We start from the raw sequence: 113,930 nt of genomic DNA, 5'->3' as shown, positions 1-113,930 counted from the left end.
GGTCACTCGCCGCAGCACCCCTACACCAAGGGACTGCGCGATGCGTTTCCGCCGCTCCGCGCGGCAAGAGAGCGCCTGCTCGGCATCCCCGGTTCCCCGCCCGACCTGCGCGACCCGCCCAAGGGCTGCGCCTTTCACCCGCGCTGTGCCGTGCGACTGGCCGTCTGCGACGAGGTGGAGCCTGTACTGAAGGACCGCGACGGCCGCCTGACCGCCTGCCATCTGAACGGAGCCGACCTGTGACGCTCGAAGCCATCGCGGTGACCAAGGAGTTCCCCGGCGGCGTCCGCGCGGTGGAGAACGTGACGGTACGGCTGCGCCCCGGCCAGATCGTCGGCCTGGTGGGGGAGAGCGGAAGCGGCAAGACCACCCTGGCCCGGATGCTCGCTCTCTTCCACGCGCCTACCCGGGGGGAGATCCGCCTGAACGGCGAGCCCGTACGGAAGGCCCGCGAGTATCACCGGCACGTCCAGCTGATCTTCCAGGACCCGTTCAGCTCGCTGAACAGCCTGCGCACGGTCGGATACACCGTCGGCAGGGCACTGCGCATCCACCGCGGCCTGCGCGGGCGCAAGGAGGTCGAGGCCGCCGCGATCGAGCTCCTGCAGCAGGTCAACCTCTCGGCGGACTTCCTGACCAAGCTCCCCCACGAGCTCTCCGGCGGGCAGCGACAGCGCGTCGTCATCGCCCGCGCGCTCGCCGTCGGGTCCAGCGTGCTCCTGGCCGACGAGCCGATCTCCATGCTGGACGTCTCCATCCGCCTGGACATCCTCAACCTCCTGGCCGACCTGCGCGACCGGCAGGGCCTGGCCATCCTCTACATCACCCACGACATCGCCAGCGCCCGCTACCTGTGCGACGAGATCTCCGTCATGTACGGCGGGCAGATCATCGAATCGGGACCCGCCGACGAAGTCATCAGGAACCCCCGCCACCCCTACACCCAGCTTCTCATCGACTGCGCCCCCGACCCATCCAGGACGATTCAGGACCTCGAGGTCGAGTACGGCGAGCCGCCCAGCCTCACCAACGCCCCCCCTGGCTGCCGCTTCCAACCCCGCTGCCCGCACGCCACGTCGATCTGCGCGCAGCAGGCACCACCCCGCGCCCACCTCGGCAACGGCCAGTGGGCCGACTGCTGGCTCTACGCCTGACTCCCCCGTCGAAAGGTCCTGCCATGCTCCGCCGTATCGCCACGCTGACCGTGGCCGCAGCCCTCGTCCTGTCCGCGTGCAGCGGCGGCAAGGCCGGTGAATCCTCCGTCGCCGCTGACGAGGGGCTGCTCAAGCTCATCGGCTGGCCGCTCACCCCGACCTTCGTGGAGAACTACAACCCTGGCGCGCCCACCACAGGCCCGCTGCTCAACATGATGTACGAGCCGCTGGTCCGGGTCGACGACAACCACATGGAGATCAAGCCGTACCTCGCCGAGTCCTGGAAATGGTCGGCGGACGCCAAGACCCTCACCATGAAGCTGCGCGAGAACGCCACCTGGTCCGACGGCAAGGACTTCACTTCGGCCGACGTGAAGTTCAGCTTCGAGACGCTGCCGAAGAAGTATCCCGACCTGCCCATCCTGAAGCCGGCCTTCGCCTCGCTGGAGACCCCCGACCCCGACACCGTGGTCTTCCGCTTCGACGCCCCCTCACGCGTCATGCTCAGCGACTGGGGCTGGACCTACGGCCTGGTCGTGCCCGAGCACGTCTTCGCCACCCAGGACCTCACCACCTGGACCAACCCCAAGCCGGTCACCACCGGCCCCTTCACGCTGGAGCGCTTCACCCCGCAACAGGTCACGCTGAAGGTCCGTCACGACTGGTGGGGCGGCAAGTCCAAGGGCGTGAAGAGCGTCAAGATCCTTGCATCCGGCTCTCCCGAGGCCGCGCAGAGCGCGCTGCTCAAGGACGAGGCGGACTGGGCCAACATCAGGTGGGCCGACCCGGACAAGCAGTGGAAGACCAAGCCTGAGCACCAGTTCTGGATGGCGACCAGCGCCTACTTCATGGTCACCTTCAACCTGGACACGGAGCCCTACGACAACGTGCACGTACGGCGGGCGCTCTACGCCGCCTTTGACAGCGGCAAACTCGTCCAGGTGCTGCACAACGGCATCCAGGTCGGCAACGTCACCGGCATGGACCACAAGACCTTCGGCGAGGCGCTGGCTCCCGAGTTCCGCGACAAGCTCCAGTCGCAGGACCTGGCGACGGCCAGGAGCGAGCTGGCGGCAAGCGGCTACACGGTCTCCGGCGGGGCGCTGGTCAAGGCGGGCAAGACCCACAAGCTCACGCTGAACGGCCGGGAGGACGACGCGACCGCGATGCGAGTGGTCGCAGCCCAGTGGAAGGAGGCGCTCGGCCTCGACGTCGCCGTCCGCACACTCGGCACCAGCTACGTGGATCAGATCAAGAAGGGCGACTTCGACCTGTTCATGTGGCAGGGCGGCGGGTGCAGCGTCTACTGCAACTTCAACGCGCTCAACGGCGCGCTGACCGCGCCGGTCGGCAAGCCGGCCGCGGACAACTATGGCCGGGTCCGCGACGCCGAGCTGGACGGGCTGCTGACCAAGCTCGCGGCTGCCACCTCGGACGCCGACATCCAGAGCCTGGGCTGGGAGGTGCAGCGGCGCTTCGTCGACCAGCGCTTCAACATGCCGCTGGGTGCGTCGGGCGCCTCGGTGACAGTCAACACCGAGCGCTGGCAGTTCCCCCAGCAGAGTGAAGGCGACTACCTGCCCGCGCTCGGCCTGGCCGCCCAGCCAGCCGTGGCGATCATGAACCTGACGCCCACCGGAAAATAGGCCCTCCTACGGCGTGATGCCCCGCCGTTCGCGGCGAACCCCTCTGCACCTCTGTCCCTTGGAGATCTGACTTGCTGCTGCCTCGACCCGTTCTTCTCACTCCTGAGCCGGGTGCCCCGTTCATCCTTTCCTCGGGCACCGTGATCGCCGCCCCCTCCCCCCTCGACCGCGCCGCCGAGTGGCTACGGTCGGCTCTGGTCCCGGTGACCGGGCTGCCCTTGCCGCCCGGACCGGCCGCGCCGGGGGCGATCTCGTTCGCGGAAGCCGACGGGCTCGGTGCGGAGGCGTATCGCCTTGACGTACGGGAAGGCGGGGTCCGGATCGAGGCGGGCGGCGCGGCGGGAGCGTTCTACGGCGCGCAGACCCTGCGCCAGCTGTTGCCGCCCGCAGCCTTCCGCCAGGCCGCGGTCGGCGAGACGAGCTGGCGGATCGCGCCGGTCACCGTCCAGGACCATCCCCGGTACGGCTGGCGCGGCACGCTGATCGACGTCGCCCGGCACTTCCTGCCCAAGCCGGATCTGTTGCGCTATATCGACCTGCTGGCCGCGCACAAGCTCAACGTGCTGCACCTGCATCTCACCGACGACCAGGGCTGGCGCATGGAGGTGCGGGGCTACCCGAAGCTGACCGAGGTGGGTGCCTGGCGACGGGAGAGCCCCCTGGGCGCGCGGCAACACGGCGTGTTCGACGGAAGGCCGCACGGCGGCTACTACACACAGGACGATCTGCGGGAGATCGTGTCCTACGCGGCCGACCGCTTCGTCACCGTGGTGCCCGAGGTCGAGCTGCCCGGCCACTCCCAGGCCGCCATCGCCGCCTACCCCCAGCTCGGCAACCTCGACACCTCGCTCGAGGTCGCCACCATGTGGGGCGTGCAACCCCACGTACTCAACGTCGAGGACACCACGCTCGACTTCTACCGGACCGTGCTCGACCAGGTCATGGAGATCTTCCCCGGCGAGTACGTGTGTGTCGGGGGCGACGAGTGTCCCAAGACCCAGTGGCGGGAGAACGCGTCGGCGCAGCGGCGCATCCGCGAGCTGGGCCTGCGCGATGAGGACGAGCTCCAGTCGTGGTTCATCCACCAGATCTCGGCGCACGTGACCGCGCGAGGACGGCGGTTGCTGGGCTGGGACGAGATTCTCGAGGGCGGCCTGCCCCCCGGCGCGACCGTGGTCTCCTGGCGCGGCACCTACCCGACCGTCGTCGCCACCAGGGCCGGGCACGACGTCGTGACCTGCCCTTTCACCGAGACCTACCTCGACTTCCGGCAGTCTGAGCATCCCAACGAACCCGTGCCGATCGGCAACGTCATCTCCCTGCGCGACATCTACGGCTTCGAACCGACTCCCCCGGAGCTCACCGAGGCCGAGGCCCGTCACGTGCTCGGCGCGCAGGCCAACCTCTGGACCGAGCACATCGACTCGCCCCGCGCGCTGGACTACATGGCATTCCCCCGGCTGTCGGCCTTCGCCGAGGCGGTGTGGAGCCCGCCCGGCGGCGACTTCGACGACTTCCGCGCCCGGCTTCACCACCACGAGCAGCGGCTGACCGCGATGGGCGTGGAGTACCGCAAGGAAAACGGACCCGAGCCGTGGCAGACCCGTCCCGACGTACGGGGCTGGCCCAAGTCACGGGCGGACGCCGAGGCCGAGGTGGCGGCCTGGACCAGCAACATCCGACCGTAGGAGCCGTCCATGCTGAAAGCCGTGTCTGTCTTACTCACCCTGCTCGCCTCGCTCGTCCCCGGGGCGGCCGCGGATCCACCCCAGCTCTCCGCCTACTTCAGCAACCCCAGCATCACCGGCGCGACCGACGCCTCCTTGCAGACCAAGCTGGAGGAGCTGATCGACCTGGCCGCGCCAGGCTCGACGCTGCGGGCCGCGACCTACCAGGTGGAACTCCCCTCCTTCACCGACAAGCTGGTGGCCGCGTCCCAGCGCGGTGCCGACGTCCGCGTGGTGGTAGAAGGCGACGGGCGCAGTGCCGAGGTCGACCGGCTGGCGAACGCGCTGCCCGGCCGGGTCACGCTCTGCGACAAGGGGTGCAACAACGGCGACGACCCCGCGAACCAGGACGTCATGCACCACAAGTTCTTCGTGTTCAGCCGACTCACCGACGGCAGGACCGAGGTCGTGGCGCAGAGCTCGAAGAACGTCAGCCCCGACCATGGTCTGCACCAGAACATGATCATCAGCTCTGACGACGTCCAACTGGCCAACGGCTACCGCGCCGCTTTCGAGACACTGAAGGGCCGCGCACCGTACTCGTGGAGTGCGCCCTTCACCTCCGCTGACGGCAAGGTGACCGTCTGGATGCAGCCCAGGAACACCGCCTACGACGCGGAGGTGTACAAGAACAGCGACCTCGTCGCCGCGATGATCGACGACGTGATCTGCGCCGGCGGCGGCCGGATCCGGATCGCCCACTCCCAGTTCGCCAAGGACCGTCAGCCGGTGATCGACGCGCTCACGGCCAAGAAGAAGGACGGCTGCGCGATAGAGATCATCGTCCAGGAGGGCAACGCGACGGTCGACGTGGGCAAGTTGCTCGCCCCGGCGGGGATCGTCATCCACACCATGCGCCCAGGTGGCTGTCACTACCCGGCGCCCGCGGACGACCCTGCCATCAAACCCTGCGGCCTCGACGGCATCCATTCCAAGATCATGCTAGTGGAGGGCGGCTCGGCAGCCGCGGGCGGAGCATTCCGGCGCTACGTCTACACCGGCTCACACAATCTGAACTACGGCTCGCTGTCCCGCGCAAACGACTCGTTCGTACGCATCGAGAACCCGGACGTCTACGCCGCCTACGACGCCGACTTCACCCACATGATGGATGAAGTGATCAAGCTCGTGCCGTCGTCCTATCCGCAGGCCGCAGTGTCCATGGTCGCCGACGGCCCCACCCATCAGCGCGGGGTCCGGGCGGCGACCGCCCGCAACGGCTACAGCGCCGCGGTCTGGGAGGAAGGTGGCTCCTCCAGCTCGGCCACCGGCACCGAGGTCTGGGCGCGCATCTACGACCACGGCCGGCCACAGGCCGCGGTAAGAGTGTCCCGGGCGGGCGCCGCCTGCTCGACCGGCTGGAACCACGTCCAGCCGTCGGTCGGCGTGGACGACGACGGCGACGCCTACATCGCCTGGGCCGAGGACGGCGACTGCAGGGGCGAGCACAACATCGCCGTCCGCCGTCTCGCCCGCGACGGCACGCTGAGCGCGACGGTCTGGGCCAACTCCGGGACATGGAGCGGCGACCAGGTCAGGCCGAGGATCGCGGTTGGCGGCACCGGTGCGTTCACCGTGGTCTGGGAGGACGGCGGCACCGTCCGCGCCGCGGGCTACTCCTCACAGCTCGCCCGGGTCTTCGGTCCCAGCGCCGTGAGCGCCGGGGACCGACCGGACGTGGCGATGGACGGCGCGGGAAACGCGACCGTGGTGTGGCAGCAGGCCCCCGACGTGTACGGCAAGCGCTTGTCGTCCAGCGGGGCGACGGTGGCGGGCCCCACGAAGATCAACACGAACGCGGCCACCCAGCACCTGGCCCCTGCGGTCGCCTCCACCTCCGATGGGCGGAGCGTCGTGACCTGGAGCGACAACCTTGACGAGATATGGCGGATCCGGATCCGCGGCTTCACCCCCACCCTGGGTCAGCGATTCTCCGAGCGAGCCGCCGCCTACGGCCTCTACGGCAAGGGAGCGACGGGCGGCGACAAGGACGATTATGAGTACCCGCCACTGTGCTACGAGAGCAGTTGCGCCGTGCAGGGCTCGCCGTCCATCGCGACCGGCGACGACGGACGGTTCGTCGTAGGCTGGAACGAGACCGACCGGTGGAACGCGGCCCGCAACCACGAGGTGTACGCCCGCGGTTTCGACGCGCTCGGCAACACGACCGGCGCCTTTCCCCCCATACGAATGAACCCCAACACGTTCGGCATGCAGTACGGCTCCGCGCTGACCGCCGACTCCTCCGGGTTCACCTACTTCTACGTCGAGGAGTTCGACAACAACGGCTACAGCGACATCGTGGCCAGAACCGGATTCACCAATACCAGCCTCTGACCCACGGGCCACGCTCGCGCCCTCTTACGGGGGTGCGAGCTTGTCCGGTCGGGTGCGAAGCCCCGGCGCGGTCGCCTGCCTGAGCGAGCACCTCCACGCTCGGCGTCCGCGTCGACTCATGGCTCCGGCCGAGGGAGGCGCGAGGTGGATCGCCTGCTCGGCGGCTCTCGCCTCCCTGTTGCTCGGACTGGGAGCGGGCGCCGTGCTCGCGTCCGGCTGCTCCGTCTCCTGACGGTGCCCCGAACTCAGGCCGCGACCGCGTCGAGGGAGCTGCCGATGCCGCGCTTGAGCCTGATCAGGTCCTTGGGTGAGTCGACCGCCACCGCGCCCACCAGCACGCCCTCTCTGGCCAGGCCGACGGCGAAGCCACCTTCCTCGAACGCGCCCGCCACCAGCCTGGCCTCGTCGGCCAGCTGAGGGAGTCCGGCGCTCTGGATGCGAGCGCCGTGCACGTGAGTGGCGAACGAGGGGAGGTCCGCGAACGGCTTGGCGTTCTCAGGGCCCGCCAGCAGGTTTGCGGCGGCCACCGCTCCCTGGTCGTTCGCGTTGGACCAGTGCTCGACCCTGACCAGGGCATCGCCGTACAGGCTGTGCGGCCAGCGCACCACATCGCCCGCCGCCACGATGTCGGCGGCGCCCCGGGCGTACAGCGTCGCGTCGCAGACCACCCCGTCCTCGACGGTGAGGCCGCTGGCTTCGAGCCATTCGGTGTTGGGGGTCACCCCCATGCCCGCGACCACCAGATCGGCGGGGATGGACCGGCCGTCGCTCAGCCGTACCTCTGTCACCCGAGAGCCGCCCCCGAAGCCGACGACACGAGTACCGGAGATCAGCTCCACGCCGTGGCTCCGGTGGTGGCGGGCCAGCCATCGGGCGGTATCCGTGCCGAACGCGGCGAGCATGGGGTGCGGTGCGCTGTCGACCAGCGTCACCTGGTGACCGAGAGCCCGCGCGGTCGAGGCCACCTCTCCCCCGATGAAACCGCCGCCGATCACCACCACCCGCTGGTGACCGGTGTTCAACTCGGCGCGCAGGGCGAGTGAGTCCTCGATCGTGCGCAGTGTGTGCACGCTCGCCGGATGCTCGGCCAGCCGCCTGGGCCGCGCGCCGGTCGCGATGACGAGCCCGTCGTAGTGCACTGTGGAGCCGTCATCCAGGGCGACCACCTTGCCGACGGGGTCAAGGCTCACCGCCACGCGTCCGCGCAGCCAGTCCTCCCCCAGGTCCTCGGCTCCCGGCAACGAGACGTCGTCATCTCCTTGCAGAACGCTCTTGGACAGCGGCGGACGGTTGTAGGGGATGTGGGCTTCCGCGCCGATGAGTGTGAGCTCTCCGTCGAACCCCTCCCGGCGCAGCGCCTGTACGGCACGCAAGCCGGCGAGGGATGCGCCGACGACGGCGACTCTGTTCAGGTTTCTCATGGCGTGAATATACCCCTGGGAGGTATGTTGGCAGCAGTGACATACGTCTCATATACCCGTACCGGGTTAGGGTTGCGACAAGGTCTCCTCATGGCGTAACTTCCAGGACGGCAATACCCAGCGGGGGTATGCGAGAGGAGTCGGACATGAGCACCAGCACGTACAAGGTCACTGGCATGACGTGCAACGGCTGCGCGGGAAAGGTGAAGACTCAGATCGGCAACGTCGCCGGAGTCGGCGACATCGATGTGGATCTCGCCACGGGTCACGTCACGGTGACCAGCGAAGGGCAGATCGACGACGTACGCGTCGTGGAGGCGGTCGAAGAGATCGGCTACGAGGCCGTCCTGGTCTAGCAGGCGACATGCCTCCTCCGGGTCGGCCTGGAGCCGGCCCGGAGCCGCCACGCCGATGCGGCAGCGACCGTGATCCGCGCGTTGGCATGCTCGCAGCCGCTGCGCGGGCCGGGGATCCCCCTGACACGGCTCTTCTGCAACGGTGACGGCCTGGGCGCACGTCACAGCGAGGCCCAAGCCGATCCGCCACGTGCCGCGACGGAAGGCCTTTCGTTCGCGCTCGTCATCGCCGCCGCCCTCCTCGCCCTCGGCGCCGTCCTCGTAGGCGCCCTGCTCCGGACCCGCCGCTCGGCGCCCGCGTCCGACCCCGGCGCCGTTCGAGGCCGGTCGTGACAGGCCCCAGCCTGGTCACCGCCGGGAACCTGGCCGGGCGGAGGGCACGTCGCGCATGAGGAGCTGCAGCCGGTTGGCGGGTGCGTGAGCCCCGCGCCTTCGCATGCGAGCCCGTCCGCATCCAAGTGCGACTACGAAAACCTGGGCAAGTTCATCGCCGGGCGGATCCTCCTAGGCATGTCCCGGCGACGCGGTGACGATCCAGACGGAACCCGGGATGCGGACGCCGTCGGCGGTCTCGAACTCCGTGAGCGCGTCGCGCACGTCGGCACGGATGCCGGCGACGGTCGCCGGATCGACATCGCGCAGGTTGTAGCGCGTCGGGCCCATGGCGAAGAGGAAGTCGACGGCGTCGTCCGCGTCGGCGCCGAAGGTCATGGGAGCCTCGACGGGGACCACGTCGACGTCGACGAACCCGGCGGCGGCGAGCACCTGGCGGATGCGCGCGGGGTCGAGGAGCGACCCCATACCCCTGGCGGTGGGGGACGTCTCGCGCAGGAACGGCGAGAGCGCGGCGGTCGCACGGGTGTAGGGACGGTCGGGACCTCCCGGTTGCGGGCCGAGGAACGCGAGTCGGCCGGTCGGCGCGAGCGCCTGCCTGAGGTGGGCGAAGGCCGCGACGTGATCGGCGAAGAACATGACACCGCCACGGCTGAGGACGACGTCGAACCCGCGGTCGGGGAACGGATGCACCTGGGCGTCGCCCTGTTCGAAGGTGACGTTGTGGAGGCCTTCCGCGGCGGCGTCCCGGCGGGCGCGGTCCAACATGGGGGCCGACAGGTCGATGCCGACGGCGCTTCCGTCGCGGGCCTGCTGCGCGGCGAGGCGGGTCGTCTGGCCGGTGCCGCAGCCGACGTCGAGAACCCGGTCGTGGGCCGCGATGCCCGCGGCGGCGAACAGGGGCGCGTTGAACGCGTCGAGCATGGCGTTGTAGCGCTCGGGATGTTCGGCCCAGTGGATGCCCTCCCAGTCGTTCCACGCCTCTGCCTGCTGGTGGTTGGCGATGCTGTTCACGGCTCGGCCTCAATTCACTAGAGTCAATCTCTAAAGTGCGACTCTAGATATAGGCTCTATCGGTGTGTGCGGTCAAGCCACGGGCATCCATGACGTTCCTCCCGGCCCCAGGACGAGACGCGCCAGAACGCAGCCGGCCCCGAGCACGACAGGCTCGGGGCCGGCTGCGTCTCTACTCGAAGCGGCGCTACTTGAAGCGGCGCAGCCGCAGGCTGTTGCTGACCACGAAGACGCTCGAGAACGCCATCGCGGCACCCGCGATCATCGGGTTGAGCAGGCCCATCGCCGCCAGGGGCAGGGCGGCCACGTTGTAGGCGAAGGCCCAGAACAGGTTGCTCTTGATCGTGCCGAGCGTCCTGCGCGAGAGCCTGATGGCATCGGCGGCCACCCGCAGGTCGCCGCGGATCAGGGTGAGGTCGGAGGCCTCGATCGCCGCGTCGGTACCCGTGCCCATCGCGAGGCCGAGGTCGGCCTGGGCGAGCGCGGCGGCGTCGTTGACGCCGTCGCCGACCATGGCCACGACCTTGCCCTCGGACTGCAGCTCCTTGACCACGTCCACCTTGTCGGCGGGCAGGACCTCGGCGATGACCTCGTCGATGCCGACCTCGGACGCGACGGTTCTGGCCACCGCCTCGTTGTCGCCGGTGAGCAGGACCGGAGTGAGACCCAGGGCGCGAAGCTGCTGGATGGCCTCCTTGCTGGTGGCCTTCACCGTGTCGGCGACCACGAGCACGGCGCGGGCCTTGCCGTCCCAGCCGACCGCGACAGCCGTACGGCCTGCCGCCTGAGCGGCGTGCAGGGATCGCTCCAGGTCGGCCGTGAGGTGCTGCGACCACTCGGCGAGCAACTTGGGGCGGCCGACCAGCACCGCGTGTCCGTCGACGATGCCCTGGACGCCGAGCCCTTCGACGTTGGCGAAGTCCTCCGGCGTGGGCAGCTCGCCGACCCGCTCGCTCGCTCCCCTGGCGATGGCCTGGGCGATCGGGTGCTCGGAGGCGTGCTCCAGGGCGCCCGCCAGGCGCAGGACCTCGTTCTCGTCCTCGCCGTCGGCCAGGTGCACGTCGGTGAGGGTCATCCTGCCCTCGGTGACCGTACCGGTCTTGTCCAGGACGACGGTGTCGATGCGACGGGTGGACTCCAGCACTTCGGGGCCCTTGATCAGGATGCCGAGCTGCGCTCCTCTGCCCGTGCCGACCAGCAGTGCCGTCGGCGTGGCCAGTCCGAGCGCGCAGGGGCAGGCGATGATCAGTACCGCGACCGCGGCGGTGAAGGCCGCGCCCACACCGTCACCGGTGCCCAGCCAGAAGCCGAGCGTGCCGAGGGCCAGCGCGATCACAATGGGCACGAAGATGCCGGAGACCCGGTCGGCAAGACGCTGAACCTGCGCCTTGCCCGTCTGCGCGTCCTCGACGAGCTTGGCCATCTGGGCGAGCTGGGTGTCGGAGCCGATCCTCGTGGCTCGGACGACCAGACGACCGCCCGCGTTCACAGTTGCTCCGGTCACGGCGTCGCCTGGCCGCACCTCCACAGGTACCGACTCGCCCGTCAGCATGGAGGCGTCGACAGCCGAAGTGCCCTCCTCGACCACGCCGTCGGTGGCGATCTTCTCGCCAGGGCGCACCACGAAGCGGTCGCCGACGGCGAGCTGGTCGGTGGGAATGCGGACCTCGGTGCCATCGCGCAGCACCGCTACTTCCTTGGCGCCCAACTCCAGCAACGCTCTGAGAGCGGCGCCCGCGCGGCGCTTGGACCTGGCCTCGAAGTAGCGGCCCGCCAGGATGAACGCGGTGACGCCCGCGGCGGCCTCGAGGTAGATGTTGCCCGAGCCGTCGGTCCTGGCGATCGTGAACTCGAACGGGTGCGTCATGCCAGGCGTGCCGGCCGTGCCGAAGAACAGCGCCCACAGCGACCAGGCGAAGGCGGCCAGGGTGCCGATCGAGACCAGCGTGTCCATGGTCGCCGCGCCGTGGCGCAGGTTCGTCCAGGCGGCCTTGTGGAACGGCCAGCCCGCGTAGACCACGACGGGCGCGGCCAGCGTCAGCGACAGCCACTGCCAGTTGGTGAACTGCAGCGGCGGGATCATCGCCATGGCGATCACCGGTACTGCCAGCACCACGGAGGTGATCAGGCGGCTACGGAGTGGGCGGAGCTCGTCCTCCGGCTCCTGCTCGCCGGCGGCCGTCTCGCTCTTGGGCGGGGCGGGCAGCGCAGCGGTGTAGCCCGCCGACTCCACGGTCGCGATCAGCTCCTGCGGGTCGACTCCCTCAGGAAAGGTGACCTTCGCCTTCTCCGTCGCGTAGTTGACCGTTGCGGTCACGCCCTCGAGCTTGTTCAGCTTGCGCTCGATCCTGTTGGCGCAGGACGCGCAGGTCATGCCGCCGATGGACAGTTCGACGGCGCCGTGGGGCTTGTCGTCGGTGAGGGGAGACATCACCTCTCCTTTCTTACGTCGCGTTCCTGCGTCAGTGGCCGTGCGGGGTGGAGTCGTGGTCGGAGGCGGGACTCGCCGACGGGCTGGCCGTGGGGCTGGCCGCCGCCGTCGCGGCGCCTGCGCGGGCGGTGAAGTCCGCGGTCCGTACGGTGCCGTCGTGCTGGAAGTCGAGGAACAGGCGGTAGTCGCCGGTGCTGGGCACCTCGGCGTAGAAGACGATCTCGGGGCCGGCCTTGGTCTTGCCGTCGCCGGGCGTGCCGTCGGGGTGGACGTGGAGGTAGGCCAGGTCGCCCGCGCGCAGCGCCACCAGGTGGCCGTAGGCGCCGAGGTAGGGCTGCAGGTCGGTGACCGGCTTGCCGTCCTTGCTCACCTTGAGCGTCAGCTTGCTCGACTTGCCTGGGGTCAGGTCTCCGTCGAGGGTCACAGTGTAGCCGTCGACCTCGGCGGTGCGGCTGGCCTGCGGCAACGCCTTGGGGGCGTAGTCGCCGGCGGCGAACAGGTCGGTGCCGAGGGTCAGCGCGCTCGCGCCGGTGGGGAGGATGTCGGCGTAGGCGCGGTAGACGCCGGCCTCGGGGAGGGTCAGCTTGACCGTCCAGACGCCGTTGGCGCCTTCTTCGGGGTGCAGGTGCTGGAAGGTGGTGAGGTCGCGGGAGACGACGATGAAGTGGACCTTCTTGTCGTGCTGGACCTGGTAGTCGGTGACGGGTCTGCCGTCGGGGGCTGTCACGGTGAAGGCGAAGTCGGTGGGCTCGCCGGGCTTGATCGTCGCGGTGAGCGGGGTGAGGGTGTAGCCGTTCTGGGACACTTGGAGCCCCCCGGGGGTATCCTGTGCAGCTGCTTGTGCGGGTTTCGTGGTGACGCTGTTCTGGTCGCCGTTCTGGTCGCCGTTCTGGTCGCCGTGGCCCGTGCTCTCGCCGTGGCCCGTGCTCTCGCGGCCCGCGCCACCGTCCGTGCTCTGGCCGGCGCTCTCGCGGGACGCGGAAGCCTGGGGAGGGGCGCCGACCTCGCCGACCTCGCCGACCGCGCTGCCCACGCCGAGGGCCGCGCCGAAGACGACGGCGAGGCCCGCGACGTAGGTGACGAGCTTGGCGGGGGTGTTCACGACCGGTCCGCCACTTCGTATCCGGCGGCCTCGACCGCGGCGACGATCCGGTCGGTCTCGACGGGGCTGTCGCTCTCGACGGTCAGCAGGCCGCTGGCCAGGTCGACCTCGACGCCGGTGACGCCGGAGACCTCGCCGACCTCCTCCTTGACCGAGCTGACGCAGTGGCCGCAGGTCATGCCCTTGACGGTGTAGGTGGCGGTGCTCATATCGATCTCTCCTTCAGCTGGTCAGGAACGGACAAGTCTGGTGAACCATACTATACCCCCCCTATGGTATTCAATGGATGGGGGCGTGCCCGTGAGCACGCCCCCATCCCTCAGGCTGGGATCGTCTCCTTCTCGGGGCCCTCCTGAACGGCCTGCCTGGGCCTGCGCATGAGCACCAGGGTGAGCACCGCTCCCCCGGCAGCAACCACGCCCGCCCCGATGAACGCCGCCTGGAAACCGTCGGTGAGCTTGAGCAGGTCGCCCAGTTCGGTCGCGCCCTGCGAGGTCGCGATGGCGGTCATGACGGCCAGGCCGAGCGCCGATCCCACCTGGTAGGTGGTGTTGACGATGCCCGACGCCAGACCGCTCTCCTCGGGCCGCGCCCCGGACATCGCGGACATCATGGCGGGGATGTAGGCCAGGGACATGCCGATCGCGGCGATCAGGCTCGCGGGGAGCACGTCGGCGACGAAGGCGCCGTCAGCACGGACGAGGCTCAGCCCCAGCACGCCTGCCGCCAGCACGGCCAGCCCCAGGACGATGAGCGGCTTGGCACCGAACCTGCCGAGCAGCCGGGCGGTGATGCCGATCATGAAGATCATGATGGCCACGGTCATCGGCAGCAGCGCCGCGCCGCTGGCGAAGGCCCCGAAGCCGAGCACCTGCTGCAGGTAGAGGTTGAGGAAGTACCACATCGGGATCCAGGCCGCGCCCAGCAGCGCCATCGCCAGGTTGGCGGAGGCCAGGCCTGGGGTCTTCCAGATCTTCAGCGGCATGAGCGGCTCGCGCACGCTGCGCTGGATCACGAGGAACAGTCCCAGCAGTACGGCGGCGCCCACGCCCTCGATCAGCGTGACGGTCAGGCTCTGCTCAGGAGCGCTGACGATGGTGTAGACGGCCAGCGCGATGCCCGCCGTGACCGCGATCGCACCCAGGACGTCGACCGAGCCCCGCTTGCCCTGCGTCGCAGGGAGCAGCGCGGGGATCGCGGCCAGCGTCGCCAGGCCGATCGGGATGTAGATGATGAAGACCCAGGGCCAGCTCAGGTACTGGGTGATGACGCCGCCGAGGAAGACGCCCGCCGTACCGCCCGCGGGGGGCGGCCGCGCCGTACAGGGCCATGGCCTTGCCGAGCTCGCGCGGGTTGTGCCCGAACAGCATCATGAGCAGCGTCATGGCGGCGGGCGCGATCAGCGCCCCGCCGACGCCCTGGACGGCCCTGCCGAGGATCTCGACCCAGGCGTTGCCCGCGGCGGCGGCCACCACCGAGCCGGCGGTCAGAATGACCCAGCCGGTGGTGAAGATCTTGCGGGCGCCGAACAGGTCCGACAGGCGCCCGCCGAGCAGCAGCAGGCCGCCGAAGGCGATCACGTAGGCGTTGAACACCCACTGCAGGCTGCCTTGGGTGAAGCCGAGGTCACGCTGCATGTCGGGGAGCGCGACTCCGATGATGGACGTGTCCATGATGACCATGAACTGCGCGGCGGCGAGCACGACGAGCGCCCACCACCTGCGTGGGTTGACGGCATTCATGCCGCTCTCCTGATTCCTCGCGTTCTGCGATGTGAGGGTTGATACCCCCTTGGGGTATCGCTGCGCCAGGAAACGTAACATACCCCCAGGGGGTTAGCAACAGCGCTTGCGCACCACTTATCAGTTCACCAAGAACGCCGCCGGTGGCGTGCAGACCGTCACCGCCCACGACACCGGCCGACGCCACCCAGATCCGGCTGATCCGCGAGCACCTGACCGAGGAACCGGCCAGGTTCGGCCGCGGCGGCTTCGGCGATCCCGCCACCATCCACGGCGGCAGGATGCCGGGGCTGGCGGAGTCTTCGAAGGGCTACCAGCTCATCACGCTCGCCCACACCGACACGCCGGACGGCGCCCGCCTCACCTACACCACCCAGGACGAGGCGCTGACAGCCGCCCTTCACGCCTGGTTCGACGCACAGGTGAGCGATCACGGCGAGCACGCCACCCGTCAGGGCAGGTTGTAGCGGCGCTCTCCGGCTGCTTAGCTGGATAGTGGGCAGCCTGCAGCCGCGCTCTCTGCGAGCGATACCTGTCGCCATCGGCCGCGGCCTGCCGAGACCGCTGCCTCGCAGCACGACCGATCCGGATCGGCCTCCGTCCGGGGCTGCGAGGCGGACGGTCCTACCTGACCCTGTGGCTTGCGTCCCGCCGCCCCCCTCGTCACCCTGGCCCGGCAACCAGAGTCATGACGTTGGAGTTTCGTGATCGGTACGCTGATCGTCATGGGAGACGGTGAGGCATCTCTGCGGCTCGAGGACGTAACGTCGGCGTTGGAGACGACTCTCACCGCCCTGAGGGCTGTGGGGGCCGACCTGACGTACCGCGTGGGTGGCACGAGTGCCGCGCTGCTGCAAGGTGTTCGTCTTCCCGCCGGAGACGTCGACCTCCTGGCAGCTCGACGGGAGGACGTGGACACCGTCGCCGCCGCTCTCTCGTCCTTCCCCTGCCTGTACGCGGCATCGTGGCTCCCCGAGACTTCGCAGTATTTCGCCAGGTACGAGGTGAACGGGGTCGTTGTAGAGATCAGCACGGTCGAGCAGGAGGTCGACTCCGATGGGATGGAGTGTGTAGGCCGCGGCCCGTGGCAGCACTACGTCCTGATCACGTGTGGCTCGTATCGTGTTCCTGTGGTTCGCCTGGAACTACGGTTGGCCACAGAGCTCCTGCGTGATCGGCCCGATCGCTACGAACCTCTCCTCGACCACATGGCGGCGCAGGGGTTCGACGCCGATCTTCTGGACAGGGCCATGACCGCTCGCGGTCTTCCGGTGGAACGACAGCGCCTGGTTCACGAACGCCTCGCCCCTTCCTCTCCCCGCTCCCGATAGCTGCCAAGGATCGGCGACTCGCGCCCGTGGTTTCGTCAAGGATGGCGCGCACGCCATCGCGTAGCGATGCCGTAGGCGCCCTTGACGGTTCGGGTGCCGCCGATTCATTCCGCGTATATTCCGCGACCACTGGCATACGGCTACTCCCGGCGGCCTTCCACTGCATGGGCGGCGCACGCTGAATGGCAGAAACCCCAGCTCAGTGGCGGGATTCCTGGTCAATCTGAGTAGGGCGGGTGGGACTTGAACCCACGACCCACGGATTATGAGTCCGATGCTCTGACCGGCTGAGCTACCGCCCCCTGCGAGAGTGCAGTCTCCCATAAATTCGCGCGCTTGCCAGCATAGATCGCCCTCGTCCCCAACCGCCTTCACTCACCGCGAAACGCCGACCGCGGCCCGTTCCCGTCGCTCAGGAACCACTCTAAGGTCGTCCAAGTGGCGATCAAGCTGATCTACGAGACCCATTCGTTCACCGTCGACAACGAGACCGGCATCGCGACCGGCTGGCTGCCGGGCGAGCTGTCCGAGGCCGGCAGGGTGGAGGCGGCCAAGCTGGGCGAGCGCAGGCGTTCGGGCGTCGACGTGGTCTACAGCTCCGATCTGCGCAGAGCCGTGCAGACCGCGCGGATCGCCTTTCCCGACCGTGAGATCAGGCTGGACGCGCGGTTACGGGAGTGCGACTACGGGCTCCGCAACGGCAGGCCCGTCGCGGAGCTGGCGCCGCTGAGGAGGGCGCACATCCGCGAGCCGTGGCCAGAGGGGCAGAGCTACGAGCAGGTCGTGGCGGCGACGGAGGAGTTCCTTGGCGAGTTGCGGGCGGAGTGGGAGGGGCGGACCGTGCTGGTCGTCTCGCACTCGGCCAACCGGTGGGCGTTGCAGCATCTGCTGGAGGGCGCGCCGCTGGAGGAGCTGGTGGACGCGCCCTTCGCCTGGCAGCCCGGGTGGGAGTACACGCTCTCGTGAGGCGCTGGTCATGGGTCCCGGCCCTCGCGCTGTCGTCGCTCCCCTACACGGTCCCGGTCACGCCGCCCTCTCCATAGAGCAGTCCCCCGATGGGAGTTCCACCGCGAACTGCCGAGCGTTCCCGGTTCCCGCCCCGCTGACGATCCTCGCCGTGTTCGCGCTGTGGGCGGTACTGGCCCGGCGAGGGCTGCCGAAGTGACCTACGCGAGCGTGCCCGACCACCGGTTGGTCACCGAGGGGCGCGCCCGGTGCCAGGTGATCATGCGGGACAGGCCGGAGGAACTCTCCCGGGTCGGTGGGTCCCGGCCGGGCCGAGGGGACGATCCGGTTGAGACGAGCGGGAATGGATGCCGCCCGGAGGTGGTTACATCCTTCGTGGCCGGTGTGCCCAGTGTCCCCGGGCCTCACCTATTGCCTTCACGGAATACCGTTCGGCTGGAGCCGTGTTGCGCCCTTCGCCGAGAGGCGACACGCACACCGGTTCGCACACGTGGAAGACGCCCGTCCGATCTCCTGATCGGGCGGGCGTCTTCTCGTTGGCGGTCAGCCCGTGTCGCTGGCGTTCCAGGTCATCGACTGCCACCGCACGGGATCCAGGAAGCGCCGGGATTTCGTCCACACCTCGAAGGGGGTCTCCTTCGCGAGATCCTCCCGAGCTCTCCTGTAGGCCTCACATCTGGCTTCGAGCTCCCGCTCCTCCTCTGTCATGCCCGGCATCCTGACCGAGGAGCGGGGCCGTCATCCCCGACTTGGCAGAACCTCGACCGTTCCTCGCTCGCCGTCGACCCTGACGCGATCGCCGTCCTTGATCCGCATCGTGGCGTTGCCGGTGCCGACCACGGCGGGGATGCCGAGCTCGCGGGCGACGATGGAGGCGTGGGAGAGCGGCGCGCCCATGTCGGTGACCACGGCGGCGGCGCGGGGGAACATCGGGGTCCAGCCGATGTTGGTCAGCGTCGTCACCAGCGGGCCACCCGTGCCCGCATCGGGACGACTTCGCGGGGGTGGCGCCTGGCGAACCTCGCCCACGCCGCGTCGCGCGCGGGGCCTGCCTGCGCAGCAGCTGCCCGGTGTCGGCGTGGGCGCCGGACAGCCCCGCCAGCTGCGCGTCGATCCAGGAGGGATCCTCGCCGGGGCGGGGAGCGGAGACCTCGAACTCGTGCGCGGCCTCCGCGGCAACCGGCCAGTCATGCGTTCGAGCAGGTCGCGGTGGGTGGCGGGGGCGCTCTTCCTGACGTCTTCGAGCACCACCTCGTCACCCATTGTTTGATTAAATATACTTATCTGGTCATTCAACTGCTACTGCCTCGTGGCGCGGTGCGGCGGCGTACCGTGGACGGGTGGCAAAGGCGTTCTGGATCGACCAGGAACTCGACAGGGACAGGGACGGCCGTTACGGCGCCCACGTCCGCAAGCATGTCGAGGAGTTCGCCGACTCCTTCGGCGACATCGCCCCCGTGACGTTCGCCTGCATCGCCTGGCGGATGGCGGTGCCGCCGTCGATCTCACCGGGTCACGTCCGATGGGACCGGCGCGTCCTTGAGGCGGGCTGCGTGCGCAACACCTGGGACGGCACGCTCACCGCGGAGGTCCGCATGGCCTCCCCGCTGCCCGAGCAGCTGACCAGTTCGCGTGAGTGGTGGAGGGACAGGGGCTGGCGCGGCTGGCAGGAGATCTTCGGCCAGTACGTCGAGCCCACCCAGGAGGACCTCACCCGCGGCCCGTTCATGCGCGCCTCCCTCCTGGTGCAGGCGCCCATCCCGCTGGAGGAGCTGCCGCCCGCCCCTCAGGGCCCGCACGACGGGGTGGAGGAGGCGGCGCACCGGGCGCTCGCGGTGCTCGTCAAGGAGCTCAACGCGCTGCTCGCGCCCGTTCTCGACCGCTTCTAGCCGCCCTTCACCCCGTCGACCAGCTCCCTCACGATGTCGAGGTGGCCGTTGTGCCTGGAGGTCTCCTCGGTGAGGTGGCCGATCACCCAGCGCAGCGTGAAGTGGCCCCCGTGGCGGCCCTTGCCTGCCGACAGCGCGTCGAGGTCGTGGCCGGCGATCTTCTGGTCGATCTCGGCGCAGGCGCGCGTGTAGTCGGCGACCACCTCGGCGAGGCTCAAGGAGGGGTCGGGCTCGAAGTCCTTGTCAGGGCTCTCCTCCGTCCACGGCGCGCGCTCCGCCTCACCGAGGAAGACGACCTCGAACCACCAGTGCTCCACCCATCGCAGGTGACCGATCAGCCCCGCGACGGACATCAGCGGAGATGCCGGCAGTGGCGCCCTGCGCGCGGCCTCGTCGCTTATTCCCTCGCACTTGGCCACCGCCGTCGCCCTGGCGTAGGCGAGGAACGTGTGCAGAGTGGCCCGCTCGTCCCAGGTGGGGGGAACATCTGTTCTCTTCATTCCCATAGCTTCCCACCTGTCATTTTGGGTAGCTCCCGGCTATGAGAGCAGTCCTCCTTCTCTTCGCGCTGACCTTTGTCGCAGGATGTGCCGTCGACACGGGACCCCCGGCCCGTACGGCCGAGCGGTTCGCCACAGCGGTGACCGCGGGACAGGGTGACGCGGCCTGTGCGCTGCTGGCCGCCAGGACGGCGGCGCAGCTGCCCGACAGGGGACAGACCTGCGGGCAGGCGCTGAACGAGCTGAGACTGACGGGCGGACCTGTGCTGTCGGTGTCACTGTGGGGAGACGAGGCGCAGGTCAGGCTTAACGGCGACACGCTCTTCCTGCACCGCTACGACGGCGGATGGCGGGTCAGGGCCGCGGGATGCACGCCCAAGGGTGAGAACCTCCCCTACGACTGCGAGGTGGACGACTGATGCGCACCGTCTTCGTCACCACCTTGGTCATCATCGTCGTGGGTCTGAGCTGGTTCTTCGCCATGGGGCTGATGCACCGATGAAGAGATTCCTCAAGGAGAACTCCCTCTCCCTGTTCTTCCTGCTGATCTTCGCGCTCGCGCTGGTGGGGCAGGCGCTCGCCGGGCAGGCCAAGTTCAACGACCAGCAGCTCGTGGACGGGGGTCAGCCCATCTCGCTGGTCGAGTACGTCGCCACCTCCGACTTCGCGGTGGACGTGGCCGAGAACTGGCAGTCGGAGTACCTGCAGTTCCTGCTGTTCATCCTCGCGACGGTCTGGCTGGTGCAGCGGGGCTCCCCCGAGTCCAAGGAGCTCGGCAAGGAGGGCGGCGAGTCCGACGAGGACCAGCTCGTCGGCGAGCACGCCCGCCGCGACTCGCCCGCGTGGGCCACCGCGGGCGGGCTGCGCAAGGCGCTGATCAGCAACTCGCTGGGCTGGGTCATGGGCCTGGTGTTCGCGCTGTCGTGGCTGGCGCAGTCGGTGGCGGGCCTGGCGGCGGGCAACGCCGAACGGCTCGCCGAGCTGCGCGACCCCGAGGGCTGGGGCGGCTACGTGACGGGACCCGAGTTCTGGAGCAGGACGCTGCAGAACTGGCAGTCGGAGTTCCTGGCGGTGGCCTCGATGGTGGCGCTGTCGATCTACCTGCGTCAGCGGGGCTCGGCCGAGTCGAAGCCGGTCGGCGCGCCCCACGACGCGACGGGTATCGAGGGCTGACCCGTCACCACGGCGACGACGCGGGAGCCGGGCGCGAAGGCGCCGCGCCCGGCCAGGTCGAGGATCCCATAGATCATCTTGGCCACGTAGACCTGCTCGTAGGCCTGGTCGAGCGCGGGAGAGCGCTTGGCGTAGCCGCCGAAGTGGTAGTCGAGGTTGAGCTCCCAGTTGGCCATGACGCGGCCGTAGGCCTCCCGCTGCAGCCGCGCCACCTCCTCGCGCAGGAAGCCCGCGCCCTTGAGCACGGCGAAACCCAGCGCCCGCCTGCCGGGGGCCAGCCCCGCGGAGATCCCCGCGAGCGTGCCGCCGGTGCCCACGGGACAGCAGATCACGTCGTAGTCGAGGCCGATCTCTCCTGGCAGCTCCGCGCAGCCGCGCACGGCTGCCGCGTTGCTGCCGCCCTCGGGCAGGATCGTCACGTCGCCGAACCTGGCGCGCAGCCGCTCCAGCACCTCAGGGGTGTGCTTGCGGCGGTAGGCGGCCCGATCGAGGTAGACCAGGCGCATCCCGCACGCCCTGGCGTAGGCCAGCGAGGGGTTGAGCGGCAGGTGCTCCTCGCCGCGCACCACGCCGATCGTCTCGAAGCCCCGCTCCATGCCCGCCCTGGCCAGCGCGCGCAGGTGGCCGGAGTAGGCGCCGCCGAAGCTCAGCACGCGGGCGGGGCCGAGGTTGTACTTGAGCTTGCGGGCCTTGTTGTCGTCATGCTTGAGGAAGAGCCTCACCGTGCCGAGGCGGGGATCCGACATCTCCTCCATGGCGCTAGTCTACGGACGAACCGTTGTTGAGGAGTGTTCAATTATGAGCGTTGTTGAAGCTTTCCGTCAGGCTTACTCCGCCGAGCCGACGACCGTGTGGCGCGCGCCGGGCCGCGTCAACCTCATCGGCGAGCACACCGACTACAACGACGGCTTCGTCCTGCCGTTCGCGGTGCCGTGGGGCATCACCGCCGCGCTCAGCCCGCGGCAGGACCGCACGATCCGCCTGCTCTCGCTCCAGTCCTCCGGCGAGCCCGTGGTCATCTCCGACTGGGACGCCGCCCAGGGCTGGACCCGCTACGTCGTCGGCGTCCCCGCCATGCTCGGCGAGCGCGTCCAGGGCGCCGACATCGCCATCGACGGCGACCTGCCCGCCGGCGCGGGCCTGAGCTCGAGCGCGGCGCTCGAGGTCGTCGTCGGCTCGGCGCTCAACGAGGTGTACGGCCTGGGCATGACCCCCATGGAGATCGCCCTCCTCGGCCAGAAGGCGGAGAACGACTTCGTCGGCATGCCTTGCGGCATCATGGACCAGGCCGCCTCGGCGCTGTGCGAGGACGGCAGGGCGCTCTTCCTCGACTGCCGCTCGCTCGGCTCGAGGAACATCCCGCTCGACCTCGCCTCGCACGGGCTGCGCATCCTCATCATCGACACGGGCGTCCACCACGAGCTCGCCGACGGCCAGTACGCCAAGCGGCGCGCCGACTGCGAGTCCGCGGCCCGCAGGCTCGGCGTCGACGCCCTGCGCGACGTCACCGACCTGGCGGGCGCTCTCTCGGTGCTCCAGGGCGACGAGCGCAAGCGCGTCCAGCACGTGGTGACCGAGAACCACCGCGTCGAGGCGGTCATCGGCCTGCTGCGCGCGGGCGCGATCGCGGAGATCGGAGCGCTGCTGAACGCCTCGCACCTGTCGCTGCGCGACCAGTACGAGGTGTCCTCACCCGAGCTGGACGTCGCGGTGGAGGCGGCGGTGCGCGGCGGCGCGCGGGGCGCCCGCATGACCGGCGGCGGGTTCGGCGGCTCGGCGATCGCGCTGGTGGCCGAGGAGCGGGTGCCCGCCGTCCAGGAGGCCGTGCTCGCGGCGTACGAGGAGCGTGGCTGGAAGGAGCCGCGCTTCCTTCCCGCCACCCCGGCGGCGGGAGCCCACAAGATCTAGGCTCAGAGGGAGGGGAAGTCGGGGGCGCGGCGCTCGAGGAAGCTGGCCACGCCCTCCGCGAAGTCGGCGCGCCCGAACGAGGCCATCATCTCGCGTACGGCGTTGGCGGCCGACTCCTCCAGCGTGTGGTCCCAGTCGCCCCACACCTGGCGCTTGATGACGTCCATGGAGGCGGGCGAGCTGTAGAGGGCCAGCTCGCGGGCGTAGCCCTGAGCCTCCTGAAGCAGCGACCGCGCCGCGACGGCCCTGTTCACCAGGCCCATCTCGAACGCCTCACGCCCGGTGAACACCCGCCCCGACAGCAGGACGTCCATGGCGCGCTGCTGGCCCATGAGGCGGGGAAGCACCCAGGACAGGCCGTACTCGGCGACCAGGCCCCTGCGGGGGAAGGCGGTCGTCCACTTGGCCTCCTCGGCGGTGAACACCAGGTCGCACACCAGCGCGTGAACCATGCCGAGGCCCGCGCACGCCCCGTTGACCGCCGCGATGATCGGCTTGCGGATCGTGGTGGGGAAGGTGTTGGGCCTGGGATCGGGCTTCTCGGAGTAGCTGCCGGTCTGGATCGCCGACAGCGTCTGGAAGTCGGCGCCCGAGCAGAAGCCCCTGCCCGCGCCCGTCACCACGATCGCCCGCACCGAGGGATCCTTCTCCGCCTGTTCGAGCAGGTCGAAGTAGCGGCGTCCCATCGCGTCCGTCCACGCGTTCAGCCGATCGGGACGGTTGAACGTCAGCGTCAGCACGCCTTCGTCGACCGACGACAGCACCAGCTCCGACATCGCGCCCTCCCGGTGAGACCCGTTACAGAATAACGTTCTACACCACGTGCTCCCCCGTTGGCCACACGAGGGAGGCGTCACGCTCCGGAGTGCCCCGATCACGGATTTTCCTGGTTTGGGGGACAAAGCGGGTTGACGGAGGTAAAGATGTGATCTGCTGCGGACTCGACAAGGGCGGCGTGGTGAGGACGCCGCCGAAGGACCGCGTCACCGACCCGGAATCGGTCGCGCGATCCGTGAACCGGAATGCGCTGGTTGCTGCGTGCTTACGTGGATGAGATCTTTGCGTCCGTTCGATGTGCACACCGTCATGGAGAAGACCGTCGACTTCCGCGAGGCGGAGAGGTTCATCCGCCTCTTCCACGCGGAGAACCCCGGCGCCGGGGACGTGCAGGCGCGACTGCGGGAGGTGGCGAGGGACGCCGCGAGGTTCGGCACCTACACCCACACCGCACAGGAGCTGGAGTTCGGCGCCAGGGTGGCCTGGCGCAACAGCAACCGCTGCATCGGCCGCCTGTACTGGCGCTCGCTGAGGATCAGGGACAGGAGGGACGTCTCCAGCGCCGAGGGCGTCGCCCTCGAGTGCGTGGAGCACCTGCGCGAGGCGACGGGCCACGGCCGGATCAGGCCGACGATCACCGTGTTCGCGCCCGACCACCCCGCCTGTCCGGGGCCGAGGATCCTGAACGAGCAGCTCATCCGCTACGCCGGGTACCGGCGCGCGGACGGCACTGTCGTCGGGGACCGGCGCTACGCCGCCTTCACCGAGCAGGTGCTGCGCATGGGGTGGAGAGGCGGCGCGGGGACCAGGTTCGACGTGCTGCCGCTGGTCATCCAGCCCGCCAAGGGCCACCCCCTGCTGTGCAACGTGCCCGGTGACGCGATCATGGAGGTGCCGATCGTCCATCCGGCCTACCGGTGGTTCGAAGACCTGGGGCTGCGCTGGCACGCCGTCCCCGCGATCTCCAACATGTGCCTGGAGATCGGCGGCGTCTGCTATCCGTGCGCGCCGTTCAACGGCTGGTACATGGGCACCGAGATCGGCGCGCGCAACCTGGCCGACCACGACCGCTACGACCAGTTGCCCGAGGTCGCCAGGCGGCTCGGGCTCGACACCTCCAGCGAGCGCACCCTCTGGCGCGACCACGCGCTGGTGGAGCTGAACGTGGCCGTGCTGCACTCCTTCGAGGCGGCGGGGGTGACGATGACCGACCATCACACCGAGGCGCGGCGGTTCCTGACGCATCTGGAGCGGGAGGAGCGCGCGGGGCGGGTCTGCCCCGCCGACTGGTCGTGGATCGTGCCACCGCTGTCAGGCGCGGCCACCCCCGTCTTCCACCGCTACTACGACAACCGCCGGCTCACCCCCGCCTACTCCCCGCCCCATACCTGACCGCTCCGCGCCGCCTCTCCGTGGTCTCTCCACGCTCTGTGGTCTCTTCACGGCCGCGCACAGGCTGGCGGGACGGCCTTTCCCGCCGCCCGTCATGTCGTCGCGCGGCCGACCAGCCCCAGCTCCATGGCGAGCAACACCGCCGACGTCCGGTCCGACACCCCGAGCTTGCCGAACACCCTCAGCAGATGGGTCTTCACCGTCGCCTCGCCGATGAACAGCCGCCGCCCGATCTCGGCGTTCGTCAGCCCCGCGGCCACCAGCGACAGCACCTCCCGCTCCCGCGCCGACAACCTGACGCCTCCGTCCCCGTCGGGCGGGGGGGCGCCGATGCGGAGCGCGGGAGGCGCGAGAATCCCGCGGCCCTCGGCGACGGCGCGCACGGCGTCGGCCAGATCCCTGCGCGACACGTCCTTCAGCAGGCAGCCGACGGCGCCCGCCGCCACGGCCCTGCGCAGGTCAGCGTCGTTCTCGTACGTGGTCAGCACGATCACCCTGTAGGACCCGCCGAGCCGCAGGATGGCGCTCAGCCCGTCGCCCCCCGGCATCCGCAGGTCCATGAGGATGACGTCGGGCGCGATCCGCGCCGCCACCGCCACCGCCTCGTCGCCCGAGCCCGCCTCGCCGACCACCGTGATGTCCCGCTCTGCCGCGAGCATCCCGCGCAGGCCCTCCCGCACGATCGGGTGGTCGTCGACGATCATCACTCCGACCACGGCACCTCCACGGTGAGCCTCGCGCCCTCGCCGCGAGAGCCCTCGACGCGGACCGTGCCGCCCAGCGGCTCGACCCGCCCTCTCATGAGGCCGAGGCCGTAGCCTTCGGAGTCGCCTGTCAGGCCCTCGCCGTCGTCGGCCACCGCCAGCCGTACCGCGTCGGTGTCGTAGGTCAGCTCCAGCCGGACCGAGCGGGCGGCGGCGTGCTTGCGGACGTTGGCCAGGCCCTCCTGGGCCGCCCGCAGCAGCGCCACCTCCGCCGCGGGGGGCAGCGGGGACGGGAGGCCGCGCACGACCACCTCCACGGGCAGCTCGAAGCCGTGAGCCAGGCGGCGCAGCGCCCGGTCGAGCGAGCGGCCGTCGAGCGCGGGCGGGGCCAGCGCCGCGATGAGCGCTCTGGTCTCGGCCAGGTTCTCCTGCGCCGTTCTCACGGCCAGCTCCAGGTGCCTGCCGCCCCCGCTCTCCGCCTCGGCGGCCCTCAGCAGGGTGATGATGCCGGTGAAGCCCTGCGCGAGCGTGTCGTGGATGTCGCCGGCCAGGCGCTCCCTCTCCGCCAGCACGCCCGCCTGCCTGCTGATCTCGGCGAGGTCGGCCCTGGTGCGATCGAGCTCGGCGATCAGGCGAGCTCGGTCGATGTTCTGCATGGCCAGGCGGTGGATGAAGGTTCCGAGCAGCGCGCTGCTCGACAGCGCGACCACCGCGACGACGGCGGCCACCAGCGGCTCCATGCCCGCGATCTGGAACAGGTTGACAGCGGGGATCGCGAACAGCACCGCGAGCAGCGCGATGGCCTGATGGGTTCTGAAGGACATGAACAGCTGCGCGACGACCGCCGACAGCGCGAACGCCGAGGCGGGCGCGATCAGGTCGGCGGCGGTGAACAGCACGACCGCGACCGCCGCGTACTGCCACGCCTGCCTGGTGGGCACCTCCTCCGAGCGGACGGCGGCCCTGCCCACGAGCACGTAGGCGAGTGCCAGCAGCAGCAACAGCGCGATCGCGGTCGCACCGGCGGCCGCCGTGCCGGTGTCGAGCGCGACCACGACGACCGTGGCGATCAGGACGACGGCGAAGTAGGCGTCCCAGAAGGGGTACGAACGCAGCCACGCGTTCTCGGCCCGGGCCGCGGCGAGGTTGTCGGAAGGCATGTCTGTCCACCGATCGGGGGATACCACCGGTCTCGATCATCGGTGACCGTGTTGCTCATGAACAAGAGTCTTCTGCGGAACGGGTTGCTCGCGATCAGCTTCCTCTACGGCATCTCCATCGCCATCATGGCGATCCTCGGCATCGACGGCATCGGCGTCTTCGCGGCGATCGGCGGCATCGTCGTCGGGGCGCTGTGGGCCGTCTACGGCTACCTCGGCAGCGACAGGCGCACCATGGACGCCTGAGCACCAGCCACTTCACGGCCGGAAAAGCCACGAGCCCGGGCCGTATGGCTCGGGCTCGTCAGTGTGGCTCCCGCGATAGGACTCGAACCTATAACCTGCCGGTTAACAGCCGGCTGCTCTGCCGATTGAGCTACACGGGATCGGACTTCCGCACCTCCGGGCCGGGCTGTTGGCCCCTTCCGTTCGGCGCAGGAATAGATTAGCGCACATCTGGAGTGCGTGTCGCATCGTCATCGGGGTAGGCCCGGAGACAGCGGAGGTGGAATATGCGATATCGGGTGATGTTCGCTGTCGGTGTGGCTGTCGGCTACGTGCTGGGCAGCAGGGCGGGCCGCGAACGCTACGAACAGATCAAGCGCACGGCGCACCGGGTCGCCGACAGCCCAAGGGTCCAGGAGGCCGCGGGGCTGGTGGGGGCGCAGGTGTCCAAGGTGGCCGGGGTCGCGAGGCTGAAGGTCGGCGACACGCTCGTCGACAAGATCCCGTTCCTCGGCAAGAACGGGCGTGTCGAGGACCACCTCGACACGGGCACGGGCTGGCCCGAGTCCAAGAAGGACAAGGACACCGCCAAGGTCGACGACACGGGCGTGCCGTACTAGGCGGGGTCGTGCGGGAAAGGGGGTCCGGAGGAGTCCGGGCCCCCTTTCACACGCCCATGCTCCTTCTGAGGCCCTCGAGCGCCTGCTCGGCCTGGGCGCGCAGGCCCGGGTCCTCGGGGTCGAGTCCCTCGTCGAAGTGGAAGCTCCAGGTGAAGGTGTCGGCGCCGGGCGCTCTGCGGGCCACGAGGCGCACGCCTCCCCTGCCCGGCAGCTCGACGTACTTGTTGACCACGATCGTGGAGTTGACGCGCTCGCGTACCGCCTCTGGCAGGCGGTGGGGCGAGGCGACCCTGGCCGACAGGCGCCGCCCCTCCGAGGTGGTGAGTCTGAGCCCCTCCTCGTCCCACCCGGCCTGCTCCACCTGCTCCCACGGCACGCGCGTGCCGTCCGGGAGGAAGAGCGCCTGGTCGGTGGCGACCACGTAGCCGTCGGCGGCCTCGGCGAAGGTCAGCACCCGCTCCCCCCTCGCGGTGGCGAGACCCTTGCGGACGTCGGAGGGCAGGCGGCGGAAGATGCTCATGCAGCCAAGGTATCGGCGAGCAGATCCAGGGTGAGCGCCGCACTCCAGGAGAAGTCCCTGCACCCCCTGCCGCTGCCGTCGAAGGGGTCGAAGCACTCGCGGAAGCCTGCCTGCCGTACCAGCCGCAGGGTGCCCGAGGTGAGCAGCTGCACCAGGTGGGGCAGGTCGTGGACGGCGGCGGCGCGGCGCAACAGCCAGTTGGTGTTGACCCACGAGGGGCCGCGCCAGTAGCGGGTGCGGTCGAACTGCGGCGCCCTGATCTCGCAGCTGGGCACGGGGTAGCCGGTGGCGCCCATGAAGCGGGCCGACTCCAGGATCTCCACCAGGGCGGTGACGGCGTGGCGGGGCAGCTCGGGGTCGAGCAGCGGGCCGAAGGCGGCGATGGTCGTGACCGGGATGAGCCGGTCGGTGCGCAGGTCGCGGGCGTGGAAGCAGCCGTCCCACAGCCGCTCCATCAGCGCGGCCCTGATCACGGCGGCCTGCTCGGCGTGCGGCGCGGGGTCGAAGCCTGCCACGGGGGCCAGGGCGGCAAGCGCCTGACACGAGGCCAGCCACACGCCGTTGAACAGGGGGTCCTCGACGGCGAAGGGGTGCTCGTCGCGTAGGTACTCCGCGCGGTAGCCGGCGTCGCGATAGCGCAGGGCGAGCCAGACGTAGCGGTCGTGGTCGCTTGCGGGGTGGCGCTCGTCGAGGCCGGGGGTGCGGTAGCCGTACCTGATCTCGGGGAGTGCGGCCAGCGGCTCGTCCCACGCCGGGCTGTCGTCCATGCCCGACTCCCACGGGTGGACGATCGCGGCCAGCCCACCGCCGCCCAGGTCGCGGGCGGTGGCGAGGTAGGCGTGCTGGGCGGCGAGCGCGGGGAAGACCCGCCGGACGTATCCCACGTCGGCCGTGTGACGCCACAGCCGCCACACGGCCAGGGCGTGCAGCGGCGGCGTGGTCAGTCCCGAGGTGGGGACGGCAGGAGGGGCGTCGGCGTGCTCCGAGGAGCGCCAGACCGAGGGACCTGGGAAGTACGCCTCGGAGGTGTGGAAGACGATGTGCGGGATCATCCCCGTCGCCCACTGGCCCTCGAACAGGCCGTCCAGCTCGGCCATCCCCCTGCCCGGCAGGTGCCTGGCCAGGCCGATGGCGACGAAGGCGGAGTCCCAGCTCCACTGGTGCGGGTAGAGACCTGGCGCGGGCACGGTGGCCGACCCCATCCAGTTCGCCTCGAGCACGTGCAGAGCCTCGCGCCCGAGCGCGGCGTCATCGACCGCGGGCCGCGCTTCCATCTGCCCACTATGCGCCGGACTGTCCTATCTGACCAGACTATGAACCACTGCGCTCCTCGGACTTGACCCACTTGGCGACGAACATCACCGCGAGAGCGACGCCGCCGATGATGAGCGCCCACTTCAGGAGCTGGAATGCGAAGCCCAGGAGCGGGCCGAGGAGCATGAGACCGACGATGACCAGAGCGGCGATGAAGAGGATGCGTGCCATGTCCCCCACGCTAGGGTCGCGGGGCGCCGCGCGACATGGCCGCGGCCCTGGATCAGGGAGAAGTCAGGGAGACCCTCTCAGGGTCAGGAACCTCGCTGGACATGTGCGACGTTGACCCGGTAAATGAGGGTTCGGGGGTTTCCATTCGACGGGGGAGACGTTGACGCAACCAGCCGGACCGCCGATGAGTCGTGAAGGCGCCGACCACGCGCTGCGCACGCGTGTCGAGGAGCGGGACCGGATCTCCGGCGACCTGCTCGACCTCGAGTCGCACACCTCCTACCAGCTGCTCAAGGGGGCCGCGTTACGCGGGATGACCCTCGCCACGTGGACCTCGGCCCAGCAGGCCATGGCGCTGATGTGGTCGCTCTACGACGCCTACAGAGCCGTGCTGCGCCAGGCCGAGAAGGTCAGGGCCCGAAGACCCCGTCCAGGCCAGGCCGAGCTCGAGGAGCTGACCTTCCTGCTCGCGGGCCCCTCCGTACGGCTGGCGGCCGAGGCCAAGCCGGTGGAGCAGCGTTCGTTACGCCCCGAGCGGGACGAGGCGCTCAGCCTGGACGAGACCGTCGCCAGGATGGACCAGGCCTTCGGCGCCGTCGGCCGCACGCTGACGGAGATCGACACCGCCTGGACCGCGCTGCTTCCCCGGCTGGAGTCGGCGGCCGCCTCCCAGCGGGAGATCGCACGACTCAGCGCCGACCTCGGGGAGAACCCCTCGGGGACGCGGCATCAGGCCGAGCTCGACCGCCTCCGCTCGGCCGTCACGTCCGACCCCCTCGACTCCGCATCGGCGGCGTCCGCCCTCGACAGGCTCTGCGCCACGCTCGACTCGCTGCTGGCCGATCTGGCCCGCGCCGACACCCTCAGACGCTCGTACGGCCCGCGGCACGCCGCCCTCCTCGAGCTGGTCGGCAGCGTCCGCGACGCCGAGGCGGAGGCGCGAAGGACCCACACGGTGGTCGCCGCCAAGATCCTCCTCCCTCCCTCCACCGCACCGCGCGCCACCGCCGACCGCCTCGCCGGTGACAGCGCCGCCCTCGACCCGCCGGGCGCGGCGCCAGGGGCCGGCTGGGTGGAGCGGGCCAGACGCCTCGCCACGGTGGAGCGGGCCGCCGATGACGCGCTGCGAAGGGCGCGGGCCACGACCTCGGCCCTGCTCGGCCTGATGGCCCGAAGGGACGAACTGCGCGGCAGGCTGATGGCCACGCAGTCCAAGGCGATCCGCGTCGGCCTGGCGGAGGACCCTGACGCCGCCGGCCGCTTCACGCGGGCCAGACAGCTGCTGTGGACCGCCCCCTGCGACCTCAACCAGGCGGCGGAAGCGGTGGAGCACTACCAGGACGCGATCCATGGAGGGCCCCGATGACGACGTGCACGCAGCAGGGCTGCGCGGGAACGATCGAGGACGGCTACTGCGACCAGTGCGGCCACTCGGAGAGCCCGCCGGTCGCGGCTTCGGCGGGCGCCGGCTCCACCGGCCTGCCGACGGGCGGGCCGAGCGCCGCGATGACCGCTCCGAGCGGTTCCAGGCCGTCGTCGGGCAGGCGGTCCAGGGGCGTGCTCGGCCACGGCCTGGTGGACGTGCCGCCGACGCCGTACCGCGACCCCGCCGACGCGATCATGGACAACCCCGAGGTCCCCGAGGACCGGCGGTACTGCTCCACCTGCGGCAAGCCCGTGGGACGCAGCCGCGAGGGGGTGCAGGGCCGTACCGAGGGGTTCTGCCCGCACGACGGCACGCCCTACAGCTTCACGCCCAAGCTCGCGCCCGGCGCGATGGTGGCGGGGCAGTACAAGGTGCTCGGCTGCCTGGCGCACGGCGGCCTCGGCTGGGTCTACCTGGCCTCCGACGAGAACCTCGACGGCCGGTGGGTGGTGTTGAAGGGCCTGCTGAACGCCGCCGACGCCGAGGCGCTGGCCGCGGCGGAGGCCGAGCGCAAATTCCTCACCACCGTCGACCACCCCAACATCGTCAAGATCTTCAACTTCCAGCGGCACGAGGGCGCCGGCTACATCGTCATGGAGTACGTCGGCGGGCCGTCCCTGCAGGACCTGCTCAGGCAGCGCCTGCGCGACGGGCACGCGCTGCCGCTGCGCCAGACGATCGCCTACGCGCTCGAGATCCTCAAGGCCTTCGACTACCTGCACGAGAGCGGGCTGGTCTACTGCGACCTCAAGCCTGCCAACGTCATCCAGGTCGGGCAGCAGCTCAAGGTCATCGACCTGGGCGCGGTCCAGCGCATCGGAGCCGGCCTGGGCAGCTCCTACGTCACGGCCGGCTACCACGCTCCCGAGATCTCCTCACGGGGACCCTCGATCGCCTCCGACCTCTACACCGTGGCGCGGACGCTGGCCGTGCTGAGCCATCCCTTCAGCCCTGCGCGCGGCGGCGTGGAGACGCCGTTGCCCGGGCCGGAGGCGTGGGGCAACGAGTCCTTCCACCGCTTCCTCCTGCGCGCCACCCATTCCGATCCCGACCGGCGATTCGCCGACGCGGCGGAGATGGCCGAGCAGCTCACGGGCGTGCTGAGGGAGGTGCGCGCCGCCGAGGACGGCCTGCCCTACCCGGGGCAGTCGGGCGTCTTCGGCCCCGAGCGGGTCGGGGAAGGGGTCACGGAGGTGTTCGAGCCGCTGGACCCGGCGGCGGCGGTGGCGGCGCTGCCCGTCCCGCTCATGGACCCCGCCGATCCCGCGGCGGGCGCGCTCTCAGGACTGATCGCGCTCGATCCGCACGATCTGCTGGCCGGCGCGGCGGCGCTGCCCGTCACCGCCGAGACGCTGCTGACCAGGGCGAGGGTCGCGGCCGAGCACGATCTCGGCGACAGCGCGCTCGAGGAGGCCGAACGCGAGCTGCCGAACGAGTGGCGGGTGACCTGGTACCAGGGCGTGCGCGCGCTGGCCACGGGCAAGCCCGACACGAAACTGTTCGACAGGTGTTTCGGCCTGCTGCCTGGAGAGCCCGCGGTGAAGCTGGCGCTGGGGTTCGCGCACGAGGCCGCGGGCGACCACGCGGGCGCCGCCCGCTGGTACGAGACGGTGTGGCGGACCGACCACAGCTACGTCAGCGCCGCGTTCGGGCTGGCCAGGGCCCGGCTGAGCGCGGGCGACCACCAGGGGGCCGCGGCTGCGCTCGGCCAGGTGCCCGCCTCCGCGAGCCAGTACGTGGCCGCGCAGGCGGCGCTGGTCGCGGTGACCGCCAGACGTCCCGCCGCTCAGGTCGGGCAGGCGGAGCTGGTGGCCGCCGGCGAGCGCCTCGACCGGCTCAAGCAGCTGGACGGCAGGCGCCGCGGCGAGCTGGCCGCCGAGCTGCTGGAGGCCGCGCTGGCCTGGATCGCCGCGCCGCCCTCACCGCCCTCCCCCTCCACGGTCCTGCTCGGCGCGCCGCTCACCGGCCACGGCGTGCGGACCAGGCTGGAGTCGGTCTACAGGGAGCTGGCCAGAGCCGCGCCCACCCGAGCGGAACGGCACGCGCTCGTCGATCGCGCCAACGCGGTCCGGCCGAGGACGTGGCTGTGAAGTGCCCGGCGTGCGGGGCCTCGGCCCTGCAGGGCCACGCCTTCTGCGAGCAGTGCGGCATCCGCCTCGAGGAAGCCTTACCCGCCTGCACGGCCTGCGGCGGCGACTTCGAGGAGGGCTACTGCGCCCAGTGCGGCCGTCGCGCGCCCGCCGCCTCCGACCACGTGGAGCTGGTGCTCGACTCGGGCATGGCAGGAGCCAGCGACAGGGGCCTGCGACACAGCCACAACCAGGACGCGATGGCGCTGGGCGAGGCCGAAGGGCTCCAGCTGGCGGTGGTCTGCGACGGCGTGACGCAGTCGCCTCGCCCCGAGTCCGCCTCGACGCTGGCCGCGCAGACCGGCGTGACGATCCTGGCCGAGGAGCTCAAGGCGGGCTCCACCCAGGAGAGCGCCACCAGGGCCGCCTGCGCGCGCGCCGCCCTGGCCGTCGCCTCCCTCGCCACCTCCCTCGACGACGCCCCCGCCTGCACCTACGTGTCGGCGGTCGCGGGGCCCGACCTGGTCACCGTCGGCTGGGTCGGCGACAGCCGCGCCTACTGGCTGCCCGACGACGGGCCCGCCGTCCTGCTGACCGACGACGACGTCGCCTCGGCCGGCGTGCTGACCGCCTGGCTGGGCGCCGACGCCAGAGACACCGGCTGCAGGGCGCTGGGCTTCGTGCCCGACTCCCCCGGGCTGCTCATGGTGTGCACCGACGGGCTCTGGGGCTACCTCGACGAACCCGTCACCTTCCGCGCCGCCGTCCCTCTGGAGGGGGCACGGGCGCTGGTCGACCGCGCGCTCGCCTCGGGCGGGCGCGACAACGTCACTGTCGTACTGATACCGGTCAGGAGAGCGTGATGAGTGATTTCACCCTGCAGGTGGACCAGCACAAGTACCTGCCACTCGGGGGCAGGGAGGTGCACGCCATCCTCACGGTCACGGGCACGGTCGCCCAGGCGCCGCCCACGGAGGCCGCCGAAGTGATCATCATTGACACCTCGGGGTCGATGACCGGCGGCAAGATCAGGGAGGCCAGGCAGGCGGCGAAGGCCGCCGTGGACGCCCTGCGCGAGGGCGTGGAGTTCGCGGTGATCGCGGGCGACACCTCGGCGCGCATGGTCTACCCGAGGGGACGGAAGCTGGCCAAGGTCGGCCAGAGCACCAGGGACAACGCCAAGAAGGCCATCGACTCCCTCGACGCCAACGGCGGCACCTCGATCGGACAGTGGCTGCTGCTGGCCTGCGACCTGCTGGAGAGCAGGCCGGGCGCGATCAGGCACGCGCTGCTCATGACCGACGGCCAGAACAACGAGGGCGAGGACGCGTTCGCCAGGGCGCTGAAGAAGTGCGAGGGCAGGTTCGTCTGTGACAGCCTCGGCGTCGGCGACGACTGGGTGCCCGACGAGCTGCGCAAGGTCTCCAACGCGCTGCTCGGCGCCTTCGACTTCGTGCGCGACCAGAAGGACCTGGCGGAGTTCTTCACCAGGATCACCGAGGCGTCGATGGGCAAGACCGTCGCCGAGCTGGCGCTGCGGGTCTGGATCCCGAAGGACGCCACGCTGAAGTACATCAGGCAGGTCTCCCCCACGCTGCTCGACCTGAGCGGCAAGCGCACCCCGTTCAACCCGCTGACGGGCGACTACCCGACAGGGTCGTGGGGCGCGGAGGAGCGGGAGTACCACCTGTGCGTCGAGGTGCCCACCGCCGCGCCGGGCCAGGAGATCAGAGCGGCGTGGGTCAAGCTCGTACGGCCGGACACCGGCGACGTCCACGCCAGCGGCAACGTCCTGGCGCACTGGACCGAGGACCTCGCCCTCTCGACGCGCATCAACAGGAAGGTCGCGCACTACACCGGGCAGGCCGAGCTGCACGAGCTGATCCAGGAGGGGCTGAGCGCGAGGGCGGCGGGAGACACGGCGACGGCGACCGCCCGCCTGGCCAAGGCCAAGCAGCTGGCGGACTCCTCGGGGCGCGAGGACACCGCCAGGCTGCTGGAGAAGGTGGTGGAGATCGACCCGGGCACGGGCACGGCGCGGCTGCGCAGGAACGTGGAGAAGGCCGACGAGATCGAGCTGGACACCGGGTCGACCCGGACGAGCCAGCTGCGGCAGGAGAGCTGAGATGACGCTGACCTGCCCTCAGGGGCACTCGTCTGACGACGAGGAGTACTGCGACGTCTGCGGCACCCCCATGCCCCAGACCCTCGCCACCTCCGGCCCTTCCCCCGGGCCCGGAGGATCGACCGGCTCCCCCGGCTCCTCGGGGATGCCCGCCCCCTCCGGCACGGCCGGATCCTCCGGCTCCGCGAACCCCTCCGGCACGGGCTCTTCCGGCGCGGCCGGCTCCTCCGGAATGTCGGGCTCGGGCGGGCCGGGTTCTTCCGGCTCCTCCGCGGGCCCCGACGCCGCCGACGACGTCTGCCCGATCTGCCAGACCCCCCGATCCGGACGGTTCTGCGAGGTCGACGGGCACGACTTCGAGGCCCCTCCACTCGACCCCGTCGCCCCCGCCCTGTGGGAAGCCGTGGTCGAGGCCGATCGCGCCTATTACGACGAGGTCATCGCCCAGGACGGGCCGGACGCCGGCGCCGTGGTCTTCCCTCCCTACTGCCCCGAGCGCTCCTTCCCGCTGGTCGGACGGCAGATGCGCATCGGCAGGAGCAGCAGGTCCCGCAACTCCTACGCCGAGATCGACCTGGGCAGGCCGCCCGCCGACCCTGGGATCTCGCACCTGCACGCCGTCCTCATGGCTCAGCGGGACGGCACGTGGTCGCTCGTCGACCCAGGCTCGGCCAACGGGACCATGGTCAACGGCAAGCCCCTCCAGGTGAACGTCCCCGTGCAGGTCCGTGAGGGAGACCGCATCCACCTCGGCGCGTGGACGGTCATCACGCTGCGCGAGAGCGCGCCATGATGTTCCTCGCCCGCCGTACGGTGCCGGGACGGATCAAGGTGATCTCCTCGGTCACCGTCGCCGCCCTCGGCCTGCTCTTCGCCACCCTCGCGTACGGCACCGCCGCCGCCCGCGAGGGCCTGCGGGTGATCGGACACGACGCGGGACCACAGGTGGTGGCGACCGCGGGGCTGTATCTGGGGCTGAGCGACATGGACGCCCAGGTCGCCACCGCACTGCTGCTCGGCGACCGGCGGCAGGACGCGCTGGCCCGCTACGAGAAGCGACGCGCCGAGGTGGGGAGCGCGCTCCTGCAAGCCCACACCCTGGCGGGCTCCGACGCCGCCGAGCGCCGCACGATCTCCTCCGTGCTGGAGGGGCTCGGCCGCTACGAACGCCTGGCCTCCGAAGCCCTGCTGCTCAGCACCCTGCCCACCCCCGGCTCCCCTGGCCCCGCCTCCCCTTCCGGTGGGGTCGTCCCCGGATCCACCACGCCGGGAACGATCGCGTCGGACGACAGGGCGCTGGAGGCCTATCGCCAGGCGACGGATCTCATGACCCGCGAACTGCTCCCCCAGGCCTACAACCTCACGCTGGAGAGCGGGACCATCGTCAGGCACGCCTACGAGGAGGGCCACTCCACCGTCGTCGCCGTACGGCTGGTCGCCCTGCTCTGCGGCGCGCTGGCGCTCGGCTGCCTGATCTGGCTGCAGATCTACCTCGCCCGCAGCTTCCGCAGGGTCTTCGGCCTGGCGCTCCTGGGCGCGACCGTCGCCACCGCGGCGTGCGGCATCGCGGGAGCGGTCATCATGGAACGCGAGGCGGCATCCCTCGCCACCGCCAAGCGCGACGGCTTCGACTCGGTGCTCACCCTGGCCAGGGCGCGGGCGATCAGCAACAGCCTGCACGCCGACCAGAGCCGCTACCTGCTCGACCGCGTGCGCGCCGACACCTACCAGCACACCTTCTTCGACAAGTCGCAGTCACTGGTCTATCTCCCCGCCAAGAACCTGTCCGACTACCAGCGCGCCGTCGCCTCTCTCAAGAACGACCGTTTCCTCGGCATGCTGGAGAGAAGGGACGTCGCGGCCGCCTGGCGGCGCTTCCAGGAGGCCGACCGTTCGCTGCGCGCCAAGTCCGGCGCGTCGGCGACGTCGGCTCTGACCGGTCCCGTGCGTTCGGCCTTCGACGCCTACGACGCGACCCTCGTGAGGCTGGCCGAGCAGCACCAGGCCGCGTTCGCGAGGGCGATCGCGGCCGGCGAGGGCGGGTTGAGCGGCCTGTGGACGCTGATCCCCGCGGGGCTCGTCGTCATCACGGGCGGCGTGCTGGCCGGTGTGTGGCCCAGGCTGAAGGAGTACCGATGACGGGGCGCGCCCTCACCAACAGGCGTGTCGCCAGAGTCTCCGGGAGACGTCCGGCGTTCCTCGCCAGGGCTTCCAGCAGGCGGTCCGGCGTTCTCGCGACGTCCCATGGCGGCGGGCTCGCTCGATCAGGAAGGAGTGCCCGTGACAGGCATGCGGAGTAACCGGTTCACCGCGCCGTTCGTGATGGGGCTGGTCGCCTGCCTGACCGCTCTCCTGGCGGCCGGTGGGTGCGGCGCGGGCGAGGCCTCCTCGATCGTCGGCAAGGAGACGCTGGTCATCGGCGTCAGGCCGGACCTGCCCGCCCTCGGCCTTCGCACGGGGGACGGCAGGTTCGAGGGTTTCGACGTGGACGTGGCCACCTACGTGGCGGGCAAGCTCGGCGCCACGGCCAGGTTCGTCCCCGCGCTGGCGGCCGACAGGGAGAAGCTGCTGCTGTCGGGGCAGGCCGACCTCGTGCTCGCCACCTTCTCCATCACCCAGGAGCGCAAGACCAGAGTGGCTTTCGCGGGCCCCTACCACCTGTCGTACCAGGACATCCTGGTGCGGGAGGGCACCTCGGGCATCGCGAACGTGCGCGATCTCAAGGGGCGGCGCATCTGCGAGGTGCAGGGGTCGAACGCCGCCCAGCGCGTGGTCGACGAGCGGCAGATCGACGCGTCGGTGGTGCCGGTGGCGACCTACGACGAGTGCATGTCCATGCTGAAGTCGGGCCGGATCGACGCGATCACCACCAACGACGTGATCCTCGCCGGGTTGGCCGCGCGTGAGCGTGGCGGCGTGCGCCTGGTGAACACCCAGTTCAACGAGCAGCGCACGGGGGTGGGCATGCGGCGCGGCGACGTGGAGGGGTGCGAGCGGGTCAACAGAGCGATCACCGACATGTACCAGGACGGCACGGCGGCCAGGCTGCTCGGCAAGTGGTTCGGCACGTCGGGCCTGACGCTCGGCAAGGTGACGGTGCCCCAGTTCGAGGGCTGCTCCTAACCACAAGGGCCGCTCCTGGCTTCGAGGGCCGCTCCAAGCTTCGAGGGCGGCTCCAAGCTTCGGGGGCCGCTCCTAGCGGCGCGTGGCCGAGAGGTAGATGCGCCGCGTGGGGATCTCGTCGTCGTAGGCCCCACGGGTGGTGAGCTCCTCGACATGGAACCCGGCCGCCTCGGCCGCGTGACGAAGTTCGTGGTCGGTGAATTCCGCCCAGTAGACCCGGAGGTCGCTTCCCAGCGGATCGTCGATGACCCCGTCGCTGGTGCCCTCCTTCGCCACGACCAGGAGGTGACCTCCCGGACGGATCACCGCTGCCCACGATGCGAGGGTGCCGGCCAGTCCCCTCTTCGGCTGGTCGTGGAGCGAGTAGTACGAGACCAGCCCGTCGAGCAGGTCACCAGGCGTGAGCGGCTTGATGTCCCGCTGGTCCATCACCTCGAACCGGCACCCGGGCCGCTCACGTCTGGCCAGCTCGACACAGCGAGGAGACAGGTCGATCCCCAGCACGTCGAGACCGCGCTCCGCGAGCATCGCTGTCACGTGACCGCAGGGTCCGCAGCCCGCGTCGCAGACTCTGCCCCCTTCGCCGACTCGCCCGGCGAACTCGGCGAGAACCTCCTGGTCGAACGGCTTGCCGTCCAACTCGTGGCGGAAGAGCTCCAGGTAGCGATCGGCACGCGCGTCCCACACACGGACGACGTCGAGAGCGCTGCCGGATTCGGGGGAAGGCGAGAGCACATCGGTCATTTCGACATCGTAGTGCCGAGGACCGTCCGGCCTCTGACCCACAAGTTCCCATCCGGGGGAGCCTCGGGCGTACGGGCCTGCGGGTCTCGAGGATCCGGCGGCCGGCGCCGAGAGGGCGGGTGGACAGGCCCCCTGACAACATCAGGGGGCCTGTCCCTGGTCAGTCCAGGTAGTCGCGCAGCATCTGCGCGCGGGTCGGGTGACGTAGCTTGGCGAGCGTCTTCGACTCGATCTGCCTGATCCGCTCCCTCGTCACCCCGAACTCCCTGCCGACCTCCTCCAGCGTGCGCGGGTGCCCGTCGGCCAGGCCGAAGCGCAGCTGGATGATGCGCTGCTCCCGATCCGACAGCGTGGCGAGGATGTCGTCGAGCTGGTCCTGCAGCATGATGAACGCGGCCGCCTCCATCGGCACCACCGCGTCCGCGTCCTCGATGAAGTCACCGAGGTCGGAGTCCTCCTCGCCGATGGGCGACTGCAGGGACACCGGCTCCTGGGCGATCCGCTGGATCTCCACCACGCGGTCGACCGGGAGATCCATCTCGAGCGCGATCTCCTCGGGCGCGGGCTCACGGCCCAGGTCCTGGTGGAGCTGGCGCTGCACCCGGACCAGTTTGTTGATCGTTTCGACCATGTGCACGGGAATGCGAATCGTGCGCGCCTGGTCGGCAATGGCACGAGTGATCGCCTGACGAATCCACCACGTGGCATAGGTGGAGAACTTGTAACCCTTGGTGTAGTCGAATTTCTCAACCGCGCGGATGAGACCGAGATTGCCCTCCTGGATCAGGTCGAGGAACAGCATGCCGCGCCCGACATACCGTTTGGCTATCGAGACCACCAGTCGGAGGTTGGCCTCGATCAGGCGCTGCTTGGCCCTGGTGCCCTGCCAGACCAGCTCCCTGAACTCGGGGAAGGCGAGCCTGGACACCCCTGCGGCCAGCTTGTCCTCGGCGAACAGCCCTGCCTCGATGGACTTGGCGAGTTCGACCTCCTCCTCTGCCGTGAGCAGCGGGACCCGGCCGATCTCGCGTAGATAGATGCGGACCAGATCGCTGGTCGGCGCACGTTTGCCTACGTCCTCCTCATCGGGGCGGGCGGGCTCCTCGTCGCCCTGCGGCTCGAGAACCTCCACCCCGTTCTCGGCGAGCATCCGCACAACGCGCTCCAGCGCGTCGGACGGCAGCTCGGAGCGGTCAAGCGCGGCGGCTACGTCATCGACGGTTACGCTTCCGCGCTCTCTTCCTTTCGCGACGAGGTCCGCCACCTGGTCAACGGATGGCGGGCCACTTGGCAGCACCGATGCACCCACGGGACACAGTCTGCAGTATTGCTTCCATAAAATGGCAGACCCATTTTTGTCACTTGAGGTAAGACCTGCATCATTACCAAACCGAGATCTTTTATGTGTTTGGCCGGAGTTTGATCAGGAAAGAAAAGTCAATTACGCGATCGAGTTTGTCAGCGACGACGCCGAACGCGCCTTTTCGCTGCGCCTGACTTCCCGCCGCGCGCTCGCGCAGGACCCTGCGCTGCTGCTCGGGTGCGCCTAGCTTCCCGCGGCGCGGTCGCGCAGGACCCTGCGCTGCTGCTCGGGTGCGCCTAGCTTCCCGCGGCGCGGTCGCGCAGGACCCTGCGCTGCTGCTCGAGCGCCACCAGCTCTCCGAAGAGCTTGTTGTACTCGGCCTGCTCCTCCACCGGGTTGAGCCGCTGCATGCGCGTCTTGACCTGACTGATCGCCCTGTCGACAGAGACCGCCTCGATGGCGGCCAGCATGGCGGCGCCGTAGCGCTGCTCGATCTCGGCGTCGGCCTGGATCGGCTCCACGGCGAACCTGGTGATCAGCCCGCGCGCCACCTCGTCGGGGGCGTGCTCGATGAGCCTGTCGACCCACTGCCTGCCGCCGTGGCCACCGGCGGAGGTGCCGCCCGCCGCCGCGATGACGGTGTGGACGGTGACGTGGTCGGGGGTGGTGAAGGCCCGGCTCTCCAGCGTGTCGAAGCGGGGGCCCAGCAGGGCGGGACGCTGCACGGCCAGCTTGAGCAACTCGCCCTCCACCCTGACGTGGGGGTCGATCGGCGCCGCCTTGGGCGCGCGCCGAGGACGGCCCGCCTGGGCGCCGCCCACCTCGGCGATGCGCTGGATGACGAACCGCTCGTCCATGAAGCCGAGCCAGCGGTCGAGGTCGATCGCGTAGCGCTTGCGCAGGCCTGAGTCCTTGATGCCGGCCACGATCGGCGCCGCCGCGTCGAGCGCGGCGATCTTGCCCTCGTTGGTGCGCAGGTCGTAACGGGAGATCGTGCTGCGGATGGCGAACTGGAACAGCGGCTCGCGGCTGGCCACCAGGTCGCGCACCGCCGCGTCGCCCTGCTTGACGCGCAGGTCGCACGGGTCGAGCCCGTCGGCCTGGACGGCGACGTAGGTCTGCGTGACGAACTTCTGCTCGTCGGCGAAGGCCCGCAGCGCCGCCTTCTGGCCCGCCGCGTCGCCGTCGAAGGTGAAGATCACCTCGCCGGTCGTCGAGGACTGGTCGAGCAGGAAGCGGCGGAGCATCTTGATGTGCTCCTCGCCGAAGGAGGTGCCGCAGGTCGCCACCGCCGTCGGCACGCCCGCCAGATGGCAGGCCATGACGTCGGTGTAGCCCTCGACGATCACGGCCTGGGAGCGCTTGGAGATCTCGCGCTTGGCCAGGTCGATGCCGTAGAGGACCTGCGACTTCTTGTAGAGCGGGGATTCGGGGGTGTTGAGGTATTTGGGGCCCTCGTCGGTGTCGAGGAGCTTGCGCGCGCCGAACCCGATGACATCGCCCGTCGCGTCGCGGATCGGCCACATCAGCCGCCCTCGGAAGCGATCCATGGGGCCGCGCCTGCCCTCCTTGGCCAGGCCGCCCTTGACGATCTCCTGCGCGGTGAAGCCCTTGCCGAGCAGGTGGCGGGTCAGCGCCTCCCACTCGTTGGGCGCGTAGCCCACGCCGAACAGCTCGGCGTCGGCCCGCTCGAAGCCGCGCTCGGACAGGAACCTGCGGCCGGGGGCGGCCTCGGGGGCGAACAGCCGCTCGACGTAGAACTCGGCCGCCACCCTGTGCGCCTCGAGCAACCTGGCCCGCTCGCCCTGGTCGCGCTTGGGGACGTAGCCGCCCTGCTCGTACTGCAGCTGGATGCCGGCCCGCTGGGCCAGCCGTTCGACGGACTCGTGGAAGGACAGGTGCTCGATCTTCTCGACGAAGGTGATGACGTCGCCGCCCTCGCCGCAGCCGAAGCAGAAGTACATCCCGCGTTCGGGCGTGACGTTGAACGACGGGCTCTTCTCGTCGTGGAAGGGGCACAGGCCCTTGAGGTTGCCGCCGCCGGCGTTGCGCAGCTGGATGTGCTCGCCGATGACATCGGCGATCGGGGAGCGCTCACGCACGAGAGCGATGTCGACGTCACGGATCCTGCCTGCCACGCCGCGAGTCTAACGGCGCGCCCCGACAGTTTCCGCCCGCCGCCGGCCGCGGGAGGCCGTCCCTTCCCGCCCGTACGGCAAGCCCCGCCACGCGCCCCCGCCCGGCACGCGGACCCGCCCGTCCAGGGGACGCTCCCCGTGCGCGCGTGGCGGGCGCGGCAACGGCGTCCGTGGCGACGAGAAGCACCGACGGATAACGGCAAAGCGGTCGTGACCACCGTCCCGGTCGGTTACAAAGGTAAAGGTTGTCGTTGGATACGCTGACACAGGTGGAGATCATGCGATCGGGGCGTCTTAGTGCAGTCGTGGTGGGCGCCGTCCTGTTGGCCGGAGGATGCGGGCAGGCCACCGGTGTGGCGGGCGTCAGCATGAGGGCCCCCGCCATGGCGGCCGACCCCAGCGCCGACCCCAGTGGCGACCCCAGTGGCGACCCCAGCGCCGCTCCGAGCGGCACCCCGACGGGCGCCGCGAGCACGCCCGGCACCGAGCACCAGTCGGGGGTCCAGCGGCCCGCCGCCGCCGATCCCGTCAAGGTGCCGCCGCCGAAGGTGTCCAAGTACGACTACGCCTTCCCCGTGAAGGGCTGCAAGACGAACTACCAGCGCAAGCTGCTCATCATCCCGAAGACGACCATCTGGGCCGCCAGGGGCTGCTCGTTCGTCGCCCCTGTCGACGGGGTGATCGACGAGGTGAACATCAACAACCGCTGGAAGCCCTCCACCGACGTGGGCTCCGACCGCGAGGGCAGGTTCGTCTCGATCATCGGCGAGGACGGCGTCCGCTATCTCGGCGGCCACCTCGACTCGGTCACCGAGGGCCTCACGCCGGGCGCGAAGGTGAAGGCGGGACAGGAGCTCGGCAAGGTGGGCAACACGGGCAACGCCCGCGACACCGCCCCGAACCTCTACTTCGCGATCTCGTGGAAGACCGGCCCCGCCTACTGGTGGGTGCGGCGCGGCATGGTCGAGCCGTGGGACTACCTCGACGCGTGGCTGAAGGGCAACCCCACGCTCTCCCCCAAGGAGGAGACGTTCAAGCTGCGCCGCAAGCTCGGCGAGACGCCCGCCTGCACCACGCTGTGCTCCTCCAGGTCCGCCTCCTCTCCTCCTCAGGAGGAGGAGAAGGAGAAGGAGCGCAAGAAGAAGCCGAGCACTCCCACGCAGACGCCGACCCCGCCGCCGCTCAACGACACGGGCACGCTGTAGGAGGGCGCTCAGTCCTGTGGTGGGGGCAGCGGCCCGCCCGAGCGGATGAGCCGCTGGATGTCGTCGACGACGTCCCAGACGTTGACGTTCATCCCGGCGATCACCCTGCCCTCGCGCAGCCAGTAGGCGATGAACTCCAGCTCCTCGCCCCTGGTGACGACCTGGTCGTAGCCCGTGGTGTCGCCGCTGAACTCCATGCCGAGGTCGAACTGGTCGGTGTAGAAGTACGGCACGCGGTCGTAGACGACCTCCTGCCCGAGCATCGACCTGGCCGCCGCGGGGCCGCCGTTGAGCGCGTTGGCCCAGTGCTCGACGCGCAGCCGCCTGCCGTAGAGGGGGTTGTAGGACTCCGCGACGTCTCCCGCGGCGTAGACGTCGGGGTGGGAGGTGCGCAGCGCGGCGTCGGTGAGGATGCCGTCGCCCACCTCGAGCCCCGCCTCGCGGGCCAGGCTCACGTTGGGGGCGGCGCCGACGCCCGCGACGACCAGGTCGGCGGGCAACCGCTCGCCCGTGCCGAGCCGTACGCCGTCCGCTTCGACCTCCTCGGCGGAGACACCGAGCCGCAGGTCCACGCCGTGGCGGCGGTGGACGTTCGCGAAGACTTCGCCCAGCTCGGGGCCGAGCACCCTGTGCAGCGGGGTGGGCTCGGGTTCGACGACGGTGACCTCGCAGCCCGCCTCCCGCGCCGCCGCGGCGCTCTCCAGCCCGATCCAGCCCGCGCCGATGATCACCACTCTGCCGCCCGCGGCGAAGCCCGCCTTGAGCGCCTCGCTGTCGGCCACGGTCCGCAGCGTGTACGCCTGGCCCGGCAGGGTGCGGGGGCTGGCGCCGGTGGTGATGAGGAGCTTGTCGTACGACATGCGTGAGCCGTCGTCGAGCGCGACCTCGTGCGCGTCCAGCGCGATGCCGGTGACGGTGACCCCGAGCCGCAGGTCGATCTCCTGGTCGGCGTACCAGTAGGGCGGATGGACGAAGATCTTCTCCCGCTCGCTCCTGCCCTGCAGGTAGCCCTTGGAGAGCGGGGGCCGCTCGTAGGGCCGCTCCTCCTCGGCTCCGATGAGCACGACCTCGCCGTCGAAGCCCTCTTCCCGCAGCGTCTGCGCGGCCTTGGCTCCTGCGAGCCCCGCGCCGACGATCACAAAGGTTGCCATGTTCGGAGTATCGTCCCTCGCGGTCGCGGAGGCGGGCCGACTCTCGGAACCACCCGTCAAGGACCCGGGCTCAGTGGGTCAGCGGGAGAGGCGGCGGTGCCAGGCGACGGCCGAGGTGTCGGTGAGCGAGGCGATCTGGTCGATCACCACGCGCACCCTGGCGGCGTCGTTCTCCGCGCCGGTGAAGGCGGGTCTGAAGGCGGGTTCGAGCGTGTGGGGCGCGCCGAGCGTGATGAGCGAGGCCAGCTCCGAGATCAGCTCGCGCTGCCTGGCCTGGTTGGCGTGGTGGTCGTCGGTGGTCATGACGTAGTGCGCGGTGACGCCCTTGAGCAGCGCGCACTCCAGCCGCGTCGCCCGCGGCACGACGAGGTCGGCGTGATGGCGGTAGCCGAAGGCCTCCTTGGTCGCGGCCTCGGCCGACCGGCAGAAGCGGCCGATGAGGCCGCTGGTCAGGGCCTTGAGCCCGGCCAGGTCGGCGAGCGTGGCCTCGAAGCGGCGGGGCCAGAGCGGGAAGTCCAGCAGCCGGTCGAAGGCCTGCTCGAGCTCGGCGCAGGTGGCGTCGGGAACGTACCAGGTGCGGGTCAGCTCGCAGACGGCCTCGCGCTCGGTCGGCGAGTGCAGCGCCCCAGGGGTGACGTGGCCCGAGTGGAGCGCGTCCTCCAGGTCGTGGACGGAGTAGGCGACGTCGTCGGCCCAGTCCATGATCTGCGCCTCGAAGCTCACCCGCTTGCTGGGCGCGCCGTCCCTGATCCACTCGAAGACGGGCAGGTCGTCGTCGTAGACGCCGAACTTGCCCGCGCCCGCGCGCGGCCACGGATACTTCACCGAGGCGTCGAGCGAGGCCCTGGTGAGGTTGAGACCCGCGCTGCCGCCCTCGCCCGTCAGCACCTTGGCCTCGAGTCTGGTGAGCAGCCGCAGGCTCTGCGCGTTGCCCTCGAAGCCGCCGCACGAGGCGGCCAGCTCGTCCAGCGCGCTCTCGCCGTTGTGTCCGAAGGGCGGGTGGCCGAGGTCGTGGGCCAGGCAGGCGGTCTCGACCAGGTCGGGGTCGACGCCGAGCGTGGCGCCCATCTCCCTGCCGACCTGGGCGCACTCCAGGGAGTGGGTGAGCCTGGTGCGCGGGATGTGCTGGCCGACCCCGAGGGTCTCCGCGGGCCCTACCACCTGGGTCTTGGCCGCCAGCCTGCGCAGGGCGGAGCTGTGGAGCACCCTGGCCCTGTCGCGCTCGAACGCGCCCCTGTCGGGGTTGCCGAGCGGCTCGGGAACCCATCGTTCCTGGTCATGGTCGCTGTATTGGCCCATAAGTGCTGTGAGTGTACCCATCCGCACCGAAGGCTCACTGCAGCTGGCTGTAGCACCGTCTCTGCAGGTGGCCGGATTCTGCTTTCCTGATCCGTTTTCTAACGTCGTGGTCATGAGATTTCGGATGAAGAGGCGGCACTCGTGAGCGACGTCGTCACCCTTGAGCGGGTCACCAGGTCGTACGGGAGCGTCACCGCGCTCGACGAGGTCTCGCTCGGCTTTCCCCGTGGCAGGTTCGTGGCCGTGATGGGCCCTTCGGGCTCGGGCAAGAGCACGCTGCTGCAGTGCGCCGCCGCGCTGGACACCCCGACGTCCGGCACGGTCAGGATCGGCGGCGTGACCGTCAGCGGGCTGAACGAGACCAGGCGCACGGAGGTGCGCAGGAAGCATGTCGGCTTCGTCTTCCAGTCCTACAACCTGCTGCCCTCCATCACCGTCGAGGAGAACCTCACCCTGCCGCTGCGGCTGGCGGGCGTCCGCCCCGACAGGGCGTGGCTGTCGGAGCTGGTCGAGAGGGTGGGGCTCGGAGGGCGGCTGCGCCACAGGCCCGCCGAGCTGTCCGGCGGGCAGCAGCAGCGCGCCGCGCTCGTCCGCGCGCTGGCCGCCAGGCCCGACGTCGTCTTCGCCGACGAGCCCACGGGGGCGCTCGACCTGCGCAGCGCGGCGGAGGTTCTGGGGCTGCTGCGCGAACTGGTCGACGAGCTGGGCCAGACGGTGATCATGGTGACCCACGATCCCGCCGCCGCGGCGCGGGCACACGAGACGCTGGTGATGGCCGACGGCAGGGTGGTGGATCTGCTGTCCGCGCCCGCCCCCGAGGAGCTGGCGGTACGGCTGACGCGACTGAACGGAGCGCTGACGTGATCAGGACGGCGCTGGCCATGTCGGGCCTCGGCGGCCTCGTCGTGGCCTTCTTCGCGGTCTTCGGCGGGATGGCGCTGGTGACGGGGACCGGCGTGATCGTCGAGTCGGGCCTGCGGTCGCAGGTGAGCTCGACGCGGCTCACCGGGGCCGACGTGGTGGTCTCCGCCCGGCAGCTGGTCCCGAGGAAGGAGGACCTGCCGGTGGCGCTCCCCGAACGCGCCACGCTCCCCGCGTCGGTCGTGGACAGGCTGTCGCGGCTGCCCGGCGTCGAGTCCGCCGTGGGCGACCTGAGCTTCCCCGCCGCAGTCGTTCCAGGGAGGCCGAGCACTTCCGGTGATGTCGTCCCCGGGACGGGCGGGCGTACCGGCCCTGCCGATCCGGCGGCGGCGGGGCACGGGTGGTCGTCGCTGGCGCTTTCGGGCGGCAGGGCGGTCGAGGGCGCCCCTCCGAGGCGGGACGGCGAGCTGGCGATGGCGGGCGCGCGCGTCGGGCAGGAGGTAGAGGTGATCGCGGGCGGCCGTCCTGGCCGCTACCGGGTGACGGCCGTGATCGACGCGCCCGGCCTGTACTTCGCCGACTCCACCGCCGCCAAGCTGTCGGGAAGGAGCGGCAGGGTCGATCTCGTGGCGCTCCGCGCCGAGCGGGGCGTCACCGCGCAGGCCGTGGCGGCCGAGGCGGAGCGGCTGCTCGGAGACCGCTACGTGATCTCCACCGGTGGCGCGAGGGGCGACGCCGAACGGCCCGGCACCGCCGCCGCGCGCGGCATGCTCATCGCGCTGCCCGCCTCGATCGGCGGCATCAGCCTGATCACGGTCGGGTTCGTGATCGGCGGAGGACTGTCGCTCTCGGTCAACAGGCAGCGCCGCGACCTCGCGCTGCTGCGCGCGGCGGGCGCCACGCCCCGCCAGGTCAGGCGGCTGGTCGCGGTCCAGGGCTGCGTGGCGGCGCTGGCCGCGCTGCCGCCCGGCGCCGCGCTCGGCTACTACCTGGCCGCCCGCCTGGGCGAGCTGCTGGAGGGCACGGGGGCGCTGCCGCCCGACCTGCCCCTGACCTACGGCCCGCTGCCCGCCGTTGCCGCCGCCGTCCTGCTGTTCGGCGTGGTCAGGCTCGCGGCGTGGACCGCCTCGCTGAAGGCGTCGCGGATGCCGCCCGTCTCGGCCGTCGCCGAGTCGAAGGCCGAGCCCCGCGGGCCGTCCAGGGTGCGGACGGGGGGCGGCCTGCTGCTCATGCTGGTCGCGCTGGGGCTGTCGGCCACGCCGCTGCTGGTCCGCGGCGAGATCGCCGGGCTCGGCCCCGCCACCGCCGCCCTGCTCGCGATCGTCGGGCTCGCCTTGGCGGGGCCCATGCTGGTGCAATCCGCCATGGGGGCGCTGGCGCGGCGGCTGCCGTCCGGGCTGTCGGCGCCCCTGTGGCTGGCGGTCACCAACACTCACGGCTACGCGCTCAGGACGGCGGGCGCCGTCGCCGCTCTCGGCATGATGGTCACGCTCGGGCTGAGTGTCGTGCTGACCCAGACCACGATCAGCCAGGCCAAGGCGGACGAGGTGAACGCGGGCCTGGCCGACGTCGCCTCGGTCTCCGCGCCGAGACTGGGGGGCGTCCCGCACGGCCTGCTCGACGACGTGCGCGCCCTTCCCGGAGTCGCGGCCGCCGCCCCCGCCTCGACGACCACGGTGCTGACCCGCTCGCTGGCCGTGGGCGACGAGCCCGGCCTGCACGCCAGGACCGCCATGGTCCTGGGTCCCGAGGCCGGGGGCGTCGTCGACCTCGGCGTGGTCGAGGGCAGCTTGGGCGAGCTCGAGGGCGACACCGTCGCGCTCGACGCCGGCCTGGGCGAGGTCGGCGAGCGGCTCGACCTCCTCATGGGGGACGGCACGCCGGTGCGGGCGCGCGTGGTCGCGACGTACTCGCGGGCGCTCGGCTTCGGCGCGCTGGTGCTCTCGCGCGACCTGGCCGCGGGACACACGACCACGGGCCTCGACGCGGAGATCCTGGTACGGCCCGCCACGGCCGACCTCTCCTCTCTGGCCACGACCTGGCCTGGAGCGGAGGTGTCGCAGCGGGCGGCCGCCTCGATCGCGGACGCGGACGCCACGCAGGGACTGGTGAACATCGCGGTGCTCGCCGTGCTGATCGGTTATGTGCTGGTGTCGGTCGCCAACCGGCTGGTGGCCACGACCACGGGCAGGGTCGAGGAACTGGTGGCGCTACGGCGGCTGGGCGCGACGCCCGGTCAGGTCAGGCGGATGCTGCGCTGGGAGTCGCTGGTCATCGCGCTCGCCGCCTGCGCCGCGGGGCTGGTGCTCGCGGGCGTGCCGCTGGTCATGCTGAGCGTCGGATTCCTCGGCAGGCCATGGCCCGCGGGCCCGCTGTGGCTGGTGCCCGCGAGCGTGCTCGTGGTCGCCCTGGTGGTGTGGGCCGCGGTCAACCTTCCGGTCAGAAGGCGGCATCTCGCCCTATAAGGTCATCGGCGTGACCACCGCGTTCCGTGCCGTGCTGGCCTTCACCCTCCTTGCCGGCTTCTACGTGCTCGTCGGCCTGATCCTGGCCGCCGCCATCTTCTTCGACGTCCTGCTGTTCGTCGACTTCCACGCCAGGGGCGTCCAGATCGCGATCGTGCTCACGCTCGCGGCGGGCGCGCTGGTGCGGGCGCTGTGGATGGTCAGCCGCAGGAGCCAGGGCGAGGAGCCCGGGCTGGCGGTCGGCAGGGAGCAGGAGCCCGAGCTGTGGCGGACGGTCGAGGAGCTGGCGCAGCGGGTCAAGACGGCCCCGCCCGACGAGATCAGGCTGGTCGCGGAGGTCAACGCCGCCGTCGCGGAGGACACCCGCTTCCTCGGCCTGTCGTCGTCGAAGCGGCGCATGTACATCGGGCTGCCGCTGCTCCAGACGCTCACGCTGGACGAGGCGCGGGCGGTGCTCGGGCACGAACTCGGCCACTACTCCGGCGCGCACACCCGCCTCGGCGCGCCGGTCTACCGGGGCAGGGTCGCGCTGATCGCGACCGTGCAGGGGCTCGGCAACCACCCCTTCATCCGGCGGCTGTTCCTCGCCTACACCAAGCTCTACCTGCGCGTCTCCCAGGCGGTGTCGCGACGGCAGGAGCTGGAGGCCGACTCCTTCGCCGTCGCGATCGCCGGGCGGGCGGCGATGTCGAACGCGCTCACCAAGGTCCGCGACACGGCGCGGGCCTGGCACCTGTTCACCGAGGACTACCTGTCGATGACCGGCATCGCCGGCAACAGGCCCGCCTCGGTCTTCGGCGGGTTCCGCGCCCTGGTCGGCGACCCCGTGCGACAGGCCGAGCTGGCCAGGCTCGCCGAGCAGCCTGAGGAGAGCTCGCCGTACGACTCGCACCCGAGCCTGGGCGAGCGCCTGGCCGCGATCGCGCTGCTGCCCGAGCCCCCGCACGTCCCCGACCCTCGCCCCGCCACGGTGCTGCTGCGCGACGCCTCGGTCGCCGCACACGCCCTCGAGCAGTCTTTCTGGACCCAGGAGGCGCTGGCCATGCGGCCGGTGTCCTGGGAGGACCTGGTGGCGCGTGGGATGTACACGGCGGTGAACGAGGAGGCGCTGCGCGACCTGGCCGTGGCGGGGCAGCGGGTGATGGGGGCCGCGCGGCCGTACCTCGACGCCGCCTTCGAGGCGCTGGCGCGCGGTCAGCGGGCCGCGCTGGAGGGCGAGCTGCGCGGGCTCGGCTGGGAGCCCTCGGAGAAGCTGCTCGCGTCGGTGCTCGGCAGGGCGCTGGAGGCGACGCTCATCCAGCACGACCAGGCGCGATGGGCGTTGTCGTGGTCGGGGCCCGCCAGGCTGCTGTTCGAGGACGGCGAGGAGGTGCTGGTGGCCGACTACGCCGCCCAGGTCGTCGCCGACCCTTCGGGCGTGCAGGGCATGCGCTCGTGGCTGGCGGGCCTGGGTGTGAAGCCCGACTTCGTGCCGGCCTGACAAGCGCCGGACCCCCGAGCAGGCCGGGGGTCCGGGCGCGACGGTCAGCGGGTGTCGGAGGCACTCTCCTGGAGGGCGGCGCGGGCCGCCTCCAGGCGGGCGACGGGAACCCTGAACGGCGAGCACGACACGTAGTCGAGCCCGGCCTCGTGGCAGAAGTGGACCGAGTCGGGATCGCCGCCGTGCTCGCCGCAGATGCCGAGCTTGAGGTCGGGCCTGGCCTTCCTGCCCTCCTCCGCCGCGATCCTGACCAGGCGGCCGACGCCGTCCCTGTCGAGGGTCTCGAACGGGGAGACGCCGAAGATGCCAAGCTCCAGGTAGCGGGAGAAGAAGGCGGCCTCGACGTCGTCGCGGGAGAAGCCCCACGCCATCTGCGTCAGGTCGTTGGTGCCGAAGGAGAAGAACTGCGCGGCCTCGGCGATCTGTCCCGCCGTGAGCGCGGCCCTGGGTGTCTCGATCATGGTGCCGACGAGCGCGTCGACGCCGACCTCGGCCAGGATGCCGACCGCCTCCTCGCGTACCGCCTCCAGCTCCTGTACGGCGGCGACCAGCGGGATCATGATCTCGGGCCTGGCGCCCCGAACCTCGCGGGCGGCCTCGGCGATGGCCCTGACCTGCATGGCGAACAGGCCGGGGATGACCAGGCCGAGCCGTACGCCCCTGAGGCCGAGCATCGGGTTCTGCTCGTGCAGCCGCTTGACGGCGACCAGCAGGGCGCGCTCCTTGTCCGAGGCGTCGCCCTTGGCCACCTTCACCGACAGCTCCACCAGGTCGGGAAGGAACTCGTGCAGCGGCGGGTCGATGAGCCTGATCGTCACCGGCAGGCCGTCCATGGCCTGGAAGATCTCGATGAAGTCGCTCTTCTGGAGGGGTTCGAGCGCGTCGAGGGCGGACTGCCGCTCCTCCTCGGAGGAGGCGAGCACCAGATCCTCGACCAGCTGACGGCGATCGCCGAGGAACATGTGCTCGGTACGGCACAGCCCGATGCCCGCCGCCCCGAAGCGCCTGGCGCGCGCGGAGTCCTCGGCGTTGTCGGCGTTGGCCCGCACGCCGAGCGTGCGCACCTCGTCGGCGTGCTTCATGATCCGGTCCACCGCGCGGACGAGGTCGTCCTGCGGGGCGGCGCCCTCGAAGTACTCGACCACCGCCGAGTCCATGACCGGCACCTCGCCGAGGAAGACCTCGCCCGTGGAGCCGTCGATGGAGATGACGTCGCCCTCGTTGACGGTGACCCCGCCCGGCGCGGTGAAGCTGCGCGAGGAGGTGGAGACCTCCAGCTCCTCGGCCCCGCAGACGCACGTCTTGCCCATGCCGCGCGCGACCACGGCCGCATGCGAGGTCTTGCCGCCGCGCGAGGTCAGCACACCCCTGGCGGCGATCATGCCGGACAGGTCGTCGGGGTTGGTCTCACGCCTGACCAGGATGACGTCTTCGCCCTGCCCGGCCAGCTCGATGGCGCGCTCGGAGGTGAAGACGACCTTGCCCACCGCGGCGCCGGGTGAGGCGTTCATGCCCTTGGTGAGGAGCCTGCGCTCGCCCTCCGAGGAGAAGCGGGGGAACATCAGCTGGGCGAGCTGGTCGCCCGTGATCCTGGTGACCGCCTCGTCGATGCTGATGAGGCCCTGGTCGACCAGCTGGGTGGCGATGCAGAACGCGGCGGCGGCGGTGCGCTTGCCGACCCTGGTCTGCAGCATCCAGAGCTTGCCCCGCTCGATGGTGAACTCGATGTCGCACAGGTCACGGTAGTGGTTCTCGAGCTTCTCCATGATCTGCAGCAGCTCGTCGTAGGAGCGCTTGTCGATGCGCTCGAGCTCCTGCAGCGGGATGGTGTTGCGGATGCCGGCGACGACGTCCTCGCCCTGGGCGTTCTGCAGGTAGTCGCCGTAGAGGCCCTGACGGCCCGAGCCGGGGTCACGGGTGAAGGCCACGCCCGTGCCCGAGTCCTCGCCGAGGTTGCCGAAGACCATGGCCACGATGTTCACCGCGGTGCCCAGGTCGGCGGGGATGCGCTCCTGGCGGCGGTAGAGGATGGCGCGGGGGGCGTTCCACGAGTCGAAGACGGCCATGACGGCCAGGCGCATCTGGTCGCGCGGGTCGGAGGGGAAGTCCTTGCCCGTCTCCGAGCGGACGATGCCCTTGAAGGTCTCGACCAGCGCCTGCAGCTCCTCCGCCGCCAGGTCGGTGTCCTGGCGGGAGCCCTTGAGCGACTCGAGGGCGTGCTCGAACAGGTCGCCGTCGATGCCGAGGACGGTCTTGCCGAACATCTGGATGAGCCTGCGGTAGGAGTCCCAGGCGAAGCGCTCGTTGCCGCCGGCCTGCTTGGCCAGGCCGTGCACGGACTCGTCGTTGAGCCCGATGTTCAGCACCGTCTCCATCATGCCCGGCATCGAGAACTTGGCGCCTGAGCGAACGCTGACCAGCAGCGGGTCGTCGGCCTGGCCGAGCTTCTTGCCCATCGCGGACTCCAGCGCCGCCAGGTGCTCGGCGACCTCCGCCTCGAGCCCGTCAGGGACTGCGCCCTCCGCCAGGTAGTGGCGGCACGCCTGAGAGGTGATCGTGAATCCAGGGGGGACGGGCAGTCCGAGATTGGTCATCTCGGCCAGATTGGCGCCCTTACCTCCGAGAAGATCCTTGAGATCCTTGTTGCCCTCGGTGAAGTCGTAAACGTACTTGGCCACCGCAACTCCTTTGTGAACGCCTCCGTCCCGGACTCTACCGATAAAGACCGACTTGAAACTGCACCCCTCGGTTAAGTCCCTGTTTCGCCAGGTCAAGCCCTATACACCGGTCTAATCCACTGAAATTCAATTGGTTTATACCAATTGGTGTAAACCAATTTCTTGAACCATCGCCATATGCGGCGCACAATCGCGTCATGGCCACCCCCACCCGGCGCGAAAGGCTCCTGGCGGGCTCCGCGCGCGCGGCGACAGGCACGGCGGGCTATCTGGACGACCGGCTGGGCCTCGGCCGCTGGCTCGCGCCGAACCTGCGCAAGCTGTTCCCCGGCCACTGGAGCTTCCTGCTGGGCGAGCTGGCCCTCTACGCGTTCGTGATGCTGCTGCTGACGGGCACGTTCCTGACGCTGTTCTACAAGCCGCACCCCGAAGAGGCGTACGCGTCGGTCGTGGCGATCTCCACGGAGGTGCGCGGCGGCCTGCTGGTACGGCAGCTGCACCACTGGGCCGCGACGGTGTTCGTGCTGTCGATCGTGGCCCACCTGTTCCGCGTCTTCTTCACCGGCGCCTTCCGCAGGCCGCGCGAGCTGACCTGGATGATCGGCGTGACGCTCTTCGCCCTGGTGCTGTTCGAGTCGTTCCTCGGCGTCTCGTTACCCGCCGACCAGCTCGGCGGGACGGGTCTGCGCCAGGCCGACAGCCTGCTGCTGTCGATCCCGCTGGTCGGCACCTACCTGTCGGCGTTCCTGTTCGGCGGGTCCTTCCCCGGCGACGCCGTCCCCCGCCTGTTCGTCGCGCACGTGCTGCTGGTCCCCGGGATTCTGGCCGCGCTGGTGCCGCTGCACGCGCTGGTCCTCACCTGGAGGCAGAAGCACACCGACTTCAGGGGGCCGGGCGTGAGCGGCGTGCCGTTCTTCCCCTCCTTCGTGGTGAAGCAGGGCATCACCTCGCTCGGCACGTTCGCGCTGATCTCCGCGCTGGCCACGCTGGTGATCGTGAACCCCGTCTGGCTGCACGGCGCCTACACCCCCGCAGGGCCGCCGCCCTCCGCGCAGCCGTTCTGGTACTACGGCGTCCTGGACGGCGCCCTGCGGCTGGTGCCCGCCTGGGAGCTGACCCTCGGCGGCTTCACGCTCTCGCTCGGCCTGCTGCTGCCGATGCTGGCGCTGGCCGCCTTCTTCACGGTGCTGCTGCTCTATCCCTCGCTGGAGCGGCGCTTCACCGGCGACAGGCGGACGCACGACGTGCTCGACCTGCCGAGCGCCGCCCCCGTCCGCACCGCCCTCGGGATCGCGGTGATCACGTTGTTCACCGTGGTCTGGGCGGCCACGTGGACCGCCCACCCCGTCGTCCTGTACGGCCTGCGCGTCGCCGTCCTCGTGCTTCCGCCCCTCGCCTACGCCGTCACGCTGGCCGTGTGCCGGGCCAGGGGCCGCTAGCGCAGGCCCGCGCCCTTGAGGAAATCCGTCAGCGGACCGTTCTTGAGCTTGCCCTTGCGCAGATCCTTGAACAGGTCACGGGTCAGGCTCAGGACCTTGTCCTGAGCCGCGCTCTCGTCACCCGCCACCGCCGCCCTGGCCGCCTCGCGGATCTGCTCGTGCGCCTTGGCGGCGGTCTTCGGGTCGATGCCGCCCTCGGCCTCCTGCAGCAGGACGGCCCTGTCGAACTCACCGAGCCACTTCTGCCAGCCACCGGAGGGCGCGTAGGCCTTGGTCTCGCCGTCGTCGCCTTCGTCGTCCTCCGGCTCGGGCGAGCCCGTCTCCCTCAGCGACTCCACCGGGGTCGGCGAGGGGGTCGGCTCAGGCGCGGGCTGCGTGGCGGGCGTGGAGACGGGCGCGCTCGTGGGCGTCGGGGACGGCGTGCCCGAGCCGCCGTTGAGCAGCGTCACGCCGAGAGCCACCGCCGCGATCACCGCCACACCGGCCACCGCCTGCAGGATCAGCCGCCTGTTCTGCCGGCTCGGCTCGGAGGGGGCGGGAGGCTCGGCCGCCCACGCGCCCGTCACCGGCATCGTGGCGCCCCTGCGCAGGTCCGCCGTCGCCGCGGCGTCGGGCGCCGGCATGACGGCCGTGGGATTCGGGGCCGTCACGGCGGGGAAGGCGAAGGCCGCGAAGGCCTGCCGTACCTGCTCGGCGTTGGCGGGACGGCCTGCGGGCTCCTTGGCGAGCATGGCGACGATGAGCCTGTCCAGCCCCGCAGGCACGTCGGGCCTGATCTGGGCGGGTGGCACAGGCGGCTCGAAGATGTGCTTGCGCATCAGGTCGGCGGCCCCGCCCGAGAAGGGCGGCTGCCCGCACAGCAACTCGTAGGCGACGCAACCGAGGGCGTAGAGGTCGGAGGCCGCGGTGCCCGCCTCCCCGTTGATCTGCTCGGGGGCGAGGTAGGCCGCGGTGCCGACGACCGTGCCGACCGTCGTGAGGCGGGAGGTCTCGCTGGCCACCTGGGCGATGCCGAAGTCGACGATCTTGAGGGTGCCGTCGGCCGTCCTGTGCAGGTTGGCGGGCTTGATGTCGCGGTGGATCACTCCGGCCTTGTGCGCGGCGTCGAGGCCGGAGGCGGCCTGGCTCATCAGGCGGCACACCTCGGCGATGCCGTACCTGTGGCCGTCGGTCAGCTCGTCGGCCAGGCTGCGGCCCGTCAGCAGCTCCATCACCAGGTAGGGGCGGCCGTCCTGCTCACCGGTGTCGAAGACGGTGACCACGTTGGAGTGCACGATCTGCGCCGCGGCCCTCGCCTCGCGGGCGAAGCGCTCGCGGGCGGCGGGCTGCGTCACCTGCGGCGCGAGGATCTTGACGGCCACCGCCCTGCCGGTCCGCGGGTCGTGTCCCCGCCAGACCTCGCCCATACCGCCGCGCCCGATCGGCTCGTCCAGCTGGTAGCGCCCGTCCAGCATTTCCGGCATATATCCCGCCAATGACTCAGATTTCCTCGTATTCCGAGCCAACCTATATGTTCACGACACCAGCGAGGGGATTGATCGTCGGCACCGGGCTCTCGGCGCCCGCGCGCGACGGCAGCCAGAGCACGAACGTGCTGCCCTCGCCCAGCTGGGAGAAGACCGCCACCCGCCCTCCGTGCGACTCCACGATCTGCCTGACGATCGCCAGGCCGAGCCCGGTGTGCCGGTCCTTGCGGCTGGCCTCGCCGCGCCAGAACCTGTCGAAGACGCGCGGCCTGTCCTCCTCGGAGAGGCCGGGGCCCCCGTCGCGGACGGCCGTCCAGAGCCAGCCGCCCTGCCTGCCCGCCGCCACCTCGACCGTGCCGCCGGGGGGCGAGAGCCGTACGGCGTTGGACAGCAGGTTGGCCACCGCCCTGCGCAGCGCGTCGTGATCGCCTGTCATGGGCAGCTCCCCGGTCAGCGATCGGGTCAGCGTGAGGCCGCGGGCCTGGGCCAGCGCGGTGTACTCCTCGGCGGCCTCGTCGGCCACCTGGGTCAGGTCGAGGTCGCTGTCGGCGAAGGCGGTGCCCTGGCGCCTGGCGCTGGCCAGCAGATCCTCCACCAGCCTGGTCATGCGCGTGGTCGCGCGGTCCACGATCGCGACCGCGCGGGCCCGCTCCTCCTCGGTGGCCTCGGGCGAGGCCAGGACCGCGTCGACGTTGGTCCTGATGATCGTCAACGGGCTGCGCAGCTCGTGCGAGGCGTCGTCGATGAGCTGGCGCTGCGCCCTGAAGGCCTCCTCCAGCCTGTCGAGCATCGTGTCGACGGTGTCGGCCAGGTCGCGCAGCTCGTCCTTCGGTCCTTCGAGCCTGATCCTCCTGGACAGGTCGGTGGCCTGGATCTCGTCGGTGGTGCGGGTGATCGCCCTGACCGGGCGCAGCACCCTGCCCGACAGGATCCAGCCGATGAGGAGGCTGGCCACGAAGAGGAAGACGAGCGTGGCCAGGGAGTAGTCGCGCAGGGTGGCCATCGTCTTGACGTTGATGGCGTTCTCGACCTCCTCGACGAAGACGACAGGGGCCTTGCCCAGGTACTCGCCGTTAGAACGGTAGGTCTTGGCGTACTCGGTGGTGTAGGGGCGCTGCTCGGTCGAGGTGGACACCACGTAGTAGATGCCGCCCAGGACCAGAGCGGCCAGCGTGAACAGCAGGGCCGAGTAGAGCACGGTCATCCTGAACCTGATGGTATGGATCATGCGTCCTCCCTCAGCCGGTACCCCCTGCTGATCACCGTCTCGATCAGCCCCTCCTCCTGCAGCTTGCGGCGCAGGTTGCCGACCGTGACGCGGACGGTGTTGGTGAAGGGGTCGGCGTGCTCGTCCCACACGTGCTCCAGCAGCTCCTCGCTGGAGACCACATGGCCTGGCTTGGTCATGAGGTAGTGCAGCACGCCGTACTCCTTGGGCGTCAGCGCCAGCGACCTGCCGCCCAGCGAGACCTCCATGCGCGCGGTGTCGATCCGCAGCGCTCCCACCTCGAGCACGGAGGTCCCGCCGGTCTCTCTGCGCAGCAGCGCCCGCACCCTGGCCAGCAGCTCGGGAAAGGCGAACGGCTTGACCAGGTAGTCGTCCGCGCCCTCGTCCAGGCCCCTGACCCTGTCGTCGAGGCGGTCGCGGGCGGTCACCATGATGATCCGCACCCCGCTTCCCGAGGCCCTGGCCGTACGGCAGAGCTGGAAGCCGTCGCCACCTGGCAGGTTCAGGTCGAGCAGCACCAGGTCATAGGTGTTCACCTGGAGCTTCTCCGCCGCCGAGGGGGCGTCGTAGGCGACGTCCACGGCGTAACCGGCCCGGATCAGGCCCACGCGCAACGCGTCGACCAGGTCCTCCTCGTCTTCGACGACCAGTAGTCGCATGCTGTGCACCCTAGTTTCGGATGATGCTTTCCGCGATCGGAGCGGCTCTGTCGATCGGGATCGCGAAGCCGATCCCGATGTTGCCTCCGCCCCTGCTCGTCGCGATCGCGGTGTTCACCCCCACCACCTCTCCCCGGGCGTTGACCAGCGGGCCACCGGAGTTGCCCGGGTTGATGGAGGCGTCGGTCTGTACGGCGGTGCGCCTGCTGCTGCCGCCCAGCCCCACCTCCCTGTCCAGGGCGCTGACGATGCCCGCGGTCACCGTCCCCGACAGGCCGAGAGGGGAGCCGATGGCCAGCACCTGGTCGCCGACGGCCAGCTCGCTCGACCTGCCGAGCCTGGCGGGGGTGAGGCCCGAGGCGTCGCCGACCCTCAGGACGGCCAGGTCCTCGTCCTCGTCCTCGCCGACCACCGTGGCGCCCAGCCTGCGTCCGTCGTTCAGCACCACGGTAGCGGTGGTGCCGAGGCCGACGACATGGGCGTTGGTCAGCACGTGACCGCTGGCGTCGATCACGAAGCCCGAGCCGCTGCCCCTCCTGGTCTCGACGGAAACCACGCTGGGCAGCACCTGGGCTGCGGTGGCGCTGAGCCCCTGTGCCGGTGTCCTGCCCTGTCCCTGGCTCTGTCCCTGGCTCTGTCCCTGGCCGGGGGCCTGGGCGGCGGGGACGCGGGGCAGGGCCGCGGGGGCGGGCTCGGACCCTTCGATGAGCCGCGCCCCCGCGACACCCGCCGCCCCGCCGGTGAGCGCGGCGACGAGCGCGGCGGTCACCAGGAGGCGGCCTCTGGGGGCGGCCGCCACCCTGCCGCCCGCGACAGGCGTCGGTGGCGTGAGCCCCTGCCGGTGCCCGGGCAGCGTGCCCGAGCGGAAGTCGGGGCCTCGCGGCTCGCCCAGACCGTTCATGGTGTGATCCCTCGTCGTGGTCATGGCAGCCTCGAGAACCACAGCATCGAGCCGATCGCCGCCAGCGCGGCCAGCAGCAGGCCAGCTCCGACGAACCACGGCCAGATCTCCTGCCGCTCCGTCCGGTAGCCGACCGAGGTGCCGATGTCGTCGTAGACCGCCTGCAGCTCGTCGCCGCTGGCCGCCTCGTAGAAGCCGCCGCCCGCCGAACGGGCCAGCTCCTGGAGCGCGGGGGCGTCGACGGGAACGGGGATCTGGTTGCCCTGGATGTCGATGGTGCCGGTCTGCGTGCCGTACGCGATGGTCGTGACGGGCACCCCTCGCTCGGCGGCCGCCCTCGCGGCCTCGGGAAGGGGGCGGCCCGTGGTGTTGGAGCCGTCCGACAGCAGCACGATGTGCGCGGGCGGCGGCTCCTGCTCGGTGTCGAGCCCCTGGATGGCCTCCAGCGAGGAGTGGACGGCCTCTCCGATCGCCGTGCCCGAGGCGGTGGTGAGCCTGCCGAGCGCGGCCAGCACCGCCTGCCTGTCCGTGGTCGGCGGAACGGCCACCGACGCCTGGCCGGAGAAGGCGACGAGGCCCAGGTTGAAGCGCGGCGGCAGGCCCTCGACGAACTGGCGGGCGGCCTCGCGGGCGGCGGTGAAGCGGTCGGGCGCGACGTCCGTGGCCTCCATCGAGGCGGAGACGTCGAACGCGACCATGATCGTCGCGCGCTCCCTCGGGACCTGGACCTCCGCGGTCGGCCTGGCGAAGCCCACCACGAGCAGCACCAGCATCGCCAGCAGCGCCGCGGCGGGGGCGTGCCTGCGCCAGCCGGGGCTCTTGGGCGCGACCTTGTCCAGCAGGTCGAGGTTGCTGAAACGGACGGCGTAGGCGCTGCGCCGCCTCGACATCACGAGGTAGGTGACGGCGATGAGCGCCACGGGGATCAGCAGGAGCAGCCAGATGGGCGCCAGCAGGCTCATGCCGCCTCACCTCCAGGACCTCTCCCCCACGGCCTGCCCGGAGCGGCGGGGCCTTCGGAAACGACCCCGCTCCCCCGTGGGCCTCGGCCCTCGCTCCGGTCCGGGGACGAAAAGCCCGAGGTGGTGTCCCCGTCAGAACCCCCGCGCACGGCGGTGGCGCGGGGTGCCGGGGCCAGGCGCGCGAGCCTGCGCTGGCGCAGCACGTGCTCGACGAGGTCACGCACCCAGTCGCCGTCCGTGCGCAACCGCAGGTGCGTGGCGCCCGTCCCGCGCAGCGCGGCCGAGATGGCCGCGCGCTGGGCGGCGGCCGCCTCGGCGTACCGCAGGCGCAGCCTGGCGTCGCCCGTGGACACCTCCCTGCGTCTGCCGCTCTCGGGGTCGATCAGCGTCAGCACCCCGACGTCGGGCAGGGCCAGTTCGCGAGGGTCGACGACCTCCACGGCCAGCACCTGGTGCCTGACCCCAAGACGCCGCAACGGCCCCTCCCACGAGCGCGGGTCGTCGAGGAAGTCGGAGACCACCACGACCAGGCCGCGCCGCCGTACCACCCTGCCGAGCTGTTCGAGCGCCGCCGCGAGGGGCGGCTCCGCCACCCCCGGGGAGGTGCGCGGCAGCCCGAACATCTCCTGCAGCAGCGCCATGAGGTGCGGCCTGCCCGTCCTCGCGGGCAGCCTGCGCACCCCGCCGCCGTGCAGCAGGTGCGCCCCGATCCTGTTGCCCGTGCGCTGCGTCAGGAACCCGACCGCCGCCACAGCGGCCAGGGCCAGCTCCCTCTTCTCCATCTTCGCGGTGCCGAAGTCCATGCTCGCGGTGGCGTCGAGCAGCGTCCACACCTCCAGCTCCCTGTCCACGACCAGGTCCCTGACATGCGGCGCGGCGGTGCGCGCCGTGACGTTCCAGTCGATGCGCCGCACGTCGTCGCCCGCCTGGTACGGCCTGGCCTCCGCGGGCTCACTGCCCTGCCCCGGCACCAGGCCCAGGTGCTCGCCCTGCAGCAGGCCGTCGAGCCGGCGGGTGACGATCAGCTCCAGCCTGCGCAGGGCCGGCTCGGCGGCCAGGTAGGGCCTCATGCCGCCGCCTCCTGCTGTGGAGCGACCACGGGCAGCGGCACGGTCTCGACCAGCCTGTCCACGATGTCCCTCGACGTGACGCCCTCCGCGAGAGCGTCGAACGACAGCACGAGCCTGTGCGCCATCACGTCGTGCGCCAGGTCGCGCACGTCGTCGGGCAGCACGTAGTCGCGCCCCCTCAGCAGCGCCAGGGCCCGCGCCGCGGCCAGCAGCCCGAGCGTGGCCCTCGGCGAGGCGCCGAACGCCAGCGACCGCTCGACGTCCTGCAGGCCGTACCGCGCGGGCTCCCTGGTGGTGAGGACAAGCCGCACCGCGTACTCCGCGATCGCATGGTGGACGAACACCTCCTCCGCCCGCCGTTGCAGGGCGACGATCCGCGCGGGGTCGAGGACGGGCTGGGGGACGGGCGGGTCCACGCTCATCCTGTAGACGATCGCCAGCTCCTCCGACTCGCTGGGATAGCCCACGTCGATCTTCATCAGGAAGCGGTCGCGCTGCGCCTCGGGCAGGTGGTAGACGCCCTCGGACTCGATCGGGTTCTGCGTGGCCAGCACCAGGAAGGGCGCGGGCATCGGATGCGTGACGCCGCCGATGCTGACCTGGCGCTCCGCCATGATCTCCAGCAGCGCCGACTGCACCTTGGCGGGCGCCCTGTTGATCTCGTCGGCGAGCACGAGGTTCGCCATGACGGGCCCGAGCTCGATGTCGAAGCTCTCGGTGGACGGGCGGTAGATCCTGGTGCCGACGATGTCGGAGGGCACCAGGTCGGGCGTGAACTGGATGCGCGCGAACGAGCCGCCGACCACGGTGGCAAGCGTCTCGGCCGCGAGCGTCTTCGCGATGCCCGGCACCCCTTCGAGCAGGCAGTGCCCCTTGGCCAGGACCGCGACCATCAGGCGTTCGACCATGTGGTCCTGCCCGACGATCACCCTCTTGACCTCGAACAGCGCCTGCTCCAGCAGGTCGGGCTCGGTCATGGCGTGACCTCGTGCGGGCAGTCGTCGACCACGACTCTGAGTTCGAGCGCCGTCGGCTCCGGTTCGGCGAACGAGGCCGCGCTCCCCGTCATGACGAGCGCGACACCGGCCAGTACGACGGCCCCCACCTTCCAGCGTGATGTGCGTGCCATGGATCCTCATGTCCCTTCGTAGGTTCACGAGGAATGTCATCAAGAGGGCGCGAAAACCGGCGTAACGCTCGTCTTTATCTGAATTTTCGGTGTCGCACGGAGCCGCCCTTTACCCGGTCTTTCGCCGGCGCGGCCTACGATCCGGGCATGATGTCACCCTTCAAGCGCTACCTCGCCGAGGAGATCGCACTCGACCACGTCGAAGGGCTCATCTCTCGGCGTGAAGCGCTGCGCAGGCTGGCCCTGCTCGGCCTCGGGCTGCCCGCGGCCACCGCGCTGCTGACCGCCTGCGGGGCGGACGGGCAGGCCGCCGTGCCGAGCACACCCACGGCCAGCCCCTCACCGAGCCCGACCGCCTCCCCCGCAGGTCCTTCACCCCTGCCGACGGAGGCCATCACCTTCGCGGGTCCCGAGGACGCCACCCTGCGCGGCGCCTGGGCCCAGGCGCCGAACGGCAAGGGCGCGGTCCTGGTCATCCACGAGAACCGCGGGCTCAACGACCACACCCGCTCCGTCGCGGGGCGGCTGGCCGCCAGCGGCTACTCCGCGCTCGCCCTCGACCTGCTCTCACGCGAGGGCGGCACGGAGTCCTTCAGCGACACCGCCCAGGCCACGGCCAAGCTCGGCGAGATCCCGCCCGAGCGGTTCGTCGCCGACATGAAGGCGGCGCTGGACGAACTGGCCGTCAGGGCGCCCGGCACCAAGCTCGGCATGGTGGGGTTCTGCTTCGGCGGCGGGATGACCTGGCTGTTGCTGTCGAACGCCGAGCCGCGCCTGGCCGCCGCCGTGCCCTTCTACGGCCCGCTGCCCGACGGCGCCGACTTCGCCGGCACGAGGGCGGCCGTCCTCGGCGTCTACGCCGAGCAGGACGACCGGGTGAACGCCACCCGCGACGCGGCGCGGGCCGCGCTGGAGAAGGCGGGGCTCACCCACGAGATCGTCACCTTCCCCGGCGTCGGCCACGCCTTCTTCAACGACACGGGCCAGCGCTACAACGCCCAGGCCGCGGCCCAGGCCTACCAGCGGGTCCTCGACTGGTTCGGCACGCACCTGGCCTGAGCCGCGCTCACGCGCAGGTCGACACCGAGAGGTTTCACCCCTGGCGGCAGACGTCGCCCAGCGGCCTGTCGTCGCAGCCGACGGCCGCCCTGCTCTGGGCGCGGTGTCTGGAATGATGCGCCTGGTGAACTTCGCACCCCCCCGACAGCTACGACTGGACTCCGCCCGGCCCGGCGTCCCCCCGAAGGACCGAGCCCTTCGCCGTGGTCGCGCTGATACTCGGCCTACTCGCCTGCTTCCCCGTGGCGATCCCCTTCGCCGCCGCCGCGCTGGTGCGCATCAGGCGCTCGGGCGACGCGGGCAGGGCCATGGCGATCGCCGGGCTGGCGATGAGCCTGGTCTTCCCGCTGGCGGGCGCGGGCGCGGTGTACGGCGGGATCAGGCTGTACGAGTCATTCGCCACGCCCGAGGGGCACGTGGCCTTCGACGCCGCCGAGGTGGGCGACTGCGTCGACGGACTGGACAACGCCGACCACTACGTGCCGCTCGTCTGGTGCGAGGCCCCGCACCAGGGCGAGTTCCTCGGCCTCGTCTCCGCCCCCGACGACGAGAAGGCCGAGGAGGCCTGCGCGGCCCTGCTGGAGCGCACGACGGCCGACGAGAACCTGAGCTTCCTGTCCTTCGCCACCGGCGGGGGCCGGGCGCCGTGCTACATGGTGAACGGCGTGAGCGGCGTGAGCGGCGGAAGGCTGGTGGGCTCGGGCGCCTCCGCACGCCCTGTCCGGCCGGAGGAGGAAGTGCTCGAGGGCACGCTCGTCCACGCCGCCGAGCTCCTCGTGGGCACGTGCGCGAACGAGGTGCTCGACGGCGACAAGTTCGTGCGGTTCGTCGCCTGCGACAAGCCGCACGAAGGCAAGCTGCTCGCGGCGTTCGCCCTGCCGAAGGGCCCCTGGCCGGGCAAGCAGGAGGTCGCGCGGCTGGCCGTACAGGGATGTGAGGACAGGACGCGCCACAGGGCCGAGGGGAAGCTGTGGACCCGCTACCCGAGCGACGCCGACTGGGTCTACGACCAGCGGGTCGCCTGCTACGACATATGAGAAAGGGGGGCGGTGAGACCGCCCCCCTTCTTCCTGATCTCGCGTCAGTCGTTGAGGTGCTGGCGCAGGTAGGACTCGACCTGGTCGAGGGAGATGCGCTCCTGACCCATCGAGTCGCGCTCGCGGATGGTCACGGCCTGGTCGTCGAGGGTGTCGAAGTCGACCGTGATGCAGAACGGCGTGCCGATCTCGTCCTGGCGGCGGTAGCGGCGGCCGATGGCGCCCGCGTCGTCGAACTCGACGTTCCAGCGCTTGCGCAGCTGGGCGGCGAGGTCCTTGGCCTTGGGCGACAGGTCGGCGTTGCGCGACAGCGGCAGCACCGCGACCTTGACGGGGGCGAGCCTGTGGTCGAGGCGCAGCACCGTGCGCTTCTCCATGACGCCCTTGGCGTTGGGCGCCTCGTCCTCGGTGTAGGCGTCGAGCAGGAAGGTCAGCGTGGCGCGGTCGACACCGGCGGCCGGCTCGATGACGTAGGGCACGTAGCGCTCGCCCGTGTCCTGCTCGAAGAAGGACAGGTCAACGCCCGACGCCTTGCCGTGCGCGGTCAGGTCGAAGTCGGTGCGGTTGGCGATGCCCTCGAGCTCGCCCCACTCCGAGCCGGTGAAGTTGAAGCGGTACTCCACGTCGACGGTGCGCTTGGAGTAGTGCGACAGCTTCTCCTTGGGGTGCTCGTAGAGCCGGAGGTTGTCCTTGTTGATGCCCAGGTCGGAGTACCAGCGGAAGCGCTCGTCGATCCAGTACTGGTGCCACTCCTCGTCGGTGCCGGGCTTGACGAAGAACTCCATCTCCATCTGCTCGAACTCGCGGGTGCGGAAGATGAAGTTGCCCGGCGTGATCTCGTTGCGGAAGGACTTGCCGATCTGGCCGATGCCGAACGGTACCTTCTTGCGCGCCGACTGCTGCACGTTGGCGTAGTTGATGAAGATGCCCTGCGCCGTCTCGGGACGCAGGTAGGCCAGGCCCGACTCGTCCTCGACCGGGCCGAGGTAGGTCTTCAGCAGGCCGCTGAACTGGCGCGGCTCGGTGAAGGCGCCCTTGTTGCCGCAGTTGGGGCAGCTCAGGTCAGCCAGGCCGTGCTCGGGGGCCTTGCCGTGCTTCTCCTCGTACGCCTCGACGAGGTGGTCGGCGCGGAAGCGCTTGTGGCAGGACTGGCACTCGGTCAGCGGGTCGGTGAAGGTCTCGACGTGGCCGCTGGCCTGCCACACCTCGGGAGCCAGGATGACGCAGGAGTCGAGGCCGACCACGTCTTCGCGGGCCTGGACCATCGACAGCCACCACTGCCGCTTGACGTTGTTCTTCAGCTCCACGCCCAGCGGACCGTAGTCCCACGACGCGCGCAGGCCTCCGTAGATCTCGCTCGACGGGTAGACGAGCCCCCGTCGCTTGGCGAGGCTGACGATCGTGTCCATGACGTCGGTCCGGCGTGCCATTGGCTGAATCTCTTTCCGGCTGGAGGTCGGCGAGTGGAATGATGAGATCCCAGCTTAGGGGACATCCGGGCACCGCCGCGCGCGACTATTCGTCTCGCCCGGAAACGTACACATCCTCGAACGCGCTGGGCTCGTTCACCATGAGGATCATGAGGGGGTACATCGCCATTCTCGCGGCGGACAGCGCGCGGCGGTAGAAGCCCGCGCCCTCCCACTCGCTGACGAGCGCCCACAGGTTCGGCTCGTCGACCGAACGGCACAGGCGGCCGCGCAGGTAGCCGGGCTGGGCGGCCAGCACGTCGATGATCTCCTGGCCCTGCTTGAGGAACTCCTGGGAGCGCGCCTCGGGAACGGTGTAGCGAATCAGTGCGAGCACGTGGTCCAGGATGTCAGACAAGAGGCCTGTCCTGACGCGTGCTCTTCAGGATCCGCCGCTCCAGGCTCGCGCCGGCCGTGGCCGCAGGCTACGTCGTCGTGCCCCTGTCCGTCGTCACGGCGGCCGGGTTCTGCGGCGAGTCTCGAGAGGCAGGCGCGTGCCGCGCTAGGCTCGTGAGGTGGCCACTCGAAAGCCTCTTCCGTCAGGCGAGCAGTTCTTCACGCCTGGCGCCACGGGCCTGCGCAAGACGGTCGAGCAACGCAGCGCCGTCCCCATCACGTTCCTGTTCACCCAGGTGCCGCGCTGGGTCACGCCCGCCGTCCTGGTGATCCTGCTGCTGGCGGGGTTCGCGCTCGACAGCTGGCTGGGCGGCCTGGCCGTGCTGCCGGTGGTCGCCTTCGTGGGCTGGCTGGCCTACCTGTCGTGGCCCTCCCTCGGCGCGGGCGGCAAGCTGCTGCGCGTGGCCATGCTGACCTTCCTCCTCCTCGTGGCGGCCGACAGGTTCGGGGCGCTCTAGTACCAAGGGGCCATCGCGAGATCCGACCTCAGCGGGACGCGGGTGGTCCCCCGCGCCACGTAACGTCCTGAGTCATGCGGTTCCCCTCACGAACGCTTCTCGGCGCGGCCCTCCTGCTGACGGTCTCCGGCGCCGGATGCCTGCCGGGCTCGGTGCCGCTCGAGCTGCCCGCGATGACCGCGTCCGCGCTGGCCGAACGCTACGCCGGCACCAGAGCGGCCTCGGGCGGCGAGCGCCAGCTGCTCGCCTACGACAGGGCGGGCGACGGCAGGGCGATCGAGGTGGTGGGCGACCTCGCCGCCGCCCGCACCGTGGTCGTCTTCGTGCCGGGCACCGGGTTCAGCCTCGACGACTTCGACGGCACCTCCGTCTCGCCCGCTGGAGCGGCGAGGGCCATCCACGCCAGGGCCGCCGCGCTCAGTCCTGGCGAGCCGGTGGCCGTCATCGGCTGGCTCGGCTACGACGCGCCGGAGATGACCGACTGGCAGGTCATCACGACACTGCCCGCGGCCAAGGGCGCCATGGCGCTGCGCAGGCTGGCCACCGCGCTGCGCGGGAAGGAGCGCGTCAGCCTGGTCTGTCACAGCTACGGGTCGGTCGTGTGCGGGCAGGCCGCCCCCGGACTGCCCGTCGACGACATCGTCGTGCTGGGCAGCCCCGGCATGGGCGCCGCCACCAAGGCCGAGCTCCGCACCCCGGCCCAGGTCTGGGCCGCGCTCGGCGCGAAGGACGACGTCTTCAGGCCGGGCGTACGGCTGGGCCCCATCGGCTACGGCGCCGACCCCGTGACCCCCGCCTTCGGCGCCAGGGTGTTCGACGGAGGCCCCGGCGGCCACAACGACTACCTGAGGGCGGGCAACCCCGCCCTCGACAGGATCGTCTCGATCGCCCTCACGGGGGAAGCATCGTGTAACCGGGGAAGTTGCCAGGAAGGCGCTCGCCCGAAGGCCCTTGGGTGACCGCCCGCACCAGCAGCTCCCCGCCGACGAACGCCCCGCGCCACGAGGCGCCGAGCCCGCCGAACAGCTCCTGCCTGTCGCCGCGCGAGCGGGGCTGGTTGATCCCCACCTTGAACGCCCGCACCTCGGGGGCCAGCCGTTCGGCGGTCTCAGGCGCGTCGCAGGAGATCGTCGCGACCAGCGCGCCGTTGCTCGCGTTCATCGCGGCCAGCAGCTCGGCCTCGGTGTCGACCAGCACGACGGTGTCCACGGGGCCGAACGGCTCGGCGTGGAACAGCGGGGAGGAGCGCGGCGGGTCCAGCAGCGCCACGGGGGCGAAGTAGGCCTCACCCTCCACCGCCGGCCCCCTGTAGAGCGGGACCGCGCCCTTGGCGATCGCCTCCTCCACCTGCTCGGCCAGCTCCTTGGCCTTCGCGGCGTTGATCAGCGGGCCGAAGTCCAGCTCGGGCAGCGGGTCGTCGGGCGCCTCCACCAGCAGCGGGTGACCGTACCTGAGGTCTCTGACCGCCGCCAGGTAGGCGGCGAGGAAGTCGTGGAACAGCTCCCTCTGCACGACGAAGCGAGGGTAGGCGGTGCAGCGCTGCTTGCCGTAGTCGAAGGACTTCCTGATCTGCGTGGTGAGCAGCTCCCACCCTGAGTACTCCCAGACGCCCCAGCAGTTGAGGCCCTCCTGCTCGAGCACGTGCCTGCGGTCCTGCAGGCCGGTGCGCTCGGCGAGCGAGGTGGCGACCTGGGCGCCCGCGTCCCTGCCGCCGACGAAGGAGACGCAGCCCAGCTCGCGGGCGCCGACCAGCACCGGCGACAGCTCCGCCCCTCCGCCGCTGACCAGCGTGAGCGGCAGCCCCTCCCTGACGGCCAGCGCCGTGGCGAGGGTGAGGCACGACAGGCCGCCGTCGGTGGGCGTCTTGGCGATGACGGCGTTGCCCGCCAGCGCCTGCACCAGCATGGCGTGCATGAGCACGCTCATCGGATAGTTCCAGCTGGCGATGTTGCTCACCGGGCCCGGCAGGGGCGTCCTGCCGGCGAGCATGGGCTCGATCTCCTCCAGGTACCAGCGCACGCCGTCGAGGCAGCGGTCCACGTCGGCGCAGGCCGTACGCCAGGGTTTGCCGATCTCCCAGACCAGCAGGAGCGCGAGCAGGTCGCGGTGGGCCTGGAGCGAGTCCACGGCCGCGGCCACCCTGGCCCTGCGCTCGGACAGCGGCAGGTGGCGCCACCGCCCGTGCTCGTCGACGGCCGTGTGGACGGCCCGCGCGGCGCCCGACCTGTCCAGGCGCGGCGGGCCCGCGATGGCGGTGCCGTCCACGGGCGAGAAGACCGGCGTCGGACGGCCGTCGCGCTGCCAGAGCCCGCCCCAGTGGTTGAGCACCCTGTCGTCGTGGAAGGCCTCCGGCGCCGCCGCGCGGCACCTGTCGTAGGCGTCGGACCAGGCGGTCCCCGGCTTCAGCATGAGCGCTCCTTCAGTCGGACCAGTCGACGGCGAGCTCGAGCGCGGGCAGCGGCTCGAACTCCTTGATCGCGTCGAGGGCCGAGCCCATGGCCGCGTTGGCCTCCCGCTCGACCATGACCTCGACGAGCACGGGAAGGCGCTCCTTCTCCGCCTCCTTCGACGCCCACGCGAGGGCGTCGCGGATGTCGCCCGGAGCCTCGACGCGCCGTCCGGGGCAGCCGAAGGCCTCCATGACCTTCACGTGGTCGACGCCGCCCAGCTCGACGGCGAAGTTCATCCCGTACGGGATCTCCGCCTGCCTGATCAGCCCCAGGTACTCGTTGTTGATCATCACGATGACGAAGGGGATCCTGTACTGCGCGGCGACGGCGACCTCCTCCATCAGGAACTCGAAGGAGTAGTCGCCGACGACCGCGACGACCTGGCGTTCGGGATGGGCCACCTTGACGCCCATCGCGGCGGGAACCTCCCAGCCCAGCGGCCCTGCCTGACCGCAGACGAGGTAGCGCCTCGGCAGGTAGGTCTTCTGGAACTGGCCCGACCAGATCTGGTAGAGGCCGATGGCGGTGACGAAGGTGGTGTCCCTGCCGAAGAAGTCGTTGATCTCCCTGAAGACCCTGGGCGGCTTGATCGGCACGTCGTCGAAGTCGTCCCTGCGCGGCAGGCTCTCCCTGAGCGTGGCGACCCTGCGCGACCACTTCTCCCTCGCCCTCGGCGGGGCGCTCTCCTCCTGTGCCGCCTCGGCCATGGCCTTCAGGAACGGCCTGGCGTGCGAGACGATGCCGAGGTCGGGCTCGAAGACCTTGCCGAGCTGGGTGGGCTCGATGTCGACGTGGATGAACGTCCTGCCCTTGCGGTAGACCTCCAGGTCGCCGGTGTGCCTGTCGCCGAACCTGGCGCCGACGGCCAGCACGAGGTCGCTCTCGAGGAAGGCCGCGTTGCCCCACCTGGTGTGCGTCTGCACCCCCGCCATGCCGGCGAACAGCGCGTGGTCCTCGGGGAAGGCGCCCTTGCCCATCAGCGTCACCTGGACGGGGACGCGCAGCCGCTCGGCGACCTGCCGCAGCTCCTCGGCGGCCTCGCCGATCACCACCCCGCCTCCCGCCAGGATGATCGGCCGTCTGGCCTGCTGGAGGAGGTCGAGGGCGGCCCGCACCAGGCTCCGCCTCGGCGTCGGGACCTCCACGGGCAGCGGCGCGTCCAGCGCGGGATCGTAGAGGCAGGTGCCGCGCTGCACGTCGATCGGCAGGTCGATGAGGACCGGGCCAGGCCGTCCCGACCTGGCGATCCTGAACGCCTCGCGGAACACCCACGGCGCCTGGGCGGGCTCCTTGAGCTGGACCGCCCACTTGGTGACCGGCTTGGCGATCTCCACGATGTCGACCGCCTGGAAGGCCTCCTGGTGCAGTTTGTCCGTGGCAGCCTGGCCGGTGACGCAGATCATGGGGATGGAGTCGGCCAGCGCCGTGTAGAGCCCGGTGATCATGTTGGTCCCGGCGGGGCCGCTCGTGCCGATGCTGACGCCGACGTTGCCCGTCACCCTGGCCCAGCCGTCGGCGGCGTGCGTGCCGCCCTCCTCGTGGCGGACCGTGATGTGACGGATCGAGCTGGTCCGCAGCGCCGCGTAGAGCGGCAGGACGGCGGCGCCGGGGATGCCGAAGACGGTGTCGACGCCCTCCGACTCCAGCACCGCGACGACCGCCTCCATGCAGGGGATTCGTTTCATGCGGCGTTGATCCTTTCGATCACCTTCAGCAGGGCGGAGTGGTCGAGCGAGCCGTGGCCCTGCGCCCTGGCGGCGGCGATGAGCTGGGTGACGAGGGCCGTCAGCGGGAGCGCCAGCCCGGCCTGCCTGGCTGCGGCCGTGGCGATGCCCATGTCCTTGTGGTGCAGGTCGATGCGGAAGCCTGGGGCGAAGTCGCGGGCGACCATGGAGTGGCGCTTGAGCTCGAGGACGCGGGAGCCCGCAAGGCCGCCCGCCAGCACGTCCAGGCCCTTGGCGGGGTCCACGCCCGAGGCCTCCATGAGCAGGATCGCCTCGGCGACGAGGCCGTACGTGCCGCCGACGACCAGCTGGTTGGCGGCCTTGACGGTCTGGCCCGCGCCGGACGGGCCGACGTGGACGATCGTCCTGCCGACGGCCTGGAGGACGGGCAGGGCCTGCTGGAAGTCCTCCTCCTTGCCGCCCACCATGACCGAGAGGCTGCCTTCGAGCGCGCCCCGCTCGCCGCCGCTGACGGGGGCGTCGAGGGCGCGGGGAAGGCGCCGCGCGATCCCCACCGACGTCTCCGGATCTATCGTGCTCATGTCGATGTAGAGAAGGTTGTCCCCGCCGTACTCGACGATCTCGGGGAGCACCTCCTCCACCTGCGGCGAGTCGGGCAGCATGGTGATGACCACGTCGGCGCCCGTGACCGCCTCGGCCACGCTGGCGACCGTCCTGCCTTCGGGCCTGAGGTCGTAACCGCGGACCTCGAAGCCCGCCTTGCCGAGGTTGGCGGCCATGGGAGCGCCCATGATGCCGAGCCCGATGAAGCCGATCTTCATCCGTTCCTCCAGTCGAACGCCCCCGGCCCCTCGTGCCGGTACTCCAGCCCGACGTGGCCCGCGTAGGTTCCGAGCTTGTTGAAGATCTCCGTGTACGGCATGCGCCCGCTGCCCGGGTACCCGCGTCCGGGGTCGTCGGCGATCTGCACGTGGCCGATCCTGTGCGCCTGGGTGTCGAGGAGGCCGAGCACGTCCTCGCCCATGCGGTGCAGGTGGTAGAGGTCGGCGAGGAGCTTCACGTTGTCCATGCCGACCTGGTCGATCACCTCGAGGGCCTGGCGGGAGGAGGTGAGGGGGTAGCGGGGGTTCTCGTGGCTGTTGAGCGCCTCGACGACGACGGTCGCACCGATGTCTGCGGCCTTCTTGGCGGCGTGGGCGAGATTGGCGACCGCGACCCGCCGATGTCCGGCGTAGAGGTCACGTGTCTGGGCACTGCCGGGGGCGGCGCTGCCTGGATCGGCGCTGCTTGGATCGGCGCTGCTTGGATCGGCACTGCCGGGGGCCGCGTTATGAGCGTGGGCGCTGCCGGGGACGGTGTTGCCGTACAGGGCGTTGAGGATGCGGCAGCCGAGCCTGCCCGCCAGCCCCACTGCCACGTCGACGTTCGCCAGGAACCTGTCGGTCTGGGTGAGCATGCCCCTGTCTCCGTTGGCCATGTCGCCCGCGTCGAAGTTCAACGCCACCAACTGGACACCGGCGTCCTCTATGGCGGACTGCAGGGCGCGGAGGTCGCGGTCGGACGGGGTCGGCCCGTCGAACGGCCACCACATCTCGACGGCGGTGAAGCCGGCTTCGGCGGCGGCGGCGGGCCTTTCGAGGAGCGGCAGATCCGTGAACAGGATGCTCAGATTCACATCGAACCGCAGCCCCATCGTGACGCCGCCCGCTGCCCGCCCTTGGGAGACCAGGTCACTAGAACCCGCTGCGACACCCGCCCGACCGGACACGACGCCACCCGAACCCGCCCCTTTGGGGACCACTCCCCCAGAGCCCAGCCCGTGGGACGCCATTTCGCTCGGGCGCCTCCCTCCGACCCCCACCGCTCCTGCGCCCCTCTCCCCGGACGCCACCCCACGAGAGCCCGCCCCTCCGGGCACCACCCCACGCGAGCCCACCCCTTCGGACGCCGCCCCAGGAGAGCCCGCCCCTTCGGGCACCACCGCGCGCGAGCCCACCTCTTCGGGCACCACTCCGCGAGAGCCTGCCTCTTCGGACATCACCGCACGCGAGCCCACCCCTCCGGACGCCACCCCACGAGAGCCCGCCCCTTCGGGCACCACCCCACGTGAGCCCACCCCTCCGGACGCCGCCCCACGAGAGCCCGCCTCTCCGGACGCCCTCTCGCCCTGGCCCGGCTCGACGGCCGTCCTGCCGGGCACGGCGAAACGTCGTCCTGACCCTGCGTGTCCCGAGGCGGTCATGAGGCCTCCCTCGTCGGGCGGGTGAGGACCGACCTCATGAGGCGAGCGGTCTCCGACGGGGTCCTGCCGACCCTGACCCCCGCGGCCTCCAGCGCCTCCTTCTTCGCCTGCGCCGTCCCCGACGAGCCCGACACGATCGCCCCCGCGTGCCCCATGGTCTTGCCCTCGGGAGCGGTGAACCCCGCCACGTACGCCACGACCGGCTTGGTCACGCCGTTCGCGACGAACGCCGCCGCCCGCTCCTCCGCGTCGCCCCCGATCTCTCCGATCATCACGATCGCGTCAGTGGCGGGGTCCTCCTCGAACGCCCGCAGGCAGTCGATGTGCGTGGTCCCGATCACGGGGTCGCCGCCGATGCCCACCGCCGTCGAGAACCCGAGATCTCGCAGCTCGTACATCAGCTGGTAGGTCAGCGTGCCCGATTTGGACACCAGCCCGATGCGCCCGTGCCCGGTGATGTCCGCGGGGATGATCCCCGCCGACGCCTGTCCCGGACTGATCAGCCCAGGACAGTTCGGCCCGATGACCCTGGTGTGACGCGCCTTCGCCAGGAACCGCAACGTGTCATGGACGGGAACGCCCTCGGTGATCACCACGCACAGCGGCATCTCGGCCTCGGCCGCCTCCTCCACCGCGCTTCCGGCGAAGCGTGGCGGTACGAACACCACCGACACGTCCGCGCCCGTCTCGGCCATCGCCTGGGCCACGGTGCCGAACACCGGCACCCTTCGCTCGCCGAAGTCCACCGACGTGCCGCCCTTGCCGGGGGTCACGCCTGCGACGACGTCGGTGCCCGCCGCCAGCATCCTGGCCGTGTGCCTCGCGCCCTCCGCGCCGGTCATGCCCTGCACGAGGACTCTGCTGTCCTTGGTCAGAAAGATCGCCATCATCTACCCGCTTTCACGAACCGACGCCATGTCGCCAAGGGACGAGTCGCGTCCCAGCCCACGCCCCCACCCCAACCCCCGCCCCAGCACTGGATGCCGACCCGCACTCGTCGCAGCACTGCATGCCGGCCCCACCCTCGCCCCAGCAATGCATGCCGGCCCCACCCTCGCCCCAGCAATGCATGCCGGCCCCACCCTCGTCGCAGCATCCGACGCCGGTCCGGCCCACGACTCGCGCCTACCGCTGTCCGGCATCGGCCCGCCGACCCCGCAGCCTCGCCGCGCGCGAGCCGCCGCACCCGGCGCAAACGCTGCAGAGACTCCACGTCCACGCCACGACCCCGTCCCCGCGCAGGCCGCCGGCCCGCCGAAGCGGCACTCCACGCCCTCACACCGGAGGCCAGACCCCCTCCTCGATCCACCCAACGCGCCACGACCCCACACGTCCCACGCCGGCAGAACCGATCCGCGCCGCCGCCCCTCACCGGCGTACGGGTCACTGGCGTTCGGGTCACCGCCGTACAGGTCGCCGGCGTTCGGGCCACCGCCGTACAGGCCGCCGCCGTACGGATCACCGCCGTACAGGCCACCGCCGTACGGGTCACCGGCATACAGGCCGCCGCCGTCCAGGTCGTCGCACTCCGTAGCAGCGGGGTCGCCAGCATGTCGCTTGGAGGCTGGAGTCGCGTCCCCCACCTGACGTCCACTTCCTGCGGACCCGTCTCCCGCACGGCGGGCCGTCCCTCGAGGGCGCCCTGCCGTCATCACGCGCTCGCCTTGGCCAGGCGCGCGGCCAGTTCGGCGGCGCCGTCCATCGTGGAGACCTGGCGGACGGCCGGATGCCGGGCGTCGCTGAGGATCCGCCGTCCGACCTCGGCGTTGTTACCGTCCAGCCGGACGACGATCGGCCGCGTCGCCCCCCGCTCACCGAGCAGTTGGAGCGCGGAGACGACCCCCGTCGCCACCGCGTCGCAGGTCGTGATCCCGCCGAAGACGTTCACCAGCACGGAACGGACGTCGGGGTCGGACAGGATGATCTCCAGCCCGTCGGCCATCACCTTCGCCGACGCGCCACCCCCGATGTCGAGGAAGTTCGCCGGCCCCGCGCCCGCCTGGGCGACGACGTCCAGCGTGCTCATCACCAGTCCTGCGCCGTTACCGACGATGCCGACCTGGCCGTCGAGCTTGACGTAGTTGAGCCCGCGCCGGCGCGCCCTGGCCTCGAGCCCCTCCCCCAAGTGCTCTCCGCCGATCCACTCCGTCACCGGGCAGGCGTCCTCGCCCGCGTGCCTGAACAGGGCGTTGTCGTCCAATGTGATCTTGCCGTCGAGGGCGACGATGCGCTGGTCGGTGGTGCAGGCGAGCGGGTTGACCTCGACGAGCAGCGCGTCCTCCTCGACCATCACCCGCCACAGCCGCTCCAGCACCGGCCCCGCCGCCTCGGGCAGTCCCGAACGACGGGCGAGCTGCGCCCCGTCCACCCCTCCGAGCGGGTCGATCGCCACCTTGAGCAACGCCTCGGGCCTGGTCGCCGCCACTTCCTCGATCTCCATGCCGCCTTCTGTGGAGGCCAGGGCGAGGAAGCAGCCGTTCGCCCTGTCGACGAGGAAGGCCGCGTAGTACTCCTCGAAGGCCACCGTCGCCTCCTCGACGAGGACGGTGTGGGCGATGTGCCCCTTGATGTCCATGCCGAGGATGCGGGCCGCCTCCTCGTGCGCCGCGGCCGGGCCCGGCGCGGGTCTCACTCCTCCCGCCTTGCCCCGGCCGCCGGTCTTTACCTGGGCCTTGATGACAACCGGGGTGCCAAGCTCCGCCGCGATCGTCCGCGCCTCATCAGGGGTGGCCGCCACCCCGCCGCGCGGTACGGGGACACCGTGCCGGTTGAAGAGCTCCTTCGCCTGGTACTCGTACAGGTCCATCGAGACTCCCTATGCGGTTCTTGTAGACGGTATACCGTATGGAATATGTCCCGTCTAGATCTCGACAGAACACTGTCGCCCGGATATTCCATACAGTATGGAAGATACGTTGGTCAGGGACTGGCGCGGTCGCGCCTACCTTGTCACCGCGCCGCCGTCCGACCGCCACAGGATGTTCGTGCTGGCCTGGGCCTCGATGATCGCCATCGCTCCCCTGCAGTACGGCTACGCCGCCGCCGTACCGGCCTTCCTCGCCGAGGGCCGCTCCCTGGCCACCGTCCTGCTGCCGCTGGCCGCATGGATCGTCTGCCAGGCCGTCACGGCATTCCTCCTGAGCACCCGCCTGCCTGGCCCAGGTCCCTCAGGCGGCGTGACGCCGCCCACCGCGGCAGGCACCTCCCCGCGAGATGACCTGGCGACCGACCCCACGAGCATCGGCACCCAAGCAGCGGGGACGACGGGTTGGCGTCGCGAGGATCGGAACGGCGAGGGCCAAGCTGCCGAGAACCCGGGCCATGAGGACGTTCACCGCCGTGGAGACCGGGATGGCGGGGACGGGCGTCGCGAGACCCGCAGTCATCGCGGTGGAGACCGGGATCGCGGGGACCGGCGTCGCGAGACCCGCAGCCGTGGCGATCGGGACTGGGATCGTGGACGGGAGGGTGCTGCGGGCCCGGGTCGTGGGCCGCAGGTGGGCCGGGTGCTGGGGGTGGGAGCTGGCCTGAGTGGGATCGGGTTGCTCACCGTGGCGATCAGCGGGGAGCTCTGGGCGCTGCTGATCGGGTTCTCGCTGCTCGGCGGGGTCGGTGGCGGCCTGGTGTACGGGGTGTGCAGTCGGCTGGTGGCGGGCTGGTATCCGGAGAGGTCCGCGGCCAGGGTGGGCTATGTGACGGGGGCGTTCGGGTACGGGGCGCTTCCCGTCGCGATAGTCGCGGGCATGACGGTCGGAGCCGGCGATGCGCGCTCGGGTGCGCCGGCAACTGGAGCCGATGATGGAGGCTCGGGTGCGTTGACGGCTGGAGCCGGTGATGGAGACCTGGGTGCACTGACGGCTGGAATCGGCGATGGGGGCTCGGGAGCGCTGACGCCTGGAGTCGGCGATGGAGGCCTGGGTGCGCTGACGGCTGGAATCGGCGATGGGGGCTCGGGTGCTCTGGGGGTCGCGTTCGCGGTGTGTGCGGTGGTGGCCGTGGTGGCGATCGGGCTGGCGGCCAGGTTCGTACGGCTGGCGCCGCCCCGGTGGTGGCCCGACACGATCGACCCCAGGCACTTCGCCCTGGACACCAGGCACCTGCGGAGGACGCCTCCAGCGGTACGCGAGTTCACGCCAGGACAGGCGCTGCGGACGCCTGCGCTCGCCGTCCTGGCGGGGATCCTCCTCTGCGCGGGGGCGATCTCGATCTTCAACGTCGTGGTGGTGGCGGCGATGGGGTCGTGGGTGGCGCTCGCCCTGCTGATCGCGCTGAACGGAGCGGGACGGGCGGGGGCGATGAGGGTCTCCGAGCTGCTGGGGCGACGGCGGACCCTCGCACTGGTGCTCGCCGTGCTCGGAGTCGGCCAGGTGGTGCTGGCGAGCGGCGCGGTCACGGTGGGCGCGATGGTGGCGGGGTTGGGTGGTGGCGGGTTCTATCCGCTGGTGGCCGCCCTTGTGCGGGAGTACTTCGGGGAGGAGCGCGTCACCGAGATCCATGGCGTGGTCTACAGCGCCAAGGCGTTGGCGGGCATCGTGGGTGTCGGCTTGGCGGGCGTGCTGCTGGCTGGATCCACCCTGCTGGCCGGGGGGCTCGGTGGCGGTGACTCGCGGAGCGGAGCGAGGGTGGTGGATGAAGGCGGCCTCCTGAGTGGGACTGGGGTGGCCGCTGAAGGTCAGCCGCGGAGCGGGGGTCGGGCGATCACTGAAGGTCAACCGCAGAGCCGGGATCGGGCGATCGCTGAAGGCCAACCGCCAAGCGGGGCCGGGGTGGCCGCTGAGAGTCAGCCGCCGAGCCGGGGTCGGACGGTCACTGAAGGTCAGCCGCCAGTCGGGGCTGGAGCGGCCGCTGATCCATCGACTGGGATTCACCTGCTGGGTGACGTCGGGTTGCCGGGCGGGGCAGGGCTGGGTGGCATCGGCCTGGTGGCGGGGTGCGTGGCGTTCGCAGCGGCTGCGGCGAGCCTGGGGCTGCGGGTGCCGGGCAGACCCTCCACGATCCCCGTGTGACCGAGGTCGCGGGTCCCGGGCAGCCCTCCACGAGCCGTTTGACCAAGGCTGCGGGCCCGGGGCAGGCCCTTTCCGATCCGTGTGGCCTGCCACGCGAGGCAAACCCACGCTGAAGTGGTGGCGCGGAGCGGAGGATCACGGTCTGCCGGCGCGGAGCGAAGCGAGCGGAAGGCGCGGAGGGCTCAGAGGCGCGGGTGCAAAGGACGCGGGCGCAGAGCCCACGGGAACGAGCGCGCTGGAGCGGAGCGCGCAGAGGGCGCGGGGATAGGGGGCGCGGAAGCGGAGCGCAGGCGCGGAAGCGGAGCGCAGGCGCGGAAGCGGAGCGCAGGCGCGGAAGCGGAGCGCAGGCGCGGAAGCGGAGCGCAGGCGCGGAAGCGGAGCGCAGGCGCGGAAGCGAAAGGGGCAGAGAGCGCAGGGCGCAGAGGGATCGGAGGGAGCGCGGGAGTGGAGGGAGCAGGGAGTGGAAGGCGGCTGGTCGCTGAGCGTTGCGGTCTGGAATGAGGGTGACAGCGGGGACGGTGACAGCGAGGAGGGTGAAAGCAGCGGGGTGACCCTTTGGGCCGGGCTGTGATAGGGGTCACCCGGCGGTGGGATCATTGGAACTGTATGCTGTAGGCAGTCGACCACAAACAGTTGAGGTGCGGATATGTTGCAGTCTGATTCGGGGGCGGCGGCCAAGATTCCGCGTCCCGTTCCGCTCAGGGAGAGTGTGTTCGAGGCTCTGCTTGAGCTCATCGTGTCCGGGCAGCTTCGGCCTGGCCAGCACCTGGTGGAGAACGAGCTGGCCGAGTTGCTCGGGGTGTCACGGCAACCGGTGCGTGAGGCGTTGCAGCTGCTCAGTGGCGAGGGGTGGGTGGACCTGCATCCCGGGCAGGGCGCTTTCGTGCATTCGCCCAGTGTCGAGGAGGCCGACCAGCTGCTTGCCGTACGAGCGCTGTTGGAGACGGAGTCCGCGCGGCTGGCCGCGCGGCACGCGGACGAGGACGGGGTGGCCGCGCTGCGGAGGCTGTGCGCGCGCGGGGCCTCGGCGGCGCATTCGGAGGACACGGACACCGCGGTCACGGCCAACTCCGAGCTGCACGCGTTGATCACGGCGCTGTCGGGCAACAAGGTGCTGGCGGAGCTGGCGGCTCAGGTGGCGCGCAGGGTGCGGTGGTATCACACGCCGGTGGCCAGGCAGCGGGGTCTCACGTCGTGGCAGGAGCACGAGGACCTGATCGACGCCATCGCCGACGGCAACGAGGAGATGGCGGCGCAGATCATGCGTGAGCACACCGAGCACACGAGGTTGTCGTACCTGGAGCAGCGGAAGAACCAGCCGGAGGAACCGGCACCCCAGCCGGTACGGCGACGCCGCATGCGGACGGCGCCGGGGAGCTAGATCCCCTCGTTGAGGGGCATCCGCCCCCGAGGCGGACGGACAGCTCGGGGCGTGCGCATCTCTGAGGATCTGCGGATCTCTGAGGGCGGACGGACCGCTCGGGGCGTGCGCATCTCTGGGGCGGACGACATCTGGGGCCTGCGGATCTCTGAGGATCTGCAGATATCTCGGAGCGTGCGCATCTCTGGGGCGGACGGACATCTCGGGGCCTGCGGATCTCCGGGAGCGTGCGGACATCTCGGGGCATGTGGACCTTGCAGCGCGTCATACGGGCGTGGGACATCTCGGGGCATGTGGACCGTGGAGGGCGTCCCAAGGGCGGGTGGATATCTCGGGGCATGTGGACCCTGCAGGGCGTCATAGGGCGTGCGGACATCTCAGGACGTGGGACATCTCGGGGCGTGCGGACAACTCGGGATGGACGGGCAGCGCCGGGTGACCCCGCCTCCCCCGATGTGCGGGTGGGGTGGCGGTGATGGCGGTGCGCGGCGGCCGTGCCGTCCGGACGGCGTGACCCGCAGGCACCCGCCAACGGGACGCATCGGGGACTGCGACAGCGTCTCCGGGGTCGGCATGAGCACGGCGTCCGCACGACAAACACGAGTTCAGCTGCGGTGTTGACGTGGAGTTCACCCGGTGCCGTTTTCCGGAAACACCAGGGGTAGACCCTGGAAGAGAGGTGATGACAGATGAAGGCGATTGCCCGCTTTCTCCTTGGCGATCCCATCGGCCACTCCGCCGACGGGCGCATGCTCGGTCTTGCCGTGGGGCTGGCGACCAGGCAGCACTACTCGGCCGACGAGGCCGATCGGTACCTGCGCGAATGGGCCTCCGACGCCCAGAGCGGCAGGACGGCGCACGACAAGGCCGCGGGCGGGGCCTGATAGCCCCACCCGCGGGCACGAAGGTCAGCGCCGCTCGCCCTCCGTCGAGGCGGACGATGCAGACCCGAGCGAACCCTCGGACGAGCCGGCCGTAGCCGACCCGACAGGCGCCTCGGACGACCCGACCGAGGACGACGGGACCGAAGACGACTTGGCCGAAGGCGACCCGACCGAGGACGACTTGGCCGAAGACGACCCGACCGAAGACGGCGCGCCCGAAGACGGCGCGCCCGAAGACGGCGCGCCCGAAGGCGACGCCGCCGAGGACGACGCGGCGGACCTGGACGACTTCACGAGGCTTGCCACCGTCGTCACCGCCAACGTCGCGACGATGACCCCCAGCGACACCACGATCGGGATCTCGGGCGCCCACGACACCCCGTCGTGGTGCATGGCCTCGAGCACCAGCTTGACCCCGATGAAGGCCAGCACCACCGACAGTCCCTTGCTGAGGTAGACCAGCCGGTCCAGCAACCCTCCGATCAGGAAGAACAGCTGCCTGAGGCCCATCAGCGCGAACGCGTTGGCGGTGAAGACCAGGTAGGGCTCCTTCGTCAGTCCGAAGATCGCGGGGATGGAGTCGAGGGCGAACAGCAGGTCCGTGGTCCCGATGGCGACCATGACGATCAGCATCGGGGTCACCATGCGCCGGCCGTCCAGCCGTACGGTCAGGGACGCCCCGTGATAGGCGGAGGTCGTCGGCAGCAGCCGCCGCGTCGCCCTGATCACCGCGTTCTCGGAGAACTCGTCCGACTCCTCGGAGGAGGAGGAGATGAGTTTCCACGCGGTGTAGACGAGGAACGCGCCGAAGACGTAGAAGAGCCAGTCGAAGCGCGCCACCGCCTCCGCGCCCAGAGCGATGAAGACGCCGCGCATGAGCAGCGCCAGCACGATGCCGACCAGCAGGACCTTCTGCCGGTAGCGCATCGGCACGCGGAAACGGCTCATGATCAGCAGGAAGACGAAGAGGTTGTCGACGCTGAGGGAGTACTCGGTGATCCAGCCGGCGAAGAACTCCCCGCCGTGCGCGGGCCCCGACACCAGCAGCAGCCCGGCGCCGAATACCCCCGCGAGGGCCACGTAGAACGTCACCCAGCCGACGCACTCCTTGAACGAGGGCTCGCGTGGGTTGCGGGCGACCAGGTAGAAGTCGACGGCCAGCACGAGCATGAACCCCGTGATCGTGGCCAGCCAGATCCAGGGAGGCAGGTTCACGCCGGGGCACTCCTCACGTAGTGGGCGAGCAGTTGGTCAGCGCGCGGGTTGTGTCCCCGCGCGCGTACCCGCAGCAGCCAGTACGGCATGAGCCGCTCGTGCAGCCAGAGGAAGCCGATGGCGAATCCGAGGCTCACCATCGCCTGGTAGGCCAGGAAGGGCAGCACGCCGTCCGCCAGCGCTCCGGTGGCCGCGACGCTCTCCTGGGCCAGCCTGGACAGCGGGAAGGCGGGCAGCCATAACAGGCCGGCGGGTGCGAAGGTGCCGGGCCTGAAGGGTCCGTGGCCGAGCAGCATGCCGTACAGGCCGCCGAAGAGAGCCAGCGGCAGCGCGAGGAAGGTCGCCCCGCCGGGCTGACCCGCGAACAGGGTCAGCCCTCCTGCCATGACGCCGGCCAGCGCGCCGACGGCGAGCCCTGGGACGGCCAGTTCGAGGCTGTGACGGGAGACCATCAGCCCACGACCACGCCGAAGGCGACGAGGCTGTAGAACAGCATCCCGAGGTAGAAGACCGCGCCGAAGCCGATGATCACGTTCGACCACCATCTCGGCCTGATGGGCTTGGGCAGCATCCTGTTGTTGACCAGCAGCAGCGTCACGCAGTACGCGCCCATCGCGAACGTCGACAGGAACGCCAGCGTGTCCAGGATCCCGCTGGGCCCGTCGGCGGGTCCGAAGAGCAGGATCAGGATGCCGAAGATGATCACTCCCCAGAGGAAGCCCGCGTACAGGTGCGACATGCGCAGCTTCCTCGCGCCCGGCACGAAGTTGTAGGTCATGTCCGCCTGGCCGCGCGAGAAGGAGTCGAACAGGCCGAGCGTCGCGTTGAGCCCGATCAGCGCGATGAAGCCGAGGAAGACCACGCCGAGCACCGAGCTGCCCGCCGAGGAGACGGCGTCGGCCATGACGCTGAGCGCGACCTCCCTGTCGTCGCCCTGGATGGCGGTGCGCACGCCGGGGTTCTGCCTGGCCGCGGCCTGCGCGATGACCGTGAACGAGATCGTCACGAGCATCGTGATGCCCCAGAACAGCAGCAGCGCGTCGAAGGTGACCCAGCGCCGCCATCCCCTCCACTTGGCCATCTCGGCGGGGTCCTCGGTGTCGAACATGAAGCCGCGCGAGGGCATGGCCTCCTCTTCACCCGCGTGCCTCAGGCCGCGGATGCGCGGGATGTGGGCGCCCATGCCCGCCCCCGAGTCGCGCAGGTGCAGGGTGTACCACATCTGCTGCATCCCGGACGGCCCCGCGAAGGCGCAGGCGCCGACGATCACAGGGAACCAGGCGGCCGACAGCGCCTCGGGAGGCAGGTAGCCGATGGAGAACATCCCGGTGATCGTGCTGACGACGTCGGACCACGAGCCGACCATGGCCGCGATCACGGCGGTGCCGATGACCAGCGCGCCGATGAGCACCGACAGCAGGTTCTCCAGCACGTTGTAGATGACCTTGGCCAGGCTGAAGACCACCCCGACCAGGATCAGTCCCGTGACCGCGGTCACGGTCCACGGTATGCCGGTGATCTCCTCGAAGGCCGCCGCTCCCGCCGAGAGGTGCCCTGGCCAGATGTAGACGAGGATCGCGACGGTGAAGAAGAACCACATGAGCGGCTTGAAGACGCGGGCGGCGCCGGAGAAGATGCTCTCTCCCGTGGCCATCGCGTAGCGCGCCATCTCCAGCATGACGACGGCCTGGAGGGTGACGCCGATCAGGAACAGCCAGCGGATCTCGGGCCCGAACAGCAGCACCAGGCGGGGCCACATGTACGACTCGCCCATGCCCACGCCGAGCGCCACGAGGAACACCGTGGGACCGAGGATGTGCACAGAGGGCGGGGCGTCGGGCAGCTTGCGGATGGGCATCGGCTCGAGCCGGCCCGCTTTCCATACTCGCTTGTCTTCTACCGGCGTGGTGGTCACCGGTGTCTCGGACGTGTCCAACTGACGGACCTCCTGGGGGGTGGGATGTGCAGTTGCGATGGGCCCCCTTCAGCGGCTCGGCTCCAGCCGCCGTCTTACAGCAGTCCTGCGGCGCGCGCCCAGCGGTACTTCGCACCGAGGACCGCGACCGGCTTCTCCGTCGTGTACGGGTAGGCGACCACACCGTGGTCGAACAGGTAGTCGCAGGCCTCCTCGACCTCGGTGTCACCGGCGAGCGAGGCGACGACAGGCTTGACGTTGCCCTTGTCGCGCTCCTCCTGGACGACTTTGGCGATCAGTTCGGCGAAGACCATGGGCGGGGTGACGATCGTGTGCCAGTAGCCGAGGACCAGCGCGTGGATGCGCGGGTCGGTCAGGCCGAGGCGGACGGTGTTCTCGTAGGTCGAGGGCGGTTCGCCTCCGGTGATGTCGATGGGGTTGCCCGCCGCGCCGAACGGCGGGATGTAGGCGCGGAAGGCCTGGTCGAGGTCGTCGGGGATGTCCATGAGGGTCAGTCCCGCGTCGACGCAGGCGTCCGAGAGGAGCACGCCGGACCCGCCGGCGCCAGTGATGATCACGACGTTCTCGCCCTGGGGCGTGGGCATCAGCGGCAGCGAGCGCGCGTACTCCAGCATGTCGTTCAGTCCCGGCGCGCGCACGACGCCCGCCTGGCGCAGGATGTCGTCGTAGACCTTGTCGTCGCCGGCCAGCGCGCCGGTGTGCGAGCCCGCGGCCCTGGCGCCCATCGCGGTACGGCCGGCCTTGAGCACGATGACCGGCTTGTGCCTGACCACCCTGCGGGCCGCCTCGACGAACCCGCGCCCGTCCTTGAGGTCCTCCAGGTGCATGGCCACGGCGTGGGTGTTGTCGTCCTGCTCGAAGAAGGTCAGCAGGTCGTCCTCGTCCACGTCGGCCTTGTTGCCGACGCCGACGATCGCCGACACCCCCATCTTGGTCGTACGGCTGAAGCCCAGGATGGCCATCCCGATCCCGCCGCTCTGCGAGGTCAGCGCCACGCTGCCCTTCACGTCGTACGGCGTGCAGAACGTCGCGCAGAGGTTCTCAGGCGTGTAGTAGTAGCCGTAGATGTTGGGGCCGAGCATGCGCACCCCGTGCCTGGCGGCGATCTCCACGATCTTCGCCTGGCCCTCGACGTTGCCCGTCTCGGCGAAGCCGGAGGGGATCATGATGGCCCCCGCCACGCCCTTCTCTCCCGCCTGCTCCAGCGCGGGAGGGACGAAGGCCGCCGGGATCGCGAACACCGCGACGTCCACGTCGAACGGCACGTCGGCCACGCTCTTGTAGGCCGGCAGCCCCATGATGTCGGTGGCCTTGGGGTTGATCGGGAAGATCTGGCCCCGGTAGCCGCCGTTGATGAGGTTGCGCATGACCGAGTTGCCGATCTTGCCCTGCTCGGCCGAGGCGCCGATCACCGCGACGGAGCGCGGCTTGAAGATCCGCGTCATCTGCTCGAGGATCTTCTCCCTCGGGATGCGCGCCTTCTCCTGCGGCAGCTCGCCGATGAGGATGCGGACGTCGGCGGCGATGGCCCCGTCCGGTCCGGCGAAGACGGGGTTGAGGTCGACCTCGGTGATCTCGGGGAAGTCGCCGACCAGGGCGCCCACGCGCTCGATCATCGTCGCCAGCGCCTCCCTGCTGGCCGGTCGCGCACCGCGAGCACCTCGGAGCACCTCCGCCGCTCTGATGTCGTCCAGCATCCCGAGTGCATCATCACCCGAAAGCGGGGCAAGTCGGAAGGTCACGTCCTTGAGCACTTCAACCAGGACACCGCCGAGGCCGAACGCGACGACCTTGCCGAAGGTGGGGTCGGTGACCGCGCCGATGATCACCTCGTGCCCGCCCGAGACAAGCTGCTGGATCTGTATACCGTCGACGGTGGCCTGTGGATTGTATGCAGAGGTGTTCGCGAGAACTTGCTCGTAGCCGCTCGCGACCTCCTCAGCGTTCCTGAGGCCGACCAGCACGCCGCCCGCGTCGGTCTTGTGCAGGATGTCCGGTGAGACGATCTTCATGACGACGGGGAAGCCCAGCTCCTCCGCCAGCCGTACGGCCTCGTCGGCGCTCGTGGCCAGGCCCTCGCCCGGGGTCGCTATGCCGTACTCCTGGCAGATCCTCCGCCCCTCCGGGGCGGTCAGCGCCGTGCGGCCCTCCGCCAGCGCCTTGTCCAGGATCTCCCTCGTGGTGCTCACTAGATGACTCCGTTCGTCTTCAGCTCGGCCAGTTCGTCGGCGCTGACGCCGAAGGCTGCGTAGATCTCCTGGTTGTGCTCGCCGAGCAGAGGGGGCGTGCGCACCTCGACAGGCGAGTCCGACAGCTGCAGCGGGCTGCCCACCGTCACGAACTCGCCGCGCTCGGGATGGTCGACGCTGACGACGATGCCCTCCTCGCGCAGGCTGTCGTCCTCGACCAGCTCCTTGGTGGACAGGATCGGACCGCAGGGGATGTTCTCGGCGTTGAGCCTGTCCAGCACCGTCCACTTGTCGTGGGCGCTGCTCCACTCCTCGATGAGCTGGAACATCTTGTCCAGCTTCGGCAGCCGCGCCTCGGGGGTGGCCCACTCGGGGTCGTCGGCCAGCTCGGGCCTGCCGATGATCGCCGACAGCGGCTTCCAGCCGACCGGCTGCACGATCACGTAGATGTAGTCGTTCGGACCGCCCGGCGCGCACCGCACCGCCCAGCCAGGCTGGCCGCCGCCGCTGGCGTTGCCCGAGCGCGGCACCTCCACGCCGAAGGTCCTGTTCGGGTACTCCTTCAGCGGCCCGTGCGCCAGCCGCTGCTGGTCGCGCAGCTTCACCCTGCACAGGTTGAGGACGGCGTGCTGCATCGCGACCTGGACGCGCTGCCCCTTGCCGGTGTTCTCCCGCTGGTAGAGGGCGGCCAGGATGCCCGCGACGGCGTGGATGCCGGTGCCCGAGTCGCCGATCTGGGCGCCGGTGGCCAGCGGCGGGCCGTCCTCGAACCCCGTGGTGCTCATCGAGCCGCCCATGGCCTGGGCGATCACCTCGTACGCCTTGAACCTGGCGTAGCGGCCCGCGCCGAAGCCCTTGATGGAGGCGTAGATGAGGCGCGGGTTGAGCTCCTGCAGGCGCTCCCAGGTGAAGCCCATGCGGTCGACCGCGCCTGGGCCGAAGTTCTCCACCAGGATGTCCGAGCTCTTCACCAGCTCGGTGAACAGCTCCTTGCCCCGCTCGCTCTTCATGTTGAGCGTGATGCTGCGCTTGTTGCAGTTCAGCATCGTGAAGTAGAGGCTGTCGACGTCCGGCACGTCGCGCAGCTGCTGCCTGGTGATGTCACCTGTCGGGGCCTCCAGCTTGACCACGTCGGCGCCGAGCCAGCCGAGCAGCTGGGTGGCCGAAGGGCCTGACTGGACGTGGGTCATGTCGAGGACTCGGACGCCTTCCAGTGCCTTCATCTACGGCTCCTACTTGTACATCGTCTGGTTCATGGTGCCGGGGGCGTAGACCTCCGGATCGACCCACACGTTGATCAGGGACGGCTTGCCCGACTCGCGGGCCCGCTGGAGCGCGGGGGCGATGTCGGCCGGGTCGCGGACCTCCTCGCCGTGGCCGCCGAGGAGCTTGGCGAACTCGTCGTAGCGGACGTCGCCGAGGGTGTTGCCGATGCGGCCGCGGTCCTCGCCGTACTTGGCGGCCTGGCCGTACCTGATCTGGTTCATCGAGGAGTTGTTGCCGATGACGCCGATGAACGGCAGGTCGAAGCGGACCATCGTCTCGAAGTCCCAGCCGGTGAGGCTGAAGGCGCCGTCGCCGAAGAGCGCGACGACCTCCTTGTCGGGACGGGCCTGCTTGGCGGCCATCGCGAAGGCGACGCCGACGCCGAGGGTGCCGAGAGGGCCTGGGTCCATCCAGTGGCCGGGCGACTTCGGCTGGACCACCTGCCCGGAGAAGGTGACGATGTCGCCGCCGTCGCCGATGTAGACGGAGTCCTCGGTAAGGAACTCGTTGATCTCGTGGACGAGCCGGTAGGGGTCGATCGGCCGCACGTCGGAGTGCTGCCTGGGCAGGCGCTTGGTGTAGGCCTGCGTCTCGACCGTGCGCAGCTCCTCGATCCACTCCTTGCGCCTGGCGGCGGCGTTCTGGATGCGTCCGCCGGCGGCCTGCGTGACGGCCGACAGGACGGCGCCCGCGTCACCGACGATGCCCAGGTCGATGTCGCGGTTCTTGCCGACCGTGCGGTAGTCGAGGTCGATCTGGACGACGGCGGCGGTGGGCGAGAGCCGCTTGCCGTACCCCATCCTGAAGTCGAACGGCGTGCCGACGATGATGATCAGGTCGGCCTCGGTGAAGGCGTACCGGCGGCTGAGCTGGAAGTGGTGCGGGTCGCCCGGCGGGAGCGTGCCCCTGCCCGAGCCGTTCATGTAGGCGGGGACGTTGAGCGCGCGGACGAAGTCGATCGCTGCGTCGGTCCCCCTGCAGGTCCATACCTGGGTGCCGAGCAGGATGCACGGCTTCTCACTGTGGGCCAGCAGGTCGGCGAGGCGCTCGATGGCCTCGGGGTCGCCGGCCTGCTTGGTCGAGGCCCGGTAGCTGGCCGGGATCCGCGCCTTGTCCAGCGGCACCTTGGCGTCGAGGACGTCGCGCGGGATCTCCAGGAACGACGGGCCAGGCGCGCCGTGGTAGCACTCGCGGAAGGCCATCGACACCAGGTCGGCCACCCGCTCCGTGCTCGGCACCGTCGCGGCGAACTTGGTGATCGGGGTCATCATGTCGACGTGCGGGAGGTCCTGCAGCGAGCCCATCTTGTGCTGGCTCAGGGCGCCCTGGCCGCCGATGAGCAGCATCGGGCTCTCGGCGCGGAAGGCGTTGGCCACACCCGTCACCGCGTCGGTGGTGCCGGGGCCCGCCGTGACGACAGCGCAGCCCGGCTTGCCGGTGATCCTGGCGTAGCCGTCGGCGGCGTGCGCCGCGACCTGCTCGTGGCGTACGTCGATCACCTCGATGCCCTCGTCCACGCAACCGTCGTAGATGTCGATGATGTGGCCGCCACAGAGCGTGTAGATGACGTCCACACCCTCCGCCTTGAGTGCCTTGGCCACCAGGTGCCCACCCGAGATCAGTTCCGACATCGTTCACCTTTCCAGGATGCTGTCTTCTCCATACTGCATACCGTATGAGCCCCATGCTTACCCGGCCATCACTGGCCTGTCTAGCCCCTTCTCAATCCGGCAGGTCGAGCAACTCCACCGGCTCGCCGTCCCATCCGGGCGGCAGCACGGCCAGCGCATCGGCCATGGCGGCACCCCACAGCGAGCCGGGCCTGTCGTGCCCCACGGGCACCGCCCCCTTCCCCGACCTGCGGACGGGCACCAGCCGAGTGTTGCTGTGGCGGTGACCTCGCGGCGCCTTGTGGGCCTCGGTGACCGGCTGCTGGCTCCGGTGGGACGGCGACGTCGGGGCGGGGGTCACGGCCAGCGTCGTGCGCTCGCCGTACTCGTAGCGCTCGCCCTTGAGCAGCGGGACCAGCAGCGTGAGGGCCGCCGCCAGCGCGGCGAACGGATTGCCCGGCAGGCCCACCACCAGGCGGCCGCAGGGAAGCCTGGCCAGGAGCTGCGGGTGGCCTGGCCGTACGGCGACGCCGTCGACGAGCACCTCGGCGCCCAGGTCGTCGAGAACCGCCCGCAGGTGATCGGCGGGCCCCTTGGACGAGGCGCCGCACACCACCACGACCTCGGCGCCTTCGCCTGGCGGGACGGAGGTCGTGGGATCGGGGCCGGCCGGTGGGTGGGGCAGGAGGGCGGCACGGAGGGGGGCCGCGCCGTCCGGGATCGTGAGGCGTGGGCCCACGCGCGCCCCCGCCCATTCGATCAGCCCGGGCAGGAAGGGGCCGATGGCGTCGCGCACCCTGCCGGGCTCGGGCAGTCCCTCGGCGATCACCTCGTCACCCGTCACCAGCACCGCCACCTCGAGACGCCGATGGACGGCCAGCACGTCGTGCCCCAGCGCCGCGGCCAGCCCCAGCACCGCGGGAGTCACCCGCGTTCCCGCGCCGAGCACCACCTCGCCCAGCCCGACGTCCTCACCGCGCCGCCGCACATGCCGTCCCTCCTCCACGACCCCGGCGACCCAGCCCCCCTCCCGCTCACCCGAAACGCCAGGAGGGGCAGGCCTGGCCGGGGAGTCGTGGGTGGGTGGGATGGAGGCCAGGGGGCGGGCGGCCTCGTACGGCAGGACCGACGTCGTCCCCTCGGGCACCGGCGCGCCCGTGGCGATCTCCACCGCGCATCCCGGCTTCAGCACCTCGCCGTGCGCCCGCCCGCCGGCCAGCACCCGTCCGAGCACCCGCCACGGCCCCTCCCCCACGACCGCGTAGCCGTCCATGGCGGACACGTCCGTTCCCGGCACAGGGACGAGCGCCGTCAGCGGCCGGGCCAGCCGACAGCCGCGCGCCATCGACAGCGGCACCTCCTCCACAGGCGCGGACGGCGACGCGCGCAACGCGATGGCGCGCGCCTCCGCCCACGTCACATCTCCACCCGACGCCCTGTCCACCCTGCGAACCCCGCCATCCGTCTCCACACGCGACTCCACCCGACGAACCCTGCCACCCACGCCTGAGCCCAGCACCATCCAGGGACCCCGACGACCCGCGTCCGACGCCACCTCAGGAAGGCCGAACCTCACCCCAGGAAGCCTGCCATCCAGAACAGCCCTCTCCCGCGGACCGTCCTGCTACCCGCGATCGGCCCTGACCGCACGCCCTGGCACCCGGTGTCCGAATCGGTGCTCGGACCGGTTCCCTGAACCTTCCCATGCGGGTCCCCGCGCAGGTCATCCTCTCCTCTATTGACCCGAATTTTTCCATACTGTATACCGAATGCACTGTCGACGCGAGAACGGAGCTCGGTATGAAGGTCGCTGTTCTCGGCGCCGGCGCCATCGGCGCGTACGTGGGCGCCGCCCTCCACAGGGGCGGCGCCGAGGTGCATCTCATCGCCAGAGGCGAGCACCTGCGGGCGATACGCGAGGCCGGTGTGCGGGTGCTGAGCCCGAGGGGTGACTTCACCGCCCACCCCCACGCCACCGACGACCCCCGCGAGGTCGGCACGGTGGACCACGTGTTCCTCGGACTGAAGGCCAACTCCTACGCCGCGGCGGGCGCGCTCGTCAGGCCGCTGCTGCACGAGTCCACCACGCTCATCGCCGCGCAGAACGGCATCCCGTGGTGGTACTTCCACGGACTCAAGGGCCCATACCAGGGCTATCGCATCGAGAGCGTCGATCCGGGCGGGAGCGTCACCGCCGCGCTCCCGCTGGAGCGCGCCGTCGGCTGTGTCGTCTACGCCGCGACCGAGATCGAGGAGCCCGGCCTCGTCCGCCACCTCGAAGGCACCCGATTCTCCATCGGCGAGCCCTCGGGCGAGCTGACCGCCCGCTGCGTCGACTTCGGCGAGGCGATGACCAGGGGCGGCCTGAAGTGCCCCGTGGAGCAGGACCTGCGCAAGGACGTCTGGATCAAGCTGATGGGCAACATCGCCTTCAACCCGATCAGCGCGCTGGCCAGGGCCACCATGGCGGGGATCTGCCGCCACGACGGGGCGAGGGAGCTCGTGGTGGCGATGATGCGCGAGACGGTCGAGGTGGCCAGGAGGGTCGGCTGCGATCCCGGCGTGTCCATCGAGCGCAGGCTGCGGGGCGCGGAGAAGGCGGGCGAGCACAAGACCTCCACGCTGCAGGATCTGGAGAAGGGCAAGCCGCTGGAGCTCGACGTGCTGCTGGCCGCCGTCGTCGAGCTGGCCGACCTGACCGGCGCCGAGGTGCCGACGCTGCGCGCGATCCACGCCGTCAGCGATCTGCTCAACGAGAGCCTCGCGAGCTGACACTAGAAGACATACCGTAGTCTGTATACAGAATGGAGGGATCATGAGCTATGACCGCCTGACCCATCCACTGGTTCGTGAGAACGGCGTGCTGCGCAGGGCGAGCTGGGACGAGGCCCTCGACGCCGCGGCGCAGGGCTTCCTGCGCAACATCGCCAGGCACGGCCCCGACAGCTTCGCGATGCTGTCGTGCGCCCGCTCGACCAACGAGATGAACTACGTGGGCCAGAAGTTCACCCGCGTCGTCGTCGGCACGAACAACGTGGACTCCTGCAACCGCACCTGCCACGCGCCGAGCGTGGCGGGCCTTTCCGCGGTCTTCGGCAGCGGTGGCGGCACCTCCTCCTACCAGGAGGTCGAGGACACCGATGTGATCGTCATGTGGGGTTCGGCCGCCCGCAACGCCCACCCCATCTTCTTCCATCACGTGCTGAAGGCGATTCACAAGGGCGCGCGGATGTTCGCGGTCGACCCCAGGCGCACGGGCACGGCGCAGTGGGCCGACCGCTGGCTCGGCCTGAACGTCGGCACCGACATCCCGCTCGCCCACGCCATCGCTCGGGAGATCATCCACGAGGGGCTGCACAACGAGCCGTTCATCAGGCGGGCCACCACCGGGTTCGAGGAGTTCGCCGAGCAGGTCGAGCCATGGACTCTCAGCGTGGCCGAGCAGGTGACCGGCGTGCCGAAGGAGGCCATCCGCGAGCTGGCGCACGCCTACGCCCGCGCCGACAGGGCCCAGCTGTGCTGGACACTGGGCATCACCGAGCACCACAACGCCACCGACAACGTGCGCGCCCTCATCAACCTGGCGCTGCTGACCGGCCACGTCGGCAGGTACGGCTCGGGCCTTTCCCCGCTCAGAGGCCAGAACAACGTGCAGGGCGGCGGCGACATGGGCGCCATCCCCAACAGGCTCCCCGGCTTCCAGGACATCCTCGACCCCGAGATCAGGCAGCGCTTCGAGAACGCCTGGCAGGTGCCGATCCAGCCCCGCTACGGGCTCAACCTCACCCAGATGCTCGAGGCCATGGCCGAGGGCGAGCTCACCGCCTGCTACCTCATCGGCGAGAACCCGGTGCAGTCCGAGGCCGACTCGCTGGCCTGCGTCAAGCGCCTGAGCATGCTCGACCACCTGGTCGTCCAGGACATCTTCCTCACCAAGACCGCCCAGATGGCCGACGTCGTGCTGCCCGCGAGCGCCGCGTGGTGCGAGAGCGAGGGCACCTTCACCAACAGCGAGCGCAGGGTCCAGCGGGTCCGCAAGGCGCTCGACCCGCCGGGCGAGGCCCGCGACGACATCTGGATCATGTGCGAGATCGCCCGCAGGATGGGGCACGACTGGCACTACGACGGCGCGCAGGAGGTGTGGGACGAGCTCAGGAGGCTCTCCCCCGCCCACACCGGCATGACCTACCGGCGGCTGGAGGAGCACCAGGGCATCCAGTGGCCGTGCCCTTCCGAGGACGCGATCGAGCCGCCGTACCTGCACGGCCGCCTCTGGAAGGAGGACCCAGGGCCGCGAGCTCCCTTCGCGGTGCTGGAGCACTCGCCGCCGGTGGACCTGCTCGACGAGGAGTACCCGTTCAGACTCACCACGGGCCGCCGCCTCGACTCCTACAACACCGGCGTGCAGTCCTCCGGCTTCGCCTCGCCGCTGCGCAGGGGCGAGACGATCGAGCTGTGCCCCGAGGACGCGGACCAGCTCGGCCTGGCCAGGGGCGAGGAGGTCAGGATCAGCTCCAGGCGCGGCACGGTGGTCGCACCCGTCCACATCGACCCCGCGCTGCGGCCCGGCCTGGTGTTCATGACCATGCACTTCCCCGACGAGGTCGACACCAACGCCCTGACCATCGAGGCCACCTGCCCGATCGCGGGAACGGCCGAGTTCAAGGCGGCAGCCGTACGCATCGAGAAGGTGAGCTAGTGGACCTGCACTTCGGCGACGCCGAGCCGACGGCGGAGGAAAGGGCGGCGGTCGACGCGCTGCTCGGCCCGCCCGTGACCGCATGGGAGGGCGGCGACCGCACCGAGGCCGACCTGCGCTCGGCGGCGCGGGCCGAGCAGGCCCGCGACCAGTTGCTGCCCGCGCTGCACGCGGTCAACGACAGAGTCGGGTGGATCAGCGAGGGCGCGCTGGCCTACATCTGCAGGCGGCTGACGATCCCTCCCGCCGAGGCGTACGGCGTGGCGAGCTTCTACTCGCTGTTCTCCATGGAGCCGAGGCCCGCCAGGGTGCTGCACGTCTGCACCGACCTGGCCTGCCTGGCCAAGGGCGTGCGCGACGCGGGGGAAGGCGTGGCGAGCCCGTGCCTGGGGCTGTGCGAGCGCGCCCCCGCCGCGCTCGCGCTGGAAGCGGGCCTGCCCCCCAAGGCCACGGTGTACGGCGGAAGCCCGGCCGCGGACGCCACCCCCTATACCGTCGAACGTCCCGAGCCGCCGGTCGCCGACGCTGTCCCCCAGGCAGGCGGCCACGGCCTGGTCCTGCTCAGGCGGATCGGCGTCGTCGACCCCGCCAGCCTCGACGACTACCGGGCCAACGGCGGCTACCAGGCCTTACGCCGCGCCTTCGAGCTGGGCCCCGCCGGGGTGATCCGCGAGGTCACCGAGGCCGGCCTGGTCGGCAGGGGCGGCGCCGCCTTCCCGACGGGCCGCAAGTGGGACGCGACGGCCCGCCAGCCCGACCAGCCGCACTACCTGGTGTGCAACGCCGACGAGAGCGAACCCGGCACCTTCAAGGATCGCGTGATCATGGAGGGGGATCCGTACGCGCTGGTCGAGGCCATGACGATCGCCGCCTACGCCACGGGCTGCCGCAAGGGCTACCTGTACATCAGGGGCGAGTACCCGAGGGCAACGGCGGCGCTCGAGACCGCGATCAGGACGGCCAGGGCGCGCGGCATGCTCGGCGCCGACGTCCTCGGCCATGGCTTCGCGTTCGACATCGAGCTGAGGAAGGGCGCGGGCGCCTACATCTGCGGCGAGGAGACCGCGATCTTCAACTCGATCGAGGGCTACAGGGGCGAGCCGCGCACCAAGCCGCCCTTCCCCGTCGAGAAGGGCCTGTTCGGCAAGCCCACCGTCGTCAACAACGTCGAGACCCTGGTCAACGTCCTGCCGATCCTGCTGACCGGCGGCTCGGACACCAAGCTGTTCTGCGTCTCCGGCAGCGTCGGCAGGCCGGGCGTCTACGAGCTGCCGCTCGGCACGCCGCTGCGCGAACTGCTCGACCTCGCGCGGCCGGCGGGCACGCTGAAGGCGGTGCTGCTCGGCGGCGCGGCCGGCTCGTTCGTCACCGACCTGGACGTCCCGCTCAGCTTCGAGGGCACCAGGGCGGCAGGCGCGACGCTCGGCTCGGGCGTGGTCATGGTCCTGGACGAGGAGGTGGACCTGCCCGCCTTCCTGGTCAGGATCGCCGCGTTCTTCCGCGACGAGTCGTGCGGGCAGTGCGTGCCCTGCAGGGTGGGCACCGTACGCCAGGAGGAGGCCCTGCACAGGCTGGGCAGGAGGCGCAGCGACGAGGACCTGGTGCTGCTGCGCGAGGTCGGCCAGACCATGCGCGACGCCTCGATCTGCGGTCTGGGGCAGACCGCGTGGAACGCCGTCGAATCGGCCATCGACCGCCTGGGAGCGTTCAAGTGATCCCTCTGCAGCCACCCCGACGCCTGATCGACGTGGAGATCGACGGCGAGTCCGTCCGCGTGCCCGAGGGCTCGACCGTCCTCGACGCGTGCCGTACGGCCGGCAAGGACGTCCCCACCCTCTGCCACGGCGACACGCTCACCCCGAAGAACGCCTGCAGGGTCTGCGTCGTCGAGGTCGAGGGGTCGAGGACCCTCGCGCCCGCCTGCTCCAGGAAGGCGGAGGCGGGGATGGTCGTCGGCACCGACACCGACAGGGCCAGGCACAGCCGCAAGGTGGTGCTGGAGCTGCTGGCCTCCTCCACGGACCTGTCGACGACGCCGATGGCCAAGGAGTGGATGGCCGACTACGGCGCCGATCCGGCGCGTTTCGGCGAGGAGGCCGCCACCGTCGCCCAGCCGCCCAAGGTGGACAACGACCTCTATGTCCGCGACTACGGCAAGTGCATCCTCTGCTACAAGTGCGTGGACGCCTGCGGCGAGCAGTGGCAGAACAGCTTCGCGATCAGCGTCGCGGGCAGGGGCTTCGACGCGACGATCTCCACGGAGTTCGACGTGGCGCTCACCGACTCGGCCTGCGTCTACTGCGGCAACTGCGTCGAGGTGTGCCCCACGGGGGCGCTGTCGTTCAAGACCGAGTTCGACATGCGGGCCGAGGGCACCTGGGACGAGTCTGAGCAGTCCACCACGACGACGATCTGCAGCTACTGCGGCGTGGGCTGCAACCTCACGCTTCACGTGCAGGACAACAAGATCGTCAAGGTCACATCGCCGCACGACAACCCGGTCACCCACGGAAACCTCTGCATCAAGGGACGCTTCGGCTACGGCTATGTCTAGGACAAAGAAACGCCAGATACTGCACGTCAAGGCGCACATCTCGACCCGGAGGCGCGACTCGCTGGCCGCCGAGGAGCCCCTGGAGATCAGGGTCGGCGGCCAGGCGCTCACCGTCACCATGCGCACGCCGGGCGACGACTTCGACCTCGCCGCGGGGTTCCTGGTGAGCGAGGGCACGGTCGCCTTGTCACAGGACATCTCGACCATGCGCCACTGCGCGGACCTCGACACCTACAACGTCCTCGACGTACGGCTCGCGCCGGGCGTCGAGGCCCCCGAGGCGCGCAACTTCTCCACCACCTCCGCCTGCGGCGTCTGCGGCAAGGCCTCGCTCGAGGCCGTCCGCACGGTGGCCAGGTGGAGCGCCCGCGACGACCCCGCGCGGATCGGCAGCCACGTGCTGAGAGAGCTGCCCGACCGGTTGAGGTCCGCCCAGCGGGTCTTCGACAGGACGGGCGGCCTGCACGCGGCGGGCCTGTTCAGCCTCGAGGGCGAGGCGCTGTGCGTCCGCGAGGACGTCGGCAGGCACAACGCCGTCGACAAGCTGGTCGGCTGGGCGCTGCGCGAAGATCGCCTGCCGCTGTCCGGGACCGTGCTGATGGTCTCGGGGCGGGCCTCCTTCGAACTGGTGCAGAAGGCGGTCATGGCCGGGATCCCCGTCCTCGCCGCGGTGTCCGCGCCCTCCTCCCTCGCGGTGGAGCTGGCGGCGGAAGAGGGGCTGACGCTCATCGGTTTCCTGAGAGGCGACTCGATGAACGTCTACTCCGGCGAGCACCGGCTCACCCTGACGGGCTCGGGTCACGGCTCGGCCAGGGCCGCGACGTCAGGGTGACAGGGATGCCGGTCGGCGCGCGAGCCCCCTGCCGCCGCCGGCATCCCGAGGGATTTTGACAACCATTTTCATTCTGGGTCATACTTGTGGGCGTGATGCCCTATAAAGCCCGATTCCTCTCGCTCCTGGCCGGCGGCATGCTGCTGGCCACCACCGCCGCGTGCGGGTCAGGCGCCGCGCAGACCGCCGCCGCGCCCGGCGGGGCCGCCGGCGACAAGCCCACGGTCGTCGCCGCCTTCTACCCGCTGCAGTGGCTCACCGAGCAGATCGCCGGCCAGGACGTCACGGTCCAGACGCTGACCGCGCCGGGCGTGGAGCCGCACGACCTCGAGCTCACCCCGCAGCAGGTCGCCGGCGTCGGCGGGGCCACGATGACCGTCTACATCAAGGGCCTGCAGCCCGCCGTGGACGAGGCGGTCGAGCAGAACGCCGCCGACAAGGGGTTCGACGCGGCCGCCGCCGTGCAGACGCTGCCCGCGACCGCGGAGGAGGAGGCGGAGGGCGGCGAGGCGGCCCACGAGCACGAGGTCTCCTACGACCCGCACCTGTGGCTGGACCCGAGCCGCTTCGCCGGCGTGGCCACCAAGCTGAGCGAGCGGCTGGCCGAGGCCGACCCCGCGCACGCCCAGGACTACAAGGAGCGCACCGCCAAGACCGTCGCCGCTCTCGGCGCCCTCGACCAGGAGTTCACCAAGGGGCTCGCCACCTGCTCCACCAGGTCGATCGTGACCGCGCACGAGGCGTTCGGCTACCTGGCCAACCGCTACAAGCTCAAGCAGGTCGGCATCTCGATCGACCCCGAGGCCGAGCCCTCCCCCGCCCGCATCGCGGAGGTGGCCAAGGTCGCCAAGGCCGAGAAGGTCACTACCATCTTCACTGAGGCCCTCGTCAGCACCAAGGTCGCCGAGGTCCTCGCCACGGAGGTGGGGGCGAAGACCGCGGTGCTCGACCCCATGGAGAGCCAGCCGTCCGGCGGTGACTACCTGTCGGCGATGCGTGGCAACCTCACCACCCTGCGAACCGCACTGGGATGCACAGCGTGACAGCAGTCTTCGACATGACCGGCGGCCAGGTGAGCCTGGACCGCCGGTCCGTGCTTCGCGGCGTCGATCTGACCATCTGCGCGGGCGAGGTCGTGGCCGTGCTCGGAGCCAACGGATCGGGCAAGTCCACCCTGATCAGGGCCCTTCTCGGCCTCACCCCGCTGTCCGGCGGGCAGACCCTCCTCTACGGCAGGCCGCCCGCGAGGTTCCGCGAGTGGTGGCGCGTCGGCTACGTGCCCCAGCGCCTGCAGATCGGCGGCGGCGTGCCCGCCACCGTGCGCGAGGTCGTGGCCTCGGGCCGGATCGCCCGCCAGCGCCGCCTGCGCCCGACCACCGACGCCGACAGGCAGGCCGTGGAGCGCGCGCTTGAGGCGGTGTCGCTGGCCGACAGGGCGGGCGACTCGGTGCAGAACCTCTCGGGCGGCCAGCAGCAGCGGGTGCTCATCGCCCGCGCGCTCGCCGGTGAGCCCGACACGTACGTGATGGACGAGCCCACCGCCGGCGTCGACGCCGACAGCCAGCACCTGCTCGCCGACACCCTCGCCGCCCTGGTGCGCGACGGCAGGACGATCGTGCTGGTCGCCCACGAGCTCGGCCCCCTGGAGCCGATCATCACCCGCGGCATCCTGATCCGCGACGGGGTGATCGCCCACGACGGCGTGCCTCCCAGGCCGGAGGGCGAGTGCGCCAAACCCGGTCACGAGCACGTCCACCCGCACGCCGAGGAGCCCGTCACGGGCCCGCTGGCGGGATGGAGGGCCGAGGCGTGATCGAGATCCTCCAGCTGCCCTTCATGCAGCGCGCGGTGATCGCGGCGCTGCTGGTCGGGCTCTGCGCGCCGCTCGTCGGCACCTTCATCGTCCAGCGCCGCCTCGCCCTTCTCGGTGACGGCATCGGGCACGTGGCGCTCACCGGCGTCGCGCTCGGCTTCCTGACGGGCACCGCCCCCGTGCTGACCGCCGTCCTGGTCTCGGTCATCGGCGCCGTCGCCATCGAGCTGGTGCGGGCGCGCGGCCGTACCAGCGGGGACGTGGCGCTCGCGCTGCTGTTCTACGGCGGCATCGCCGGCGGCGTGATGCTGATCTCCATCGCTCCTGGCGGCAGCAACGCCAAGCTGACCTCCTACCTGTTCGGCGCCATCGCCAGCGTCACGGCCGAGGACCTGTGGGTCATCGGCGCGCTGGCCGTCGCCGTGATCGCGATGGTGGTGGTCTTCGGCAGGGAGCTGTTCGTGCTCTGCCAGGACGAGGAGGTGGCCAAGGCCAGCGGCCTGCCGGTGCGCTTCCTCAGCCTGCTCATCGCGGTGACGGCGGCGCTCACGGTCGTGATCGCCATGCGCGTGGTGGGGCTGCTGCTGGTGAGCGCGCTGATGGTGATTCCGGTGGCCACGAGCCAGCAGTTCACCAGGGGATTTCGCGCCACCATGCTGCTGTCGATGGTCTTCGGCGTCATCGCCGCCGTGGGAGGGCTGCTGAGCTCGACGTTCTCCGTTAAGGTGCCCCCTGGCGCAGCCATCGTCCTCCTCGCTCTCGCCGGCTTCGTGCTGGCCCTCGTGGTCGGTAGATTCGTACGGCGAGGCCGAGGCCGAACCCGGGAGAGCCACTCATGACCAATCGACGCGACGCTGTCCACGACACCCTTCGCAGAAGCGAAGGTTTCCGCAGCGCGCAGGACGTCTACGCGGAAATGCGTTCCGACGGCGCCAAGATCGGCCTCACCACGGTCTACAGGGCGCTCCAGGCGCTGGCCGACGGAGGCAAGGTCGACGTGCTGCGGACCGACGACGGCGAGTCGGTCTACCGCGCCTGCGCCAGCGGCGACCATCACCACCACCTCGTCTGCCGCCGCTGCGGCCGTACGGTGGAGGTGGCGGGGCCCGACGTCGAGCGCTGGGCCGAGGCCGTCGGCGCCGAGCACGGCTTCACCGACGTCACCCACACCGTGGAGGTCTTCGGCACCTGCGCCTCCTGCTCGGCGGCGGTGCGCGCCTCCTGAGCGCGCCGGATCACCCGCCCGTACGGCGATGTGCGCCTTCGGAAGGCCCCCCCGGACTCCGTCCGGGAGATACGCTGTGGCCCCACGCTGCAGTAGGCCAAGACAGGAGCCAACATGCCGTTTGGCCATGACATGGTGTATTCGCTGGCCACGGTCGTCGATCTGGTGAACACCTCCCCCTCGACCGGCGGGGACGAGGGCCTGGCCGACCTCGACGATCTCGCCGAGTTCGTCAGGGCCCGCCAGGTCAGCGGCATAGAGGCCCTCACCCCGCGCGACCTCGGGCAGGTGCGCATGCTGCGGGAGGACTTCCACCGCGTCTTCACCGCCACCGACCAGGCGAACGCCGTGCGGCTGCTCAACACGCTGCTCGCCGACACCAGGATCACGCCCAGCCTGACCGAGCACGACGGTCATCCGGTCCACATGCACTACTTCGCCCCCGACGCCTCGCTGGCCGAGCACCTGGCGGCCGACTGCGGCATCGCGCTGGCCCACCTGCTGGTCGAGGGCGAGTGGGAGCGGCTGCGCACCTGTTCGGCGCCCGACTGCGCCAGGGTCTTCGTCGACGAGTCGCGCAACAGGTCCAGGGTCTACTGCGACAGCCGCACCTGCGGCAATCGCATGCATGTCGCCGCATACCGGGCCAGGCGCAGGGCATGATGATCCGGTGACCACCGACGAGGTCAGGGACGACGTCGCCCTGACCAATCTCGACCAGCCGCTCTTCGACGACGCGGGCGCGACCAAGCGCGACCTGGTCGACTACCTCGACGCCGTTCGCGACCGCATGATCCCCGCGCTGCGCGGCCGTCCGCTGTCGGTGGTCAGGGTCCGGCAGGGCCAGGCGCCCTTCATGCAGAAGAACGTGCCGTCCTATGCCCCCTCGTGGATCGCCACGGTCACGCTCTGGGCCGAGACCTCGCGGCGGGAGGTCTCCTACGCCCTGTGCGACGACCGCAAAACCCTGCTGTGGTTCGCCAACCAGCGGGCGGTGGAGTACCACCCCACGCTGATGCGCGCGGACAACAGGGAGCACCCCACGCACCTGGTGCTCGATCTCGACCCGCCCGGTGACGCCTTCCCCTCCGTGGTGGGCGCCGCCCACCTGGTCCGCCAGGCGCTGGCCGACTCCGGTCTCGCGGGCGCGGTCAAGACCAGCGGCGCCAAGGGCCTGCACGTCTTCGTCCCGCTGATCGACGGACTGGCGACACCCGACGTGGCGGCCGCCACCCGCGCCCTGGCCGCCAGGGCCGAGCGGCTCGACCCCGCCCTCGCGACCACCGCCTTCATCAGGGAGGACCGCGAGGGCAGGGTCTTCCTCGACTCCACCCGAGCGGGTGGGGCGACGGTCGTCGCGGCCTACAGCCCGCGCGTCAGACCGGGCGTCCCCGTGTCGTTCCCCGTGGCGTGGGACGACCTCGACCGCGTGACACCCGGCGACTTCACCGTGCGCACCGCCGTGGGCCTGCTCGGCGACGGCGATCCGTGGGCCGAGCTGATGCCCGCCGCGCAGGCGCTGCCCGACGACCTCGTGGCCGAGGGTCACACCATCCCCATCGCCAGGGTGGCCGCCATGCACGAGGGCAAGCGCCGCGCCAGGGCCGCCCGCAAGGGTTAGCCCGCTCAGCGGGCGAGCAGCGCGCGAAGGGCCGTCGTGACCGTCTCGGGGCTCTCCTCCGCGACGAAGTGCCCTGTCGTGATCGTCCGGTGCTCCAGGTCGGCCGCCCACTCCCGCCACAACCCCACCGCGTCGTACGGCAGGACGTCGCCCCAGTCCTGCTGCAGCACGGTGACCGGCATGCCGAGGCGGTTGCCCGCCGCCCTGTCCGCCTCGTCGTGCGCCTTGTCGACGGTGGCGCTGGCGCGGTAGTCGGCGACGATCGAGGGGATCGCCTCCCTCGACGCCTTGAGGTAGGCGGCCCGCACGTCCGGGGGGATCGCGTCGGGGTCCCTGGTCCACAGGTCGAGGAAGTGGCCGAAGAACAGGTCGGGGGCCGCGGCGATCAGCTGCTCGGGCAGCCCGGGCGGCTGGGCCATCAGGTACAGGTGGAAGCCGATCGCGCCCAGGGTGCCGCGCATGACCTCCCACATGTCGAGGGTGGGCAGCACGTCGAGGGCGGCCAGGTGGGTGATCGTCAGGGGATGGTCCATGGCCGCTCTGAAGGCGACCAGCGCGCCCCTGTCATGACCGGCCAGCGCGAAGCCGTCGTGGCCGAGCGCCGCCGCCATGGCGACGATGTCGTCGCCCATCCTGCGCTTGGAGTAGGTCTCGCCGTCCTGGTCGGCGGGCTTGTCGCTGTCGCCGTACCCTCGCAGGTCGGGCACGAGCACGGTGTGGTCGGCGGCCAGGTCCGCGGCGACGTGCCGCCAGATCAGGTGGGTCTGCGGGAAGCCGTGCAGGAGCACGATCGGCGGCCCTGAGCCCGCCATGGCGACGTTGAGAGCGACGTCGCCGTCCACGGCGACACGGGAGTAGTCGAATCCGGAGATCTGCATGCCGTCGATGCTGCACGGGCGCGATTGAGTCCGGCATGAGCGCTCATATACGCAGCGCCGCCATGGCCTCCTCTGTCGCGGGGTCGCCCTCGCCGAGCGCGACCAGCCCGCGGACCAGCGCCTCCTGGGAGTCGCCGCCGCCCACCTCGCGCAGCGCGCGTGCGACGGCGAGCGTGCTGCCCTGCCTGCGGCGCGGCAGGGGCTCGCCTTCGTGCCTGCGTAGCGTGCCCACCAGGCAGGCGGCCTCCTCCGCCAGCCACGCGCCGGCCTGAGGGGAGCCGCCTCGGCTGGCGGCGGCAGCGGCGCGCACCTGCCGGAGCCAGTCGCCCGTCAGCCTGGCCAGCGCCTCGTCGCGTTCCTCGTCGGCCACCTTGCTCCGCGCGAACACCCTCAGCAGGTCGTGGTAGCGGTAGCGGCCTGGCGCGGGCGATTCGAGCAGGTTGAGGTCGACCAGCGACTCGCACAGCGGCTCGGCGTCGTCCACGCCGAGGACGACGGCGGCGACGCGCAGGGTGAGATCGGGCGCGTCGGCGACGGCCAGCAGCCTGAAGGCCCGCGCCTGCCCGGCGGCGAGCTGGTCGTATCCGAGGTCGAAGGTGCGCTCCACCGCCAGGTCGCCGATCGCCAGCTCGGCCAGCCTCCGCTCGCCCGCGACCTTGTCGCGAAGGACCGCCACGTTCCAGCCGGGCCTGGCCGCCAGGCGGGCGGCGGCGATCCGCACGGCCAGCGGCAGGAACGCGCACGCCTCGGCCACCGCGGCGGCGGCCTCCGGCTCGGCGGCGATCCTGGCCCTGCCCGCGACGGCGCCCAGCAGGCTGAGCGCCTCGGGCCTGGTCAGCACGTCGAGGTCGTGCGTGCGGGCTCCGGCGAGGGCGGCCAGCCTGGAGCGCCCCGTGACGATCACCGCGCACTGCGAAGTGCCCGGGAGCAGCGGCCTGACCTGCGCCTCCGACGCCGCGTTGTCGAGCAGGACCAGCATCCTGCGGCCGTCGAGCAGCGAGCGGTAGAGGGCGGCCCTGTCGGCGAGGCCGGCGGGCGGGCCGCCGACGCCGAGCGCGCAGAGGAGCCTTTCCAGCGCGTCGGCCGGCTCCATCGGGTCGCTGCCTCCGCGCAGGTCGATGGCCAGCTGGCCGTCGGGGAAGCGGTCCCTGACCCGGTGGGCCACCCGTACGGCGAGCGCGGTCTTGCCGACGCCGCCGATGCCCGCGATGACGTGGACGGGCAAGGTGGCGCCGGGGGCCAGCTCGGCGGCCAGGGCCTCGACCAGTTCGGCCCTGCCGGTGAAGTCGGCGAGATCGGCGGGCAGCTGGGCGGGCCGCACGGCCGTCCTGAGAGGGGGAGGCTCGCCCGACAGGACGCGCAGGTGCAGCTCGGACAGCTCGGGCGAGGGGTCGATGCCCAGCTCGTCGCTCAGGAGCCCGCGCAGGTCCGTGTAGACGGCCAGCGCCTCGGCCTGCCGTCCCGACCTGTGCAGGGCGAGCATGAGCAGGGCGCTCAGCCGTTCGCGCAGCGGGTGGGCCGCCACCAGCTCGCGCAGCTCGGCCACCGCCTCGGCGTGCAGGCCCGCCTCGAGGTCGGCCTCGAGGGCGCGTTCCAGCACCGTCATGCGGCGCTCCTCCAGCCTGGTGCGCTGCGCGGCGGCGTAGCCGCCCTCGAGCCCCGCCAGCGCCTCGCCGCGCCACAGCGCCAGCGCCTCGCGCGGCCTGCCCGCCGCCAGCGCCTCGAACTCCTCCACGTCGGTGGTGACCCCGCTCAGCGCGTATCCGTCACCGACCAGGGTGATCGTTCCAGGAGGGAGCACGGCCCTCAGCCTGGAGGCGTAGGTGCGCAGCACGTTGAGCGCGGTGCGGGGCGGGTCGTCCTCCCACAGCGCGTCGAGGAGCGTGTCCCTGCCCAGCGCCCTGCCGCCGGCCAGCGCGAGGGCCGCCAGCAGCAGGCGTTGCCTGGCCCCGCCGAGGTCGGTGTCCCCCGCGCGGACCTGGCCGAGCAGCTGGAGCCTCATACCTGGTTGGGCACCGCCCCGCCGTAGCGCCTGTCGCGCTTGGCGAAGATCTCGCAGGCCTCCCACAGGTCCCTGCGGTCGAAGTCGGGCCAGAGCCTGTTGAGGAAGACCATCTCGGCGTAGGCCGACTGCCACAGCAGGAAGTTGGAGAAGCGCTGCTCGCCCGACGAGCGGACGAACAGGTCGACCTCGGGGATGTCGGGCTCGTCGAGGTAGCGGGCGAAGACCTTCTCGTTGACCTTGCCGGGCTTGACCCTGCCCGCCGCGATGTCCTGCGCGAGCCTGACCGCGGCGTCGACGATCTCGGCCTGCCCCCCGTAGTTGACGCAGAACTGCAGGGTGAGCGTGCGGTTGTTCCTGGTCATCTCCTCGGCGTCCTGCAACTCGGAGATGACGCTCTTCCACAGGCGGCCCGGCCTGCCCGCCCATCGCACCCGCACGCCCATCGCGTGCAGCTCGTCGCGGCGGCGGCGGATCACGTCGCGGTTGAAGCCCATGAGGAAGCGCACCTCGTCGGGCGAGCGCTTCCAGTTCTCGGTGGAGAAGGCGTAGGCGCTCAGGTAGGGGACGCCCAGCTCGATCGCGCCCTCGATGACGTCGAAGAGCGACGCCTCCCCTGCCTTGTGCCCCTCGGTCCTCGGCAGGCCGCGCTGCTTGGCCCAGCGGCCGTTGCCGTCCATGACGATCGCGACGTGCCTGGGGACCAGATCACGCGGGATGGCGGGCGGGACCGCGCCGGACGGGTGCGGCGCGGGGGGACGGACGTTCAACGTGCTGGCTCCCTTTCAACATGGCGGAGAGAACGAATGCCGTGCTCGAGGTGCCACTGCAGGTAGGCGGCGACCAGACCGCTGCACTCGTTGCGGTGGCGGGCCTGGGAGGCGTCGGCGGCGGTCCAGTCTCCGCGCAGCAGCGCCGTCATCAACGCCAGGGTCTCCCCCGCGGGTACGGCGGCGCCCGCGGGACGGCACGCCCCGCACACCGCCCCGCCCGCGACGATCGCGAACGCCCTCACCGTGTCGGCCCTGCACCTGGCGCACTCCTGCAGAGCGGGGGCGTATCCGGCCACGGCGAGCGAGCGCAGGAAGTAGGCGTCGAGCACCAGGCGGGCCTCGTGGCTGCCGTCGCCCAGCGTGCGCAACCCGCCCACCAGCAGTAGGAACTGCTTGAGCGCAGGCTCCTTCTCGCCCTGGATGAGGCGGTCGGCCGTCTCGAGCATCGCGCTGCCGGCCGTGTAGCGGGGGTAGTCGTGGGCCAGCGCCTCGCCGTAGGGGTGGATGGTCTCGGCCTGCGTGACCACGTCGAGCGTGCGGCCCACGTGCAACTGCAGGTCAACATGGGTAAAGGGCTCAAGCCTCGCGCCGAATCTCGAGGTGGTGCGGCGCACTCCCTTGGCCACCCCTCGCACCTTGCCCGTGCGCTTGGTGAGGAGCGTGACGATCCTGTCGGCCTCGCCCAGCTTCTGCGTGCGCAGGACGACGCCCTCGTCACGGTAGAGACTCACCAGTCCAGTCTAGGGTGAGCGCCGGGTGGCCCGGCTTTACCGAACTCTCACTAGACTTTGACGACTGCCCCTGGTTTACCAGTTGTTCCGCCCCCCGCAACCGCCTCGAAAGGGTGACATGACCCGCGTGGTCCTGCTGGGCTCTTCGCCCGGCCCCGACACCGCTCCGACCGGCCTCCGGCTGGCCGCGCTGCCCGGCGCGCCCACCGTGGGCGAGCGCCTGCGCACCCAGGCCCTCTCGCTCGACCCCCAGGCCGCCACGATCGAGCGCACCGATCTCGCCACCGCCCTGCGCGCCCTCGCCGAGGTCGCCGACGCGACCCAGGAGAGCATGCTGCTCCTGCCGGTCAACTCGGTCATCCACGACGAGCTGATCTACCAGATCACCAAGGCCAAGCGCGGCGCCATCGCGCTCGTGGCCAAGGAGCCGCGACCGGAGGACGAGAACGGCGACAAGATCGTCCCCGACGTCCCGATCGACGAGGCGGAGCCGGAGATCGGCGCCAACAGCCTCGAGGGGCTCATGGTCCGCGCCCGCGTGGGCAAGTCGAGGATCATCTCGGTCGGCACCGCGCACCACGCCGTCACCCGGCCCAACGCCATCCTGCTCGGCCCGCTGCACCTGAGCGCCCGCAACGCCCCCGTGCTCGCCGAGGCCTGCCGCGAGCTGGCCGACCTCGCCCACCTGTTCGGCCCCGAGGACGACCTGGTCCAGCTGATCGTCTTCGCGCTGGTCCGCAAGGGCGTCTCCGTCGGCATCCGCGGCCGCCGCGACCTGTTCTACCGCAGGATCACCACGCAGGCGGAGGCCACCGAGGCCGCGACCGAGATGTCCGGCATGGACGAGGACCGCGCCAGGCTCAACAACGCGGTCAAGGGCGCCGACGGCTTCTTCACCACCTACTTCGTCAGCACCTACTCCCGTTTCATCGCCCGATGGGCGGCCAGGCGCGGCCTGACGCCCAACCAGGTCACGCTGATCTCCATCGCGCTCGGCGTGGCGGCGGCCGCCTGCTTCGCCACGGGCGAGCGGCTCGGCATGGTCGCGGGCGGCGTGCTGATCTACTTCGCCTTCGTCTTCGACTGCGTCGACGGCCAGGTCGCCCGCTACGCCCGCAAGTTCGGCGTGCTCGGCGCGTGGCTCGACGCGACCTTCGACCGGTTCAAGGAGTACGTCGTCTTCGCCGGTCTCGCCATCGGCTACGTCGTGGCGGGGCACAGCGACGACATCTGGATCCTGGCGCTGGCCGCGCTGGCCCTGCAGTCGGTCAAGCACCTGCTCGACTTCTCCTTCGGCGCCGCCAACCGGCGCAAGCCGCCCTCCCCGCTGCCCACCACCCCGCTCACCGCGCCCGACGACCGCGACCTGCGCAAGGCGCTCGAACGGCGCAAGGTCGAGCGCAGCAGCGGCATCCGCGGCGTGCTGAAGATGTGGAGCAAGGCGGGCAAGTTCCGCGCCGTCTACTGGGCGCGCAAGATGGTCGTCTTCCCCATCGGCGAGCGGTTCGCGGCCATCGCGATCACCGCCGCCCTCTTCGACGCCCGGGTCACCTTCATCACCCTGCTGATCTGGGGCAGCGTCGCCGCCGCCTACACCGCCACCGGACGCGTCATGAGGTCGCTCGCATGATCACTCAGCCGCAGGCCAGCGCCGCCGCCGCTCCCGACCCCGACGAGGAGCGCCGCAGAATCCAGACCGCGAGGCTGCTCGCCTACCGCGACGACGGTCCCCTGGTCCACGCCGTCGCCCCCCGGCTCGGCAAGGGCCTGCCGCCCGTCGCCACCCTCCTGGTCACGTTGCTCGCCACCATCGCGGTGGCGCTCGCAGGGCTGTCCCCGCTCATCTCGGTGGCCGTCATGGTCGTGCTGGTCCTGCCGACCGCGGCCAGCGACCACCTCGGACGCCTCGACTGGCTGGTGCCGCCGATCCTGCGCGGCACCGAGTTCCTCGCCGTCATCCTCATCGGCCTGAGCCACGACGCGCCCAAGTGGCTGCTGTTCGTGCTGCTGTACGTGGTGGGTTACCACACCTACGACACCGTCTACCGCACGCGCCAGAGCATCTGGCCGCCCACCTGGGTGTTCATGGCGGGTCTCGGCTGGGAGGTGCGCCTGCTGATCATCGCCGCGGGCGCGGCGCTCGGCGTCCTGACCCCCGTGCTGTACGCCCTGACCGCGTACCTGCTGGTGCTGTTCGCGGTCGAGAGCGTGACCAGCTGGGTACGGCTCGACAAGGCCTCGGCCCAGGCCAGCGCCGACGCCGAGCAGGACCTCGAGGCCTCTCCCGAGGATGCGCTGGAGCAGGCGACGGGCGAGGCCGAGAAGGCCTGACCCCCACAACAGGGGCCTCCGCTCGGGGCGCGCTCCGCGCGAGCCGCGCTCCGGGCCGGCCCCTCGGCGAAGCGCGCCTGCTGCCCCGGCGCTCCCTGATCCCCGCACCCGTTTGCTATGGCCTGATTTTTCGCGCTATGAGCGGCGGATGACCGATTAGTGTGGGGATCTAGGGACACTCGGGCCGGAGATCGTTCCGGCGGAGCCGGGAGACATGAATGGCGTTCTTGTCACGCCTGTTCAAACGGGGGTCGGGCGACCCTCTCGCCGAGCGTGATCGCGAGCGGGACGACGCTCACCGGCAGGGCCTGAAGGACGCCCGCGAGCTCCCTCTGCCGCACTTCACCGATCCCGACTGCGAGCCCGCCTTCCTCTCCGAGGTCAGGGCCAGGGCGCGGGAACGGATCGCCCGGGTCGACCAGGGGCTCGCCGCCCGCCGTACGGACCTGTTACGCCAGGTCAGCGAGGCGCGGGAGACGGTGTTCAGAGAGACGGGCCGAGCGGATCTGTACCCGGAGGCGCGGCCTGACGCGCGGGAGGTGCGTGGCTCCCCCGGAGCGTCGCCGAACGGCAGGGCAGCCTCCGCGGCCCCCGCGACGGAAGAGAGCGCGTCCCCCACCCCTGCGGGTACGGCGGGCGCGGAGGAGGATCCGTTCATCTCCATCGCGGAGGCCAGGTGGCGGCGGGCGGAGCGGGCGAGGGAGTCGGCGCTCAGGGAGGCGTCGGACCGGATCCACCGGGCGCGGTCGCGCATCGAGCAGCTGGCGCGTGAGTGGGACGGCGTGCTCGTGGAGCGCAACCACGAGGTGGAGGCCGTCCACGCGTGGGCGCAGCAGGTGATCGCGGCCTACCGGCGCGGGGTGATGGGGGCGCATCCCCGCAGGGAGGAGATCCCCTCGCTGTGGAAGGGCGAGGTGGTGGCGATGGACTCCTCGGCCGAAGGGGTCACCTCGCTCTCGTCCAGGGAGGAGATCGGGGGGCTGCTGGAGGAGGTCGAGCACAGGATCGAGATCTGGCACAGCGAGGTGCGGGAGGTCCTGGAACTCTCCAGGGGACGGTCCAGGCAGGAGCTCCTGCCGGGGGCCCCTGAGGGTGATCGGCGGAACGCTCCCGAGAGCACCCAGGGCCGGACGGCCACGCGGCGGGAGGCGGGAGCGCACGAGACCGGCGAAGGCAGCGGCTCCCCAGGAGCGGACGCCGGCCGCCCTGCGCACGCGGACGAGGACGCCGGCCTCCAGAGGACGGCGGCGGACGGAGGCCCTCGAGAGGCGGGGATCTTCCCCGGAGCGGGCAGTACGGGAGATCCGTCGAGAGCCGACACCGGCGGGAGACAGCCGGGAGATCCGTCGAGGGCCGACACGGGCGGGAGACAGCCGGGAGCGGGCGAGACGGCGGGAGAGCGATGAGGCCGGGGCGATGGACTGCGGCGATCACGGTGGTGGGTCTGCTGAGCACGGGTGTCGCCGCGTGCGGGACGGAGTCGAGAGCGGTGTGCGGCGTCATCGTCGACTCCACCAGCTACGCCGACCCCGCCGCCTCCCGCACCGACCTGACCTCCAAGCTGCCGGGCTTCGTCGACGGCTGTGACTGGGTGGGCTTCGCGGCCGTCACAGGGGCGTCGGAGAGCAGCACGTGCCGCGAGGACCCCGTCGCGGTGGCCGCGACCAAGAGGGAGAATCCGAACGACAACCCCGTCGTGGAGGAGCGCATCCGCAAGCACCGCCTCACGCAGGTGCTCCCCCGCGCGAGCAAGCTGTTCGACTGTCCCGGCGAGGGCGAGGGGTCGGACGTACTCGGAGCGCTCCGCTATCTGGTGAAGCAGATGAACGCCCAGCGGCAGCCGGACCTGGCCCACCGGGTGATCGTGTTCAGCGACCTGATCAACAACAGGGGCGACCTGAACGTCAACAAGCTGGACCTGTCGGAGGCGGCCAGGCAGGCGAAGGCCAAGGAGCTCAGGCAGTCGCGGCTGCTGCCCGACCTGACCGGCTACGACGTGGTGGTCCACGGCTTCCTCCGCAAGAAGGGCTCCAGCCCCGACCGCTTCCCGCTGCTGGAGAGCTTCTGGACCGAGGCGCTCGAAACGGCGGGCGCCACCTCGGTGGACCTGCTCTGAGCCCACCAGGCCCCTCGCCACACCCCATGCGAGCTGAGAGCGCTCTCTCGCTAGGCTGACTCACCGGAACGACGCTGTCGTACGGCATTGACAGCGCCTTGTCGCCGTGGTCACATCAATCGCAGAGAGCGCTCTCCCATTCACCCCCCAGGCTCAAGGGAGAACCGTCATGCCCTCGAAGTACCTCAGGCGTCTGGCCGCGACGGCGGTCGCGCTGTTAGCCGTCGGAGCCCTCGTCGCCGCCGTGCCGCCCACGCCGACCGGATGGAGCCTCGTCTGGTCCGACGACTTCAACGGCCCCTCGGGCTCGCTGCCGTCCTCCGCCAACTGGATCGTCGACACCGGCCACGGCTATCCGGGCGGCCCCGGCAACTGGGGCACCGGAGAGATCCAGAACTACACCGCCGACCCCGCCAACCTGAGCCTCGACGGCTCGGGCAACCTGCGCATCACTCCGCGGGGCAGCGGGCAGAACTGGACCTCGGCCCGCATCGAGACCCGCCGCGCCGACTTCAAGCCCGCCGATGGGCGCATCCTGCGCATCGAGGGCAGGATCCAGATGCCGAACGTCACAGGGGACGCGGCGCTCGGCTACTGGCCCGCGTTCTGGGCGCTGGGCTCGCCGTACAGGGGCAACTACTGGAACTGGCCCGGCATCGGCGAGTTCGACATCATGGAGAACGTCAACGGCGTCAACGCCGTCTGGGCCGTCCTGCACTGCGGCGTGAACCCCGGCGGACCGTGCAACGAGACCTCCGGACTCGGCGCCAGCAGGGCGTGTCCCGGCTCGACGTGCCAGTCGGCCTTCCACACCTACCGCTTCGAGTGGGACCGCAGCGTCTCGCCCAACCAGCTGCGCTGGTACGTCGACGGCCAGCAGTTCCACAGCGTCAGCCAGTCTCAGTTCGACGCGGGCACCTGGACCAACATGACCGGCCACGCGGGCTACTTCCTCCTGCTCAACGTGGCGATGGGCGGCGCCTTCCCCAACGCGCTCGCCGGTCCGACCCCGACCGCGGCGACCGTGTCGGGCAGGCCCATGGTGGTCGACTACGTGGCGGTCTGGCAGAGCGGCGGCGGCACCCAGCCCACCGACCCGCCCACGAACCCGCCAGGCGGCGTGGACGCCCGCTCCACGATCCAGGCCGAGCGCTACCAGGGTCAGTCCGGCACCATGGTCGAGACCACGACCGACACCGGCGGCGGTCAGAACGTCGGCGCGATCGCCAACGGCGACTGGCTCCGCTTCGACGGCGTCGACTTCGGCGCCACGGCCGCGCGGCAGTTCAGCGCGAGGGTCGCCTCGGGCGCGGCGGGCGGCGTGAGCGGCCTGGTCCAGGTACGGCTCGGCAGCCCGACCGCGCCGCCGATCGGCGACTTCGCGGTCGCCAACACCGGCGGCTGGCAGAGCTGGAGGACCGTGCCCGGCACCATCGCGCCGACGAGCGGCACCCACACGGTCTATCTGACCTTCACCAGCGGTCAGCCCGCCGACTTCGTCAACGTCAACTGGTTCACGTTCGCGACCTAGCCGCCCTGCGCCGCACCAGAATGCGCTCGGCCCAGCTGGCCGCCTCCGGGTCGCCCAGGCCCTCGACCACGCCACCGAGGTAGGCCGTGGCCAGGCTCTCGAAGCCGTTGTCCACCTGGCGCACCCTGCTGGCCCTTCGGCGGTCGGCGGCCTGGAGGTGCTGGCCGATGCTCTCGGCGAATCCGGCGTCGCGCTGGTACTCGCTCTGGGCCTCGACGAAGGCGCGCTGCTCGTGGTCGCGCTTGGCGCGCAGCTCGCGCAGCCGCCTGTCGTTGGGGTTGTGCATCCTGCGGCCCAGGTCGGCGGCGATCAGCGCGGTGGCCACGAGCAGGGCGAGCAGCAGGATCATGGTGGGCAGCTGGCTGACGCCCTCGGCGGTGGGCCCGATGTTCTGGCCGTCCACGACCAGCGGCTTGACCAGCGCGTCCCTGCGCAGCACCGCCACGGCGACGATCAGGCCCACCCAGACGAGCGCGACCGCGATCAGCAGCCATCGGCCCCTGGCGGGGCTGCCGTTCTCCTGCCACGTGCGGAAGGCCCTGCCGTACATGTGGGGGGCGACGAGCATGATGAGGGCGGCGCCCGTGGCGATCAGCGCGGTCATCTCCACGCTGTCGCCCCAGGACAGGATGACCTGGTAGAGGATCGGCACCTCGACGATCACCAGGAGCAGGAGCAGCAGCGCGGCGGGCAGCCAGCGTCTGACCGACGGCCAGCGGCTGCCCGACAGCGCGATGGAGCTCGGCCTGCCGTCGCCAGGCCGCCTGCTCGGCTGCTCCAGCTCGGTGACGCGGCGCTGGGTCTCGTCGAGCGTACGGCGGGCCTCGGCGAAGTGGCGCTGCGACTCGGCGAGCTTGATCTTCTGGGACTCGAACGCGGCGCGGTCCTGCTGGATCTCGCGCTCGGTGGCGTCCTCGATCCTGCTCAGCTCGGCCAGCCGCTCGTCCTCCAGCTCGTGGAAGCGGGGGACGCTGCCGGTCTCCAGCGTGAGGGTGTCGAGGTGGCCGCCCTCGGCGTGGGCGCGGCCCAGCTCACGCTCCTCACCGCGGCGCGTGATCCAGTCGGGCAGATGGTAGAGGTCGCCGTCATAGGCCACGGCGGGCGCGATGCGCGTGACCTCTCCTTGCTCGGCAGGGTGGTCCTTGAAGCGCATCAGGCCTCCAACGCGGTCCGCGTAATTTGATGCTAAACGCTGACTTCGGAGCCGTGACGGATTTGCCGGTGTCGGGTATCGGGGAACCTCGCCCGGCCCCGTCGAGGGCCCCCTCCGTCGACTCGATGAGGGCTGGAGGCGACCGGCGCGGCCTGCCGTACGGGCAAGCCTGTATACAGGGGGACGTGGAACTGGATCGGTTGGATCGGGACATTATCGGGGCCCTCGTCGAGGATGCCCGGACGACATATGCGGAAATCGGGCACAGGATCGGGCTGTCGGCGTCGGCGGTGAAGCGCAGGGTGGACCGGCTGAGGGAGACGGGCGCGATCACCGGCTTCAGCGCCCGCATCTCGCCCCAGGCGCTGGGCTGGACCACCGAGGCGTACGTCGAGCTGTTCTGCCAGGGCAAGACCTCACCCTCGGCGATCGGCATCGCCGTCGCCCAGCATCCCGAGGTCGTCTCGGCGTGCACGATCACCGGCGAGGCCGACGCGCTGCTGCACATCAGGGCCACCGACGTGCGCCATGTCGAGCGGGTCATCGAGCGGATC

The 113,930-nt window shown here is 70.8% G+C and carries 102 protein-coding genes, 2 tRNA genes and 1 pseudogene (2 of these 105 cut by a window edge); 52 read left to right on the top strand and 53 right to left on the bottom strand.

Translation table 11 applies throughout. The annotated features are described in order from the left end of the window. The 5 genes from ABFX55_RS48030 to ABFX55_RS48010 all read left to right on the top strand — a co-directional run. Positions 1-243, top strand: partial view of an ABC transporter ATP-binding protein gene (locus ABFX55_RS48030; RefSeq protein WP_346130746.1) — the 3' portion only. 702 nt of this gene lie to the left of the window's left edge; only the last 243 of its 945 coding nucleotides appear in the window; its start codon lies beyond the left edge, outside the window; its stop codon occupies positions 241-243. Next, positions 240-1,154 carry an ABC transporter ATP-binding protein gene (locus tag ABFX55_RS48025; protein WP_346130744.1) on the top strand — a complete coding sequence of 305 codons (915 nt, stop codon included), beginning with the start codon at positions 240-242 and terminating at the stop codon, positions 1,152-1,154. Before ABFX55_RS48030 ends, ABFX55_RS48025 begins: the two co-directional genes overlap by 4 nt. Before the next feature lie 23 nt (positions 1,155-1,177). Further along, positions 1,178-2,800 carry an ABC transporter substrate-binding protein gene (locus ABFX55_RS48020; protein ID WP_346130742.1) on the top strand — a complete coding sequence of 541 codons (1,623 nt, stop codon included), beginning with the start codon at positions 1,178-1,180 and terminating at the stop codon, positions 2,798-2,800. Positions 2,801-2,871: 71 nt separating this feature from the next. Next, on the top strand, positions 2,872-4,488 hold the full coding sequence (locus tag ABFX55_RS48015) for a beta-N-acetylhexosaminidase (protein WP_346130740.1): 1,617 nt from the start codon (positions 2,872-2,874) through the stop codon (positions 4,486-4,488). Between the two features lie 21 nt (positions 4,489-4,509). Continuing rightward, the gene (locus ABFX55_RS48010) at positions 4,510-6,864 is read left to right on the top strand and encodes a phospholipase D-like domain-containing protein (RefSeq protein WP_346130738.1); all 2,355 of its coding nucleotides are present in this window, start codon (positions 4,510-4,512) and stop codon (positions 6,862-6,864) included. A gap of 245 nt (positions 6,865-7,109) precedes the next feature. On the opposite strand, the gene ABFX55_RS48005 is transcribed toward ABFX55_RS48010, so the two are convergent. Next, positions 7,110-8,285, bottom strand: a complete 1,176-nt coding sequence (locus ABFX55_RS48005; RefSeq protein ID WP_346130736.1) for an NAD(P)/FAD-dependent oxidoreductase — start codon at positions 8,283-8,285, stop codon at positions 7,110-7,112. 146 nt (positions 8,286-8,431) lie between these two features. Between ABFX55_RS48005 and ABFX55_RS48000 the strand changes: the two genes are divergently transcribed. Then, on the top strand, positions 8,432-8,641 hold the full coding sequence (locus ABFX55_RS48000; RefSeq protein ID WP_346130734.1) for a heavy-metal-associated domain-containing protein: 210 nt from the start codon (positions 8,432-8,434) through the stop codon (positions 8,639-8,641). Between the two features lie 504 nt (positions 8,642-9,145). Here ABFX55_RS48000 and ABFX55_RS47995 read toward each other — a convergent pair. From ABFX55_RS47995 to ABFX55_RS47970, 6 genes and pseudogenes are all read right to left on the bottom strand, one after another. Continuing rightward, the gene (locus ABFX55_RS47995; RefSeq protein WP_346130733.1) at positions 9,146-9,988 is read right to left on the bottom strand and encodes a class I SAM-dependent methyltransferase; all 843 of its coding nucleotides are present in this window, start codon (positions 9,986-9,988) and stop codon (positions 9,146-9,148) included. A 187-nt stretch (positions 9,989-10,175) separates the two neighbouring features. Then, on the bottom strand, positions 10,176-12,419 hold the full coding sequence (locus ABFX55_RS47990; protein ID WP_346130731.1) for a heavy metal translocating P-type ATPase: 2,244 nt from the start codon (positions 12,417-12,419) through the stop codon (positions 10,176-10,178). A 31-nt stretch (positions 12,420-12,450) separates the two neighbouring features. After that, positions 12,451-13,521 carry a hypothetical protein gene (locus ABFX55_RS47985; protein WP_346130730.1) on the bottom strand — a complete coding sequence of 357 codons (1,071 nt, stop codon included), beginning with the start codon at positions 13,519-13,521 and terminating at the stop codon, positions 12,451-12,453. Further along, positions 13,518-13,730 (bottom strand): heavy-metal-associated domain-containing protein, encoded by a 213-nt coding sequence (locus ABFX55_RS47980; RefSeq protein WP_183653068.1) that lies wholly within the window; start codon positions 13,728-13,730, stop codon positions 13,518-13,520. Before ABFX55_RS47980 ends, ABFX55_RS47985 begins: the two co-directional genes overlap by 4 nt. Positions 13,731-13,840: 110 nt before the next feature. Next, on the bottom strand, positions 13,841-14,776 hold the full coding sequence (locus ABFX55_RS47975) for an MFS transporter (RefSeq protein ID WP_346131478.1): 936 nt from the start codon (positions 14,774-14,776) through the stop codon (positions 13,841-13,843). Positions 14,777-14,888: 112 nt separating this feature from the next. Beyond that, positions 14,889-15,194 (bottom strand): annotated as a pseudogene (locus tag ABFX55_RS47970) (MFS transporter); the annotation flags it as partial. Between the two features lie 212 nt (positions 15,195-15,406). On the opposite strand from ABFX55_RS47970, the gene ABFX55_RS47965 reads away from it, so the two are divergent. After that, on the top strand, positions 15,407-15,730 hold the full coding sequence (locus ABFX55_RS47965) for a hypothetical protein (RefSeq protein WP_346130729.1): 324 nt from the start codon (positions 15,407-15,409) through the stop codon (positions 15,728-15,730). A 237-nt stretch (positions 15,731-15,967) separates the two neighbouring features. Further along, entirely contained in the window at positions 15,968-16,594 is a 627-nt protein-coding gene (locus tag ABFX55_RS47960; protein WP_346130727.1) for a hypothetical protein, read from the top strand. Between the two features lie 228 nt (positions 16,595-16,822). Here ABFX55_RS47960 and ABFX55_RS47955 read toward each other — a convergent pair. Further along, positions 16,823-16,896 (bottom strand) — tRNA-Ile (locus tag ABFX55_RS47955). 136 nt (positions 16,897-17,032) lie between these two features. Here ABFX55_RS47955 and ABFX55_RS47950 point away from each other — a divergent pair. Beyond that, positions 17,033-17,560, top strand: coding sequence for a histidine phosphatase family protein (locus tag ABFX55_RS47950; protein ID WP_346130725.1), 528 nt, complete (start codon positions 17,033-17,035; stop codon positions 17,558-17,560). A gap of 543 nt (positions 17,561-18,103) precedes the next feature. On the opposite strand, the gene ABFX55_RS47945 is transcribed toward ABFX55_RS47950, so the two are convergent. Both ABFX55_RS47945 and ABFX55_RS47940 read right to left on the bottom strand, forming a co-directional pair. Further along, positions 18,104-18,268, bottom strand: a complete 165-nt coding sequence (locus ABFX55_RS47945; RefSeq protein WP_183658038.1) for a hypothetical protein — start codon at positions 18,266-18,268, stop codon at positions 18,104-18,106. 30 nt (positions 18,269-18,298) lie between these two features. Next, entirely contained in the window at positions 18,299-18,523 is a 225-nt protein-coding gene (locus tag ABFX55_RS47940) for a PEP-utilizing enzyme (protein ID WP_346130724.1), read from the bottom strand. A 377-nt stretch (positions 18,524-18,900) separates the two neighbouring features. On the opposite strand from ABFX55_RS47940, the gene ABFX55_RS47935 reads away from it, so the two are divergent. After that, a complete protein-coding gene (locus ABFX55_RS47935) occupies positions 18,901-19,449 on the top strand; it encodes a hypothetical protein (protein ID WP_346130723.1) in 549 nt (182 codons plus the stop codon). Here ABFX55_RS47935 and ABFX55_RS47930 read toward each other — a convergent pair. Beyond that, positions 19,446-19,949 (bottom strand): DinB family protein, encoded by a 504-nt coding sequence (locus ABFX55_RS47930; RefSeq protein WP_346130722.1) that lies wholly within the window; start codon positions 19,947-19,949, stop codon positions 19,446-19,448. The genes ABFX55_RS47935 and ABFX55_RS47930 overlap by 4 nt on opposite strands. A 41-nt stretch (positions 19,950-19,990) precedes the next feature. Between ABFX55_RS47930 and ABFX55_RS47925 the strand changes: the two genes are divergently transcribed. Both ABFX55_RS47925 and ABFX55_RS47920 read left to right on the top strand, forming a co-directional pair. Further along, entirely contained in the window at positions 19,991-20,368 is a 378-nt protein-coding gene (locus ABFX55_RS47925) for a hypothetical protein (RefSeq protein WP_346130720.1), read from the top strand. A 79-nt stretch (positions 20,369-20,447) separates the two neighbouring features. Next, positions 20,448-21,122, top strand: a complete 675-nt coding sequence (locus ABFX55_RS47920) for a DUF6766 family protein (RefSeq protein ID WP_346130718.1) — start codon at positions 20,448-20,450, stop codon at positions 21,120-21,122. Here the strand turns inward: ABFX55_RS47920 and ABFX55_RS47915 are convergent. Continuing rightward, positions 21,056-21,877, bottom strand: a complete 822-nt coding sequence (locus tag ABFX55_RS47915) for a 1-aminocyclopropane-1-carboxylate deaminase/D-cysteine desulfhydrase (protein WP_346130717.1) — start codon at positions 21,875-21,877, stop codon at positions 21,056-21,058. The two genes, ABFX55_RS47920 and ABFX55_RS47915, sit on opposite strands and share 67 nt — an antisense overlap. Positions 21,878-21,920: 43 nt before the next feature. Between ABFX55_RS47915 and galK the strand changes: the two genes are divergently transcribed. After that, positions 21,921-23,030 carry a galactokinase gene (gene galK, locus ABFX55_RS47910; RefSeq protein ID WP_346130715.1) on the top strand — a complete coding sequence of 370 codons (1,110 nt, stop codon included), beginning with the start codon at positions 21,921-21,923 and terminating at the stop codon, positions 23,028-23,030. A gap of 2 nt (positions 23,031-23,032) precedes the next feature. Here galK and ABFX55_RS47905 read toward each other — a convergent pair whose 3' ends face one another. After that, complete coding sequence (locus tag ABFX55_RS47905) at positions 23,033-23,806, bottom strand: enoyl-CoA hydratase-related protein (protein WP_346130714.1); 774 nt, start codon at positions 23,804-23,806, stop codon at positions 23,033-23,035. Between the two features lie 274 nt (positions 23,807-24,080). Between ABFX55_RS47905 and ABFX55_RS47900 the strand changes: the two genes are divergently transcribed. Further along, positions 24,081-25,199 carry a nitric oxide synthase oxygenase gene (locus ABFX55_RS47900; RefSeq protein WP_346130712.1) on the top strand — a complete coding sequence of 373 codons (1,119 nt, stop codon included), beginning with the start codon at positions 24,081-24,083 and terminating at the stop codon, positions 25,197-25,199. A gap of 92 nt (positions 25,200-25,291) precedes the next feature. Here ABFX55_RS47900 and ABFX55_RS47895 read toward each other — a convergent pair whose 3' ends face one another. Both ABFX55_RS47895 and ABFX55_RS47890 read right to left on the bottom strand, forming a co-directional pair. Then, positions 25,292-25,915: a response regulator gene (locus tag ABFX55_RS47895; protein ID WP_346130710.1), complete on the bottom strand. Its 624-nt coding sequence runs from the start codon at positions 25,913-25,915 to the stop codon at positions 25,292-25,294. Next, positions 25,903-27,063 (bottom strand): sensor histidine kinase, encoded by a 1,161-nt coding sequence (locus ABFX55_RS47890; protein ID WP_346130709.1) that lies wholly within the window; start codon positions 27,061-27,063, stop codon positions 25,903-25,905. The genes ABFX55_RS47895 and ABFX55_RS47890 overlap by 13 nt, the downstream gene beginning before the upstream one ends. 57 nt (positions 27,064-27,120) lie before the next feature. Between ABFX55_RS47890 and ABFX55_RS47885 the strand changes: the two genes are divergently transcribed. Continuing rightward, positions 27,121-27,309 carry a hypothetical protein gene (locus ABFX55_RS47885; protein ID WP_346130708.1) on the top strand — a complete coding sequence of 63 codons (189 nt, stop codon included), beginning with the start codon at positions 27,121-27,123 and terminating at the stop codon, positions 27,307-27,309. A 64-nt stretch (positions 27,310-27,373) separates the two neighbouring features. Here ABFX55_RS47885 and ABFX55_RS47880 read toward each other — a convergent pair. Then, positions 27,374-27,449: transfer RNA gene (locus ABFX55_RS47880), tRNA-Asn, on the bottom strand. A gap of 126 nt (positions 27,450-27,575) precedes the next feature. Between ABFX55_RS47880 and ABFX55_RS47875 the strand changes: the two genes are divergently transcribed. Then, positions 27,576-27,908 (top strand): YtxH domain-containing protein, encoded by a 333-nt coding sequence (locus ABFX55_RS47875; RefSeq protein WP_346130706.1) that lies wholly within the window; start codon positions 27,576-27,578, stop codon positions 27,906-27,908. Positions 27,909-27,954: 46 nt separating this feature from the next. Here the strand turns inward: ABFX55_RS47875 and ABFX55_RS47870 are convergent, their stop codons facing one another. From ABFX55_RS47870 to ABFX55_RS47860, 3 genes are read right to left on the bottom strand one after another with little or no spacing between them, the layout of a single operon-like run. Continuing rightward, a complete protein-coding gene (locus tag ABFX55_RS47870; protein ID WP_346130705.1) occupies positions 27,955-28,428 on the bottom strand; it encodes a hypothetical protein in 474 nt (157 codons plus the stop codon). Further along, positions 28,425-29,702, bottom strand: a complete 1,278-nt coding sequence (locus ABFX55_RS47865) for an amylo-alpha-1,6-glucosidase (protein WP_346130703.1) — start codon at positions 29,700-29,702, stop codon at positions 28,425-28,427. The genes ABFX55_RS47870 and ABFX55_RS47865 overlap by 4 nt, the downstream gene beginning before the upstream one ends. Before the next feature lie 37 nt (positions 29,703-29,739). Continuing rightward, the gene (locus ABFX55_RS47860; protein WP_346130701.1) at positions 29,740-29,913 is read right to left on the bottom strand and encodes a hypothetical protein; all 174 of its coding nucleotides are present in this window, start codon (positions 29,911-29,913) and stop codon (positions 29,740-29,742) included. A 184-nt stretch (positions 29,914-30,097) separates the two neighbouring features. On the opposite strand from ABFX55_RS47860, the gene ABFX55_RS47855 reads away from it, so the two are divergent. The 7 genes from ABFX55_RS47855 (at position 30,098) to ABFX55_RS47825 (ending at position 38,656) form a co-directional block, all read left to right on the top strand. After that, positions 30,098-31,279 (top strand): serine/threonine-protein kinase, encoded by a 1,182-nt coding sequence (locus ABFX55_RS47855; protein WP_346130699.1) that lies wholly within the window; start codon positions 30,098-30,100, stop codon positions 31,277-31,279. Further along, complete coding sequence (locus ABFX55_RS47850) at positions 31,276-33,429, top strand: tetratricopeptide repeat protein (protein WP_346130697.1); 2,154 nt, start codon at positions 31,276-31,278, stop codon at positions 33,427-33,429. The genes ABFX55_RS47855 and ABFX55_RS47850 overlap by 4 nt, the downstream gene beginning before the upstream one ends. Beyond that, entirely contained in the window at positions 33,426-34,271 is an 846-nt protein-coding gene (locus tag ABFX55_RS47845; RefSeq protein WP_346130696.1) for a protein phosphatase 2C domain-containing protein, read from the top strand. The genes ABFX55_RS47850 and ABFX55_RS47845 overlap by 4 nt, the downstream gene beginning before the upstream one ends. After that, positions 34,271-35,533: a vWA domain-containing protein gene (locus ABFX55_RS47840; RefSeq protein ID WP_346130694.1), complete on the top strand. Its 1,263-nt coding sequence runs from the start codon at positions 34,271-34,273 to the stop codon at positions 35,531-35,533. Before ABFX55_RS47845 ends, ABFX55_RS47840 begins: the two co-directional genes overlap by 1 nt. A 1-nt stretch (position 35,534) precedes the next feature. Further along, the gene (locus ABFX55_RS47835; RefSeq protein WP_346130692.1) at positions 35,535-36,326 is read left to right on the top strand and encodes an FHA domain-containing protein; all 792 of its coding nucleotides are present in this window, start codon (positions 35,535-35,537) and stop codon (positions 36,324-36,326) included. Next, on the top strand, positions 36,323-37,672 hold the full coding sequence (locus ABFX55_RS47830) for a hypothetical protein (protein WP_346130690.1): 1,350 nt from the start codon (positions 36,323-36,325) through the stop codon (positions 37,670-37,672). The genes ABFX55_RS47835 and ABFX55_RS47830 overlap by 4 nt, the downstream gene beginning before the upstream one ends. A 150-nt stretch (positions 37,673-37,822) precedes the next feature. After that, positions 37,823-38,656 (top strand): transporter substrate-binding domain-containing protein, encoded by an 834-nt coding sequence (locus ABFX55_RS47825; protein ID WP_346130689.1) that lies wholly within the window; start codon positions 37,823-37,825, stop codon positions 38,654-38,656. Between the two features lie 72 nt (positions 38,657-38,728). On the opposite strand, the gene ABFX55_RS47820 is transcribed toward ABFX55_RS47825, so the two are convergent. From ABFX55_RS47820 to dnaG, 3 genes are all read right to left on the bottom strand, one after another. Further along, a complete protein-coding gene (locus tag ABFX55_RS47820) occupies positions 38,729-39,400 on the bottom strand; it encodes a class I SAM-dependent methyltransferase (RefSeq protein ID WP_346130688.1) in 672 nt (223 codons plus the stop codon). Positions 39,401-39,560: 160 nt separating this feature from the next. Continuing rightward, the gene (gene rpoD / locus ABFX55_RS47815) at positions 39,561-40,664 is read right to left on the bottom strand and encodes an RNA polymerase sigma factor RpoD (RefSeq protein WP_379479203.1); all 1,104 of its coding nucleotides are present in this window, start codon (positions 40,662-40,664) and stop codon (positions 39,561-39,563) included. Positions 40,665-40,999: 335 nt separating this feature from the next. Next, a complete protein-coding gene (gene dnaG, locus ABFX55_RS47810) occupies positions 41,000-42,841 on the bottom strand; it encodes a DNA primase (RefSeq protein WP_346130687.1) in 1,842 nt (613 codons plus the stop codon). A 278-nt stretch (positions 42,842-43,119) separates the two neighbouring features. Here dnaG and ABFX55_RS47805 point away from each other — a divergent pair, with 278 nt between their 5' ends. Beyond that, positions 43,120-44,046 carry a M23 family metallopeptidase gene (locus ABFX55_RS47805; protein ID WP_346131475.1) on the top strand — a complete coding sequence of 309 codons (927 nt, stop codon included), beginning with the start codon at positions 43,120-43,122 and terminating at the stop codon, positions 44,044-44,046. 8 nt (positions 44,047-44,054) lie between these two features. Here the strand turns inward: ABFX55_RS47805 and ABFX55_RS47800 are convergent, their stop codons facing one another. Beyond that, positions 44,055-45,197 carry an NAD(P)/FAD-dependent oxidoreductase gene (locus tag ABFX55_RS47800; RefSeq protein WP_346130685.1) on the bottom strand — a complete coding sequence of 381 codons (1,143 nt, stop codon included), beginning with the start codon at positions 45,195-45,197 and terminating at the stop codon, positions 44,055-44,057. Positions 45,198-45,275: 78 nt separating this feature from the next. Continuing rightward, the gene (locus ABFX55_RS47795) at positions 45,276-46,496 is read right to left on the bottom strand and encodes a deoxyguanosinetriphosphate triphosphohydrolase (protein WP_346130684.1); all 1,221 of its coding nucleotides are present in this window, start codon (positions 46,494-46,496) and stop codon (positions 45,276-45,278) included. A 141-nt stretch (positions 46,497-46,637) separates the two neighbouring features. On the opposite strand from ABFX55_RS47795, the gene ABFX55_RS47790 reads away from it, so the two are divergent. The 3 genes from ABFX55_RS47790 to ABFX55_RS47780 are packed head-to-tail and all read left to right on the top strand — an operon-like array spanning position 46,638 to position 51,302. Next, on the top strand, positions 46,638-47,360 hold the full coding sequence (locus ABFX55_RS47790; protein WP_346130682.1) for an ABC transporter ATP-binding protein: 723 nt from the start codon (positions 46,638-46,640) through the stop codon (positions 47,358-47,360). Continuing rightward, positions 47,357-49,822: an ABC transporter permease gene (locus tag ABFX55_RS47785; protein WP_346130680.1), complete on the top strand. Its 2,466-nt coding sequence runs from the start codon at positions 47,357-47,359 to the stop codon at positions 49,820-49,822. The genes ABFX55_RS47790 and ABFX55_RS47785 overlap by 4 nt, the downstream gene beginning before the upstream one ends. Before the next feature lie 10 nt (positions 49,823-49,832). Next, positions 49,833-51,302, top strand: a complete 1,470-nt coding sequence (locus tag ABFX55_RS47780) for a M48 family metallopeptidase (protein ID WP_346130678.1) — start codon at positions 49,833-49,835, stop codon at positions 51,300-51,302. Between the two features lie 44 nt (positions 51,303-51,346). On the opposite strand, the gene ppdK is transcribed toward ABFX55_RS47780, so the two are convergent. Continuing rightward, positions 51,347-53,980, bottom strand: coding sequence for a pyruvate, phosphate dikinase (ppdK, locus tag ABFX55_RS47775; protein ID WP_346130677.1), 2,634 nt, complete (start codon positions 53,978-53,980; stop codon positions 51,347-51,349). A gap of 197 nt (positions 53,981-54,177) precedes the next feature. Here ppdK and ABFX55_RS47770 point away from each other — a divergent pair, with 197 nt between their 5' ends. Then, positions 54,178-55,419, top strand: a complete 1,242-nt coding sequence (locus ABFX55_RS47770; protein ID WP_346130675.1) for a cytochrome b — start codon at positions 54,178-54,180, stop codon at positions 55,417-55,419. On the opposite strand, the gene ABFX55_RS47765 is transcribed toward ABFX55_RS47770, so the two are convergent. From ABFX55_RS47765 to ABFX55_RS47730, 8 genes are read right to left on the bottom strand one after another with little or no spacing between them, the layout of a single operon-like run. Beyond that, the gene (locus tag ABFX55_RS47765; protein WP_346130673.1) at positions 55,416-56,882 is read right to left on the bottom strand and encodes a serine/threonine protein kinase; all 1,467 of its coding nucleotides are present in this window, start codon (positions 56,880-56,882) and stop codon (positions 55,416-55,418) included. The genes ABFX55_RS47770 and ABFX55_RS47765 overlap by 4 nt on opposite strands. A 43-nt stretch (positions 56,883-56,925) precedes the next feature. Next, positions 56,926-58,113: a sensor histidine kinase gene (locus tag ABFX55_RS47760; RefSeq protein ID WP_346130671.1), complete on the bottom strand. Its 1,188-nt coding sequence runs from the start codon at positions 58,111-58,113 to the stop codon at positions 56,926-56,928. Continuing rightward, positions 58,110-58,772 carry a response regulator transcription factor gene (locus tag ABFX55_RS47755; RefSeq protein WP_183657960.1) on the bottom strand — a complete coding sequence of 221 codons (663 nt, stop codon included), beginning with the start codon at positions 58,770-58,772 and terminating at the stop codon, positions 58,110-58,112. Before ABFX55_RS47755 ends, ABFX55_RS47760 begins: the two co-directional genes overlap by 4 nt. A gap of 10 nt (positions 58,773-58,782) precedes the next feature. Beyond that, a complete protein-coding gene (locus tag ABFX55_RS47750) occupies positions 58,783-59,673 on the bottom strand; it encodes a S1C family serine protease (RefSeq protein WP_346130669.1) in 891 nt (296 codons plus the stop codon). 20 nt (positions 59,674-59,693) lie between these two features. Further along, positions 59,694-60,635 (bottom strand): VWA domain-containing protein, encoded by a 942-nt coding sequence (locus ABFX55_RS47745; RefSeq protein WP_346130667.1) that lies wholly within the window; start codon positions 60,633-60,635, stop codon positions 59,694-59,696. After that, positions 60,632-61,705, bottom strand: a complete 1,074-nt coding sequence (locus tag ABFX55_RS47740; RefSeq protein WP_346130665.1) for a DUF58 domain-containing protein — start codon at positions 61,703-61,705, stop codon at positions 60,632-60,634. Before ABFX55_RS47740 ends, ABFX55_RS47745 begins: the two co-directional genes overlap by 4 nt. Further along, positions 61,702-62,682, bottom strand: coding sequence for an AAA family ATPase (locus ABFX55_RS47735; RefSeq protein WP_346130663.1), 981 nt, complete (start codon positions 62,680-62,682; stop codon positions 61,702-61,704). The genes ABFX55_RS47740 and ABFX55_RS47735 overlap by 4 nt, the downstream gene beginning before the upstream one ends. Continuing rightward, the gene (locus ABFX55_RS47730) at positions 62,679-62,834 is read right to left on the bottom strand and encodes a hypothetical protein (protein ID WP_183657948.1); all 156 of its coding nucleotides are present in this window, start codon (positions 62,832-62,834) and stop codon (positions 62,679-62,681) included. The genes ABFX55_RS47735 and ABFX55_RS47730 overlap by 4 nt, the downstream gene beginning before the upstream one ends. Before the next feature lie 147 nt (positions 62,835-62,981). On the opposite strand from ABFX55_RS47730, the gene ABFX55_RS47725 reads away from it, so the two are divergent. Both ABFX55_RS47725 and ABFX55_RS47720 read left to right on the top strand, forming a co-directional pair. Continuing rightward, positions 62,982-63,893 (top strand): dienelactone hydrolase family protein, encoded by a 912-nt coding sequence (locus ABFX55_RS47725; RefSeq protein ID WP_346130661.1) that lies wholly within the window; start codon positions 62,982-62,984, stop codon positions 63,891-63,893. 203 nt (positions 63,894-64,096) lie between these two features. Further along, positions 64,097-64,930 carry a DUF4190 domain-containing protein gene (locus ABFX55_RS47720; RefSeq protein ID WP_346130659.1) on the top strand — a complete coding sequence of 278 codons (834 nt, stop codon included), beginning with the start codon at positions 64,097-64,099 and terminating at the stop codon, positions 64,928-64,930. A 44-nt stretch (positions 64,931-64,974) separates the two neighbouring features. On the opposite strand, the gene ABFX55_RS47715 is transcribed toward ABFX55_RS47720, so the two are convergent. Further along, positions 64,975-66,360, bottom strand: coding sequence for a glycine--tRNA ligase (locus ABFX55_RS47715; protein ID WP_183657942.1), 1,386 nt, complete (start codon positions 66,358-66,360; stop codon positions 64,975-64,977). Positions 66,361-66,445: 85 nt separating this feature from the next. Further along, positions 66,446-66,736, bottom strand: coding sequence for an antibiotic biosynthesis monooxygenase (locus tag ABFX55_RS47710; protein WP_183657939.1), 291 nt, complete (start codon positions 66,734-66,736; stop codon positions 66,446-66,448). Positions 66,737-66,914: 178 nt separating this feature from the next. Between ABFX55_RS47710 and ABFX55_RS47705 the strand changes: the two genes are divergently transcribed. Both ABFX55_RS47705 and ABFX55_RS47700 read left to right on the top strand, forming a co-directional pair. Then, complete coding sequence (locus ABFX55_RS47705) at positions 66,915-67,253, top strand: DUF6703 family protein (RefSeq protein ID WP_183657936.1); 339 nt, start codon at positions 66,915-66,917, stop codon at positions 67,251-67,253. 74 nt (positions 67,254-67,327) lie between these two features. Continuing rightward, positions 67,328-68,212, top strand: coding sequence for an alpha/beta hydrolase (locus tag ABFX55_RS47700; protein ID WP_346130657.1), 885 nt, complete (start codon positions 67,328-67,330; stop codon positions 68,210-68,212). Here ABFX55_RS47700 and ABFX55_RS47695 read toward each other — a convergent pair. The 6 genes from ABFX55_RS47695 to sucC form a co-directional block, all read right to left on the bottom strand. Next, on the bottom strand, positions 68,145-69,662 hold the full coding sequence (locus tag ABFX55_RS47695) for an aldehyde dehydrogenase family protein (protein WP_346130655.1): 1,518 nt from the start codon (positions 69,660-69,662) through the stop codon (positions 68,145-68,147). The two genes, ABFX55_RS47700 and ABFX55_RS47695, sit on opposite strands and share 68 nt — an antisense overlap. 10 nt (positions 69,663-69,672) lie before the next feature. Continuing rightward, positions 69,673-71,388, bottom strand: a complete 1,716-nt coding sequence (gene gcl / locus ABFX55_RS47690; RefSeq protein ID WP_346130653.1) for a glyoxylate carboligase — start codon at positions 71,386-71,388, stop codon at positions 69,673-69,675. Then, positions 71,385-72,209 carry an NAD(P)-dependent oxidoreductase gene (locus ABFX55_RS47685; protein WP_346130651.1) on the bottom strand — a complete coding sequence of 275 codons (825 nt, stop codon included), beginning with the start codon at positions 72,207-72,209 and terminating at the stop codon, positions 71,385-71,387. Before ABFX55_RS47685 ends, gcl begins: the two co-directional genes overlap by 4 nt. Then, entirely contained in the window at positions 72,206-73,063 is an 858-nt protein-coding gene (locus ABFX55_RS47680) for a hydroxypyruvate isomerase family protein (protein ID WP_346130649.1), read from the bottom strand. The genes ABFX55_RS47685 and ABFX55_RS47680 overlap by 4 nt, the downstream gene beginning before the upstream one ends. 563 nt (positions 73,064-73,626) lie before the next feature. Beyond that, positions 73,627-74,517, bottom strand: a complete 891-nt coding sequence (gene sucD, locus ABFX55_RS47675) for a succinate--CoA ligase subunit alpha (protein ID WP_346131473.1) — start codon at positions 74,515-74,517, stop codon at positions 73,627-73,629. Between the two features lie 764 nt (positions 74,518-75,281). Next, a complete protein-coding gene (gene sucC / locus ABFX55_RS47670) occupies positions 75,282-76,436 on the bottom strand; it encodes an ADP-forming succinate--CoA ligase subunit beta (RefSeq protein ID WP_346130647.1) in 1,155 nt (384 codons plus the stop codon). A gap of 97 nt (positions 76,437-76,533) precedes the next feature. Here sucC and ABFX55_RS47665 point away from each other — a divergent pair, with 97 nt between their 5' ends. The 3 genes from ABFX55_RS47665 (at position 76,534) to ABFX55_RS47655 (ending at position 80,901) form a co-directional block, all read left to right on the top strand. Next, positions 76,534-78,636: an MFS transporter gene (locus tag ABFX55_RS47665; RefSeq protein WP_346130646.1), complete on the top strand. Its 2,103-nt coding sequence runs from the start codon at positions 76,534-76,536 to the stop codon at positions 78,634-78,636. A gap of 646 nt (positions 78,637-79,282) precedes the next feature. After that, positions 79,283-80,017, top strand: a complete 735-nt coding sequence (locus tag ABFX55_RS47660) for a GntR family transcriptional regulator (protein ID WP_346130645.1) — start codon at positions 79,283-79,285, stop codon at positions 80,015-80,017. Between the two features lie 689 nt (positions 80,018-80,706). Then, the gene (locus ABFX55_RS47655) at positions 80,707-80,901 is read left to right on the top strand and encodes a hypothetical protein (RefSeq protein WP_346130644.1); all 195 of its coding nucleotides are present in this window, start codon (positions 80,707-80,709) and stop codon (positions 80,899-80,901) included. 24 nt (positions 80,902-80,925) lie between these two features. On the opposite strand, the gene ABFX55_RS47650 is transcribed toward ABFX55_RS47655, so the two are convergent. From ABFX55_RS47650 to ABFX55_RS47620, 7 genes are all read right to left on the bottom strand, one after another. Then, positions 80,926-82,116: a TerC family protein gene (locus ABFX55_RS47650; RefSeq protein WP_346130643.1), complete on the bottom strand. Its 1,191-nt coding sequence runs from the start codon at positions 82,114-82,116 to the stop codon at positions 80,926-80,928. Next, positions 82,113-82,568, bottom strand: a complete 456-nt coding sequence (locus ABFX55_RS47645; RefSeq protein ID WP_346130642.1) for a hypothetical protein — start codon at positions 82,566-82,568, stop codon at positions 82,113-82,115. The genes ABFX55_RS47650 and ABFX55_RS47645 overlap by 4 nt, the downstream gene beginning before the upstream one ends. Next, complete coding sequence (locus ABFX55_RS47640) at positions 82,568-83,974, bottom strand: Nramp family divalent metal transporter (protein WP_346130640.1); 1,407 nt, start codon at positions 83,972-83,974, stop codon at positions 82,568-82,570. Before ABFX55_RS47640 ends, ABFX55_RS47645 begins: the two co-directional genes overlap by 1 nt. 152 nt (positions 83,975-84,126) lie before the next feature. Further along, positions 84,127-86,241 (bottom strand): acetate--CoA ligase family protein, encoded by a 2,115-nt coding sequence (locus tag ABFX55_RS47635; protein WP_346130638.1) that lies wholly within the window; start codon positions 86,239-86,241, stop codon positions 84,127-84,129. Continuing rightward, the gene (gene frc / locus ABFX55_RS47630; protein WP_183657898.1) at positions 86,241-87,464 is read right to left on the bottom strand and encodes a formyl-CoA transferase; all 1,224 of its coding nucleotides are present in this window, start codon (positions 87,462-87,464) and stop codon (positions 86,241-86,243) included. Before frc ends, ABFX55_RS47635 begins: the two co-directional genes overlap by 1 nt. Positions 87,465-87,473: 9 nt before the next feature. Then, positions 87,474-89,138: a thiamine pyrophosphate-binding protein gene (locus ABFX55_RS47625; protein WP_346130636.1), complete on the bottom strand. Its 1,665-nt coding sequence runs from the start codon at positions 89,136-89,138 to the stop codon at positions 87,474-87,476. A 91-nt stretch (positions 89,139-89,229) separates the two neighbouring features. After that, positions 89,230-90,600 carry a molybdopterin molybdotransferase MoeA gene (locus ABFX55_RS47620; protein ID WP_346130634.1) on the bottom strand — a complete coding sequence of 457 codons (1,371 nt, stop codon included), beginning with the start codon at positions 90,598-90,600 and terminating at the stop codon, positions 89,230-89,232. 317 nt (positions 90,601-90,917) lie between these two features. Between ABFX55_RS47620 and ABFX55_RS47615 the strand changes: the two genes are divergently transcribed. From ABFX55_RS47615 to ligD, 11 genes are all read left to right on the top strand, one after another. After that, positions 90,918-91,889 carry a 2-dehydropantoate 2-reductase gene (locus tag ABFX55_RS47615; RefSeq protein WP_346130632.1) on the top strand — a complete coding sequence of 324 codons (972 nt, stop codon included), beginning with the start codon at positions 90,918-90,920 and terminating at the stop codon, positions 91,887-91,889. A 43-nt stretch (positions 91,890-91,932) separates the two neighbouring features. Then, the gene (locus ABFX55_RS47610; RefSeq protein ID WP_346130631.1) at positions 91,933-93,816 is read left to right on the top strand and encodes a molybdopterin oxidoreductase family protein; all 1,884 of its coding nucleotides are present in this window, start codon (positions 91,933-91,935) and stop codon (positions 93,814-93,816) included. Then, on the top strand, positions 93,816-95,531 hold the full coding sequence (locus ABFX55_RS47605) for an NADH-ubiquinone oxidoreductase-F iron-sulfur binding region domain-containing protein (protein ID WP_346130629.1): 1,716 nt from the start codon (positions 93,816-93,818) through the stop codon (positions 95,529-95,531). The genes ABFX55_RS47610 and ABFX55_RS47605 overlap by 1 nt, the downstream gene beginning before the upstream one ends. Positions 95,532-95,536: 5 nt before the next feature. Continuing rightward, entirely contained in the window at positions 95,537-96,370 is an 834-nt protein-coding gene (locus tag ABFX55_RS47600; protein ID WP_379479206.1) for a 2Fe-2S iron-sulfur cluster-binding protein, read from the top strand. Then, entirely contained in the window at positions 96,363-97,202 is an 840-nt protein-coding gene (gene fdhD / locus ABFX55_RS47595) for a formate dehydrogenase accessory sulfurtransferase FdhD (RefSeq protein WP_346130627.1), read from the top strand. The genes ABFX55_RS47600 and fdhD overlap by 8 nt, the downstream gene beginning before the upstream one ends. A 95-nt stretch (positions 97,203-97,297) precedes the next feature. Further along, complete coding sequence (locus ABFX55_RS47590) at positions 97,298-98,245, top strand: metal ABC transporter substrate-binding protein (protein ID WP_346131469.1); 948 nt, start codon at positions 97,298-97,300, stop codon at positions 98,243-98,245. Beyond that, positions 98,233-99,015 (top strand): metal ABC transporter ATP-binding protein, encoded by a 783-nt coding sequence (locus ABFX55_RS47585; RefSeq protein ID WP_346130625.1) that lies wholly within the window; start codon positions 98,233-98,235, stop codon positions 99,013-99,015. Before ABFX55_RS47590 ends, ABFX55_RS47585 begins: the two co-directional genes overlap by 13 nt. Beyond that, positions 99,012-99,854: a metal ABC transporter permease gene (locus ABFX55_RS47580; RefSeq protein ID WP_183657879.1), complete on the top strand. Its 843-nt coding sequence runs from the start codon at positions 99,012-99,014 to the stop codon at positions 99,852-99,854. Before ABFX55_RS47585 ends, ABFX55_RS47580 begins: the two co-directional genes overlap by 4 nt. Then, positions 99,851-100,240 (top strand): Fur family transcriptional regulator, encoded by a 390-nt coding sequence (locus ABFX55_RS47575; protein ID WP_183657875.1) that lies wholly within the window; start codon positions 99,851-99,853, stop codon positions 100,238-100,240. The genes ABFX55_RS47580 and ABFX55_RS47575 overlap by 4 nt, the downstream gene beginning before the upstream one ends. A 114-nt stretch (positions 100,241-100,354) precedes the next feature. Beyond that, positions 100,355-100,903 carry a CGNR zinc finger domain-containing protein gene (locus tag ABFX55_RS47570; RefSeq protein WP_346130622.1) on the top strand — a complete coding sequence of 183 codons (549 nt, stop codon included), beginning with the start codon at positions 100,355-100,357 and terminating at the stop codon, positions 100,901-100,903. 7 nt (positions 100,904-100,910) lie between these two features. Then, positions 100,911-101,861, top strand: coding sequence for a non-homologous end-joining DNA ligase (gene ligD, locus ABFX55_RS47565; RefSeq protein WP_346130620.1), 951 nt, complete (start codon positions 100,911-100,913; stop codon positions 101,859-101,861). 5 nt (positions 101,862-101,866) lie between these two features. Here ligD and ABFX55_RS47560 read toward each other — a convergent pair whose 3' ends face one another. Genes ABFX55_RS47560 through recO form a run of 4 tightly spaced genes read right to left on the bottom strand, consistent with a single transcriptional unit; the run spans position 101,867 to position 106,245 of the window. Further along, the gene (locus ABFX55_RS47560; RefSeq protein ID WP_346130618.1) at positions 101,867-102,739 is read right to left on the bottom strand and encodes an alpha/beta fold hydrolase; all 873 of its coding nucleotides are present in this window, start codon (positions 102,737-102,739) and stop codon (positions 101,867-101,869) included. A 43-nt stretch (positions 102,740-102,782) separates the two neighbouring features. Beyond that, positions 102,783-104,741: an AfsR/SARP family transcriptional regulator gene (locus ABFX55_RS47555; RefSeq protein WP_346130616.1), complete on the bottom strand. Its 1,959-nt coding sequence runs from the start codon at positions 104,739-104,741 to the stop codon at positions 102,783-102,785. Continuing rightward, positions 104,738-105,511, bottom strand: a complete 774-nt coding sequence (locus ABFX55_RS47550; protein WP_183657866.1) for an isoprenyl transferase — start codon at positions 105,509-105,511, stop codon at positions 104,738-104,740. Before ABFX55_RS47550 ends, ABFX55_RS47555 begins: the two co-directional genes overlap by 4 nt. Continuing rightward, on the bottom strand, positions 105,508-106,245 hold the full coding sequence (gene recO, locus ABFX55_RS47545) for a DNA repair protein RecO (RefSeq protein WP_183657864.1): 738 nt from the start codon (positions 106,243-106,245) through the stop codon (positions 105,508-105,510). Before recO ends, ABFX55_RS47550 begins: the two co-directional genes overlap by 4 nt. 118 nt (positions 106,246-106,363) lie before the next feature. On the opposite strand from recO, the gene ABFX55_RS47540 reads away from it, so the two are divergent. The 5 genes from ABFX55_RS47540 to ABFX55_RS47520 all read left to right on the top strand — a co-directional run bounded on the left by ABFX55_RS47540 (position 106,364) and on the right by ABFX55_RS47520 (position 112,223). Then, a complete protein-coding gene (locus tag ABFX55_RS47540; RefSeq protein WP_346130614.1) occupies positions 106,364-107,875 on the top strand; it encodes a CDP-alcohol phosphatidyltransferase family protein in 1,512 nt (503 codons plus the stop codon). Continuing rightward, positions 107,872-108,576 (top strand): DUF5941 domain-containing protein, encoded by a 705-nt coding sequence (locus ABFX55_RS47535; RefSeq protein ID WP_346130612.1) that lies wholly within the window; start codon positions 107,872-107,874, stop codon positions 108,574-108,576. Before ABFX55_RS47540 ends, ABFX55_RS47535 begins: the two co-directional genes overlap by 4 nt. Before the next feature lie 218 nt (positions 108,577-108,794). After that, positions 108,795-109,982, top strand: a complete 1,188-nt coding sequence (locus ABFX55_RS47530) for a hypothetical protein (protein WP_346130610.1) — start codon at positions 108,795-108,797, stop codon at positions 109,980-109,982. Next, positions 109,979-110,692: a hypothetical protein gene (locus tag ABFX55_RS47525; RefSeq protein WP_346130608.1), complete on the top strand. Its 714-nt coding sequence runs from the start codon at positions 109,979-109,981 to the stop codon at positions 110,690-110,692. Before ABFX55_RS47530 ends, ABFX55_RS47525 begins: the two co-directional genes overlap by 4 nt. Before the next feature lie 169 nt (positions 110,693-110,861). Beyond that, positions 110,862-112,223 carry a glycoside hydrolase family 16 protein gene (locus tag ABFX55_RS47520; RefSeq protein ID WP_346130606.1) on the top strand — a complete coding sequence of 454 codons (1,362 nt, stop codon included), beginning with the start codon at positions 110,862-110,864 and terminating at the stop codon, positions 112,221-112,223. Here the strand turns inward: ABFX55_RS47520 and ABFX55_RS47515 are convergent. Beyond that, the gene (locus ABFX55_RS47515; RefSeq protein WP_346130604.1) at positions 112,207-113,376 is read right to left on the bottom strand and encodes a hypothetical protein; all 1,170 of its coding nucleotides are present in this window, start codon (positions 113,374-113,376) and stop codon (positions 112,207-112,209) included. The two genes, ABFX55_RS47520 and ABFX55_RS47515, sit on opposite strands and share 17 nt — an antisense overlap. Before the next feature lie 185 nt (positions 113,377-113,561). On the opposite strand from ABFX55_RS47515, the gene ABFX55_RS47510 reads away from it, so the two are divergent. After that, positions 113,562-113,930, top strand: the 5' portion of a protein-coding gene (locus ABFX55_RS47510) for an Lrp/AsnC family transcriptional regulator (protein WP_346130602.1). The gene runs 144 nt beyond the window's last position; only the first 369 of its 513 coding nucleotides appear in the window; its start codon is at positions 113,562-113,564; its stop codon lies off the right edge, out of view.

The sequence above is a fragment of the Nonomuraea roseola genome (genome assembly GCF_039535395.1).
Taxonomy (GTDB): Bacteria; Actinomycetota; Actinomycetes; order Streptosporangiales; family Streptosporangiaceae; genus Nonomuraea; species Nonomuraea roseola.
The sequence above is the reverse complement of the archived record's forward strand: the minus strand, read 5'-3'. Positions and strand labels throughout refer to the sequence as shown.

Coding starts and splice junctions, on each gene's coding strand:
- ABFX55_RS47915 (WP_346130717.1), bottom strand. CDS start 21,877: ATGGAGGAGATGTCGGATCCCCGCCTCGGCACGGTGAGGCTCTTCCTC.
- ABFX55_RS47930 (WP_346130722.1), bottom strand. CDS start 19,949: ATGAAGAGAACAGATGTTCCCCCCACCTGGGACGAGCGGGCCACTCTG.
- ABFX55_RS47945 (WP_183658038.1), bottom strand. CDS start 18,268: ATGACAGAGGAGGAGCGGGAGCTCGAAGCCAGATGTGAGGCCTACAGG.
- sucD (WP_346131473.1), bottom strand. CDS start 74,517: ATGGCGATCTTTCTGACCAAGGACAGCAGAGTCCTCGTGCAGGGCATG.
- ABFX55_RS47830 (WP_346130690.1), top strand. CDS start 36,323: ATGATGTTCCTCGCCCGCCGTACGGTGCCGGGACGGATCAAGGTGATC.
- sucC (WP_346130647.1), bottom strand. CDS start 76,436: ATGGACCTGTACGAGTACCAGGCGAAGGAGCTCTTCAACCGGCACGGT.
- ABFX55_RS47540 (WP_346130614.1), top strand. CDS start 106,364: ATGACCCGCGTGGTCCTGCTGGGCTCTTCGCCCGGCCCCGACACCGCT.
- ABFX55_RS47645 (WP_346130642.1), bottom strand. CDS start 82,568: ATGGTCTCCCGTCACAGCCTCGAACTGGCCGTCCCAGGGCTCGCCGTC.
- galK (WP_346130715.1), top strand. CDS start 21,921: ATGAGCGTTGTTGAAGCTTTCCGTCAGGCTTACTCCGCCGAGCCGACG.
- frc (WP_183657898.1), bottom strand. CDS start 87,464: ATGAAGGCACTGGAAGGCGTCCGAGTCCTCGACATGACCCACGTCCAG.
- gcl (WP_346130653.1), bottom strand. CDS start 71,388: ATGAAACGAATCCCCTGCATGGAGGCGGTCGTCGCGGTGCTGGAGTCG.
- ABFX55_RS47560 (WP_346130618.1), bottom strand. CDS start 102,739: ATGCAGATCTCCGGATTCGACTACTCCCGTGTCGCCGTGGACGGCGAC.
- ABFX55_RS47755 (WP_183657960.1), bottom strand. CDS start 58,772: ATGCGACTACTGGTCGTCGAAGACGAGGAGGACCTGGTCGACGCGTTG.
- ABFX55_RS47905 (WP_346130714.1), bottom strand. CDS start 23,806: ATGTCGGAGCTGGTGCTGTCGTCGGTCGACGAAGGCGTGCTGACGCTG.
- ABFX55_RS47865 (WP_346130703.1), bottom strand. CDS start 29,702: ATGGAAGCGCGGCCCGCGGTCGATGACGCCGCGCTCGGGCGCGAGGCT.
- ABFX55_RS47745 (WP_346130667.1), bottom strand. CDS start 60,635: ATGAGCCTGCTGGCGCCCATCTGGCTGCTCCTGCTGATCCCCGTGGCG.
- ABFX55_RS47900 (WP_346130712.1), top strand. CDS start 24,081: ATGAGATCTTTGCGTCCGTTCGATGTGCACACCGTCATGGAGAAGACC.
- ABFX55_RS47535 (WP_346130612.1), top strand. CDS start 107,872: ATGATCACTCAGCCGCAGGCCAGCGCCGCCGCCGCTCCCGACCCCGAC.
- ABFX55_RS47625 (WP_346130636.1), bottom strand. CDS start 89,138: ATGTCGGAACTGATCTCGGGTGGGCACCTGGTGGCCAAGGCACTCAAG.
- ABFX55_RS47695 (WP_346130655.1), bottom strand. CDS start 69,662: ATGCTGAAGCCGGGGACCGCCTGGTCCGACGCCTACGACAGGTGCCGC.
- ABFX55_RS47860 (WP_346130701.1), bottom strand. CDS start 29,913: ATGGCACGCATCCTCTTCATCGCCGCTCTGGTCATCGTCGGTCTCATG.
- ABFX55_RS47875 (WP_346130706.1), top strand. CDS start 27,576: ATGCGATATCGGGTGATGTTCGCTGTCGGTGTGGCTGTCGGCTACGTG.
- ABFX55_RS47585 (WP_346130625.1), top strand. CDS start 98,233: ATGCACAGCGTGACAGCAGTCTTCGACATGACCGGCGGCCAGGTGAGC.
- ABFX55_RS47840 (WP_346130694.1), top strand. CDS start 34,271: ATGAGTGATTTCACCCTGCAGGTGGACCAGCACAAGTACCTGCCACTC.
- ABFX55_RS47735 (WP_346130663.1), bottom strand. CDS start 62,682: ATGACCGAGCCCGACCTGCTGGAGCAGGCGCTGTTCGAGGTCAAGAGG.
- ABFX55_RS47990 (WP_346130731.1), bottom strand. CDS start 12,419: ATGTCTCCCCTCACCGACGACAAGCCCCACGGCGCCGTCGAACTGTCC.
- ABFX55_RS47640 (WP_346130640.1), bottom strand. CDS start 83,974: ATGCCCATCCGCAAGCTGCCCGACGCCCCGCCCTCTGTGCACATCCTC.
- ABFX55_RS47665 (WP_346130646.1), top strand. CDS start 76,534: ATGGAAGATACGTTGGTCAGGGACTGGCGCGGTCGCGCCTACCTTGTC.
- ABFX55_RS47885 (WP_346130708.1), top strand. CDS start 27,121: ATGAACAAGAGTCTTCTGCGGAACGGGTTGCTCGCGATCAGCTTCCTC.
- ABFX55_RS47655 (WP_346130644.1), top strand. CDS start 80,707: ATGAAGGCGATTGCCCGCTTTCTCCTTGGCGATCCCATCGGCCACTCC.
- ABFX55_RS47700 (WP_346130657.1), top strand. CDS start 67,328: ATGCGGTTCCCCTCACGAACGCTTCTCGGCGCGGCCCTCCTGCTGACG.
- ABFX55_RS47555 (WP_346130616.1), bottom strand. CDS start 104,741: ATGAGGCTCCAGCTGCTCGGCCAGGTCCGCGCGGGGGACACCGACCTC.
- ABFX55_RS47520 (WP_346130606.1), top strand. CDS start 110,862: ATGCCCTCGAAGTACCTCAGGCGTCTGGCCGCGACGGCGGTCGCGCTG.
- ABFX55_RS47890 (WP_346130709.1), bottom strand. CDS start 27,063: ATGCCTTCCGACAACCTCGCCGCGGCCCGGGCCGAGAACGCGTGGCTG.
- ABFX55_RS47570 (WP_346130622.1), top strand. CDS start 100,355: ATGCCGTTTGGCCATGACATGGTGTATTCGCTGGCCACGGTCGTCGAT.
- ABFX55_RS48005 (WP_346130736.1), bottom strand. CDS start 8,285: ATGAGAAACCTGAACAGAGTCGCCGTCGTCGGCGCATCCCTCGCCGGC.
- ABFX55_RS47805 (WP_346131475.1), top strand. CDS start 43,120: ATGCGATCGGGGCGTCTTAGTGCAGTCGTGGTGGGCGCCGTCCTGTTG.
- ABFX55_RS48000 (WP_346130734.1), top strand. CDS start 8,432: ATGAGCACCAGCACGTACAAGGTCACTGGCATGACGTGCAACGGCTGC.
- ABFX55_RS47530 (WP_346130610.1), top strand. CDS start 108,795: ATGGCGTTCTTGTCACGCCTGTTCAAACGGGGGTCGGGCGACCCTCTC.
- ABFX55_RS47750 (WP_346130669.1), bottom strand. CDS start 59,673: ATGAACGGTCTGGGCGAGCCGCGAGGCCCCGACTTCCGCTCGGGCACG.
- ABFX55_RS47515 (WP_346130604.1), bottom strand. CDS start 113,376: ATGCGCTTCAAGGACCACCCTGCCGAGCAAGGAGAGGTCACGCGCATC.
- ABFX55_RS47925 (WP_346130720.1), top strand. CDS start 19,991: ATGAGAGCAGTCCTCCTTCTCTTCGCGCTGACCTTTGTCGCAGGATGT.
- ABFX55_RS47980 (WP_183653068.1), bottom strand. CDS start 13,730: ATGAGCACCGCCACCTACACCGTCAAGGGCATGACCTGCGGCCACTGC.
- fdhD (WP_346130627.1), top strand. CDS start 96,363: ATGTCTAGGACAAAGAAACGCCAGATACTGCACGTCAAGGCGCACATC.
- ABFX55_RS47825 (WP_346130689.1), top strand. CDS start 37,823: ATGCGGAGTAACCGGTTCACCGCGCCGTTCGTGATGGGGCTGGTCGCC.
- ABFX55_RS47765 (WP_346130673.1), bottom strand. CDS start 56,882: ATGCCGGAAATGCTGGACGGGCGCTACCAGCTGGACGAGCCGATCGGG.
- ABFX55_RS47760 (WP_346130671.1), bottom strand. CDS start 58,113: ATGATCCATACCATCAGGTTCAGGATGACCGTGCTCTACTCGGCCCTG.
- ABFX55_RS47715 (WP_183657942.1), bottom strand. CDS start 66,360: ATGGCACGCCGGACCGACGTCATGGACACGATCGTCAGCCTCGCCAAG.
- ABFX55_RS47575 (WP_183657875.1), top strand. CDS start 99,851: ATGACCAATCGACGCGACGCTGTCCACGACACCCTTCGCAGAAGCGAA.
- ABFX55_RS48020 (WP_346130742.1), top strand. CDS start 1,178: ATGCTCCGCCGTATCGCCACGCTGACCGTGGCCGCAGCCCTCGTCCTG.
- ABFX55_RS47730 (WP_183657948.1), bottom strand. CDS start 62,834: ATGGCACGCACATCACGCTGGAAGGTGGGGGCCGTCGTACTGGCCGGT.
- ABFX55_RS47610 (WP_346130631.1), top strand. CDS start 91,933: ATGAGCTATGACCGCCTGACCCATCCACTGGTTCGTGAGAACGGCGTG.
- ABFX55_RS47920 (WP_346130718.1), top strand. CDS start 20,448: ATGAAGAGATTCCTCAAGGAGAACTCCCTCTCCCTGTTCTTCCTGCTG.
- ABFX55_RS47820 (WP_346130688.1), bottom strand. CDS start 39,400: ATGACCGATGTGCTCTCGCCTTCCCCCGAATCCGGCAGCGCTCTCGAC.
- ABFX55_RS47855 (WP_346130699.1), top strand. CDS start 30,098: ATGAGTCGTGAAGGCGCCGACCACGCGCTGCGCACGCGTGTCGAGGAG.
- ABFX55_RS47740 (WP_346130665.1), bottom strand. CDS start 61,705: ATGAGGCCCTACCTGGCCGCCGAGCCGGCCCTGCGCAGGCTGGAGCTG.
- ABFX55_RS47525 (WP_346130608.1), top strand. CDS start 109,979: ATGAGGCCGGGGCGATGGACTGCGGCGATCACGGTGGTGGGTCTGCTG.
- ABFX55_RS47725 (WP_346130661.1), top strand. CDS start 62,982: ATGATGTCACCCTTCAAGCGCTACCTCGCCGAGGAGATCGCACTCGAC.
- ABFX55_RS47800 (WP_346130685.1), bottom strand. CDS start 45,197: ATGGCAACCTTTGTGATCGTCGGCGCGGGGCTCGCAGGAGCCAAGGCC.
- ABFX55_RS47590 (WP_346131469.1), top strand. CDS start 97,298: ATGCCCTATAAAGCCCGATTCCTCTCGCTCCTGGCCGGCGGCATGCTG.
- ABFX55_RS47770 (WP_346130675.1), top strand. CDS start 54,178: ATGGCCACCCCCACCCGGCGCGAAAGGCTCCTGGCGGGCTCCGCGCGC.
- ABFX55_RS47615 (WP_346130632.1), top strand. CDS start 90,918: ATGAAGGTCGCTGTTCTCGGCGCCGGCGCCATCGGCGCGTACGTGGGC.
- ABFX55_RS47795 (WP_346130684.1), bottom strand. CDS start 46,496: ATGGGCCAATACAGCGACCATGACCAGGAACGATGGGTTCCCGAGCCG.
- ABFX55_RS47685 (WP_346130651.1), bottom strand. CDS start 72,209: ATGAAGATCGGCTTCATCGGGCTCGGCATCATGGGCGCTCCCATGGCC.
- ABFX55_RS47660 (WP_346130645.1), top strand. CDS start 79,283: ATGTTGCAGTCTGATTCGGGGGCGGCGGCCAAGATTCCGCGTCCCGTT.
- ABFX55_RS47835 (WP_346130692.1), top strand. CDS start 35,535: ATGACGCTGACCTGCCCTCAGGGGCACTCGTCTGACGACGAGGAGTAC.
- ABFX55_RS47850 (WP_346130697.1), top strand. CDS start 31,276: ATGACGACGTGCACGCAGCAGGGCTGCGCGGGAACGATCGAGGACGGC.
- ABFX55_RS47870 (WP_346130705.1), bottom strand. CDS start 28,428: ATGAGCATCTTCCGCCGCCTGCCCTCCGACGTCCGCAAGGGTCTCGCC.